The organism is Pseudomonas sp. CFSAN084952, assembly GCF_009648855.1.
Taxonomy (GTDB): Bacteria; Pseudomonadota; Gammaproteobacteria; order Pseudomonadales; family Pseudomonadaceae; genus Aquipseudomonas; species Aquipseudomonas paracarnis.
The window spans coordinates 2985441-3098809 of the sequence record NZ_CP045767.1 but is presented as its reverse complement, the minus strand read 5'-3'; the positions used below and the strand labels follow the sequence as shown (position 1 = coordinate 3098809).

Below are 113369 nucleotides of genomic sequence, written 5' to 3'. Positions count from 1 at the left end.
CTATCGCAGGCAAGCCAGCTCCCACAGGTTGATCGGTGTTGTGGCAGAGATTCAGGCGCCAGGCAGCGCGAGCTGCGGGTTGACGAAATCAAACGCCGCCAGCTGAAAGCCTTGCTCATCCACCTGCAACGCCCAGCCTTGCTTGTCCCAGTCCCCCAGCACAATGCGCTTGGCCGCCTGGTCGCCGATCTGCAACTTATGGATGGCGGGGCGGTGGGTATGGCCGTGGACCAGGGTGCGCACGCCAAACTGCTGCATCACCCGTGGCACTTCTTCAGGGGTGACATCGACGATGTCATTGGCCTTCATGCGCACCTGGGCGCTGCTCTCACTGCGCAGCTTGCGCGCCAGTTTATGGCGGGTGCCCAAGGGCAGGTGGCGCAGGATAAACAGCACAATCGGGTTACGCAGGATGCGCCGCAGCTTCATATAGCCGAGGTCGCGGGTGCAGAGGCTGTCGCCGTGCATCAACAGCACAGGCTCGCCATACAACTGCACGACCGTCGGGTCTTTGAGCAAGGTAGCGCCTGCCGCTTTGCAGAACGCCTTGCCGATCAGGAAATCGCGGTTGCCGTGCATGATGAAAATCGGGGTGCCGCTGTCGCTCAGCTCACGCAAAGCCTCGCAGATGGAGCGCTGGAAGGGGGTCATGCCATCGTCGCCAATCCAGGCTTCGAAGAAGTCCCCCAGAATGTACAACGCCTGGGCACCACGGGCGCGGCCGTGGAGCAGATCCAGAAACGCCCGGGTAATGTCCGGGCGTTCCTCTTCCAGATGCAAGTCTGAAATCAGCAATATCACGCTTCGATGATCTCGGCTTTCTCGACGATCACGTCTTCGGCTGGAACGTCCTGGTGACCGGCCTTGGAGGTGGTGGATACGCCTTTGATCTTGTCGACAACGTCAGTGCCTTGGGTGACTTTACCGAACACCGCGTAGCCCCAACCCTGCACGTTCTTGCCGCTGTGGTTCAGGAAGGCATTGTCGGCGACGTTGATGAAGAACTGCGCGGAGGCCGAATGCGGCTCCATGGTACGGGCCATGGCGACGGTGTACTTGTCGTTGGAAAGGCCGTTGTCCGCTTCGTTCTGGATGCTTGGACGCTTGTCTTTCTTCTCTTTCATGCCAGGCTCGAAACCGCCGCCCTGGATCATGAAGTTGCCGATGACACGGTGGAAAACGGTGTTTTCGTAGTGGCCGGCTTTCACGTATTCAATGAAGTTGGCGACGGTGATCGGCGCTTTCTCGGCGTTCAGCTCGATGACGATGTCACCGTGGTTGGTGGTCAGTTTGACTTGAGTCATGTTCACTACTCTTTTCAGGGAATTCGTGGGTGTGGGCGCCTGGGCACCTTACCTGTCTGGCTAAACGACGGCCAAGGCGCGCAGTTTAGCGTGCCCTGCGGGAATTTCGAGGTGGTTTTTTACCGCCCGGGCAATTAATTGGCCGCGCTCTGTATGTGTCTTGACTGCTTCGGCTATTATGAGCCCTTTGTTTTATCTGGCCCCACCTGGCCATGCACCTGTCTGTTCAAGGATCCTATGAGCAAGCCCACTGTCGACCCTACCTCGAATACCAAGGCCGGACCTGCCGTCCCGGTTAATTTCCTGCGCCCGATCATCCAGGCGGACCTGGATTCGGGCAAGCACACGCAGATCGTCACCCGTTTCCCGCCAGAGCCCAACGGCTACCTGCACATCGGCCACGCCAAGTCGATCTGTGTGAACTTCGGCCTGGCCCAGGAGTTCGGTGGCGTCACGCACCTGCGTTTCGACGACACCAACCCGGCCAAGGAAGACCAGGAATACATCGACGCCATCGAAAGCGACATCAAGTGGCTGGGCTTCGAATGGTCCGGTGAAGTGCGCTATGCCTCCAAGTATTTCGACCAGTTGTTCGACTGGGCCGTCGAGCTGATCAAGGCCGGCAAGGCTTATGTGGACGACCTGACCCCGGAGCAGGCCAAGGAATACCGTGGCACGCTGACCGAGCCGGGCAAGAACAGCCCGTTCCGCGACCGTTCGGTAGAAGAGAACCTGGACTGGTTCAACCGTATGCGCGCCGGCGAATTCCCGGACGGCGCCCGCGTGCTGCGCGCCAAGATCGACATGGCCTCGCCGAACATGAACCTGCGTGACCCGATCATGTACCGCATCCGCCATGCCCATCACCACCAGACCGGTGACAAGTGGTGCATCTACCCGAACTACGACTTCACCCACGGTCAGTCGGACGCCATCGAAGGCATCACCCACTCCATCTGCACCCTGGAGTTCGAAAGCCATCGCCCGCTGTACGAATGGTTCCTGGACAGTCTGCCGGTTCCGGCGCACCCGCGTCAGTACGAGTTCAGCCGCCTGAACCTGAACTACACCATCACCAGCAAGCGCAAGCTCAAGCAACTGGTCGATGAAAAACACGTGCATGGCTGGGACGACCCGCGCATGTCCACCCTGTCGGGCTTCCGTCGCCGTGGCTACACCCCGGCGTCGATCCGCAACTTCTGCGACATGGTCGGCACCAACCGCTCCGACGGCGTGGTCGATTTCGGCATGCTCGAATTCAGCATCCGTCAGGACCTGGATGCCAATGCACCGCGCGCCATGTGCGTGCTGCGTCCGTTGAAAGTCGTGATCACCAACTACCCGGAAGGCCAGGTCGAGAACCTCGAACTGCCGCGCCACCCGCAGAAAGAAGAGCTGGGCGTGCGCAAATTGCCATTCGCCCGCGAAATCTACATCGACCGTGACGACTTCATGGAAGAGCCGCCCAAGGGCTACAAGCGCCTGGAGCCGAATGGCGAAGTGCGCCTGCGCGGCAGCTACGTGATCCGTGCGGACGAAGCGATCAAGGACGCCGATGGCAACATCGTTGAACTGCGTTGCTCGTACGATCCGGACACCCTGGGCAAGAACCCTGAAGGCCGCAAGGTCAAGGGTGTGGTCCACTGGGTACCGGCCGCTGCCAGCATCGAGTGCGAAGTGCGCCTGTACGATCGTCTGTTCCGCTCGCCGAACCCTGAGAAGGCGGAAGACAGCGCGAGTTTCCTCGACAACATCAACCCTGACTCCCTGCAAGTACTCACTGGTTGTCGTGCCGAGCCATCGCTTGGCGACGCACAGCCGGAAGACCGTTTCCAGTTCGAGCGCGAAGGCTACTTCTGCGCGGATATCAAGGACTCGAAACCTGGTGCTCCGGTATTCAACCGTACCGTGACCTTGCGAGATTCGTGGGGCCAGTGATTTAAGGGAAACATCGTGCTAACGATCTACAACACGCTCAGCAAGACCAAAGAAGTCTTCAAGCCGCTGGACGGCAACAAGGTGCGCATGTACGTGTGCGGCATGACCGTGTACGACTACTGCCACATCGGCCACGGCCGCAGCATGGTTGCCTTCGACCTGGTGACCCGCTGGTTGCGTTTCAGTGGCTATGACTTGACGTACGTGCGCAACATCACCGACATCGACGACAAGATCATCAACCGTGCCAACGAAAACGGCGAGTCGTTCGATGCGCTGACCGAGCGCATGATCGCCGCCATGCACGAGGACGAGGCGCGCCTCAACATCCTCAAGCCGGACATGGAACCGCGTGCCACGGACCACATCCCTGGCATGCACGCGATGATCCAGACCTTGATCGACAAGGGCTACGCCTACGCCCCAGGCAACGGCGACGTGTACTACCGCGTCGCCAAGTTCATGGGCTACGGCAAGCTGTCGCGCAAGAAGATCGAAGACCTGCGCATCGGCGCGCGGATCGAAGTCGACGAAGCCAAGCAGGACCCGCTCGACTTCGTACTGTGGAAAGGTACCAAGCCGGGCGAGCCGAGCTGGGAGTCGCCGTGGGGCGCCGGGCGTCCGGGCTGGCACATCGAATGCTCGGTGATGTCCACCTGCTGCCTGGGCGAGACCTTCGACATTCATGGCGGCGGCAGCGACCTTGAGTTCCCGCACCACGAAAACGAAATCGCCCAGAGCGAAGCCGCCACCGGCAAGACCTACGCCAATGCCTGGATGCACTGCGGCATGATCCGCATCAATGGCGAGAAGATGTCCAAGTCCTTGAACAACTTCTTCACCATCCGCGACGTGCTGGAAAAGTACCACCCGGAAGTGGTGCGTTACCTGCTGGTGTCGAGCCACTACCGCAGCGCCATCAACTACTCCGAAGACAACCTCAAGGACGCCAAGGGCGCTTTGGAGCGTTTCTATCACGCGTTGAAAGGCCTGCCCGCGGTGGCACCTGCAGGCGGCGAAGCCTTCGTGGCACGTTTCACCGAAGTGATGAACGACGACTTCGGCACCCCGGAAGCCTGCGCCGTGCTGTTCGAGATGGTGCGCGAGATCAACCGCTTGCGCGAGACCGATATCGACGCAGCGGCGGGCCTGGCGGCGCGCCTGAAAGAACTGGCCAGCGTGCTGGGCGTGTTGCAGATGGAAGCCGATGACTTCCTGCAAGCGGGTGCCGAAGGGCGTGTGGATGCCGCTGAGGTAGATGCACTGATCCAGGCGCGTCTGGCGGCTCGCACCAATAAAGACTGGGCGGAATCCGACCGTATCCGCGACCAACTGACCGCGATGGGTGTGGTGTTGGAAGACGGCAAGGGTGGGACGACGTGGCGGTTGGCTGACTGACCGTTGAAAGCTGCACGCTGAATAAAAAAAACGCCCCGACTGGTTCGGGGCTTTTTTTTGCACTCTCGTTCCCACGCTCTGCGTGGGAATGCATACCGAGACGCTCCGCGTCGCCCGCTCGCCCGAGTGGGGCGGACGCGGAGCGTCCTGGGCGGCGTTACCACGCAGAGCGTGGGAACGATCTGCGCTCCTACAAAAACATCAGCGGCGGCTGCTGACTTCGGCGGGGACGTCATCACCGGCCATGCGTTTGCGGAACAGCGCCGTTCGCGCCAGCAGCAGTGTGGTGACCGGCACGGTGATCGCGAGCAAAATCGGAATCAACCAGCCGTGCAACACCGGCCCGGATTTGAGCGTTGAAAAATAAATGATCGACGCCAACGCCACGCTCCACGCCCCCAGCGTCGAGGCCAGTGCCGGCGGGTGCATGCGTTGGAAAAATTCTTTCATCCGCAGCAAGCCAATCGCGCCAATCAAGGCAAACAGGCTGCTGAGCAACAGCAACGCCGCCACGATAATCTCAACCCATAACGGCATCATTCAATCACCTCCCCACGCAGCAGGAATTTGGCCAGGGCGAACGAGCCGACGAAGCCGAACAGCGCGATCAATAGCGCTGCTTCAAAGTAAGTGTCGCTGGCATAGCGAATACCCAGGGTCAGCATCATCAGCATCGCCAGGATGTACAGGTAGTCCAGCGCCAGTACCCGGTCCTGGGCCGAGGGGCCTTTGAACAGGCGCACCAGGGTCAGCACCATGGCCAGGGAGAACAGGAACAGGCTGAACAGGATCGCATTGGCGAGCAGGGCGCTCATTCGAAGATCTCCATCAGGGGCCGTTCGTAGGCGTGCTTGAATTGCTGGATAAACGAGGCTTCGTCATCCAGGTCGAAAACGTGCAGCAGCAGGATGCTGCGGTCCAGGGCCAGTTCCGACCAGACGGTGCCGGGGGTCACGCTGGTGATCATCGCCAGCACCGCCAGGCCGTTGGCGTCGCGCAGGTCTAGGGGGATCTTGATAAAGCGCGAGCGCGGTGGGCGTGAGCCGCAAGTGAGTACGCCCCAGGCGACGTGCAGGTTGGAGATGATTACGTCAAGGCCGACCCGGAAAAACAGGCGGATGATCACCCCAGGGCGACGGATGCGGATCGGCAGCGGGCGCAGCGGCGCCATCATCAGCGGCGCAAGAAAGCCCAACAGTGCGCCCAGCAGCAGGTTGCCGGGGCTGATCGACAAGTTCAGCACCAGCCACAATACCCACAACGCCAACGACAGCCAGGGGGCCGGGAACAGACGTTTCATGGCTGCACCTCCAGGGCGGCGGCCTTGGCTTCAGGGCTGGGCACTGGGCGGGTCGCGAGCACTGCCATCACGTAGTGTTCCGGGTTGTTCAGGCTTTGGGCGGTGGCCTGGGTGTAGCGCATCAGCGCCTCGGCCTTGAAGGTCAGCGCGATGCTCAACCCCAGCAGCAGGAAGATCGGCACACACTCGTAGCGGCGCAGCAGCGGTGATGGGCGTTCTTCCGGGGTCCAGAAGCGCTGGATGCCGAGGCGGGCGAAAGCGATGAGCGAGGCCAGGCCAGAGAGAATCAGCAGCGCGACCAGGCCCCAGGCCGCCGGGCGGATGGACTCGTCCACGGCGTTGCCCAGGCCCAGTGGATTGATCAGCGCACTCAACAGGCTGAGCTTGCCGATAAACCCGGACAGCGGCGGCATGCCGATAATCAACAGCGCGCAGGCGATAAAGCTCAGGCCCAGGAAGGCCATGGTCCAAGGGATGACCTGGCCGATCACCGCTTTTTGCTCATCGTCCAGGTTCACACCCGGGCGCGGATGCAGCGATTCCATGGCTTTGGGCAGCGCATCAATCTCCTCATCCAGCGGCAGGTCGTTGGCCGAACGCGAACGCTCGATCAACTCCGCCAGCAAAAACAATGCACTCAGTGCCAGGGTTGAGCTGACCAGATAGAACAGCGCCCCCGCGGTCAGGCTCGGCTGGGCAAACCCTACCGCTGACAGCAGGATCCCGGCCGACACCAGGATACTCAGGCTGGCCATGCGCTCCAGGCGCTGCGCCGCCACCATCGCCAGTGCCGCGCAAATGATGGTCGCCATGCCGCCATACACCAGCCAATCCCCGCCAAACAGCGCCGAGGCGCCGGCCTGGCCGGAGAACAGCAGGGTCCACAGGCGCAGCACGGTGTACACGCCGACCTTGGTCATGATCGCGAACATTGCCGCCACCGGCGCGCTGGCCGAGGAATAGGCGGGCGCCAGCCAGAAGTTCAGCGGCCACATGCCGGCCTTGGCCAGGAACGCCGTAGCCAGGATCGCCGCACCGGCATGCAACAGGCCGCGATCCGCCTCCGGCACCAGCGGGATCTTCAACGCCAGGTCGGCAAAGTTCAGCGTGCCGGTGACGCCGTAGATCATCGCCGCGCCAATCAGGAACAGCGACGACGCCAGCAGGTTGATCGCAATGTAATGCAGCCCCGACGATACCCGCGCGCGGCCGGAACCGTGCAGCATCAGGCCGTAGGAGGCGGCCAGCAGCACTTCGAAGAACACGAACAGGTTGAACAGGTCGGCGGTGAGGAAGGCGCCATACAGCCCCATCAGTTGGATCTGGAACAGGGCATGGAAGCTGGTGCCCGCACGGTCCCAGCGGGCCATGGCGAACAGCAGCGCGCTGACGCCGATAACTCCGGTCAGCACCAGCATCATCGCCGACAGTTGGTCCACCACCAACACGATGCCGAACGGCACCTGCCAGTTGCCCGGCAGGTACACGCCAATGGAGCCGGGGCCGCTTTGTTGCGTCCAGTACAACAACAGGATGGCAACGCCCAGGCCGACGATGCTGGAGCACAGATTGATCTGGGCTTTGAGCGGGCGACGTTTCTCGCCCAGCATCAGCATCAGCCCGGCGGTGAGCAGCGGCAGCAGGATCGGCGCGACGATCAGTTGATTCATCCACGTCATTCCTTGGGCTCCCGGCCGTCTACATGGTCAGTGCCGGTGAGGCCCCGGGAGGCCAGCAGCACCACCAGGAACAACGCGGTCATGGCGAAGCTGATCACAATGGCCGTGAGCACCAGGGCCTGGGGCAGTGGGTCGGTGTAGTTGAGCAGGTCTTGGGGCACGCCGTCCTTGATGATCGGCTCCTTGCCGATAAACAGGCTGCCCATGCTGAAGATGAACAGGTTGACGCCGTAGGACAGCAGGCACAAACCCATGACCACCTGGAACGTCCGTGGCCGCAGGATCAACCAGACGCCGGAGGCCGCCAGGACCCCAATGGCTATTGCGATGACTTCTTCCATCAGGCGGCTCCTTCGGTTGCAGCAACCACTTTGGGCTGGTTGCTCGGTTTATGCGCGCGCACCGACTGGTGGCCGAGGGCGGTGAGCATCAACAGGGTCGAGCCCACGACCATGGCGTACACGCCGACGTCAAAGAACAGCGCACTGGCGATATGAATATCGCCCAGTAACGGCAGGCTGAAATGCCAGGTATGCGTAGTGAGGAACGGGTACCCGGCGAACAGCGCACCCAGCCCGGTCAAGGTGGCCGACAGCAGGCCGAAGCCCATCCAACGCATCGGCCGCAGGCTCATTTGCGCCTCGACCCACTGGGTGCCGGCAACCATGTATTGCAGGATAAACGCCACCGACATCACCAGCCCGGCGACGAAACCACCACCCGGTTGGTTGTGGCCACGCATGAACAGGTAGAACGACACCACCAGCGCAATCGGCAGCAGCAGGCGCACCAGCACCGCCGGCACCATCATAAAGCCCAGGGCGGTGTCGCTGGCCTGGCGCGAGTTGACCAGGTCGGTCGCCACGTCCGGCGCCAGTTGCCGCTGTTGGGGCGGCAACTCCATGCTTTCCTTGGATGGGCGGAAGCGGCGCAGCAAGGCGTACACGGTCAAGGCCACGGCGCCCAGTACGGTGATTTCGCCCAGGGTGTCGAAGCCACGGAAGTCCACCAGCATCACGTTCACCACATTGCTGCCGCCGCCTTCGGGCAGGGCACGGCTTAAGTAGAACGAGGAAATATCGTTGGGCGTCTGGCGGGTCAGCATCGCGTAGGACAACAGCGCCATGCCGCCGCCGACTACGGTGGACAGCAGCAAGTCACGCAGGCGGCGGATACGCGCCTTGCGCAGCGAGCTGGGCAGGGGTGAGACCTCTTCGATCCGCCGTGGCAGCCAACGCAGGCCAAGCAGGATCAACACGGTAGTGACTACTTCCACCACCAATTGGGTGAGGGCCAGGTCCGGCGCTGAGAACCACACGAAGGTGACGCAGGTCATCAGGCCGCACACGCTGACCATGGTCAGGGCCGCCAGCCGGTGGTACTTGGCTTGCCAGGCGGCGCCGAGGGCGCAGGCAATCGCCAGCAACCACAGGGTGACGAAGACGATGGACCCCGGGATTTTCGGGCGGTCGCCCCAACTGAGGCCACTGTTGATCATCGGGATCATCGCGCCGATCACTGCCAGCAGCACCAACAGGAACAACTGGGTTTGCAGGCGCTTGGTGCTGATGCGTTTCTCGATCCGGCGCACACCGCGCATCATCACCACCAGGCAGCGTTCGAAACCGCGCTTGCCGTTGAAGTAGCCGATCAGCGGCGGGTATTCGAAGCGGCCGCGCTTGAGTTGTTTGCGCAGCATCAGGTACAGCACCACGCCGCCGGTCATCGCCACCAGGCTCATGATCATCGGCGCGTTCCAGCCGTGCCAGATCGCCAGGCTATATTCCGGCAACGTACCGCCCACCACCGGCAGGGCGGCAGCGGCGAGGATCGAGCCGACCATCTGGGCCGGGAAAATCCCCACCAGCAGGCAGGTGAACACCAACAACTCGACCGGTGCACGCATCCAGCGCGGCGGCTCGTGGGGCGTGTGTGGCAAGTCGGTGGCGGGCGGGCCGAAGAACACATCCACGGTAAAACGCAGGGCATAGGCCACGCTGAATGTACCGGCAATGGTCGCGATCAGCGGCAGGGCGATTTCCACCCACTGAGTCGACGAGATAAACACGGTTTCGGCAAAGAACATCTCTTTGGACAGGAAGCCATTGAGCAACGGCACCCCGGCCATGGACGCGCTGGCGACCATCGCCAGGGTCGCGGTAAACGGGATCAGGCGCACCAGCCCGCTGAGCTTGCGGATATCCCGCGTGCCGCTTTCGTGGTCGATGATGCCCGCGGCCATGAACAGCGAAGCCTTGAAGGTGGCGTGGTTGAGAATATGGAATACCGCGGCAACAGCGGCCAGCGGGCTGTTAAGGCCCAGCAGCAGGGTGATCAGCCCGAGATGGCTGATGGTGGAATAGGCCAGCAGGCCCTTGAGATCGTTTTGAAACATGGCGCAGTAAGCGCCGAGGAGGAGCGTGAGGGCGCCGGCACCGCCGACGATCCAGAACCATTCTTCGCTGCCGGACAGCGATGGCCACAGGCGGGCCAGCAGGAACACGCCGGCCTTCACCATCGTCGCCGAGTGCAGGTAGGCCGAAACCGGCGTTGGCGCCGCCATGGCGTGGGGCAGCCAGAAATGGAAGGGGAACTGCGCGCTTTTGCTCAAGGCGCCGATCAGCACCAGGGCGAGCATGACCGGGTACAGCGAATGCGCGCGAATCTGATCGCCCGCCGCCAGCACCTGGTCCAGATCATAGCTGCCGACGATATGCCCCAGCAGCATCACCCCCGCCAACAGGCACAGCCCGCCGGCGCCGGTGACCATCAGCGCCATATACGCCCCGCGTCGCGCATCGGCACGGTGGTGCCAATAGCCGATCAGCAGGAACGAGAACAGGCTGGTCAGTTCCCAGAAGAATACGATCTGGATCAGGTTGCCGGAGATCACCAAACCCAGCATGGCGCCCATGAACGCCAGGAAAAACGCAAAGAAACGCGGCACCGGGTCGTCCGGCGACATGTAGTAGCGCGCATACAGCGACACCAGCGTGCCGATGCCCAGCACCAGCATCGAGAACAGCCAGGCAAACCCATCCATGCGCAACACGAAGTTCAGCCCCAGGCTGGGCAACCACATGAATTCTTCGCGGATCACGCCACCGTGGGCGATCTGGGGGTAGAGCAGGGCGACTTGAATAGTACCGACCAGCGCCACAAGGCCGGCCAACAGGGATTCGGTGTTACGTGCGTTATGCGGCAGCAAGGCCGCCAGACAGCTGCCGATAAAAGGCAGAAGCAGTAGAACTATCAGGGACATAGGCTTCTAATCTGCGGGAGTTTGGGATGCATCATACGTGCCGCTTTCATGATCACCAAACGGCAAGATGTGGCAGGATCCTACAAAGTAGGCTGAAACCTCCCATTTGGCACTGTTTCAACCTCCCTCTGAACTGAAATGCCGACCCTCTGGGAGCCGGGCTTGCCCGCGATGACCATAGACCTGGCACCCCAGCGTTCCCAGGTTAGCCCTGACGCTCCTGTTCCAAGGCATCTGCCAGCTCAACAGCCTTTTGCCCCTTGGTCTTCAACTCACTCACAATCACCGCCAGCACAATCAACACCGCACCCAGCATCGCGATTGGCGGGAACCGTTCCCCGGCGATCCGCCCCACAACGCCTGCCCACACCGGCTCACCGGCATAAATCAACGTCGCCCGCGTTGGCGAAACACTTTGCTGGGCCCAGTTCATTGCCACCTGGATCACCGCACTGGTCAAACCCAGGCCTACGGCGCTGAACAGCAGCAACCACGAAAAGCCGGGTAACGCCTCGCCCATCGGCACCACCATCATGAACGACAGCACTGAAGCCGTGGCCAATTGCACAACGGTCACCCGACGAATATCCACTTGGCCGGCAAATGCGCTGATCAAAATGATCTCGGCCGCTATGGCCACTGCACCGATCAGGGTGGCGATTTCACCCGCGCTGAAATTCAGCGAGGCCCCCGCCGGGCCGGTCAACAGCATCAACCCGGCAAACGCCAACATGATGCCGATGCTGGGCATCAAGCCGGGGCGACGGCCCAGCACCAGCCACTGCAACAGCGGTACGAACGGCACATACAAGGCGGTGATAAACGCCGATTGGCTGCTCAAGATGGTTTGCAGGCCAATGGTCTGCAAACCGTAGCCGAACATGATCGCCACCCCGATAAACACTCCGGCCTTCAATTCGAACAGGGTCAGGTCGCGCAGGGTGCGCAAGGAAAAGAACCCCACCACAATCGTCGCGGCTGCGAAGCGCAGGCCGACAAAGAACATCGGCCCGCTGACGGTCATGGCGTGCTGCACCAGTAAAAAGGTGCCGCCCCAGATCATGGTGATCACCACCAGGATGCATTCGGCTTTACTGAAACGGTTGAAACGCGAAGGGGAGTTCGGGGCGGTCATGGCGGCTCGGTCTTGCAAGGGGAAAGCACGGACCGCACAATGCGCCGCACGCTGGGCAGTATACTGCGCACACCCACCTATTGAGCAATATAGTGCACAAAGAAAATCCGCAACGGGCTTCGGTCCTGCAGCACGTCAGCCAGAACGTTCGTCGCCTGCGCCATGCCGCCGACTTGAGCCAGACCGCGCTCTCGGAAAAGTCCGGAGTCAGCCGGCGTATGCTGGTGGCGATTGAGGCGGGGGAGAAGAACGTCAGCCTGTCGACCCTGGACCGTGTCGCCGAAGCGTTGGGCGTGGCGTTCAGTGACCTGATCCAGGCGCCGGATGTGCGGGACCACAGCCGTATCAACGAGCTGGCCTGGGCGGGCGAGATTGTCGGCAGTAAGGCAGTGTTGCTGGCCAAGGCCACGGCACGGCGTGAAGTCGAATTGTGGGAGTGGCGGCTTGAGCCTGGTGATCGTTATTGCCCGGACCCTGATTTGGAAGGGTGGAGCGAGCAACTGTTTGTGTTCGAGGGCAGCCTGACGCTGGTGATAGGTGATCAGGAAACTGTCATCGAGGCTGGAGAGTTCTTTATGTTCGCCAGCCACCAGCCCCATGCTTATCGCAATGATGGGAGCGCGGCGGTACGGTTTGTTCGAAATGTGGTGATTTGAGCAACAATAAGGGCGAACTGGCATGAGTGAATCCACCCGCGTTGCAGACGTACTGATCATCGGTGGTGGCCTGAGCGGCACGATGCTGGCCGTGCAACTGCTGCGCCTGCCGGGCACGCGGCGCATCCTGATAGTCGAACCCCGTGCGGAACTGGGGCGCGGCGAAGCCTACAGCGCGGTCGAATTGGGCCATACGCTAAACGGCAATGCGGCGCGCATGAGCGTTGACCCGGACAACGCCGACGACCTGACCCAATGGCTCACCGACTACATCAGCGCCGGCGGATGGCCCGAGTCGTACCAACAGCATGTGCCCATCAGCGAACTGTTCCCGCCGCGGGGGCTTTTCGGCCTGTACGCCCAGCAGCGTCTGGCGCAAGCCAAGGCAGTGTCCACCTCGATCGTCGAGCACATCCGCGCCGAAGGGGTAGACCTGCAAGTCGACCCCACCTCGGCGTTGTTGACCCTCGATACTGGCGAGCAACTGCGCGGCGCCTGTGCGGTATTGGCCACCGGCATGTTTGCGGCGGCGCGCACTCCGCAGACCGAGTCCACAGGATTGAATGCCGCCGCGTTGGACCCTTGGGATGTCCCCGCGATGACTCGTCTCGACCCACAATCGACCGTACTGATCATCGGCTCCGGCCTGACCATGGTCGATGCAGTAGTCTCCCTGGAACAAGCCGGGCATCGCGGACCTATCGAGGTTTTTTCGCGCCACGGCTTGTTGCCCCATGTACGCCGGCAACCGCCGAGCTGGGACGACTTCCTCGCCGCTGACCACAGCCTGAGCAGCCCCCGACAATTGCTGCGTGAGGTGCGACGCCAATGCCAGCTCGCGCTGAGGCAAGGTATTGACTGGCAGGCACCGCTGGACACGGTGCGCGTGCACATAGCACGCCTGTGGAGCCAGGCCAGTGAGGCTCACAAGCGCCAGTTCGTGCGGCATGTACGGCCTTGGTGGGAAAGCCATCACCACCGTTCGCCGCCCTTGAGCGCGCAGTTGGTGGCGCGGTTGCAGGAGCAAGGGCGATTGCGGATTCAGGCGGCGTCGTTCAAGGGCTTGGTGCCGTCGCAAGAGGGAGTTGCCATTGCGGTGCGCTACCGTGGCGAGGATGTGATCACCCAGGTGTTGGGCGCTGCGCTGATCAATTCCAGCGGCATCGAATACGACTGGCGCCGAGTGGCCCGGCCTTTACCGCAGCAACTGCTCAAGCGTGGGTTGGTCCAGCCTGGGCCGCTGGCGCTGGGGATTGCGGCGGATGCAACGGGGGCGGTGCTGGATGCTCGCGGCCAGGTCAGCCAGCGACTGTTCGCCATGGGGCCGCCGTTGCGGGGCATGTGGTGGGAGAGCACGGCGGTGACCGATGTGGCCCTGCAGGCCAAGACGCTGGCCGCCAGGCTGGTACAGCGCTGAATGTGGGAGCTGGCTTGCCTGCAAAAGCGCTAGTGCAGAGATGCAGTGACTGACACACCGCTTTCGCGGGCAAGCCCGCTCCCACATTGTGTTCTCCTTTTATCTTGAGATTTTCACAAACCCGGATGTCAGCCCAAACACCTCAACCCCCTGCGGCGTCGATTGCCCAGGGGTCACTTTCACCCGCTGCACCGGTTTATCCATCGCCGCCCGATACTCCACCGTCATGTCCGCCTGGATCGCCTGGCTGGGAATCACGATCGCCTGGTCATTGTTATAAGTGACAATCGTCAACCGCGCACTCATGCCCAGACGCACCCGCTGCAACTGCTGGGGCGTCAGGGTGGGGATCGACAAGGTCACCGGAAACTGCGCGCTGCCCTGGCTGTCGCTGGCGATGGCCAGGCCGCTGACCACACTGACTGAACCCAACAGCCGCTCGCCATCAAAGCCATCGCCCATGACTTCAACGGCCTGACCCTGACGCAACTGGTTGATATCCAGCTCTGAGACTTTGGCGACGATTTTCAAGCGTTCGATATTGGCCAGGCCGAACAGCACCTGGCCCTGGCTGACCTTGCTGCCGGCCTGCACCGGCGCGTTGTTATTGCCGCCACCTTGAGCGGTATTGGTGTTGCCGGGCGCCGGTACTACGATGCCGGAGAAGGGCGCCTTGACCTCCTTGCCTTCGAGCAGTGTTTGCAAGGCTTGGTACTTCACCGTGGCATTGGTCAGCTCCATCTCGGCGATCTGCCGGTATTCGCCCTGGCCTTGGTCCAGGGCTTGTTGCAGCTCACTGCGCGCCGCCACCAAGTCCAATTGCTGTTGCTGGGTTTGCTGTTTGAGGTCATCCAGTTCGTTGCGCGGGATGATGCCGCGCTTGAACAGGTTTTCGCTCTCGGTGAGTTTGCGTTGGGTGTTGCCTGCGGTCATTTCAGCGGTGCGTAAACTGCGACGGGCGCGGCTGACGGTGGGGCTGCTGCCCCAGTCCTGCATTTCCTGCACGGTACGCCGGGCCTTGAGTTGCGCGGAGAGGGCGTCGCGCAGCTGTATTTCAAGCGTCGCCGGGTCCATGCGCAACAGGACCTGGCCGGCCTCGACGCGCTGGCCTTGTTCGACCAGGTTGGCCAGCACATTGCCGTCGAACGGTGCTGTCAGGACGACGGTGGTGTCAGGCTCGATCTTGCCCACCAGGCCGATCTGGTGCACCAATGGGTCGGGCTTTACGGCCAGCCATTGTTCGCCTGTAGCCGCTTGCTCAGCCCCGCTGCGTTGACTGAGCAGGCCGGCGGCCGCGCCGGCCAACAGCAGGATCAAGGCAACGGCCAGCAGGGATTTTCTATTAGTAGTCATTGAGGGCAATTTCCCAACTTTCCAGCGTCATGCCCAGGGTCAGATCGAGCTGGGTCTGGGCGTTCAAATAAGCGATCAGCGCATTGAGCTGGGCATTTTCGGCGTTGCGCAGGTCGGTCTCGAAGCTCAGCACCTGAAAGTTGGTGGAGCGCCCGGCGCTGAGCTTTTCCCGCTCGATCTCGATCTTGCGTCTGGACAACTCCACGGCGCGCTTGGAGATTTCATATTGGCGCCAGCGGGTGCCGAGGTCACGCACCACATTGTTGACGTTGCGCTCCAGTTCCTGACGAGCGTCGGTAATGCGGATTTCCTGATCCTCCACATTCACCCGCGCACGCACTTCGGCCTGGCGCGTGCTGATATCGCCGATGGGGATCTGCACCTGCACCCCGGCGTAACTGTCCCAGGTGCGGTTATTGTCATGGCCGTTGTCGTTGTCGGTGGCGGCGCGCACCTGGTTGGCGCCGGCGACCAGGTCCACTTGCCAGCGCCCGGAATCCTTGGCGATCACCAGGTTGAGGTCGGCCTGCTGGCTGCCGAGCAGGGCGGCGAGGTATTCCGGTTGCTGGTTTTGCGCGAGGTTGAAGGCCTGGCGTTTGTCGATCTCCAGGGGGGTGGCTTCCAGGGCCTCGGTGGCACGCACCGGTGTCGACAGGTCCAGGGCCAGCAGGCGCAGCAACGCCAGGCGGCTGGTGTCGAGTTGGTTGCGCGCTTCTTCCACGCCTAATTGCTGGGTGGCGATATCGGCTTCGGTCTGGACGATCTCGAACTCGGCCATGCGCCCGGCGCTGATCAGCGCTTTGTTCACCTCCAGTAAAGTAGTGGAGCGTTTGAGCGCTTCCTGGACGATCACCAACTGTTCCTGAGCGCGCAACAATTCGCGGTAGGTGGCGATGATCTGGCTGATGGTCTGCGCCACGGTGGCTTTGAGGTTCAGGCGGTTGGCCTGCTCGGCCAGGCGCGACAGGCGCAGCGGTGCGGTGGTGGCATCCCAACCGGCCCCGCGCATCAGCGGTTGGATGATCGCCAGGTCCAGGCCGTCGCTGCGGTAGCGGCCGGCGCGGTTGGCGTTGTTCAACTGCTGGGTCCAGGCCATGCTCAAGCGCGTGCCGTATTCGCCGAGCAGGCTGCTGGTGGGCGCGACGTTGGCGTTGCGCGCATTGTCTTGGGAGCCGCGGGTGCTGCGGTAGTAGCTGTTGAGGGTGAGTTTGGGGTTGAACACGTCTTCGGCCACGCGCAGGTCGAACTTCTGCGCCACCCGTTGCAAGTAGGCGCTGCGGATCGCCGGGTTATTACGCAGGCCCAGGTACACCGCGTCCCCCAGGGTCATGGTGGTGGCCTGGGCATTCAGCGAGACGCTACGCTCGTAGCCGCTGCGGGTAGTGCTGGGGGCCTGAGGGGTGATCACCACATCGGCGGCCATGCCCGGCAGGCTGATCAGCATGAGCAGTGCCAGGTACTTATTCATCGCGCAGGGCCTCAACCGGCTGCAAGCGTGAGGCCGACACCGCCGGATAAATGCCAAAGAACAACCCCACCAGCAACGTGCTGCCCACGCCCAGGGGCAGCGCGGCCACCGCCAGGGAAAACGCCCAGCCCGACAGCCACGCATACACCCAGGCGGCAGACATGCCCAGGACTGCGCCGCACAGGGCCCCCACGGCGGTGAGGGTGACCGCTTCGAGCAAAAACAGATTACGGATGTCCCGCTGGCGTGCGCCCAAGGCCATGCGGATGCCGATCTCACGGCGGCGTTCCGAGACGTTCATCAGCATCACGTTCATCACCCCGACACCGCCGCCCACCAGTGAGATTGCGCCGAGGGCCAGCAGCAGATAGGCGAAGGTGCGGCTTTGGCGGGTCATGCCATCGATCATTTGCTGGGGCACTGTGATGTCGACGCTATGGTCGGTGAGCTGGGGTTGCAGCGCGGCGGCGGCATCCCTGGCGATACGTTCCATGTCTTGTCCCGGCGCTGCGCGAATGATCAGGTTGTTGATCTGCGGGTTGGCGTAGACGCGGCGCATGCCCTCGGCGGGAATAAACAACGATTCGTTGGCTTGCACCGGCATCAGCATGGCCCTGGGCTGGTTGCGCAGGATGCCCACCACCAGAAACAGGTAATCGTTGATACGCACACGGTCGCCCAGTTGCAGCGGGTCACCTGGCGCGCCAAGGGCCTGGGCGAGTTGGTCGCCGATCACTCCGTAGGTTTCGTTGGCATCGAAGGGTGACAGGAAGCGCCCCTCACGCAGCGCCAGGCGCATGGCGTCCTGGATGCCCGCAGTACTGCCGACAAAGTTGGCATTGGCGGTCCGCCCATGAAACACAATGGGCCCGCTGAACAGGCTGAGCGCGCCGATATGGGCAATGCCCGGCACTGCCTGGCGCACCGCGTCGAGGTCGAGCTGGGTGCGCATCGGCACGTTGCTGCTGCCCTTGGGTGGGAACTGGGCGATGAGGGTGTCGGTACCCATGTCCTTGAAAATCATCGCCGCATCCACCGCCGCGTTGTGGCCGATATTGATCAGCGCCACCACCGAGGAACTGCCGATGATGATCCCCAGGAGCGCCAGGATCGAGCGCTTGCCCAAGGTACGCAGGCTGATAAACGCTTCATGCAGCAGGTGGCTGAGGCTCTGCTCGACCCGCAGGCTCATGGGCGCCCGGCCTCACGCACCACGCCATTGCGCACCAGGATCTTGCGCTCCAGGCGGTCGGCAATGTGGGGGTCGTGGGTGACGATGATCAGCGTCACCTGTTGTTCACGATTGAGGTTCAACAGCAGGTCCATGATCTCTTGGGCGGTGGTGCTGTCGAGGTTGCCGGTGGGTTCGTCGGCCAAAATCACCGAGGGGTTGCCTACCAGGGCGCGAGCAATGGCCACGCGCTGGCGCTGGCCGCCGGAGAGGTCGGCGGGGCGGTGGTGGGCGCGTTCGGCGAGGCCGACTTGTGCGAGCATGCGCTGGGCGTGTTCCACCGATTCATGCCGCGACACGCCGCGATAACTCAAGGGCAGTGCGACGTTGTCCAGGGCACTTAGGCGTGGCAGCAGGTTGAAGCTCTGGAACACGAAGCCGATCTGCTGGTTGCGAATCGCCGCCAGCTCATCGGGGGTGGCGTTGAAAATATCGTGGCCGGCAAAGTGGTATTGGCCGCAGTTGGGCAGGTCCAGCAGGCCGAGGATGTTGAGCAGGGTGCTTTTGCCGGAGCCGGAGGCACCGAGGATACCGCAGCTGTCACCGCTGGCGATGGACAGGCACACGTCATTGAGAATGTTCAACTCTTGCCCGGCGAGCTGATAGCGCTTGCCGATGCCTTGCAGGGAAATCAAGCCGGGTTGCGCGGGGGTCTGTGTCATCATGACTACGCCTGCAGTCTCGACGGTGCCGACTTGCTCCCCGAAAACCCTTGTAACAAGTTCGGAAGCTGCCTGTACGCGTCACGGACTGGTTTTATTTCTTGTTTTTAAAATATTGTTTGAATAGTAACTGCCTTCCTGACGCTTCGCCAGCCACGGAGGTAGAGCGGTTTTACCTCTCGAAGCGATTTCGCCGTCACCTGTGTGTGGCTCACAAAAATCCCATGCCTGGTCTCAAAAGCCCGGTTATACAGGCTTTGCAAGATATGGCGGAGTGTCACTACTTGCTTTCGACGGGCCGCCCCGGTATAAAAAATCAAATTATTTTTTAAAACAATATTTCCGCCGTGGAACCCATATGGTCGCGAAGAAACTCAGCGCTCCAAACGTTACCAAGACTCGATTGCTGGATGCGACAGAGGCTCTTTTCATCAAGTACGGCTATGACGCCGTGTTGCTACGGCAGATAACCGAGCGTGCCCAGGTCAACCTGGCGGCGGTGAACTACCACTTCGGGGACAAGGACTCCCTGATGAAAACCCTGCTGATGCAGCGCCTGGAGCCGCTCAACGAGCAGCGCCTGGAACTGCTGGCGCGCTGTGAAGCCGAATCCGATGGCCCACTGGACTGCGACACGCTACTGGGCGTGCTGTTTGCCCCGGCCATGGGCCTGGAGCGCAGCGACCCAGCCAGCGGGGAAGGGCGTTCGTTCATCCGCTTCCTGGGCCGGGTCTACAGCGACACGTCGCCGTTCATTCAGGAATACCTCAAGGTCCATTACCAGCCGGTGTTTCAGCGGTTCTTCGAAGCCTTCGCCCTGGCCTTGCCGGATTTGCCACGTAATGAACTGGGGGTGCGCCTGCAATTTGCACTCAAGGCCATCTCCGGGGTCATGGCCGGCACCGAACTGCGCCTGCTAATGAACTCCATGAGCCTGGGCCGCCCGGCCACGGATGCCGAGGTGATGGCCAAGCTGATTACCTTGGTGTCGGCAGCGATCCGAGTGCCGCAGCAGAGTGCAGAGGCTGAAACGGCGTTGGCGAAGGTGCTGGATACCCAGCGCGCCATTCGCGAACAAGCCACACGCTGAAGCCAATCCCCAAACCCCTGTAGGAACGAGCTTGCTCGCGAATAACGTCAACGATAACGCGGGCATTCTGGTTAACCGCGCCGTCATTACGTTCTTCGCGAGCAAGCTCGCTCCTACAAAAGCGGGGCGTTTTCCAGCACCAAAAGGCAGGCAAAAAAAAGCCCGCTGGGGCGGCGGGCTTGATATGCAACGTTTGTAACGGATGAGGCTTCACACTACGTCTCGGCTTGTGAATAAAACGTGAAAAATATGTAAGAAGAAATGTGAATGTGCGGACATTGTATTAACGGCGCTTTTGCTCGCTGTATTACCTCTCGTCGCCACTGTCATCTTTGACAGCTAGACGCCTATCCCTTTCAAGCGTCTGATTTCCTTGTCCCATAGCCGTCAAGGCCCCAGCCAAGGAGTTCATCCATGTCCAAATTACATGCCCCCGAAGAGCGCTTTCCGGTAGCGCGAAGCTCATCCACTCCCCGCAATGATCTCGACCCGCCGGCCTACTCGAACCCGGTGCTCAACGTGGTTGGGGCTGACAGGGGCCTAGGCGCGCGGCATCTCGATACTTACCTATATGTAACCATTTTGCGCTGGATTAATTTGCAAGCGGGTGATACCTGCGAGTACTTCCACGGCAGCCGTACGTTGCGCCTGGGCTTTCACACCGTCAAACCAGAGGAAACAGGCAAAAACTTTTTTCAACTGGCCATCAACGAGGAAAGTATACCGCGGGGGCTATCCTTTCCTGTGTTTGTACGCGTTGTCCGTAATGGCTCTGGCACGCCAAGTACCTCAGATGAGCTGACTGTCTTCGTCAAGGACACGCGACCTGGCCTGGATGAACAGCCCGGGCTGGGGTACCACGACAAATTGCTGCTCAGCTTGCCGGACGACCTCGCAGCGCCCGGCGCAGTCTTGACTCCGGAGCGCGCCGCCCAAGGCGTAGTGTTCACGCTCGATTACCCCGGTAAACGTGTGCGAGACAAGATTCTTTTGTATTGGGACACGATCGCGCAGGTGGTGTTTTTCCAACTCGATGACGACCACGCCAGCGGGGCAAAGCCGATTGAAGTGGAAGTTCCGGCAAGCGTCATCGGCACCGGCAGCGGCCTCCTACCGATACGTTATCAGGTGCTCGATGAAGTGGAAAACCGCTCCGGGCATGTCGAGCACTTTTCTCAGGCCGTGCATGTACAGGCCGAGCTTGACCCCAGCCTGCTCAGGCGGGCGCGCTTCCTCGTCGGCTCCACCTCGGTCACCTCGGTCAATTATGATCAGGATGCAGGGAAATTCTTTGCTGTTCAGGTAGTCACGCCTTTTCAGCTTCCGGATGGCCATTTTGTCCCGGCGAATACTCGCGTCATTGCAACCTTGAGTGGTACTCACGCCGATGAGTCAACGTTTGAACTCGATCTGCCCGATCAGGGCGCGGACCCGGGTTGGCCGACTTCGTTTCCTGTCGATGACGACACCATCAAACAATTGATCCAAGGCTCGATGAAGATCACCTGGCGGCTTGAGTTCCCGCTGGGCACCTTACTGGCCACGTCCCAATCCCTGACGATCCTGATCTCTGGCACGATTGCGGACATGCCGGCAGTCACGGTGGTGCAGGCCGATGCCGGCTTGATTGACCCCGAAGAGCCTTACATCACCATTAATTATCCGAACCCGGCCTATACGCCCTACGATCCGGATAATCTGGTCAGGCTGCGGATGGAGGCTGTTCTACCGGGTGGCGGGCTCGTTGAATACGAACAACGCCATAACGCAGGTGCTCCACCACCGCCCACCCGTTTTCGTACCGTAACCCAAGCCAACTTCGCTCGATTTATCGGGCTGGGCGATGTGCGGGTTTTCTACACGGTAGACGACGGCCTCATGCGGGCATTGGGTACAGGGACGCAGGCCATCCGCGAGTCGGAGTCGACGTATGTGCGGTTCGGCGAGCGTATTGCCGAAATGCCAAGGCCGGAAATCGACCGGGTCGATGAGGACGACAACCTAGACCCAGATGACTTGTTTGGCCAGCTCGACATCACGCTGCCCTACGCTGAAACTTACGATGGCGATGTCTTTACATGGCGCCTGACAGGGACGGCTGTGGACGGCAGCACCCAGGGTGACATCCGCCTGAATCGCGCCACCGCGGGAGCCCCCGTCTCCTTTTCGCTGGACCGGCACTACGCCGACACCAACCTGGGCGGCGTGATTCGCTTGAGCTATTCAATGATCCCCGCGAATGGTGGGCGCACCCTGCGCTCTGAAATACTCGAAGTGACTGTCGGTAAGGCGCTGGGTGACCTGCCTTGCCCGGAAGTCCTCGAAGCATCCAAAGCCCCCGACCAATTGGCACCGGAAGCGGTTACCGCCGGTGCGACCATTCGGGTCACCTTCGCGCAGATGCTACCGACCGACCCTATCCGAGCGTGCTGGACCGGCATTCCCGACATCGGCAGCCACTGTGAAACCCAAGACGGCAACACCCGTAAAACCGTGGACTTCACCGTCCCGCCTGAAGCCGTGGGCGCCAATATTGCGCCATTTGGCCAACGGATCAACGTGCAGTACTTCCTCATACGTAACGGACGAGAAACACCTTCTCCAATCCTCGACCTGCTGCTGCTCAACCTGACCACCTTGCCGATCCCGACCATCGAAGGGATTGGGGACGCCCCGGTGCTCGAGACCTCCAAGTTGAATGGAACCGAGCGCACGATGATCAATATCTGGCACTTCATTCATCGGGCTCAGCGCATCTGGATGGAGTACAGCGGCACCTATGATACCGTTCCAGAGACGCCATACTTCGAGGCCACCTACACCAACAACCTCGTGACCGAAGAAGGCGAACGCACTGGGATCCTGCCACCGACCCCCGTGGACGAACTGCGCAAGCTCAAGGATGGAACGCTATTAACCATCCGTTTCTGGGTCTGCTTTGACCGCAGTTTCAACAAGGCCAATGCGGTGTTGTTCCGCGAGCGCCACTACAGCATCCAGTCCCTGCCGGGCGTATTGCCCCACCCGTTTATCAATGGCACCACCGACACCGGGCCGAACGTGACGGTGGACCCGCTGCCGATTGAGCACAATACGACGGTCACTGTTCGCTACACCGGTATGAGCAATCGGGATCGCATAACGTTTGAATGGATTTTTGCCGATGGTACCCACCATACGGCGGTCGAGAATGGGTTGGATGGGGGCACGGTGGTGTTCAACCTGACCTCGGTCAAGGTCTTGCACCGCAGTGTGAACAGTACCGTGTGCTTGAAGTATTCGGTAGAACGCACGGGCGTAGCCGACCCAATCCCGTCGCAGGTGCAGACGGTGAAAGTCGATACGATTGCGGCCACGGACTTACCGCAGCCACTCATCAACGGTGTTATTAATAGGGGCACGCTGGACCTGACTACCTTTACCGGCGATGGGTTGCTGTCAGTCATTAAGTGGGCCCTGAGTGCGGGCCTGCAACGTGCATGGATCACCTGCAGCAGTTCGGGTGTGGAACCTCTGCATGTACTCACCGTCGATGGAGCTTTGATTACCCAAACAGAAGCCGCCAATGGGCTCGTGGACAAAGCTGTGCTGCGTAGCTGGCTGACAAGGCTGGCTCATAACTCGGAATTAACGTCAATTATCGAGGTGGAGTTTAACGGGAAAGAGAGCAAGGCAAATGCCGTCCAGTTCCTTCCAACGATTTACACCGTCAAGACCCTGCGTGGGATAACCATGAATGAAAGTACTCTGTACGTTAATTTGCGTGGATGGGTGTTACAGAACTTCGGGTTCACTGATGTGGCATATACAGGCGCAGTTGGCCGTACCGCCACTGGCGGGTCGGGAACCCTGACATACCGTTCAAGTAATGCATCGGTAGTTACCGTCGACTTGTACAGCGGACGACTTACATTCACAGGGGTAGGTAGTGCAACAATTACCGTCTCAGACACCGCGAGCCAGACGAAAAGCTACATCGTCCAGACGTCAGGAGGCGGTAGGATATGTCGCTACTACGGCGGGTTAGCGCCGTGGCAAACGGTCTACAACCAAATCAGAAGCTCGGGTGCAATCATGCTTAAATATGATACTGCTCGAAGTCTCTACAGCGCATTTGGACGCGCGTTCCCTAACCATGATGTTGCTTGGGTTGATGAAGGTATTCCACCTGAGTCCCCCAACGCTCATTACAGTGTCCAGGTATCGAATGGTCTCGGATTCAACCGTGATCAGTGGTCTGGAAACGCCTATGGGTATGGTATTTTTTAGTTGAAACGGAGTTTATTGAAAAGGTGAATAAAAAGGGACGGATCGATGTCATCTATTGATCCGTCCCAATTGCTCATGAATTCAAATCTTCCAGTGCGACGAATGCTTGGACAGCCGCCCGCGCATCGCATCCACATTCGCCGCCAACTGCAACGTCAACAACCGATACCCATCCAGCGCACTGTAAACCGGCGCATCCAGCGCAGACTCACTGCCGGTTGCGTAGCCGCTGCGCTCCAACCGCTCCGTCACCCCCGACTTCAATGCCCGCGCCATCCCCACCAACTGCACCCGAATCTGCCGATGCTCGGCCTTCAGCATCACCCGCATCCGCGCCGTGGCCTGCTCATCACGCGGGTCCGGCCGGGTATTGCCCAGAATCTCCAGGGTGCTGATGCACAGGCGCAGGTGCCGCTGGATCGCATCCAGTTCAGTCATGGAAATCCGCACTTCCTTGGACACCGACGGCATCAACGAGCGCAGTTGCACCATCGCCCCGTTCAAGCGGTTGAGCAGCTTGAGGTGTTCATCGTCAGTTACCGATTGGCCATTGATGATCCGGCTATAAATCTGCGCGCAGTCACGCAGGGCGCTGGCCAGGTTGTAGCGCCACGAATACACGGCGTACAACGGCAAGGCAAAGGAAAACGCCAGGGCCAGCACAATGCCGATCAGGATATCGACGGTGCGCCACAATCCATCGGAGATAGGGTTATCGCCGTGGCCGGCGACGATAAACACCGTGATCGCCGACAGCAGTGCGATATAGCCGCCTTTGCCGATGGCGTGATAGGAAAAGAACCCGCACACCACCGACATCAACAGGTAGGTGAGCAACGGCAGGCCGAAGTAAGCCTGCTGCACCACCAGCAGCAAGCCGACGCTGGCGCCGATCAAGGTGCCGTAGGCGCGCTCGACGGCTTTCTTGCCGATATTGCCGTGGTGCTGCAACCCGCCGATCACGATCAGCATGGTCACCGACGCCCATTCACCGTGGGGCAGGTTGAGGCCGGTGGTCAGCAGGATGGTTGCCAGCAACCCCACCGACACGCGCGCGGCGTGGATCAGCTTGGCATGGCGAAAGCGGCGGTAGGGGTCGAGCAAGGGGCGCAGCAGGCGCCGGGCAAAGAAGGGCAGGTTCATCAGTCTTAAAATGGCCTCAAATGTATGAATGTGCTTGATCAAATGTGGGAGCTGGCTTGCCTGCGATAGCATCACCGCGACCTGACTGAAAGACCGAGGAGCTGGCATCGCAGGCAAGCCAGCTCCCACACTGACCTGTCTGCACATTGGAACGGGGTTGGCTTCAGAAGATGTAGTCGGTGGTCAGGAAGCTCGAATCGCGGTTGCGCAAAATATCGCTGACCAACGCCTTGTTACTCTCCTGGAACTTGGTCGCCACCAAAGTTCGGATCGAGAACACGCGCAAGGCATCATGCACCGACAACGTGCCCTCGGCCGAGTTCTTGCGCCCGTTGAAGGGGAAGGTGTCCGGCCCGCGCTGGCATTGGGCATTGATATTGATACGGCCCACCTGGTTGGCGAAGGTGTCCACCAGGCGTCCGACTGCCACGGGGTCGGTGCCGAAGAGGCTCAACTGCTGGCCGAAATCCGAGTCCAGCACGTAGTCGATCACGGTCTCCAGGTCACGATAGGGCACGATCGGCACCACCGGGCCAAATTGCTCTTCGTGGTAGACGCGCATCTGCGGGTTTACCGGGTACAGCACCGCCGGGTAGAAGAACGAACCACGGCTGCTGCCGCCCTCGGGGTTCATGACCTTGGCGCCATGGCGCGCCGCATCGGCCACCAGTTCGCTGAGGTAATCGACCTTGCCCACTTCCGGCAGTGGCGTCAGCGCCACGCCATCCTCCCACGGCATGCCGGGCTTGAGCGTCGCCAGCTTGGCGTTGAATTTCTCGATAAAGCGCTCGACCACGTCTTCATGCACGAACAGGATCTTCAACGCGGTGCAACGCTGGCCGTTGAACGACAGCGAGCCGGTGACGGCTTCGTTCACCGCGTTGTCCAAGTCCACTTCGGGCAGCACGATCCCCGGGTTTTTGGCATCCAGGCCCAGCGCAGCACGCAAACGGTGTGGCTTGGGGTGCAGTTTTTTCAAATCACTGGCGGCCTTGTTGGTGCCGATAAATGCAAAGATATCGATCTTGCCGCTGGCCATCAGCGCGCTCACGGTCTCGCGGCCGCTGCCGTAGATCACGTTGATCACCCCGGCCGGGAAGCTGTCGCGGAACGCCTCCAGCAACGGGCGGATCAACAGCACACCGAGCTTGGCCGGCTTGAACACCACGGTATTGCCCATGATCAAGGCTGGGATCAGCGTGGTGAAGGTCTCGTTCAAGGGGTAGTTGTAAGGCCCCATGCACAGCGCCACGCCCAGGGGCACGCGACGGATTTGCCCGAGGGTGTCCTGCTCCAGTTCGAAGCGGCTACTGCGGCGGTCAAGCTCCTTGAGGGCATTGATGGTGTCGGTGATGTAGTCGCAGGTGCGGTCGAATTCTTTCTGCGAGTCTTTGAGGTTCTTGCCGATCTCCCACATCAGCAGTTTGACCACCGCATCGCGCTGTTCGCGCATGCGCCGCAAAAACGCTTCGACGTGCTGGATGCGCTCAACAACGCGCATCGTCGGCCACTCACCCTGGCCACGGTCATAAGCACGCACCGCCGCATCCAGCGCGGTTAGGGCGGTCTCCGCGTCCAGCAGCGGCGTGCTGCCGATATGCACGCGTTCATCGCCCAACTGCACCGGGCTTTGCACGCGCGCAAGCGGGCCGTTCCACACCCGCAGCTGGCCATCGACCAGGTAGTCGCGCTGTTCAATGGGCGCCGCCAGGCGAAATTGCTCGGGAATCTGGGAGCCGGAAGTGGGAAACAGCTGGGCGAGCAGGTTGCTGGTGGTCATGTCGCTACCCCTGGAATAGTTGCAAAACATGACTAGAGAGTCACCCAACTGACGGCTCTAAGGCAAGGCTTACGCGCATTGTTGTTCGCAGCGCGGTGCGCGCCGGGTAAACTGCGCGGCTTTTCAGAAGGAGTTCACATGAGTCAGTACCAGCCGGGCATTCTTGCCGCACCGGTGCCTTTGCAGGCCCGCCATCTGTTTTTCGCCCTCGATTCCCTGCAAGCCGTGCCCGCAGCATTGGACGCGCTGGTGCAACTGACGGATGCGCAGGCGGTGGTCGGTTTCGGTGAGCCGCTGGTAAAGGCACTGGGCGCCGAGATTGAAGGGCTGCGCGCATTTCCCTCAGTAAGCGCCCCTGGCGCGCACAACCCGTCCACCCAGCAGGCGTTGTGGGTATGGCTGCATGGGGTGGATCGCGGTGAGTTGCTGCTGCGCAGCCGGGCCGTCGAAAAAGCCCTGGCCCCGGCGTTTGCCCTGGTGCAATCGATTGAAGGCTTCCGCTACAAGACCGGTTTTGACCTGACCGACTACGAAGACGGCACAGAGAACCCTCACGACGATGCCGCCGTGGAAGCGGCGTTGACCGACAGCGGCGCCAGCTTTGCCGCGATCCAGCAATGGCAGCACGATCTCGACGGTTTCGCCGCATTGCCTGCCCAGGAGCGTGATCACATTATCGGCCGTCGCCATGGCGACAACGAAGAACTCGACGACGCCCCGGAATCGGCCCATACCAAACGCACGGCCCAGGAGAGCTTTACCCCGGAAGCCTTCGTGGTACGTCGTTCGATGCCCTGGGCCGAGAATGGCCAAGCGGGGTTGATGTTTCTCGCCTTCGGGCATTCCTTCGATGCGTTTGAGGCCCAGCTTCGGCGTATGAGCGGGTTGGAGGACGGGATCGTCGATGGCCTGTATCGCATCAGCAAGCCGCTGACCGGTGGCTATTACTGGTGCCCGCCGGTGAGGGAAGGGCGCCTGGACCTGAGTCTGGTTTTTTAACTGCTTTTTGCCTGCGTCCTGAGGTACGCCTCAAGCGCTTTTGAGCGTTTCCAGCCACGCGGGATCGAGCCGGGTTTGTTCGGTATCGATCCCCATCGCGTGCATCTTCGCCTTGTGTGCGTCAATCTCGCCGACCAGTTGCGCCTGGGCGCTGGAGTTGGCGTCCAGCTCATGCATCTGCGTCAGCCCCAAGTGATAGAAACGCAACAGCTTGATGGCGGTGGGGTCGTTAGCTTGTACCCGCTCGGTGACCTTGTGCATCACGTTGGTCACGCTCATCAGGCTGCGCTTGAGCTGCCAGCCATACACCGCTGGCGCCAACCAGGCCTGGCTCCAGAACGGACCACGCACCAGCGCCAAGACGATCAACACAGCGGCAAATACACCGCCGACATTGAAGCGAAAGTTGTCACCGCCAGGTTCGCCGAACAGCATCACCGCCAGGCTCGACAGCAGCATGGCCAGGGCCAGGAATAGCACGGCCACGATCAGCGTGCTGCGGCGGGTTTGTTGGCGATAGGCAGTGGGGTCGCAGGGTTTGAGTTCGAACATCCGGGGCAGTTCTCCAAAAAGGGCGGTCATCTTCTCACGCCTGGCGCAATGAAGTTGAACGATGGCGCGGGGCGGTTTCTCTAAAATGATGAACCCCTCATGAGGTCAGTCATCATGTCTGAACACAAGCAGCCACCGCCAGGTACACCGGATCCGAACCGTACGCCGGGCGAGGAGGAGCGTGATAACGATGCGTTGCGCCCCAACGATCCCAAAGAGCGCGGTCCGGACAACGATGTCGAGCGCGTAGAAGAAGACCTGGAAAACCTCCACGACAGAGCCCGCCCGCTTTAGCAGGAGAATATGATGAACAAACCTACCGATGGTCCCTCTTCCAACGAACACGCCAGTGGCAAGGATGAACTGGGCTTCGACCCGGACTCGCCGGATGTAGCCGACCCACAGGTCGATCCCATCGGCCCGGCTATTGCGCCGTTGGACAAAAAGGACGACGAGACAGCGAAAAAAAAGCCGCCCTACGATCCGTTGGGCGACTTGAAGCAATGAACCGAGCCCCGCCGTTGTGCGGGGCTTTGTTTACCTGGGCGGCGACCAGCTGACGTCGCTGATACCGTATTTTTCCGCCCAGGGCCGGGTGGTCTTTTTCACCTGTTCGTGACCTACGCGGCCGATGCGGCTGACATGGGCAATGTCGGCATCGACGGCCGCCCAATGCCAGGCCTCGGCGTTGTTCATCACTTCGGCGCGCACCACGAAAGACTTGGGTTTACCGTGTAGCTGATAGTGGACGGTGTAGATTTTTGCGGTACTCATGCTGCCTCCCAATCTTGTTATAGATGGATAGGCCGGCGCTCCAAAAGGTTCATTCAAAATGACAACGTACGCAGAGGCGCGGCATAGTGACGCTCTTGCCCTGCGCCCGAGGATCGCGCCATGCTCACACCCACGGATAGCCGCCTGTACCTGCAACGCCTGGGCTATGCCTCGCCACCGGCGCCGACCTTGCAGACCCTGCGGGACTTGCAACTGCGCCATGTGTGCACCTTCGCCTTTGAAAGCCTGTCGACCCTGATGCAGGTGCCGGTGCCGATTGACCTGCCAAGCGTCGCGCAGAAGGTGTTGCACCAGGGACGCGGCGGCTATTGCTATGAGTTGAACCAGCTGTTCCTGGCGCTGTTGCAGGCGCTCGGTTTTGACGCCCGTGGCATCACCGGTCGTGTGGTGATTGGCGGGCCACCGGACGCCCACACCGGGCGTACTCACCGTCTGAGCCTGGTGACCGTTGATGGCGTGCGCTATATCACCGATGTGGGCTTCGGTGGCATGATCCCCAGCAGCCCGTTGCAACTGGACAACGAAGCGCCCCAGACCACGGCCCATGAGCATTTTCGCCTGACACACCATCAGGGCAGCTACACGTTGTGGGCCCAGGTCGGTGAGGAGTGGCGTGGCTTGTATGTGTTCGACCTGCAAGTGCAGGCCGATATCGACTACGAAATCGGCAACTGGTATGTCTCAACGCACCCGGGGTCACCGTTCGTGGGGCAGTTGAAAGCGGCGCTACTGGCTCCCGGCCAACGTCATACTTTGGCCAACGCCCGCTATGCGCTTCATTACCTGGATCGACCCAGTGAAAAGCGCACGCTTGAGAGTGCCGATGAACTGCTGGGGCTCTTGCGCGACACCTTCGGCATTCGGCTGCCGGATCAGCCTCAACTGCGCGAAGCCGTCGAACGCCTTATTCGCATGAATCCTGAAGAATATTGAGATAGAGCCTTCGCTGAACCGTTTTTTCTCCATTTTGGTGCAAATCAGTTCGAACTTTTTGCAAACGCCAAGGTTCGAACCGATTCCTGAATACTTTGCCCACCTTAAAATGGAGATGTAAAACGATGTCCAAACTATTCGGAAAATTCCTCAAGAACACCTCGTTGCTGGCCCTGGTGGCTGCGCCTGGCGTGGTGTTCGCAGCACCTTCCACCGACCCGATTTCCACGTTCGGGATCATGGGCAGCTACAACGACTTCAAACTTGAAGGCGGTAGCGAAAGCGACAAGGACCACATGCCCGAAGCCGGCCTGTTCTACAACTTCGGCAACAAGCTCACCGCCGAGTCGGGCTTTATCTACCAGGCCGGTATCGAAGCCAAGTACGGCGAGAAGAGCGATAACAAGCTCAAGGAAGGCCAGGCTGACCTCGACCTCGGCTGGCGTGCCGCGCTGGATGCGCGCAACTTCGTCGACGTGATCGTGGGTGGTGGTTACACCTGGACCCGCTACGAGCCGGACACCAATGGCTACGACATGAAGCTCACCAACAAGTCGCCGTTTGCCAAGGCCGCTCTGGGCTACAACCACCAGTTCGATGACATGACCCTGCGCGTTGAAGCCGGCGCCCGCCGCACCATCGACGGTCGCGCCAAGCTCAAGGTGGACGGCGTTGGCAGCGACAGCGTGGACCTCAAGGACCGCACCAACCCTTATGCCGAAGTCAGCCTGCTGATGAACCAGAAGGGCGACCTGCCGGTGATGGCGGGCTTGTACTACACGCGTACCGAGTACAAGCTCGACGACGACTCCTATGTGGCCGATAACACCAAGCTCAAGCGTGATGAGTATGGTTTCAAGGTGGGTATTGCGTTCTAAGGTTGCGGCCTTGACCAATCCCAGGTTTGAATAAAAAACGCCCCGCTATAAGTCGGGGCGTTTTTTTGTCTACCCTGTATTGGGCCAGACAGTTCTGGGGTGTTTGGTCTGGCGCCTTCGCGGGCAAGCCCGCTCCCACAATGGGAACGTGTTCCCCTGTGGGAGCGGGCTTGCCCGCGAAGGCGACGGTGAATGCACCGCCTCTCTAATACCTCGCCCCTGAAACGCAAAACGGCGCCCAAAGGCGCCGTTCTGTTTACTGCATCAATCTAAGCGATCAAACGCCCAGCACCGCGTGCTGCACCAGGGTGAGCAACGGTTGTGGGTACACGCCCAGGAAGAACGCGAGCAGGGCGATGGCCAGCAGCATGACGCCGCCTGCCTTCTGTTCCCAATGCAGCTCGGCATCCACACGGCGCAGGTTTGGCTCGATCAGGTACAGGGTGACCATCACGCGCAGGTAGTAGAACACGCCGATGGCGCTGCCCAATACCAACGAGGCAACCAGCCACCATTCGTGGGCTTCAACACCGGTCGCGACAATGTAGAACTTGCCGATAAAGCCCGCCGTCAGCGGAATACCGGCCAACGACAGCATCATCACGGTGAGCACGGCGGTCAGGTACGGACGGCGCCAGAACAGGCCGCGGTATTCGTACAGGGCGTCGGCGTCACGGCCTTTGTACGGCGACGACATCAAGGTGATGACGCCGAACGCACCCAGGCTGGTGATCACGTAGGTGACCAGGTACACGCCAATGGCTTCCACGGCCAGGCCTTTGCTCGCCACCAAGGCGATCAGCAGGTAGCCGAAGTGGGCGATGGACGAATAACCCAGCAGACGCTTGAGGTTGTTCTGGGTCAGCGCCAGCAGGTTACCGAACAGGATCGACGCAATGGCGATCACCGTCAGCACGTTGCTCAGCACGCCGGTGTTGGCGGCAGGGGAGATCTGGAACAGACGCACCATCACTGCAAACACGGCCACTTTCGACGCGGTCGCCAGGAACGCGGCCACCGGCGCCGGGGCGCCTTCGTACACGTCCGGGGTCCACAGGTGGAACGGCACCAGCGACAGCTTGAACGCCAGGCCGATCAGCATCATCGCCAGGCCCAACTGGGCAATCGGCGCCGGGCTGTTGGTGGCGGCCAGCGCGTGGCCGATACCGGTGAAGCTCAGGCTGCCGGCTTCGGCGTAGAGCAGGGCCATACCGAACAACAGGAACGCGGAACCGGCGGCCGACAGCACCATGTACTTGATGCCGGCTTCCAGGGAGCGTTTATTGAAGAAGGCATAGGCCACCAGGCCGTAGGTCGGGATCGACAGCAGTTCCAGGCCGATGAACAAGCCAGCCAGGTGCTGCGCGCTGACCAGCACGATACCGCCGGCCGCAGCCAGCAGGATCAGCAGGTACAGCTCTTCGCGGTTGCCAGGGTAGCCGGTGCCGCCTTCGCCGAGGTAGGCGTGGGCGAGGGTGACGCAGGCCAGGGTCGCCACCAGGATCAGGGCGATGTACAGCAGCGCGAAGTCATCGACCATCATCAATGGCGTGACTGCCAGTGGCGCGACCTTGAGGGCCGGGATGATCGACAGCAGGGCCAGGTTCAACCCGGCGCAGGACAGCAGGAACGTTTGCGAGTGATTGCGGCGCCAGGCGATTGCCAGCATCACCACCACGATGGTGAGGCTGGTAATCAGCAGCGGCGCAAGCGCGATAAAGTGTTGGATCGTGAATTCCATAGCGCTCTTACCGGGCCGAAGCGAGTTGGGAGAAGGCGGTGCCGAACCACTGCTGCACGCCATGCATCGTTGCGGCAGAAGTGTCCAGGAACGGTTGCGGGTACACGCCGATGAAGATCAGCAGTACCGCAAGGCCGAGCACCATGATCAGTTCGCGCGCGTCCATGCCTTGCAGGACGGTGTCGGACTTGGCTGGGCCGAAGTAGGCGCGGTGGATCATGATCAGCGAGTAGACCGAACCGAACACCAGGCCGGAGGTAGCAATGGCACTGATCCACGGCGTCTGCACAAAGGCACCCATCAGGATCAGGAACTCGCCGATGAAGTTACCGGTACCCGGCAAGCCCAGGGATGCGGCGGCGAAGAACAGGCTGATCGCCGGCAGGTATGCGATGCGCGACCACACGCCACCCATCTCACGCATGTCACGGGTGTGCAGGCGTTCGTACAGCTGGCCACTGAGGATAAAGAGGGCAGCGGCCGAAACACCGTGGGCCAACATCTGGATCACTGCGCCTTGCAACGCCAGCTGGCTGCCGGAGTAGATGCCGATCAGTACGAAACCCATGTGGGAAACGGATGAGAAGGCAATCAGGCGCTTGATGTCGGTTTGGGCGAAGGCCAGGAACGCACCGTAGAAGATCCCGATCAGACCCAGGGTCATGGCAATCGGCGCGAACTCGGCCGAGGCATTCGGGAACAGCGGCAGGGCGAAACGCAGCAGGCCGTAGGCAGCGGTCTTCAACAGGATACCGGCGAGGTCCACAGAGCCGGCAGTCGGCGCCTGGGCGTGGGCGTCAGGCAACCAGGAGTGGAACGGCACCACCGGCAGCTTCACCGCGAAGGCGATGAAGAAGCCCAGCATCAGCACGTACTCGGTGGTCAGCGACATCTTGGTTTTCAACAGGTCGGCGTAGTTGAAGGTAATCACGCCGGTGTTGTTGAAGTTGACCAGGACCAGACCCAGGATCGCCACCAACATGATCAGGCCGGAAGCCTGGGTAAAGATGAAGAACTTGGTCGCTGCGTAGATCCGGGTTTTCTTGCCGTCCGAAGAACTGTGACCCCAGAGCGCGATGAGGAAGTACATCGGCACCAGCATCATTTCCCAGAAGAAGAAGAACATGAACAGGTCCAGCGCCAGGAACACGCCGACAACGCCGCCCAGGATCCACATCAGGTTCAGGTGGAAGAAGCCCACGTGACGCTGGATCTCTTTCCAGGAGCAGAGTACCGAGAGGATACCCAGCAGGCCGGTCAGCAGGATCATCAACAGCGACAGGCCGTCAAGGGCCAGGTGCACGTTGATGCCGAAGCGCTGGATCCACACGTGCTTGAATTCAAGCGCGAAGGTGGGATCGACACCCGGTGCCGGAGCGAATGAATAGTCACCGTGGGCCCACAGCCAGAGGCCGAGCGCGAGTTCCAGGGACATGGTCAGCAACGCAATCCAGCGGGGGAGGGTGGCGCCGAAGCGTTCACCCATCCAGCAGAGCAGGCCGCCGATAAAGGGGATCAGGATTAGCCAGGGCAGAATCATGACGGGCTCGTTTCCTTTCGCAAGTTCGCAAAGTACGCAGTGCACTTAAACATAGTCAGACCGCTACCACGACGATGGCGCCGATCACCAGAACGGCACCCGCCGCCATGGACGCTGCATACCAACGCAATTGGCCGGTCTCGCTGCGGCTCAGGGCGGTGTGACCGGCCTTGGCGGCACGCGGGATCAAACCGATGGTCTGGTCGAGCGGGTCTTTGCGCAGCACGTGGCTGATCGCAAGGTAAGGTTTGACGAACAGTTTGTCGTAGATCCAGTCGAAGCCCCAGGCGGCGAACCACCAGGCCGACAGGAAGCGACCAATGCCACTGTTGGCCACGGCAGTCACGAAGCGACGCTTGCCGAGGAACAGCAGGGCCGCCAGCAGGATACCGGCGATGGCGATGGCGCCCGAGGCGATTTCCAGGCTGTGCTGGGCTTCGCCGCCGGCATGGCCCACGCTTTGTGGCAATACACCGTGCAGTGGCGGGGTGATCATCGCACCGACGAAGGTCGACAGGATGATCAGCACCGACAGTGGCAACCAATGGGAGATGCCGTGGCCTGCGTGCGCTTCGGTCTTGGCTTCACCGTGGAAGGTGATGAAGATCAGGCGGAAGGTGTACAGCGAGGTCATGAACGCACCCACCAGGCCTGCGTACAGCAGGTTCTGGTTACCGCTGGCAAAGGCTTCCCAGAGGATCTCGTCCTTGGAGTAGAAACCGGCGGTCACCAACGGCAGGGCTGCCAGGGCGGCACCACCGACGATGAAGCTGGCGTACGCCAGTGGCAGTTTCTTCCACAGGCCGCCCATCTTGAAGATGTTCTGCTCGTGGTGGCAGGCCACGATCACGGCACCGGAGGCGAGGAACAGCAACGCCTTGAAGAACGCGTGGGTCATCAGGTGGAAGATCGCCGCGTCCCAGGCGCCAACGCCCAGCGCCAGGAACATGTAGCCGATCTGGCTCATGGTCGAGTAGGCGAGGATACGTTTGATGTCGGTCTGCACCAGCGCGGCGAAGCCGGCCAGTACCAGGGTCACGCCGCCCACGATGCCCACCAGATGCAGGATGTCCGGCGCCAGGGTGAACAGGCCGTGGGTACGGGCGATCAGGTAGACACCGGCGGTCACCATGGTGGCGGCGTGGATCAGTGCCGACACCGGGGTAGGGCCGGCCATCGCATCCGCCAGCCAGGTTTGCAGTGGCAGTTGCGCAGATTTACCCACGGCGCCGCCCAGCAGCATCAGGGTGGCCAGGGTGATCCAGAAGTCGCCGACCTGGAATTTCTGCGGTGCCAGCACCAGCAGTTCCTGGATGTTCAGCGTGCCCACCTGTTGGAACAGGATGAACAGGCCGATGGCCATGAACACGTCGCCGATGCGGGTGACGATAAACGCCTTGAGTGCTGCGTTACCGTTGTTGCGGTTGCTGTAGTAGAAACCGATCAACAGGTACGAGCACAGGCCCACGCCTTCCCAGCCGAAGTACAGGAACAACAGGTTATCGCCCAGCACCAGGAACAGCATGCTGGCGATAAACAGGTTGGTGTACGAGAAGAAGCGCGAGTAGCCCGCTTCACCGCGCATGTACCAGGACGCGAACAGGTGAATCAGGAAACCCACACCCACCACCACGCCGAGCATGGTGATCGACAGGCCGTCGATGTAGAGGGCGAAGTTGGGCTTGAAGCCCTCGACCGCCATCCACTGCCACAGCACCAGGGTGTAGTGACCGCCTTCAGGCGGTGCCACGTTGAATTGCCAGATGACGTAGGCGGCCACGATGGCCGACAGGCCGATGGAGCCCACGCCGATCAGGGCCGAGAGGTTTTCCGACCAGCGCCCGCGAGAGAACGACAGCAGCAGGAAACCGATCAGGGGGAATACGAAAGTCAGAAAGATCATGTTCATCCGCGCATCTCACTGGCAGCGTCGATATCAAGCGTGTGGAAGCGACGATACAGCTGCAGCAGGATCGCCAGGCCAATACTGGCTTCGGCGGCTGCCAGACTGATCACCAGGATGAACATCACTTGCCCATCCGGCTGGCCCCAACGTGCGCCTGCCACAATGAACGCCAGTGCCGCGGCGTTCATCATGATTTCCAGGCTCATCAACACGAACAGAATGTTACGGCGAACCATCAGGCCGACCAGGCCAAGGCAGAACAGGATGCCGGCGACCGCCAGACCATGCTCCAAAGGGATAGCAGGCATCGTCATTGCTCCTTGGCTTCGTTGCGGCCCAAGTGGAAGGCAGTGATGGCTGCGGCGAGCAGCAGCATCGAAGCCAATTCGACCACCAGCAGGTACGGGCCGAACAGGCTGATGCCCACGGCTTTCGCGTCTACGGTGGTGTGGCCGATGGCCTGGCCGCTCTGGTGAGCGAACAGCACATACAGCAGTTCACCCAGCAGCAGCGCTGCGAGGACAACCGGGCCGAGCCAGATGCCGGGCTTGAGCCAGACGCGCTCCTGGGCGACCGAAGCCGGCCCCAGGTTGAGCATCATCACCACAAACACGAACAGCACCATGATGGCGCCGGCGTAGGCGATCACTTCCAGCACACCGGCGAACGGTGCGCCGAGGCTGAAAAAGGTCATGGCCACGGCGATCAGTGAAATGATCAGGTAGAGCAGGGCGTGCACGGGGTTAGTGTTGGTGATCACGCGAAGCGTGGACACCACTGCAATACCCGATGCGAAATAGAAAGCGAATTCCATCTTTCTTCCTTAAGGCAGCAAGCTCTTCACGTTGATCGGCTCGGCTTCGTTTTGTGCGGCGCCTTTTGGCTTACCGGCAACGGCCATACCTGCAACACGATAGAAGTTGTAATCAGGGTTTTTACCGGTACCTGCGATCAAAAGATCTTCTTTCTCGTACACCAGGTCCTGACGTTTGAACTCGGCCATCTCGAAATCCGGTGTGAGCTGGATCGCGGTGGTCGGGCAAGCTTCCTCGCAGAGGCCGCAGAAAATGCAGCGCGAGAAGTTGATGCGGAAGAAGTCCGGGTACCAGCGACCGTCTTCGGTTTCAGCTTTCTGCAGGGAGATGCAACCCACCGGGCACGCCACGGCGCACAGGTTGCAGGCTACGCAACGCTCTTCGCCGTCGGGGTCGCGGGTCAGTACGATGCGGCCGCGATAGCGCGGCGGCAGGTACACCGCTTCTTCGGGGTATTGCAGGGTGTCGCGTTTGCGAAAGCCGTGACCGAACACCATCACCAGGCTTCGCAACTGGGTACCGGTACCCTTAACGATGTCGCCAATATATTTGAACATGGGTCAAATCCTCACTGAACCGCGGCAGCTGGCGTGTTCAACAACACGACGGCAGCCGTCACCAGCAAATTGATCAGGGTCAGCGGCAGGCAGAATCTCCAGCTGAAATCCATCACCTGGTCATAACGCGGGCGCGGAATCGAGGCGCGCAGCAGGATGAACAGCATGATGAAGAACGCGGTCTTCAGGAAGAACCAGAAGAAGGCCAACTGCGGCAGGATGCCAAACGGACCGTGCCAGCCGCCGAAGAACAGCGTGACCAGCAGGGCCGAGATCAAGATGATGCCGATGTACTCACCGACGAAGAACATGCCCCACTTCATGCCGGCATATTCAATGTGGTAACCGTCGGCCAGTTCCTGTTCCGCTTCCGGCTGGTCGAACGGGTGACGGTGAGTCACGGCCACGCCAGCGATGAAGAAGGTGCAGAAGCCGAAGAACTGCGGAATGATGAACCACAGGTTCTGTGCCTGGTACTCGACGATGTCGCGCATGTTGAACGAGCCAACCTGCACTACGATGCCCATCAGTGCCAACCCCATGAACACTTCATAGGATACGGTTTGCGCCGAGGCACGCAAGCTGCCCAGCAGGGCGAACTTGTTGTTGCTCGACCAACCGGCGAACAGCACCGCGTATACCGACAAACCGGCCATGGCGAAGAAGAACAGCAAGCCGATGTTCAGGTCCGCCACGCCCCAGGTCGGGGTGATCGGGATGATCGCAAACGCAATCAGCAAGGCGCTCATGGCGACCACCGGTGCCAGGGTGAAGATCACCTTGTCGGCAAACGGCGGGGTCCAGTCTTCCTTGAAGAACATTTTCAGCATGTCGGCAGCGATCTGGAACATGCCGAACGGGCCAACGCGGTTCGGACCGTAACGGTCCTGCCACCAGCCCAGCAGGCGACGTTCGACGAAGCTGAGCAGGGCGCCAGCGACGACCACGGCCAACAGGATCACGATGGCCTTGACCACCGAGATGATCACGTCAATTACTTCCGGCGTGAACCAAGTCATTGCGCTGCCTCCTGCAGACCGTCAACGGTTTTGCCGAAAATGGCAGGCGGAATACCGGCGATGCCTTTAGGCAGTGCAACCAGGCCGGCACCCAGCTCGTCATTGATACGCAGCGGCAGACGCAAGGTCTGGCCGGCGACGTTGAGGCTGAGTAGCGCGCCGTCGTTGACACCCAGGCGGTCGGCTTCGGACTTGGCCACGGACACATAGGCGGCAGGAATGCGCTCTTGAACCGGCGCGGCCTTGGAAGAGGTCTCTTCGCTGCCGAACAGGTGGAAGAACGGCACGACCTGCCAGGTGCCCGGCGCCGGGTTGAACGGACGCGGTACCGCAGCGAACCAGTTCAGCGAGTCACCGCTGCTTTCGATCAGGCGAGTGCCTGGGTCGCCAGCGCGGATATGACCACCGACTTCGTCCTGGAACTTGTTCCAGGCCTGCGGCGAGTTCCAGCCCGGCGACCAGGCAAATGGCACCTGCTGACGCGGTTCGGCCGAACCCGAGTAACCTTCCATGGAGAAGGCAAACGCGGTGTCGTTGTCTTGCGGGGTACGCGGCTCGTGCACGCTGATGTCAGCACGCATGGCGGTGCGGCCGGAGTAGCGCAGCGGCTCACGTGCCAGTTTCAGGCCCTTGATGCGGAACGCGGCGGACGGCGCGGCATCGACGATACGAGCAAGCTGCGGCGCGCTGGCGGCGGTGGCAGCGGTCACGTGGTCGAGCTGAGTCCAGTCGATCGGCTGGTTCAGCAGGGTGGCGCGCAGGGCATGCAGCCAGCGCCAGCCTTCGTGCACCAGGATGCTGGCGTCCATGTACTTCGGATCGAACACCTGGAAGAAGCGCTGGGCGCGGCCTTCCTGGCTGACCAGGGTACCGTCGCCTTCGGCGAAGGTGGCGGCTGGCAGCACCAGATCGGCGCGGTCGCTGGTGGCGGTCTTCTGGTGGTCGGCGACGATCAGCACCTTGGCCGCATCCAGTGCCGCGTCAACCTTGGCCGCAGCGGTGCGGGTGTACAGGTCGTTTTCCAGCACCACGATGGCGTCGGCACGGCCGTCGGTCACGGCTTGCAGCGCTGCGTCCACGGACTCGCCACCGAGCATGGCCAGGCCCAGGCTGTTGGCTTCCGGCACCACCAGGCTGATGGAGCCATTTTTGTCGCGCAGCTTCAGGGCCTTGGCGATGTTGGCGGCGGCTTCGATCAGCGCTTTGGAACCCAACGAGGTACCGGCAATGATCAGCGGACGCTTGGCCGCCAGCAGGGCGTCGGCAATGCGCTGGGCCAACTCGGCAGCTTCAGCGTCCAGGCCTTCAACGGCGGGTGCGCTGGCGTCGAGGGCGTGGGCCACGGCGAAACCGAGGCGGGCCAGGTCGTCCGGCGCGGCGTGCACGCACTCTTCGGCGATGTCGTCGAGCTTGGTTTCAGCCAGGGAGGCGATAAACAGCGGGTTCAGCGCGTGCTGGCCGATGTTCTTCACGGCGGCGTCGAGCCAAGGCTGTACGCGCATGGCGTCGGCCATTTCTTCGGCCTTGCCTTTGACCGACTGACGCAGCGACAGCGCGATGCGTGCAGCGGTCTGGGTCAGGTCTTCACCGAGTACGAAGATCGCATCGTGGTCTTCGATGTCGCGCATGTTCGGTACCGGCAGCGGGCTGTCGTTCAGCACTTGCAGGACCAGGCGGATGCGCTCCAGCTCGTCGGCTTCGATACCGCAGTAGAAGTGTTCGGCACCTACCAGCTCGCGCAACGCGAAGTTGCTTTCGAGGCTGGCGCGTGGCGAACCGATACCCACGATATTGCGCCCGCGCAACAGGTCGGCAGCCTTATCCAGCGCTGCGTCCAGGCTCAGCTTGGCGCCATCGGCCAGCTGGGGCTGGCGTGGGCGGTCTTCGCGGTTGACGTAGCCATAGCCGAAACGGCCACGGTCGCACAGGAAGTACTGGTTGACCGAACCGTTGAAGCGGTTTTCGATACGACGCAGCTCACCGTAGCGCTCGCCCGGGGAGATGTTGCAACCGCTGGAGCAGCCATGGCAGATGCTCGGCGCAAATTGCATGTCCCACTTACGGTTGTAGCGCTCGGAGTGGGTCTTGTCGGTGAACACACCGGTCGGGCAGACCTCGGTGAGGTTGCCGGAGAACTCGCTCTCCAGCACGCCGTCTTCAACGCGACCGAAGTACACGTTGTCGTGGGCGCCGAACACGCCGAGGTCGGTGCCGCCGGCGTAGTCTTTATAGAAGCGCACGCAGCGGTAGCAGGCGATGCAGCGGTTCATTTCGTGGGAAATGAACGGGCCGAGGTCCTGGTTCTGGTGGGTACGCTTGGTGAAGCGATAACGGCGCTCGTTGTGGCCGGTCATCACCGTCATGTCTTGCAGGTGGCAGTGACCGCCTTCCTCACAGACCGGGCAGTCGTGGGGGTGGTTGGTCATCAGCCATTCGACAACGCTGGCGCGGAACGCCTTGGATTCTTCATCGTCGATGGAGATCCAGGTGTTGTCGGTGGCTGGGGTCATGCAGGACATGACGATACGACCACGGGTGTCGTTCTCGTCGGTGTATTGCTTGACCGCACACTGGCGACAGGCACCGACGCTACCAAGCGCGGGGTGCCAGCAGAAATACGGGATGTCGAGGCCGAGTGACAGACACGCCTGTAACAGGTTGTCCGCCCCATCGACTTCGAGCGCTTTGCCGTCTACGTGGATAGTGGCCATGGTTCAAAGTTCTTCGTTGGCCCGTTGTCAGCGGGCGTGGCTAATGGAATCTTGTTATTCATGTGCATCTACACAGCCTTTACGGCGTCAGCACATGAGCAGGCGAAGGGCACGGACCCTTCGCCTGTTTAAGCGTTACGCGCCGACTACGATCGGCTTCGCCAGAGGCGGGACGGCGGCGCTGGTGGGCGCGATGCCGGCTTCGAACTCCGAGCGGAAGTATTTGATTGCGCTGCCCAATGGCTCCACGGCGCCTGGTGCGTGAGCACAGAAAGTCTTGCCTGGGCCGAGGAAACCGACCAGACCCAGCAGGGTTTCGATGTCGCCCTCGCGGCCTTCGCCATTTTCCAGGGCCATCAGCAGCTTGACGCTCCAAGGCAGGCCGTCGCGGCATGGGGTGCAGAAGCCGCAGGATTCGCGGGCAAAAAACTGCTCCATGTTGCGCAGCAACGAGACCATGTTCACGGTGTTGTCGACCGCCATCGCCAGGCCGGTACCCATCCGGGTGCCCACCTTGCCGATACCGCCGGCATACATTTGTGCATCGAGGTGCTCGGGCAGCAGGAAACCGGTGCCGGCGCCGCCTGGCTGCCAGGCTTTCAAGGTGTAGCCGTCGCGCATACCGCCGGCGTAGTCCTCGAACAGCTCGCGTGCGGTCACGCCGAATGGCAGTTCCCACAGGCCAGGGTTCTTGACCTTGCCGGAGAAGCCCATGAGCTTGGTGCCCATGTCTTCGCTGCCTTCGCGGGCCAGGGATTTGTACCAGTCCACGCCGTCGGCGATGATCGCCGGCACGTTGCACAGGGTCTCGACGTTGTTCACGCACGTCGGCTTGCCCCACACGCCCACGGCGGCGGGGAAGGGCGGCTTGGAACGCGGGTTGGCGCGGCGGCCTTCGAGGGAGTTGATCAGTGCGGTTTCTTCACCGCAGATATAACGCCCGGCGCCGGTGTGCACGAACAGTTCGAAGTCGAAACCGGAACCGAGGATGTTCTTGCCCAGCAGGCCGGCGGCCTTGGCTTCTTCCACGGCACGGTTCAGATGCTTGGCGGCGGTGGTGTACTCGCCACGCAGGAAGATATAGCCACGGTAGGTCTTGAGCGCACGGGCACTGATCAACATGCCTTCGATCAGCAGATGGGGCAGTTGCTCCATCAGCATGCGGTCTTTCCAGGTGTTGGGCTCCATTTCATCCGCGTTGCACAGCAGGTAGCGGATGTTGATGGATTCGTCCTTGGGCATCAGGCCCCACTTCACGCCAGTGGGGAAGCCTGCGCCGCCGCGGCCCTTGAGACCGGCGTCTTTCACGGTCTGGACGATATCGTCCTGGGCCATGTCGGCGAAAGCTTTGCGCGCAGCGGCGTAGCCGTTCTTGGCCTGGTATTCGTCGAGCCATACCGGCTCGCCGTCGTCACGCAAGCGCCAGGTCAGCGGGTGGGTCTCGGCCGAACGCTTGATCAGGTTGGCCGGGCCGAAAGAGGTCAGGGTCATGGGTAGCCCTCGAGCAATTGGGTCACGCCAGCAGGCTGTACGTCACCGAATGTGTCGTCGTCGATCATCAACGCCGGCGCCTTGTCGCAGTTGCCCAGGCAGCACACCGGCAGCAGCGTGAAGCGGCCGTCGGCGGTGGTCTGGCCGAGGCCGATGCCCAGCTTGGCCTGGATTTCGCTGACCACGGACTCATGGCCACCGATGTAGCAGACCATGCTGTCGCACACGCGAATGATGTGGCGGCCCACCGGTTGGCGGAAGATCTGGCTGTAGAACGTCGCCACGCCTTCAACGTCGCTGGCGGGGATGCCGAGGATCTCGCCGATGGCGTAGAGGGCGCCGTCGGGCACCCAGCCACGTTCCTTCTGGACGATCTTCAGGGCTTCGATCGACGCCGCGCGCGGGTCTTCGTAGTGATGCAGCTCGTGCTCGATGGCCGAGCGCTCGGTTTCACTCAAGGTGAAACGGTCTGTCTGGATAAGCGTGCTGTTCATGCTTAGCGGTCCACGTCGGCCATAACGAAATCGATACTACCCAGGTACGCAATCAAGTCCGCGACCATCTCGCCTTTGATCACCGAAGGGATCTGCTGCAAGTGGGCAAAACTTGGGGTACGAATCCGGGTGCGGTAGCTCATGGTGCCGCCATCGCTCGTCAGGTAATAACTGTTGATACCCTTGGTCGCTTCGATCATCTGGAAGGATTCGTTGGCCGGCATCACCGGGCCCCACGAAACCTGCAGGAAGTGCGTGATCAGGGTTTCGATGTGCTGCAGCGTGCGCTCTTTGGGCGGCGGCGTGGTCAGCGGGTGATCCGCCTTGTACGGGCCGGCCGGCATGTTGCGCATGCACTGCTCGATGATCTTCAGGCTCTGGCGCATTTCTTCGACGCGCACGATGCAACGGTCGTAGGCATCGCCATTGGCCGCCAGCGGTACTTCGAACTCGAAGTTCTCGTAGCCGGAGTACGGGCGTGCTTTACGCAGGTCGAAGTCGCAACCGGTGGAACGCAGGCCGGCACCGGTGACGCCCCATTCCAGGGCCTCTTTGGTGTTGTACTGCGCGACGCCGATGGTGCGGCCCTTGAGGATGCTGTTGTCCAGCGCGGCTTTCTGGTACTCGTCCAGGCGCTTGGGCATCCAGTCGATGAATTCCTTGACCAGGCGTTCCCAGCCGTTCGGCAGGTCGTGGGCCACTCCGCCGATGCGGTACCAGGCCGGGTGCAGACGGAAACCGGTGATGGCTTCGATGACCTTGTAGGCACGCTGACGGTCGGTGAAGGTGAAGAACACCGGCGTCATGGCGCCGACGTCCTGGATATAGGTACCCAGGAACAGCAGGTGGCTGGTGATGCGGAAGAACTCGGCCATCATGATGCGGATGGTGTCGACGCGGTCCGGTACCTTGATACCGGCCAGCTTCTCGACCGAGAGCACGTACGGCAGGTTGTTCATCACGCCGCCGAGGTAGTCGATACGGTCGGTGTACGGGATGAAGCTGTGCCAGGACTGACGCTCGGCCATCTTCTCGGCGCCACGGTGGTGGTAGCCGATGTCCGGGACGCAGTCGACGATTTCTTCGCCGTCCAGTTGCAGGATGATACGGAAGGCACCGTGGGCCGAAGGGTGGTTCGGGCCCAGGTTGAGGAACATGTAGTCCTCGTTGGTGCCGGCGCGCTTCATGCCCCAGTCTTCGGGGCGGAAGCGCGCCGCCTCTTCTTCAAGCTGTTGCTTGGCGAGGTTGAGGCTGTACGGGTCGAATTCGGTGGCGCGGGCAGGGAAGTCCTTGCGCAGCGGGTGACCTTCCCAGGTCGGCGGCATCATGATGCGCGTCAGGTGCGGGTGGCCAGGGAAGTCGATGCCGAACATGTCCCAGACTTCACGCTCGTACCAGCTGGCGTTCGGCCAGATACCGGTCACGGTCGGGATGCTCAGGTCGCTCTCGCTCAGGGCGACCTTGATCATCACGTCGCTGTTACGTTCCAGCGACATCAGGTGGTAGAACACGGTGAAATCGGCACCGCTCGGCAGGCCCTGGCGCTTGGTGCGCAGACGCTCGTCCACGCCATGCAGGTCATAGAGCATGACGTACGGCTTGGGCAGGTTGCGCAGGAAGGTCAGGACTTCGACGAGCCTGGCACGCGCCACCCACAGCACCGGCATACCGGTGCGTGTGGCCTGGGCGGTGAAGGCGTCAGGGCCGAAACGGTTATTGAGTTCGACAACCACATCCTGGTCGTCTGCCTTATAAGGCGGGATGTACAGAGCACTGCCTGTAGTCATGGTTTTTTATCGCTTTCGGTCAACGTAAAGAATGAAGCCAGGTTTTCGTTCTATAAAAGAAGCGGGCTGGATCAGACTTCGTCGGGGCTGCGCAGGTTGGTGACTGCGATTCGCTGTTCGCGGCGCTGTTCCTTTTGAGACGGCATCTCGGCGCGATAAACGCCTTGATCACCGACCACCCAGGACAGTGGGCGACGCTCCTTGCCAATCGATTCCTGCAACAGCATCAAGCCTTGCAGGAACGCTTCGGGACGGGGCGGGCAGCCAGGCACGTAGACGTCCACGGGCAGGAACTTGTCCACCCCTTGAACGACCGAGTAGATGTCGTACATGCCACCGGAGTTGGCGCACGAACCCATGGAGATAACCCACTTTGGTTCGAGCATTTGCTCATAGAGGCGCTGGATGATCGGCGCCATCTTGATGAAGCAGGTACCGGCGATAACCATGAAATCCGCCTGGCGCGGCGAGGCCCGGATCACTTCGGCGCCAAAGCGCGCGATGTCGTGGGGCGCCGTGAAGGCGGTGGTCATTTCCACGTAGCAGCACGAAAGACCGAAGTTGTACGGCCACAGGGAGTTTTTACGCCCCCAGTTGACCGCGCCACTCAGCACGTCTTCCAGCTTGCCCATGTAGATGTTTTTGTGGACTTGGTCTTCTAACGGGTCGGAGACGGTTTCCCGTTCGCCGATGGGGTACTGCTCGTTAGGAGCATCCGGGTCGATCCTGGTGAGATTGTATTGCATTGCCAAAGCCTCATTGTTTCAGCTTCGCTTGCCGCTTGCGACGAGCTTCCGGAGCCCAGTCAAGGGCGCCCACTCGGAACAGGTAGACAAGACCTGCCAACAGAATTGCTATGAAAACGAGAGCTTCGACGAATCCGGTCCAGCCGCTTTCGCGGACGGACACAGACCATGCAAAGAGAAAGAGGGCTTCGATATCGAAGATCACGAAGAGCATCGCGACCAGATAGAATTTGGCTGAGAGCCGCAAGCGGGCGCCACCTGTAGGTAGCATGCCGGATTCGAACGGTTCGTTTTTGCTGCGGCCCCAGGCTTTTGACCCGAGGAGGCTGGAGACGCCAAGCATGAAGGCGCAGAGGCCTACAACACCGAGAAGGAAAATGGCAAAGCCCCAGTTGTGGGCCATGAGTCCTGTCGCGTCGGTCATGCTGGAAATCCTTAACAGAGAGCAAAGGTCTCTGAGCTCGAAAAAGTAACGATGCAGTGACGATATGTCGCACTGCAATCAATCGCGGTGATTTTATGGCTAAACACCGGGCAAGTAAAATTCCCAGGGCGAAATTATTCGGTGGAATAAGCACATAGTGCACCTTCTTGGGGCTGTAGCCCTTGTGGCGTGGGCATTAGCGGGCTTTTCATCAATTATGTTTTGTTTAAGCGGTAACGAAGTTTTCAGGCGCTAAATGATAATGAATATTGTTTGCGTGGGGTGTAAGCGAGTGTTTCTCATGTGGCGCGGGAAGTTACCGTTACTTGCTTGAGTGTCGCTTAGTTGTCGCAACGGTTCTTTTAACCGATCGGATGTGCGCGGATACCGCTCTGGATCAATGTTTTTAGCAAAAAACTATGGATAGGGGGCGGTCAATGTAGGAGCTGGCTTGCCTGCGATGGCGGCGGATCAGCTGAAACACCTGCCTCTGACCCACCGCCATCGCAGGCAAGCCAGCTCCCACCCTTGATTTTCGGTGATTCCTAGGCAAAAAAAACGCCCCGAACCAGTCGGGGCGTGATTGTTGCGCGGCACTGCGGTTAGGTCTTCCGTGGGGCCGCAGTGGCCGTGTACGCGGTACTTAGTGGAACTGCTCTTCTTCGGTCGAACCGGTCAGCGCGGTCACGGACGAGGTGCCGCCCTGGATCACGGTGGTCATGTCGTCGAAGTAGCCGGTGCCCACTTCCTGCTGGTGCGCCACGAAGGTGTAGCCTTTGGCGGCGTCTGCGAATTCCTGCTCCTGCAGCTTCACGTAGGCGGTCATGTCGTTGCGGGCGTAGTCGTGCGCCAGGTTGAACATGCTGTGCCACATGTTGTGGATACCGGCCAGGGTGATGAACTGGTGCTTGTAGCCCATGGCCGACAGCTCACGCTGGAACTTGGCGATGGTCGCGTCGTCCAGGTTCTTCTTCCAGTTGAAGGAAGGCGAGCAGTTGTAGGACAGCAGTTGGTCCGGGTACTCCTTCTTGATCGCTTCGGCAAAGCGGCGTGCTTCGTCCAGGTCTGGCTTGGCGGTTTCGCACCAGATCAGATCGGCGTACGGCGCGTAGGCCAGGCCACGGGCGATTGCCTGGTCGAGGCCGGCGCGCACTTTATAGAAGCCTTCCTGGGTGCGCTCGCCGGTAACGAATGGTTGGTCGTACGGGTCGCAGTCCGAGGTCAGCAAGTCTGCCGCGTTGGCGTCGGTACGGGCCAGGATGATGGTCGGTGTACCGGCAACGTCAGCGGCCAGGCGAGCGGCGGTCAGCTTCTGTACAGCTTCCTGGGTCGGTACCAGTACCTTGCCACCCATGTGGCCGCATTTTTTCACCGAAGCCAGCTGGTCTTCGAAGTGCACACCGGCAGCGCCTGCCTCGATCATGCTCTTCATCAGCTCGTAGGCGTTGAGCACGCCACCGAAACCGGCTTCGGCGTCTGCCACGATTGGCGCGAAGTAGTCGATGTAGCCTTCATCGCCTGGGTTCTTGCCGGCTTTCCACTGGATCTGGTCGGCACGACGGAACGAGTTGTTGATGCGCTTGACCACGGTTGGTACCGAGTCCACCGGGTACAGCGATTGGTCGGGGTACATGGATTCAGCGGAGTTGTTGTCCGCTGCCACTTGCCAACCGGACAGGTAGATCGCCTGGATACCGGCTTTTACCTGCTGGACTGCCTGGCCGCCAGTGAGGGCGCCCATGCAGTTGACGAAATCTTTGTCGGGACGGAAAGAAGGCTTGGCACCCTGAGTGGCCAGGTTCCACAGCTTCTCGGCGCCGAGTTTTGCAAAGGTGTGCTCAGGTTGGACCGAGCCACGCAGGCGGACGACGTCAGCAGCGGAATAAGCGCGGGTTACGCCTTTCCAGCGTGGGTTTTCAGCCCAGTCTTTTTCAAGGGCTGCAATTTGCTGTTCGCGTGTCAGTGCCATGGGGAAAAACCTCGTCGCGTCTTGTTTGAAGTATCCGTTTGCCAGCCCGGCATTCGTTGCCTGGGTAGGATTGCTCGCTGACCAGAAGCTTTGGGGTTCAAGTCAAATCTGACGGAGGTAGGCGACGGGATGAACGATGGGGCTCAAGGGGGAGTTGAGCAGGTAAGGGCAAACTGCGAACGGTCTTCGGGCGTCGTGGGCCTTTGTACGATCCATCAGTGTGTAGCCGGGTTACCTGGTTAGCTTCCGTCCCTCGGGACAACTTCGTTCCAGTCGCAACCAACGTCAAACACACCTTGTGGGCGGTACAGACACGAATCGGCTCAGGTGGGTAGCTTAGAGCGGCGATCCGAAGGCCCTTGCCAGGGCCCCTGATTAGCGGGAGCGAGGCCATCATGCCCATGCTTTTTTGGCTCGTCAAATGTTTTGTAGTGCTTTTTTTATGGCACTACATCTTTAGTCTAATGCGACTTGCCAGTCAGTTTTCGGTGCTTCAGTTCAGGGTGTCGACCTTGACCCGTAAAGTCAGGTCATCGCGGCCCTGAGTAGAGTAGCTGCGGGTTGTAGAGGATTTGTCCGCCTGGGTTTCACGATTGATGCCGGCCAGGGGAATCCATTCGCCCAGGCGGCCGCTGACAGTTGTGTCGGTGCTTTGCACGTTCACTACATCGGGACGTTCCTGGCTCATGCGGTCACGGTTGGTACTGATGGCCAGGTGTACGGTCTCGCCGGTGACGCTGGCGGTCACGTAAAAGCCCTGGGTGACGTTGCGATACTGGGTCTGGTTTTGCAGACGGCCGTAGCTGTCCTGTTGCGTGGTGGTCAGCGGTACGCTCTGGCCGACCTGGATCAGCGCAGGCACGCCTTCGCTGGCCTGGATCTGCTGCACGCCACCGTCGCGGCTGGCAGTGCCGTAGCTGATGATGCGGGTCTGGCTGTCACCGCTGTTCTGCTGGTTGTTCTCGTTGGTATCGACGGTGATCAGCAGGCGTTTGGCCGGTGTATCCAATTGGCCGAGCAGTGCGCGCAAGCCCTCGATCCTGGCGGGCTCAGCGTTAACGATAAGCTGGTTGCCGTAGGCGCTGACGGTGCCGTCCTTGCCAATGAAGTTCTGCGCCACGGGCAGCAGGTCGGCGCTGGTGCGGTTGTTCAGGTTGACGACTTCAGTGGCGGCCATGGCGCAAGCGCTGACGGTCATCACGAGGGCGGTGAGCAGGGTGCGTAGGGACATGTCCGTTATCTCTGCGAGTCATTTGCTTGATAGTGCCAGTTTGTCGGCCTGGCAGGGCGCAAGTTGAATCGTAGACGGCAAAATGCCCTGGCAGGCAGGGCATTCAGGATGTTGCTGAAATAGCTATCGCAGGCAAGCCAGCTCCCACACTTGGAATGCAGTCAAATGTGGGAGCTGGCTTGCCTGCGATAAAGGCGGCGCGGTCTCGAATTAGCCTCCGCGCACCATATCCACATGCGGAATCCCGACCTCAAGAAACTCATCGCTGACGATCTTGAAGCCCAGCCGCTCATAGAACGGCGCCGCATACACCTGCGCACTCAGGAATTGCCGGGTCTGGCCGCGTTTCACCGCCTCGCCGATCACCGCTTCCATCAGCTTGTCGCCGACTTTCAGCCCACGCCAGTCCTTGAGCACTGATACCCGACCGATCTCGCCGCTGGGCAGCAATCGAGCGGTGCCAATCGGGAAATCACCTTCGTATGCAAGAAAATGCATGGCGCCGGCATCGTCCGCGTCCCACTCCAATTCAGGCGGGACCGATTGTTCAGCGATGAATACCGCTTCACGAATGCGCCGAATCTCGTCGATATCCTTTCGCCAGTCCGCGACACTTACGTGAATTCTATTCATCCGCGAACCCCAGGCTGCCTTGCTTGACCAGTTCGCACAGCAGGTCGCGACCGTCTTCGTCGGCCAGCCACTCGCCCAGGTTTTCGCTGTGCAGTGCATCGGCCGAGCACACCAGCTTCAACAGTTCACGCAGTTTGCCCGGCAGGTAACGGCTCTGGCCACTGGCAAACAACAGTACATCGTCGTCGACTTCGGACCAGGCCAGGCGTGCGCTCGGGTTGCGTACCAGGATCGCGCCGTCTTGCAGGCTGTTGATGAAATCTTCTTCGCCCAACTCTTCGCCGGCCACCAGTTCCGGGTAGCGTGGCTCGGTCATGAACTGGCCGAACCAGGTCAGCAGCATGCGCTCATCGCTCATGTGCTCGGCGAGCAAGCCCTTGAGGCGGTCCAGTGCGTCGCCCTGGATCTGGTGCGGGTCGCTGACCGGCTGGGCGTCTGCGTCGGTGTAGCGCTCTTCGTCGGTCAGGTACTGGCTGAGGAAGTCGGTGAAGTGGGTCAGCACTTCAGCGGCGCTCGGTGCACGGAAACCCACGGAATAGGTCATGCAGTCGTCTTCAGCAATGCCGAAATGGGCCAGGCGCGGCGGCAGGTAGAGCATGTCGCCCGGTTCCAGCACCCATTCGGCGCTTTCTTCGAATTCGGCGAGGATGCGCAGGTCGGCGTGTTGCAGCAACGGGCTTTCGGAATTGCACATCTGGCCGATCTTCCAGTTGCGCTTGCCCTGGGCTTGCAGCAGGAACACATCGTAGTTATCGAAATGCGGACCGACGCTGCCACCCGGCGCGGCGAAGCTGATCATCACATCATCGATACGCCAGCTCGGCAGGAAGCGGAAGTGCTCCAGCAGCTCAGCCACCTCCGGCACGAACTGGTCGACTGCCTGCACCAGCAGGGTCCACTCGCGCTCGGGCAGGGTGCTGAAAGCGTCTTCGGCGAACGGGCCGCGACGCAGTTCCCACGGGCGCTCGCCGTGTTCGATCACCAGGCGCGACTCGACTTCTTCTTCCAGGGCCAGGCCTGCCAGTTCGTCGGCGTCGATCGGGCTTTCGAAGTCAGGGATGGCCTGGCGGATCAGCAGCGGTTTTTTCTGCCAGTAGTCGCGCAGGAATTCCCGTGCCGTGATGCCGCCCAGAAGTTGAAGAGGGATATCAGGATTCATGTGTAACCTATTGAAAAAAAGCACTTTTAAGACAGGAATAAAAACGCCCGGCGCGGCCGGGCGTCTCAAAGGAGCTTGCTTGGATCAGATGCGCTTGGCTTGCTCTACAGCGTTGCCGATGTAGTTGGCCGGGGTGAGCAGCTTCAGCTCGGCCTTGGCCGCGGCTGGCATGTCCAGGCCGTCGATGAAAGTTTGCAGTGCTTCGGGGCTGATGCCCTTGCCGCGCGTCAATTCTTTCAGCTTCTCGTAGGGGTTTTCGATGTTGTAGCGGCGCATCACGGTCTGGATCGGCTCGGCCAATACTTCCCAGCACGCGTCCAGGTCAGCGGCAATCTTCTGCTCGTTGAGCTCCAGCTTGCTGATGCCTTTGAGGCTGGCTTCGTACGCGATCACGCTGTGGGCAAAGCCCACGCCGAGGTTGCGCAGTACGGTGGAGTCGGTCAGGTCGCGCTGCCAGCGGGAGATCGGCAACTTGCTGGCCAGGTGCTGGAACAGGGCGTTGGCGATACCCAGGTTGCCTTCGGAGTTTTCGAAGTCGATCGGGTTGACCTTGTGCGGCATGGTCGAAGAACCGATTTCGCCGGCAATGGTGCGCTGCTTGAAGTAGCCCAGGGAGATGTAGCCCCAGATATCGCGATCAAAATCGATCAGGATGGTGTTGAAGCGTGCAATAGCGTCGAACAGTTCGGCGATGTAGTCGTGCGGTTCGATCTGCGTGGTGTAGGGGTTGAAGCCCAGGCCCAGCTCGTCTTCGATGAAGGCGCGGGCGTTGGCTTCCCAGTCGATCTCAGGGTAGGCCGACAGGTGGGCGTTGTAGTTGCCTACGGCGCCGTTGATCTTGCCCAGCAATGGCACGGCGGCGACTTGGGCGATCTGGCGCTCCAGGCGGTACACCACGTTGGCCAGTTCTTTGCCCAGGGTGGTTGGCGAGGCCGGCTGGCCGTGGGTGCGCGACAGCATCGGCACGGCAGCGAAACGGATCGCCAGCTCGCGGATGGCTTCGGCGGTCTGGCGCATCAGCGGCAGCATCACGTCATCACGGCCTTCGCGCAGCATCAGGGCGTGGGACAGGTTGTTGATGTCCTCGCTGGTGCAGGCAAAGTGGATGAACTCGCTGACCTGGGCCAGTTCCGGCAGTTGGGCCGCTTGCTCTTTGAGCAGGTATTCGATGGCTTTGACGTCGTGGTTGGTGGTGCGCTCGATCTCTTTGACACGCTCGGCGTGCTCCAGGGAGAAGTTTTCCGCCAGGGTGTTCAATACAGCGTTGGCTTCGGCGGAAAACGCCGGCACTTCGCTGATGGCGGGGTGAGCGGCCAGGCGCTGGAGCCAGCGCACTTCAACCAGGACACGGGCACGGATCAGGCCGTACTCGCTGAAAATAGGGCGCAGGGCCTGGGTTTTGCCGGCGTAGCGGCCGTCAACAGGGGAAACCGCAGTGAGCGAAGAGAGCTGCATGGGGTGTTCTCGGACAGTCGGGCAACGAAATGGGGCGCGTATCATACATGAAAAAATCCGCCGGTCCGTCGCCAACTGACCGGCGTATTACGCGTAATGGCTTGAAAACAGCCTGCTGGTGCGACTTATTCGTTGCGCATCAACGGGTAAAGCTCTTTGAGCAATTTGCGTCGGCTGATCACCAACTGCCAGCGATGACCGCCCAGTTGGCGCCACAAGCGTGCCGAACGAATACCGGCCAGGAGCAGGGCGCGGATTTTCGACGCGTTGTTGGGTTGCTGCAGGTTGCGCATGTCGCCGTGCACCTGGATGCGCTGGCGCAGGGTGCTCAAGGTGTCCTGGTACAGCGCACCACAGGCTGCGATCACGTTTTCGTGGGCCGGGCCGAAGTGTTCTACCTGGGACTGGATCTGCGGCAGGCGCTTGCCGATGGTGTCCAGCAGGTCGTCACGCTTGGCTAGTTGGCGCTCAAGGCCGAGCATCGACAGGGCATAGCGCAACGGTTCGCGCTGCAGAGTGCTGGGGTCGCGCTCCAGGGCGCCGATCAGGGCGCGATAGCCTTCACGCAGGGCCAGGTCGTCACCGCCATAAACCTCAAGGGTGTCCTTGGGATCGCGGATCAGCAGGCTGCCGAGCATGCAGGTCAGGCCGGCTTCAGTGATCTGGCCGGTCTTGGCGATCTTGTCCACCAGTACCGCAGCGAGAAAGACACCGCCAAGGGCCGTCAATTGCTCCTGGGTCGGGCTCATGCCGGGTTGCTCCAGGCTTGCGCGACTTCAATCACGCCGCCGCCCAGGCAGATTTCGCCGTCATAGAACACCACGGACTGGCCAGGGGTGACCGCGCGCTGCGGGTCATCGAAGGTGGCACGGTAGCCGGTGGCGGTCTTTTCCAGGGTGCAGGGCTGGTCGCTCTGGCGATAACGCACTTTGGCGGTCAGGCGGCGCGGGGTGCTCAAGTCGATAGGGTTGACCCAATAGATCTCGGAAGCGAGCAGGGCGCCGGAGAACAGCAGCGGGTGCTCGTTGCCTTGGCCGACCACCAGCACGTTGTTTTCCAGGTCTTTGACCAGCACGTACCACGGCTCTTCACCGGCGTCCTTCAAACCGCCAATACCCAGGCCCTGGCGCTGGCCGATGGTGTGGTACATCAGGCCGTGGTGGCGGCCGATCACTTCACCCTCGGTGGTCTTGATCTCGCCCGGTTGCGCCGGCAGGTATTGCTTGAGGAAATCACTGAAGCGCCGCTCGCCGATAAAGCAGATACCGGTGGAATCTTTCTTCTTGGCGGTGGCCAGGCCGTGTTTCTCGGCAATTTTGCGCACTTCGGGCTTTTCCAGCTCGCCGACCGGAAACAGGGTCTTGGCGATCTGCTCACCACCGACGGCGTGCAGGAAGTAGCTCTGGTCCTTGTTCGGGTCCAGGCCCTTGAGCAATTCGGTGCGGCCATCGATATCGCGACGGCGCACGTAGTGGCCGGTAGCTATCAGGTCGGCGCCGAGCATCATGGCGTAGTCGAGGAAGGCCTTGAACTTGATTTCGCGGTTACACAGGATGTCCGGGTTCGGCGTGCGGCCGGCCTTGTATTCGGCCAGGAAGTGCTCGAACACGTTGTCCCAGTACTCGGCGGCGAAGTTGGCGGTGTGCAGCTTGATGCCGATCTTGTCGCATACGGCCTGGGCGTCGGCGAGGTCGTCCATGGCGGTGCAGTATTCGGTTCCATCGTCTTCTTCCCAGTTCTTCATGAACAGGCCTTCCACCTCATAACCCTGCTCCATGAGCAGAACGGCGGAAACGGAAGAGTCCACGCCGCCGGACATGCCGACGATGACGCGCTTCTTTTGTGTGTCAGAAGGGGCTGAATCACGCATAGGGTTTCAACGGGTGTCTTGAAAAAGGACGCGATTCTAGCAGGCCTGGGCCCGCAAGGCTAAAGAGAAGGGCGGATCAATTCGAGACTGTGGCATTGGCCGGCCAGATAATCATCGATGCAGCGGATAATCAGCTCGCTGCGCCAGTCGTCGCGCACGGCCATCAGCTCGTCACGGGTCAGCCAGCGGGCGCGCAGGATGCCTTCGTCGAGTTGATGGTCCGGGTGGTGTCTCAGGGCCTTGGCGATAAAGCAGACCCGTTGATAGGTGACGCCATTGCTGGGTGCGGTGTACAGGTAGATGCCGACGATGCCGGTAGCTTCCACGTCCCAGCCGGTTTCTTCCAGCGTTTCGCGCACGGCAGCTTCGGTCAGGGTTTCGTTCGGGTCCAGATGGCCGGCGGGCTGGTTGAGCACGGCGCGGCCGCCCTTGAGTTCTTCGACCATCAGGAAGCGGCCGTTGTCTTCGACGATGGTGGCGACGGTGATGTGGGGGAGCCAGGTCATTGCGAACCTCGGTATCTGGAAGGTGGCATGCTCAATGTGGGAGCTGGCTTGCCTGCGATGGCGGTGGGTCAGCTACGCCTGTATGAACTGACAGACTGCAATCGCAGGCAAGCCAGCTCCCACATTGGATTGGGTTTCTTCAATGAAGTCCCTACAAGCAGAAACCCCGGCACTGGGCCGGGGCTTCTTTGCATCCTTACAACCTTACTTCAACTTGGCAATCGCCGCATTGAGGGTGTTGCTCGGGCGCATGGCCTTGCTGGTCAGCTCTGGGTTCGGCGCGTAGTAGCCGCCGATGTCCACTGGCTTGCCCTGTACGGCGTTGAGTTCGGCAACGATGGTTGCTTCGTTCTCGGCCAGGGTTTTGGCCAATTCGCCAAACTGCGCTTGCAGTGCAGTGTCTTCGGTCTGGGCCGCCAGGGCTTGTGCCCAGTACAGCGCCAGGTAGAAGTGGCTGCCGCGGTTGTCGATGTTGCCGACCTTGCGCGATGGCGACTTGTTGTTGTCCAGGAACTGGCCGGTGGCCTGGTCCAGGGTCTTGGACAGTACCAGGGCTTTGGGGTTGTTGTACGTCACACCCAAATGCTCGAGGGACGCGGCCAGGGCCAGGAACTCGCCCAGGGAATCCCAGCGCAGGAAGTTTTCTTCCAGCAGTTGCTGCACGTGCTTTGGAGCCGAACCGCCAGCACCGGTTTCGAACAGGCCACCGCCATTCATCAGCGGCACGATCGACAGCATCTTGGCGCTGGTGCCCAGTTCCATGATCGGGAATAGGTCGGTCAGGTAGTCGCGCAGTACGTTGCCGGTCACCGAGATGGTGTCCAGGCCCTTGCGGGTGCGCTCCAGGGTGAACTTCATCGCATCGACCGGGGCCATGATGCGGATGTCCAGGCCTTCGGTGTTGTGATCTTTCAGGTAGGTCTGAACTTTCTCGACCACCACGCCATCGTGCGCGCGCTTAGGGTCCAGCCAGAAAATGGCCGGGGTGTTGCTGGCGCGGGCACGGTTGACGGCGAGCTTGACCCAGTCCTGGATCGGCGCGTCTTTGGTCTGGCACATGCGGAAGATGTCGCCAGCTTCGACGTTCTGTTCCATCAGCAGGTTGCCCTGGCTGTCGGTGACGCGGACAACGCCGTCAGCCTTGATCTGGAAGGTCTTGTCGTGGGAGCCGTACTCTTCGGCTTTCTTCGCCATCAGGCCAACGTTTGGCACGCTGCCCATGGTGGTGGGGTCGAAGGCGCCATTGGCCTTGCAGTCTTCGATGACCGCCTGGTAGATGGTGGCGTAGCAGCGATCCGGGATCACAGCCTTGGTGTCGTGCAGTTGGCCGTCGGTGCCCCACATCTTGCCGGAGTCACGGATCATCGCTGGCATCGAGGCGTCGACGATGACGTCGCTCGGCACGTGCAGGTTGGTGATGCCTTTGTCGGAGTTGACCATCGCCAGGGCAGGGCGAACGGCGTAGACCGCCTGGATATCGGCTTCGATCTGCGCCTGCTGGTCGGCCGGCAGGGCTTTGATGCGGGCGTACAGGTCGCCGATGCCGTTGTTCAGGTTGAAGCCGATCTGTTCCAGCACGGTCGCGTGCTTGGCCAGGGCGTCTTTATAGAACTCGGCAACGATCTGGCCGAACATGATCGGGTCGGAGACCTTCATCATGGTGGCTTTCAAGTGAACCGACAGCAGCACGCCTTGCTTCTTGGCGTCTTCGATTTCAGCGGCGATGAAGCTGCGCAGGGCTTTCTTGCTCAGCACGGCGGTGTCGATGATTTCGCCGGCCTGAACGCTGGTCTTTTCCTTCAGGACGGTGGTGGTGCCGTCCTTCGCAACCAGCGCAATTTTGACCGCGTCAGCGGTTTCGATCTGCACGGCTTTTTCGCTGCCGTAGAAGTCGCCGTTGTTCATGTGGGCAATGTGCGACTTGGAGTCGGCAGCCCAGGCGCCCATCTTGTGCGGGTGCTTGCGTGCGTAGTTCTTGACCGACAGCGGTGCGCGACGGTCGGAGTTGCCTTCGCGCAGTACCGGGTTCACGGCGCTGCCCTTGACCTTGTCGTAACGTGCACGGGTTTCTTTTTCCGCGTCGGTGGTTACGGTTTCAGGGTAGTCCGGCAGGGCGTAGCCCTGGGCCTGCAGTTCCTTGATCGCGGCTTGCAGCTGCGGGGTCGAGGCGCTGATGTTGGGAAGCTTGATGATGTTGGCTTCAGGCGTAACGGCCAGGTCGCCCAGTTCGGCGAGGTGGTCCGGGATGGCCTTGGTGCCCAGTTGCTCGGGGAAGCTTGCGAGGATGCGCCCGGCGAGGGAAATGTCGCGGGTTTCCACGGCAATATCAGCGGAAGCGGTGAAGGCCTCTACGATAGGCAGCAGTGAATAGGTGGCGAGGGCTGGGGCTTCGTCGGTGAAGGTGTAGATGATCTTCGAGCGGGTGGGCATATTCGGATTAACTCTCTTCTTTGCTGAAAGCGTGCGCAGAAACTCGAGATGCGCCGGGTAGAGCGCGTTCGTTCAAAGTCATCCATGAGCGAAATGTCGAGGTTTCTTCGCGGTGATGTTGGTTTGCATCAGTCGAGCGTCAAGCGGGTGGGCTATGGTAATAGTCCGGCTTTCTGGCGAAAGGCTACGTTCTAGAGCGGTCCGCCGTCGTGACTCTTTGGTCAGCGGCGGCATTATACATAGGTCGCTATGCTTACGCTGAGCCTTCATACAAAAGGAGGCTCGTCCATTGGTCTAAAGGTCGCAGGTGCGTGAGGTGGTGAGATGTGCTCAAGATTGGCGCTTTTCCCTTTACTTTCAGGCTTGTAGGCCACCAAATATGCTGTTTTCGATGCAAATGAGCATGGCGTGAGGTTTCAGTCGCCATTTATCTGGAGTAGGCTCGAACGCAGCCAGATGTTCAATCCATAGATGGAGTTCAGCATGGGATACAAGAAGATTCAGGTTCCGGCAGTCGGCGACAAAATCACCGTCAATGCAGACCATTCTCTCAATGTTCCTGACCAACCGATCATCCCCTACATCGAAGGAGACGGTATTGGCGTCGACATCAGCCCGGTGATGATCAAGGTGGTCGATGCCGCTGTTGAAAAGGCTTACGGCGGCAAGCGCAAAATCTCCTGGATGGAGGTGTACGCTGGTGAAAAGGCCACTCAAGTCTACGACCAGGACACCTGGCTGCCCCAGGAAACCCTGGATGCGGTCAAGGATTACGTGGTGTCCATCAAGGGCCCGCTGACAACGCCAGTCGGTGGCGGTATCCGTTCGCTGAACGTGGCCCTGCGCCAGCAGCTCGACCTGTATGTGTGCCTGCGCCCGGTGCGCTGGTTCGAAGGCGTGCCCAGCCCGGTGAAAAAACCGGGCGACGTGGACATGACCATTTTCCGTGAGAACTCCGAGGATATTTACGCGGGCATCGAGTGGAAGGCCGGTTCGCCGGAAGCGATCAAGGTGATCAAGTTCCTCAAGGAAGAAATGGGCGTTACCAAGATCCGTTTCGACCAGGATTGCGGGATTGGCGTCAAGCCGGTCTCCAAAGAGGGTACCAAGCGCCTGGCGCGCAAGGCCCTGCAATATGTGGTGGATAACGATCGCGACTCGCTGACCATCGTGCACAAAGGCAACATCATGAAGTTCACCGAGGGTGCCTTCAAGGAGTGGGCCTATGAGGTGGCGGCTGAAGAGTTCGGTGCGACCTTGCTCGATGGCGGGCCGTGGATGCAGTTCAAGAACCCCAAGACCGGCAAAAATGTGGTGGTCAAAGATGCTATTGCCGACGCCATGCTCCAGCAGATCCTGCTGCGCCCGGCCGAATATGACGTGATCGCCACGCTCAACCTCAATGGTGATTACCTGTCCGACGCCCTGGCGGCGGAAGTGGGCGGTATTGGTATTGCGCCGGGGGCCAACTTGTCTGACACCGTGGCAATGTTTGAAGCCACCCACGGTACTGCGCCTAAATATGCGGGCAAGGATCAGGTCAACCCTGGTTCATTGATCCTGTCGGCGGAAATGATGCTGCGGCATATGGGCTGGGTCGAGGCGGCGGATCTGATCATCAAGGGCACCAACGGCGCGATTTCGGCCAAGACCGTGACTTATGACTTCGAGCGTCTGATGGATGGCGCTACGTTGGTGTCGTCGTCGGGGTTTGGTGATGCGTTGATCAAGCATATGTAAACAGGCAGAGAAAACCGGCCGCCCTGATGAGTCGGGGCGGCCGGTTTACTTTGAGTGCTTGATTTCAGTGGCTGGTCAGGCCCGTTGCTTCTCTGATTTTTCTACCTTTGTTTCTTTCACGCCTGCAGTGGCAGGCGCATCAACAATATTTACGGCATGCATGCCTTTTGGCCCTTGAATGATTTCAAAGTTGACACGCTGACCCGCTTTCAGCGTTTTGTAACCTTCCATCTGGATCGCTGAGAAATGCGCAAAAAGGTCCTCGGTCTTGCCGTCTTCAATGACGAAGCCGTAACCCTTGACATTGTTGAACCACTTGACCTCACCACTAGCCATTCCCTTATCCCTCTGCACCAGACTCCATCACTGGAGTATCATCCTGTCTATCCGTCCTAACCCGAATAAATAAGGTTGACTGCGCGGACCTTTTTTACCCACTGTGGGCTCTATTCGTTGTAACACCGTTTCGCCGATAGTCAAGGTGACCAAAGGGTCAGAGTTGAAATTCTGACAGGCCGCCCCCACCACTGTAATTGAACCACTGACGAACCTTTCTTTCCCATGCATGCAAACAGCCAGATTCGACTAACATTCAATCAGGATCGCCCGGATCAGGAACATGACGACGACGGTTCTGCAGGCATTGCTGTTCAGGAGGCCAAGCCTGCTTTACAGGCGCCGCCGATGTACAAGGTGGTTTTGTTTAATGATGACTACACACCGATGGATTTCGTCGTCGAAGTGCTCGAGGTGTTTTTCAACCTGAACCGCGAGTTGGCGACCAAGGTAATGCTGGCCGTTCACACAGAAGGACGGGCAGTATGTGGAGTGTTTACCCGCGACATCGCCGAGACAAAGGCCATGCAGGTCAACCAGTACGCCAGGGAAAGCCAGCATCCGCTACTCTGTGAAATCGAGAAGGACGGTTAACGCCGACCACTTGGGTATGAGGTGAAGCTATGTTAAACCGCGAGCTCGAAGTCACCCTCAATCTTGCCTTCAAAGAGGCTCGTTCGAAGCGTCATGAATTCATGACCGTCGAACACCTTTTGCTGGCACTTTTGGATAACGAAGCTGCCGCCACCGTTCTACGTGCGTGCGGCGCCAACCTCGACAAGCTCAAGCATGACCTGCAGGAGTTTATCGACTCCACCACGCCACTGATCCCCGTGCATGACGAGGACCGCGAAACCCAGCCAACCCTGGGGTTCCAGCGGGTATTGCAGCGTGCTGTGTTCCACGTACAGAGCTCCGGTAAGCGTGAAGTCACGGGCGCGAATGTGCTGGTGGCAATTTTCAGCGAACAGGAAAGCCAGGCCGTGTTCCTGCTCAAGCAGCAGAGCGTTGCCCGTATTGATGTAGTCAATTACATCGCCCACGGTATCTCCAAGGTGCCTGGGCACGGCGATCATTCCGAGGGCGAGCAGGATATGCAGGACGAGGAGGGCGGTGAGTCTTCTTCTTCCAGCAACCCGCTGGATGCCTATGCCAGCAACCTCAATGAAATGGCGCGCCAGGGGCGGATCGATCCGCTGGTGGGGCGTGAGCACGAGGTAGAGCGTGTAGCGCAGATACTTGCGCGTCGTCGCAAGAACAACCCGTTGCTGGTGGGCGAGGCGGGCGTGGGTAAAACCGCGATTGCCGAAGGCCTGGCCAAGCGCATTGTCGACAACCAGGTGCCAGACCTGCTGGCCAGCAGTGTCGTCTATTCCCTTGACCTGGGCGCGTTGCTCGCCGGGACCAAGTACCGTGGCGATTTCGAGAAACGCTTCAAGGCGTTGCTCGGCGAGCTGAAAAAACGCCCGCAGGCCATCCTGTTCATCGACGAGATCCATACCATCATTGGCGCCGGTGCGGCTTCCGGTGGGGTGATGGACGCTTCCAACCTGCTCAAGCCGCTGCTGTCCTCCGGTGATATCCGCTGCATTGGTTCGACCACGTTCCAGGAATTTCGCGGCATCTTCGAAAAAGACCGTGCCCTGGCGCGTCGCTTCCAGAAAGTCGACGTGTCCGAGCCGTCGGTTGAAGATACCATCGGCATCCTGCGTGGGCTCAAGGGGCGTTTTGAAGCGCACCATGGCATCGAGTACACCGATGAGGCCTTGCGTGCGGCGGCTGAGCTGGCGTCGCGCTACATCAATGACCGGCATATGCCTGACAAGGCCATCGATGTGATCGACGAAGCGGGTGCCTACCAGCGCCTGCAACCGGTCGAGAAGCGCGTGAAGCGCATCGACGTGCCTCAGGTCGAGGACATCGTGGCCAAGATCGCGCGGATTCCGCCAAAACACGTCACCAGTTCCGACAAGGAGCTGCTGCGTAACCTGGAGCGCGACCTCAAGCTCACTGTGTTTGGCCAGGATGCGGCCATCGACTCGCTGTCCACGGCGATCAAGTTGTCCCGTGCGGGCCTCAAGTCGCCGGACAAGCCAGTCGGTTCGTTCCTGTTCGCAGGCCCGACCGGTGTCGGCAAGACCGAGGCGGCTCGCCAGTTGGCCAAGGCCATGGGCATCGAGCTGGTCCGTTTCGACATGTCCGAGTACATGGAGCGCCACACTGTGTCGCGCTTGATCGGTGCGCCTCCGGGCTATGTCGGCTTCGACCAGGGCGGCCTGTTGACCGAGGCGATCACCAAGCAGCCACATTGCGTATTGCTGCTCGATGAAATCGAAAAGGCTCACCCGGAAGTCTTCAACCTGTTGTTGCAGGTCATGGACCACGGGACCCTGACCGATAACAACGGGCGCAAGGCGGACTTCCGCAATGTGATCGTGATCATGACCACCAACGCCGGTGCCGAAACCGCGGCGCGGGCTTCGATCGGCTTTACGCATCAGGATCACTCCTCCGATGCCATGGAAGTGATCAAGAAGAGCTTCACGCCGGAGTTCCGCAACCGCCTGGACACCATTATCCAGTTTGGTCGCCTCAGCCATGAGGTCATCAAAAGCGTGGTGGACAAGTTCCTCACCGAGCTTCAAGCGCAGTTGGAAGACAAGCGCGTGCAGCTGGATGTGACGGAAGCGGCCCGCAGTTGGATCGCAGAGGGCGGCTACGATGCGGCAATGGGCGCACGCCCGATGGCGCGTCTGATCCAGGACAAGATCAAGCGGCCACTGGCCGAAGAGATCCTGTTCGGCGAACTCTCCGACCATGGTGGCGTGGTGCACATCGACCTGAAGGACGGCGAGCTGACCTTCGAGTTCGAGACCACGGCGGAAATGGCCTGATCGTTAGCTGCAACATTGCAAAAGGCGCCGAAAGGCGCCTTTTTGCTGCCTGAAATACGATTTACGAGACTGTGACCATCAACTGTGGGAGCTGGGTTGCCTGCGATGGCGGTCCTTCAGTCGCACATCGTTAACTGGCCCACCGCTATCGCAGGCAAGCCAGCTCCCACAGGGTCGAGTGGCGACTGTTAAATCCTGCGCACACAAAAACGCCCGGCATAACCGGGCGTTTTGTATTGACTTGCTTAGCGAGCGCGGTAAGTGATGCGCCCTTTGCTCAAGTCATAGGGCGTCAGCTCGACGCGCACTTTGTCACCGGTAAGAATACGAATGTAGTTCTTGCGCATCTTGCCGGAGATATGCGCGGTTACGACGTGCCCATTTTCCAACTCCACACGAAACATGGTGTTGGGCAGGGTGTCGACGACAGTGCCTTCCATTTCGAAGCTGTCTTCTTTCGACATGCAGTAAAGCCCTCGGTATCCAGTGAATGGCCCGGTGCAACTGCGCCAGGCAAAAGCGGCGTGCATTGTGCCCGAAAAAGGGTGTTCAAGCCAAGGGGTTCTAGTTAAGCGTGACCCATCTTTGATTAATCAGCAGCTCAATGGGCCGATATTGGGTCTTGTAGTTCATCTTTTTGCAGTTCTTGATCCAGTATCCGAGGTACACCGCTTCCAGTTCCAGGCGCAGCGCTTCGCCTATCTGCCACAGGATGGCGAAGCGCCCGAGGCTGCGGCGTTCTTCGGTCGGTTCATAGAAGGTGTACACCGCCGAGAGGCCGTTGGGCAGTAGGTCGGTGACCGCCACGGCCAACAGGCGGCCGTCGAGGCGGAATTCGTAGAACCGCGAAAAGGGCAGGTCACGCACCAGGAATGTGGAAAACTGGTCGCGGCTGGGCGGATACATATCGCCGTCGGCATGACGCTGCTCGATATAGCGTTGGTAGAGATCGAAATATTCTTCGCTGTATTGGGGTTTGGTGGCGTGTACGGTCAGGTCGGCGTTGCGCTTGAGAATGCGTTTCTGGTTACGGTCGGGCGAAAACTGCGCAACCGGGATGCGTGCGGGCACGCAGGCATTACAGTTCTGGCAATGGGGGCGATACAGGTGATCGCCGCTGCGCCGGAAGCCCATCTCGGACAGGTCGGCATACACATGCACGTCCATGGGCTGGCTGGGATCGAGGAACAGCGTGGTGGCCTGCTCGTCGGGCAGATAGCTGCATGAGTGGGCTTGAGTGGCATAGAACTTCAAGCGCGCCAGCTCGGTCATGATCAACCCTCGGGATAAGCTTTGAAATAAGTGTAAGCCACGTGCGCGAAAGTCGCCTAGGAAACCCACGGCCCGGCGTTGGGTTGGTCCAGATGTTTATCCAGGAAGTCAGCGAAGACGCTGCGCGGTATGCCGCGGGCACCCAGGCTGTGCAGGTGATCATTGGGCATCTGGCAATCGATCAGCACAAATCCCCAGGCTTGCAGTTGCCGGGTCAATGTGGCGAAGCCGAATTTGGAGGCGTTGTCGGCGCGGCTGAACATGGACTCGCCAAAAAACAACTGGCCCATCGCCAGGCCATACAGGCCACCTACCAGTTCGCCCTGGTCCCAGACCTCGACGGAATGCGCGTAGCCACGCTGGTGCAGCTCCAGATAGGCCTGCTCGATGCTTTCGGTGATCCAGGTGCCATCGGCATAGGCACGGGGCGCGGCGCAGGCGTGTATGACGGCGGCGAAATCCTGGTCGAAGGTCACGGTATAGCGCTGCTGGCGCAATAATTTGCCCAGGCTGCGGGAAACATGCAGCTCGTCGGGGAATATCACTGTGCGAGGGTCGGGTGACCACCAGAGGATAGGCTGGCCTTCGGAGAACCAGGGAAAACAGCCATGACGGTAGGCCTGGATCAGTCGTTCGGCCGACAGGTCGCCACCGGCGGCGAGCAGGCCGTTGGGTTCGCGCATGGCCTTGGCCAAAGGTGGGAACGTCAGGGTGTCGCGTTGTAACCAGGTCAGCATGGCATCCAGGCTTACGGAAGGGGAGGGGAGTGGCAGGTCATGCACCTGCACCGCAAGTGTTGATTATTGACGACCCGGCGCCACGGGGCCAGCCCGAATAGGCTATTAACGAGGATTAGCATGAGCGGGTGTTTCTGCAACTCTGCACACAGGGTGTGGTCGTAATCGGGTCTGGCGCATGCCGGCCATTTGCCAAGCTTGCCTGGATTGCTAAATACAGCTCATAAGCCTTTGTCAGCAAAGGCAATGCATGCTCAAATTGTCCGTGCAGTCAGGTGAAGGGCAAGTGCGTGGCATCGCGCACGCAAACCCGTACAATGCGGCCATTGTGGCGTTATCGCCATTTCACCTATCCGTCACCGGATGTTAAAAGTAGATTCAGCAACATTCGTTCATTTTTCAGCTGCTCCGGATAGAGCAGTCGTGTAGTCATTTAACAGATGGACGCGCTAAAGGCGCAGGAATAGACCCGTTTTGAAGAAATCCGCCGCAGCACCTAAAGCAGCAGTCGTACCGGCCTGGCGCCAGCACCTGCATTACCGACTCAAGGAAGGCGCACTGATTGCCATCGGTGCGCTGTGTCTGTTCCTGATGATGGCCTTGCTCACCTATGGCAAGGACGATCCGGGCTGGAGTCATAACAGCAAGATCGATGACGTGCAGAATTTCGGCGGCCCTGTAGGTTCTTACAGCGCCGATATCCTCTTCATGATCCTGGGTTACTTCGCCTACATTTTCCCGCTGTTGCTGGCGATCAAGACCTGGCAGATCTTCCGCCAGCGTCACGAACCGTGGCAGTGGAGCGGCTGGCTGTTCTCCTGGCGCCTGATCGGCCTGGTGTTCCTGGTGCTGTCGGGCGCTGCGCTGGCGCATATCCACTTCCATGCACCGACCGGCTTGCCGGCGGGCGCGGGCGGGGCTCTGGGCGAAAGCCTCGGCGACCTGGCACGCCGTACCCTGAATATCCAGGGCAGCACCCTGATGTTCATCGCGCTGTTCCTGTTCGGCCTCACGGTATTCACCGACCTGTCATGGTTCAAGGTGATGGACGTGACCGGCAAAATTACCCTCGACCTGTTCGAATTGTTCCAGGGCGCCGCCAACCGCTGGTGGGCCGCCCGTGTCGAGCGCAAGCAAATGGTGGCGCAGCTGCGTGAGGTTGACACCCGTGTCAACGAGGTGGTGGCTCCAAGCACGCCGGATCGACGCGAGCAAGCCAAGGTCAAGGAGCGCTTGATCGAGCGCGAGCAGGCCCTGAGCAAGCACATGTCGGACCGTGAAAAGCAGGTGCCGCCCGTGATCGCCCCGGCACCGCCCAAGGCGCCGGAGCCCAGCCATCGCGTGCAAAAAGAGAAGCAGGCACCGTTGTTTATCGACAGCGCTGTCGAAGGCACCTTGCCGCCGATCTCGATTCTGGACCCGGCCGAAAAGAAACAACTCAACTATTCCCCCGAATCCCTGGCGGCCGTCGGCCACCTGCTGGAAATCAAGCTCAAGGAATTCGGCGTCGAAGTGTCGGTGGACTCGATCCATCCGGGCCCGGTGATCACCCGTTACGAAATCCAACCGGCCGCCGGGGTAAAAGTCAGCCGTATTTCCAACCTGGCCAAAGATTTGGCACGTTCCCTGGCCGTCACCAGCGTGCGCGTGGTGGAAGTGATCCCGGGCAAGACCACCGTGGGTATCGAGATCCCCAACGAAGACCGGCAGATCGTGCGCTTCTCCGAAGTGCTGTCGACCCCGGAATACGACAACTTCAAATCGCCGGTCACCCTGGCGCTCGGCCATGACATCGGCGGCAAGCCGGTGATTACCGACCTGGCGAAAATGCCGCACCTGCTGGTAGCCGGTACCACCGGTTCCGGTAAGTCGGTAGGTGTGAACGCCATGATCCTGTCGATCCTGTTCAAGTCCGGGCCGGATGACGCCAAGCTGATCATGATCGACCCGAAGATGCTGGAACTGTCGATCTACGAAGGCATCCCGCACCTGCTGTGCCCGGTGGTTACCGACATGAAGGACGCCGCCAACGCCCTGCGTTGGAGCGTTGCCGAGATGGAGCGCCGCTACAAGCTGATGGCGAAGATGGGCGTGCGTAACCTGTCGGGCTTCAATGCCAAGGTCAAGGAAGCCCAGGACGCCGGCACACCGCTGACCGACCCGCTGTACAAGCGCGAAAGCATTCACGATGAAGCACCGCTGCTGACCAAGCTGCCGACCATCGTGGTGGTGGTCGATGAATTTGCCGACATGATGATGATCGTCGGCAAGAAGGTTGAAGAGCTGATCGCCCGTATCGCCCAGAAGGCGCGGGCGGCGGGCATCCACTTGATTCTCGCGACCCAGCGGCCGTCGGTGGACGTGATCACCGGCCTGATCAAGGCCAACATTCCGACGCGCATGGCGTTCCAGGTCTCCAGCAAGATCGACTCGCGTACCATCATCGACCAGGGTGGCGCCGAGCAACTGCTGGGCCACGGTGACATGCTGTACATGCCGCCCGGGACCAGCCTGCCGATTCGCGTTCACGGCGCCTTTGTTTCCGATGACGAAGTCCACCGTGTGGTCGAAGCCTGGAAACTGCGCGGCGCGCCGGAATACAACGACGACATTCTCGCTGGCGTGGAAGAGGCCGGCAGCGGCTTCGACGGTGGCAGCAGCGGTGGCGACGATGATGCTGAAACCGACGCGCTCTACGACGAGGCCGTGGCCTTCGTACTGGAAAGCCGCCGTGCCTCGATTTCGGCGGTGCAGCGCAAGCTTAAAATCGGCTACAACCGCGCCGCCCGCATGATCGAAGCCATGGAAATGGCCGGCGTCGTGACCGCAATGAACACCAATGGCTCGCGTGAAGTCATCGCCCCTGGGCAGATGCGCGACTGATTCCGCGCCGCGTGGCAACACGCGGCGTGCCCTGACTACTCAATGAGGACTCCCATGCGCTTTATCCGCATGCTGTTGTTGCCGGCCCTGGCCTTGACCGCTGTTTCGGCTCACGCTGACCCGGCTTCCGTCGCCAGCCTGAAGAACCTGTTGGACAAATCCCAGACCCTCACCGCGCGCTTCTCCCAGCTCACCCTGGATGCCGGCGGCACCCAGTTGCAGGAAACAGCCGGTGAAATGGCCGTGCAGCGCCCAGGGCTGTTCTACTGGCATACCGAAGGCAAGGCGGAGCAGACCATCGTTTCCGACGGCCAGAAAGTCACGCTGTGGGACCCGGACCTGGAACAAGCCACCATCAAGAAGCTCGATCCACGCCTGAACCAGACCCCGGCACTGCTGCTGTCGGGTGATGTGTCGAAAATCAGCGACAGCTTCGACATCACCTCCAAGCAGACCAGCAACGTCATCGAATTCACCCTCAAGCCAAAATCCAAGGACACGCTGTTTGACACGCTGTCCTTGTCGTTCGGCAACGGCGTGATCAACAACATGCGCCTGGTCGACAGCGTCGGCCAGCGCACCGATATCCTGTTCTCCGGAGTCAAGGCCAACCAGCCGGTGCCCGCGTCCAAGTTCAAGTTCGACATCCCCAAGGGTGCCGACGTGATCCAGGAATAATCTAGAGGTTTCAAACGCTGCCCATGGATCTGTTTCGAAGTGACCCGATTGCCCAGCCACTGGCCGCGCGCTTGCGTTCGACCAACCTGGATGAGTACGTCGGTCAGGAACACCTGCTCGCTCGCGGCAAACCCTTGCGCGAAGCCTTGGAGCAGGGTGCGCTGCATTCGATGATTTTCTGGGGGCCGCCGGGCGTGGGCAAGACCACCCTGGCGCGGCTGCTGGCGAAAGTCTCGGACGCGCACTTTGAAACGGTCTCGGCGGTGCTCGCCGGGGTGAAGGAGATCCGCCAGGCGGTGGAAGTGGCCAAGCAGCAGGCCGGGCAATACGGCAAGCGCACTATCCTGTTCGTCGACGAAGTGCATCGCTTCAACAAGTCGCAGCAGGATGCGTTCCTGCCTTATGTCGAGGACGGTACGCTGATCTTTATCGGCGCCACCACCGAAAACCCTTCCTTTGAATTGAACAACGCCTTGTTGTCACGGGCGCGGGTCTATGTGCTCAAGAGCCTGGATGAAGCGGCGATGCAAAAGCTGCTGCACCGTGCCTTGAGCGAAGACAAGGGCCTGGGCAAGCGCCAGCTGAGCCTCAGCGATGAAGGCTTCAAGATTTTGCTGACCGCCGCCGATGGTGACGGGCGTCGCTTTCTCAACCTGCTGGAGAACGCTTCCGACCTGGCCGAAGACGGCGGCGAGATTGGCGTTGATCTGTTGCAAAGCCTGCTGGGTGACACGCGCCGACGTTTCGACAAGGGCGGCGAAGCCTTCTACGACCAGATTTCCGCGCTGCACAAATCCGTACGCGGTTCCAACCCTGACGGCGCGCTGTATTGGTTTGCGCGCATGATCGATGGCGGTTGCGACCCGCTGTACCTGGCGCGCCGCGTAGTGCGCATGGCCAGCGAAGACATCGGCAACGCCGACCCGCGGGCCCTGAGCCTGTGCCTGGCCGCCTGGGAGGTGCAGGAGCGCCTCGGCAGCCCGGAAGGCGAGCTGGCGGTGGCCCAGGCCATCACCTACCTGGCCTGCGCGCCGAAAAGCAACGCGGTGTATATGGGCTTCAAGTCGGCCCTGCGTGCGGCCGCCGAGCACGGCTCCCTCGAAGTGCCGCTGCACCTGCGCAACGCACCGACCAAGCTGATGAAGCAACTGGGGTATGGCGACGAATACCGTTATGCCCACGATGAGCCGGACGCCTATGCGGCCGGCGAAGACTACTTCCCCGATGAGCTGGAGCCGCAGCCGTTCTACCAGCCCGTGCCCCGTGGCCTGGAGCTGAAGATCGGTGAGAAGCTCAATCACCTGGCCACCCTCGACCGTCTGAGCCCCCGGCAGCGGAGAAAATCATGATTCCTTTGGTGGTCGCCGTCTCGGTGGGGGGGATTGCCGGGACGCTGTTGCGCTTCGCCACCGGCAATTGGATCAACGCCAATTGGCCGAAACACTTCTATACGGCGACGCTCGCCGTTAATATCGTGGGCTGCCTGTTGATCGGCGTGTTATACGGCCTGTTTTTGTTACGCCCGGAAGTGCCTGTCGAGGTACGTGCCGGCCTGATGGTTGGCTTTCTTGGCGGCCTGACGACTTTTTCATCCTTTTCACTGGATACCGTGCGCCTGCTGGAAAGCGGGCAAGTGCCGCTGGCGATTGGCTATGCGGCCATCAGCGTATTCGGCGGGCTGCTCGCCACCTGGGCTGGCCTGTCCTTGACCAAACTTTGATAACGAGAGACCGACATGCTCGATTCCAAACTGTTACGTAGCAACCTTCAGGACGTAGCGGACCGCCTGGCATCCCGTGGCTTTGCCTTGGATGTTGCGCGCATCGAAGCGCTGGAAGAACAGCGCAAGACCGTCCAGACCCGCACCGAAGCACTGCAGGCTGAACGTAATGCGCGCTCCAAGTCCATCGGCCAGGCCAAGCAGCGCGGCGAAGACATCGCGCCGTTGATGGCGGATGTCGAGCGCATGGGCACTGAGCTGTCCGACGGCAAAATCGAGCTGGAAGGCATTCAGACCCAGTTGGATTCGATCCTGCTGGGCATTCCGAACCTGCCCCACGAATCCGTACCGGTCGGCGAAGATGAAGACGGCAACGTCGAAGTGCGCCGCTGGGGCACGCCGAAAGCCTTCGATTTCGAGATCAAGGACCACGTCGCCCTGGGCGAATTGACCGGTGGCCTGGATTTTGAAACCGCGGCAAAAATGTCCGGCGCACGCTTTGCCTTGCTGCGCGGCCCGATTGCGCGCATGCACCGTGCACTGGCGCAGTTCATGATCAACCTGCACACCGGCGAACACGGTTACGAAGAGGCCTACACCCCGTACCTGGTTCAGGCGCCGGCGTTGATGGGCACCAGCCAACTGCCGAAATTCGAAGAAGACCTGTTCAAGATCAGCCGCGACGGCGAAGCCGACCTGTACCTGATCCCGACGGCCGAAGTGTCGCTGACCAATATCGTCGCCGGCGAAATCCTCGACGCCAAGCAACTGCCGTTGAAGCTGGTTGCCCACAGCCCGTGCTTCCGTAGCGAAGCCGGCGCATCGGGTCGCGATACCCGCGGCATGATCCGCCAGCATCAGTTCGACAAGGTTGAAATGGTCCAGGTAGTAGAACCGTCGACCTCCATGCAAGCCCTGGAAGGCCTGACTGCCAACGCCGAGCGCGTGTTGCAGCTGCTGGAGCTGCCGTACCGCGTACTGGCCCTGTGCACGGGCGACATGGGCTTCAGCGCCGTGAAAACCTACGACCTGGAAGTGTGGGTGCCGAGCCAGGACAAATACCGCGAGATTTCGTCGTGCTCCAACTGCGGTGACTTCCAGGCCCGTCGCATGCAGGCGCGTTTCCGTAACCCGGAAACCGGCAAGCCGGAGCTGGTGCACACCCTCAACGGTTCGGGCCTGGCCGTAGGCCGTACCCTGGTGGCCGTGCTCGAAAACTACCAGCAGGCCGACGGTTCGATCCGTGTGCCTGAGGTGCTCAAGCCGTACATGGCGGGCGTTGAGGTCATCCGCTAAATGGAATTTCTGCCGCTGTTTCATAACCTGCGCGGCAGTCGTGTGTTGGTCGTCGGTGGTGGGGAGATTGCCTTGCGCAAATCCCGGCTGCTGGCCGATGCCGGCGCGGTGTTGCGGGTGGTTGCTCCCCAGATCGAAAGCCAGCTGCGTGAGCTGGTGCTGGGCAGTGGCGGGGAACTGATGTTGCGCGGTTATCAGGAGGCCGACCTGGACGGTTGCACCCTGATTATCGCGGCTACCGACGATGAGCCACTGAATGCGCAAGTGTCCAGTGATGCCAAGCGTCGCTGCGTGCCGGTCAATGTGGTGGACGCGCCAGCGTTGTGCAGCGTGATCTTCCCGGCGATTGTCGACCGTTCACCCTTGGTGATTGCCGTCTCCAGCGGCGGTGACGCGCCGGTACTGGCACGGCTGATCCGCGCCAAGCTGGAAACCTGGATTCCCTCCACCTACGGGCAACTGGCTGGGCTGGCCGCGCGTTTTCGGGCTCAGGTCAAAGGTTTGTACCCGGATGTGCAGCAGCGCCGGGCGTTCTGGGAAGAAGTGTTCCAGGGCCCGATTGCCGACCGCCAGTTGGCCGGGCAGGGCGAGGAGGCCGAGCGCCTGTTGATCGAAAAGGTCAATGGCGCGCCGCCTTACGCGCCCGGTGAGGTGTACCTGGTGGGTGCAGGCCCAGGTGACCCGGATTTGCTGACCTTCCGCGCATTGCGCCTGATGCAGCAAGCCGACGTGGTGCTGTACGACCGTTTGGTTGCGCCGGCGATTTTGGAACTGTGCCGTCGTGATGCCGAGCGCGTGTACGTCGGCAAGCGTCGTGCCGATCACGCGGTGCCTCAGGACCAGATCAACCAGCAACTGGTCGACCTGGCCAAGCAAGGCAAGCGCGTGCTGCGCCTTAAAGGGGGTGACCCGTTCATCTTTGGTCGTGGTGGCGAAGAGATCGAGGAATTGGCGGCCCATGGCATCCCCTTCCAGGTGGTGCCGGGTATCACGGCAGCCAGTGGTTGTGCGGCTTATGCCGGGATTCCGCTGACTCACCGCGATTATGCCCAGTCGGTACGGTTTATTACCGGGCACTTGAAGAACGGTACCTCGGACTTGCCTTGGCAAGACCTGGTCGGCCCCTCACAGACCCTGGTGTTCTACATGGGCTTGATTGGCTTGCCGATCATTTGCGAGCAGTTGATCAAGCACGGGCGCTCCGCAGATACCCCAGCGGCGCTGATCCAGCAGGGCACCACGTCCAACCAGCGCGTGTTCACCGGCACCCTGGCCGACCTGCCGCGCATGGTGGCGGAGCATGAAGTGCATGCGCCGACACTGGTGATCGTGGGTGAGGTGGTGGTACTGCGTGAAAAGCTCAAGTGGTTCGAGGGCGCCCAGTCCCAAGTCTGACCTCAAAAGCATCGGGGGCAAGCCCCCTCCCACATTGGAATGCATTCCAAGTGTGGGAGGGGGCTTGCCCCCGATGAGGCCATCTCATTACAACCGATGATCCGGATCAGCCAAAGACACCTTTACCCGGCAGCCGCACCCGATCATGCTCCGTATCAAACCCCTGCAACGGCCCCTTCGGCACAATCCCCGTCGGGTTGATCGTGCGATGGCTGGCATAGTAATGCCCCTTGATATGCTCGAAATCCACCGTCTCGGCCACCCCCGGCCACTGATACATCTCCCGCAGCCAGTTCGACAAATTCCCATAGTCGGCAATTCGCCGCAGGTTGCATTTGAAGTGGCTGTAGTACACCGCATCAAAACGAATCAGCGTAGTGAACAGCCGTACATCGGCTTCGGTCAGGTACTCGCCGGCCAGATAACGATGGCTGCCCAGGTGCTGTTCCAAATGATCCAGCTCGGCAAACACATCATCAAACGCACTTTCATACGCCTGTTGTGAGGTGGCGAAACCTGCGCGGTACACGCCGTTGTTCACGGCGGGGTAGATGCGTTCGTTGAGGCTGTCGATGGTCGAATGCAGGGCTTGGGGGTAGAAATCCCGGGTATTGCCGGTCAGCGCATTGAACGCACTGTTGAACATGCGGATGATCTCCGCCGATTCATTGCTGACGATGCGCTTGAGCTTTTTGTCCCACAGCACCGGCACGGTCACGCGCCCGGTATAGTCGGCGGTATCGGCGGTGTAGCGTTGGTGCATGAAGTTGAAACCGTCGAGGTTGTCGCCGCTGGAGCCGTGGGCCTTGTCGAAGGTCCAGCCGTTTTCCAGCATCAGCCAACTGACCACCGAGACGTCGATCAGGCTTTCCAGGCCCTTGAGCTTGCGCAGAATCAAGGTGCGGTGCGCCCATGGGCAGGCGAGGGATACATAGAGGTGATAGCGACCGGCCTCGGCCTTGAAGTCGCCTTCACCACTCGGGCCTGGCGCGCCATCGGCGGTCACCCAGTTGCGGCGTTGTGCCTGCTCCCGTTGGAAAGCGCCATCGGCGCTACTTTCGTACCACTGGTCTTTCCACTGTCCGTCGATCAATAAACCCATGACTGGCTCCTTGGCTGATAAGCGTTGGAGCCCAGTCTAAAGGGATGAGTTCGAACTAAAAGCGCAAAGAACCGGCGTGAATGATCGATTAAATCGATTTATCCCGTGCGTCCCAGTACTGCTGGGCCAACTCGAACGCCTGTTGCCGTGGGTGGCCAAGGCCGCGCAGGGCCAACGCCATGGTGGCGATCAACGCCAGTTGCGGGTAGCTGTCTTCAACATCGCCGCGCCACAGCGCTTTGAGGTGCTCGGGCTCAAGCGTTGCTGGCTTGACGTGGCGCTGGTCTGAGAGGGCGGGCCACTCTTCGTCCCAGCTCTGGCCGCCGGTGGTGCCGTACAGGTGACTGAGGGTGTCGGGGTTGATCTCGATCTCGCCGCCGTCGCCCTTGACCACAATCACGTTGTCACCCAGCAAGCCACTGGCATCGCGATGCACGCCCTGGTAACCGGGGTGGAAAATGCTTTGCAGGCCACAACGCGCATTCAGCGGGTTGAGCAGGCGCGCCAGAGAGTGGATAGGCGAGCGCAGGCCCAGGGTGTTGCGCAGGTCGATCATGCGTTGCAGCTGTGGGGCCCAATCACCCAGCGGGATAAATGCCAGGTTGCCGTGGGCGAAGGTGCTCTGGACCTGTTGCCAGTCGCGGCACAGCGGGATCTGCAAGCCGTCCAGCAATTGCTCGGTGTACAAGCGCCCCGCAGTGTGGGCGCCGCCGCCGTGCATCAGGATGCGCACGCCGTTCTGCGCCAGGCATTTGGCTGCCAGCAGGAACCACGGCAGGTGGCGCTTTTTACCGGCGTAGGTCGGCCAGTCGATATCGACGTTCAGCGCTGGCGCGTGCAGGCGCTCACGTACGGCTTCGGTGAAACCGGCGAGTTCTTCCGGGCTTTCTTCCTTGTGGCGCAGCAGCATCAGGAAGGCGCCGAGCTGGGTGTCCTCGACCTTTTCGTCGAGCAGCATGCCCATGGCTTCCCGCGCTTCCTCGCGGGTGAGGTTGCGCGCGCCACGCTTGCCTTTGCCGAGGATGCGCACGAACTGCGCAAAGGGATGCTCTTGGGGCGTTACGAGAGTCAGGGGGGCAAAGTCGGTCATAAGCAATTCGTCGGCCTGGGCAGGCCCGCCAGCTTGGCGGCGAGTTTGGCGGGAGTGCCGTTGAACAGTTTGTTGAGGTGCAGGCTGTTGCCCTTTTCCGGGCCCAGCTTCAAGGCGGTGTACTTGATCAGCGGGCGCGTGGCGGGGGATAGCTGGAATTCGGTGTAGAACTGGCGCAGCAGGGTGAGGATTTCCCAGTGTGCCGGCGTCAGCTCCAAGGCTTCGGCAGCGGCCAGGGCATTCGCCACTTCATCGGACCAGTCGTTGAGGTCGACGAGGTAGCCGTCCTTATCCAGTTCCAGGGTGCGTGCGCCGACGGTCAGGGTGTTCATAGCCAGGTGTTGACCTTGTCGTAGTCGATCGACAGTTGCACGAAGCCTGGGTAATCGACGCTGTCAGCCCAGTCGGGCAGCGGCAGGTTGCGCGCCTGCATGTCTTCGGCCAGCACAAACACCTTTACGCCTTTAGTATGCAGGGCGGGCGTGTGCAGGCCGTAGGCTCCGTCACCACATAGGAGGATAGCGTCCTCGGTGCCACAGATGCGCAGGCAGCTGTCGAGGCGGCTGTCGGTAAACGGGGAATGAGACACCACATGTAGAGTCGACATCAGAGGGTAATCACCTGGTCGTAACGGTCAATCAGCTGGAAAATGGCTTGGCTGTCGAGCGCCTGCGCGTGGGCAGGCGGCGGCAACCCGCGTGCGGTCAGGCTATGGCTGCACGCGAACACGTCATCAATGCCGAACAGGCCCAGGGCCTGCAGGTTGGCACTCAGGTCTTTCTGTTGCACGGCCTTGGCCGCTTGGTTCGGCGCCAGTTGGAACACACCGTCATCCAGGAACAGCAGGCCAATGGGCAGATCGAACGCGCCGCCGGCCAGCACGATATCCAGTGCTTCCCGCGCACTCGGCCCGGACCATGGGGCCTGGCGGCTGATCACCAATAAGGATCTGGACATGTCACGGCCCTCCAAAACAGATCAGGCGGTCGGCGTCCTGGATCGCGTCATGCAATTGTCCCAGGCCCGACAACGCCCAGGGTGCTTCCAGGTTGACCGCGCTGCGTTGGTAACGCGCAGCTTCCTCGGCATTAAGCACACCCCGGCGCAGGGCTGCGGCGATGCACACCACGCCGTCGAGTTGGTGCTGGCTGACAAACTCGCGCCATTGGCGCGCAATGTCTTGCTCATCCTGGGGCGCGACGATGTTATTGGACGCGCTGTACACGCCGTCCTGGTAGAAAAACAGCCGCACGATCTCATGCCCGCCGGCCAGCGCCGCCTGGGCGAACAACAGGGCGCGGCGCGAGGAGGGCGCGTGGGCGGCGCTATACAGTGCAATCGCGAACTTCATGGAAGACTCTGCCAACAAACGTCGGCCAATGATAAAGCCGCCGCCGCGAAAAAGCCCGCCGTGATCAAAACGGTCACTGTGGTTGATCGTTCTGACGATTGCCGGCAGCTGCCCGGCTGCCTAGTCTGTGAGTATTCGCAACCCAACTGGAGTCCCCATGTCAGGTCCCTTGGCGTCCCTTAAAGTGTTGGATTTTTCCACCTTGCTGCCCGGCCCGTTTGCCTCCCTGATGCTGGCGGACATGGGCGCCGAGGTGCTGCGTATCGAATCGCCCACACGGATGGACCTGTTGCGGGTATTGCCGCCCCATGATCGTGGTACCTCGGCCAGCCACGCCTACCTCAATCGCAACAAGCGCAGCCTGGCCCTGGACCTCAAGCAGGCCGAGGCGCTGGAGATTGTGCGTGAGTTGGTCAAGGGCCATGACATCCTGCTCGAGCAGTTCCGCCCCGGTGTCATGGAGCGCCTGGGCCTGGGATATGAGGCGCTGAAGGCGATCAACCCGCGGCTGATCTATGTGTCGATCACCGGTTACGGCCAGACCGGCCCCTATAAGGACCGCGCCGGGCACGATATCAACTACCTGGCGTTGGCCGGCGTGGCCAGCCATACCGGGCGCCAGGACACCGGCCCGTTGCCCCTGGGCGTACAGCTGGCGGATGTGGCGGGCGGTTCACTGCATGCCGTGGTGGGCTTGCTGGCGGCGGTGATTGCCAGGCAGCAAAGCGGGGTGGGGCAATACCTGGATGTGAGCATGACCGACTGCTCGTTCAGCCTTAACGCCATGGCGGGGGCCGGTTACCTGGCTTGCGGGGTCGAGCCTGGGTGGGAGAACCATGTGCTCAATGGCGGGAGTTTCTATGACTACTACCGCACACGCGATGGGCGCTGGATGTCGGTGGGCAGTTTGGAACCGGGGTTTATGCAGCAGCTGTGCGCGGCCTTGGGGCGCCCGGAACTGGCGGCACACAGCGTGACGCCCGAACGCCAGGCCGTGCTCAAACAGGCGTTGCAGGTGGAGTTCGAGAAGCGCAGTTTTGACCAGTTGTGTGAGTTGTTTGCTGGGGTGGATGCCTGTGTTGAGCCAGTGTTGAGTTTGAGCGAAGCGGCGGAGCATCCCCAGTTGAAGGCGCGGGAGCTAGTCAGCCAGGTGCCCCGGGGTGACGGCTCGACACAAGCGCAATTGGCCTGCCCGCTGAAATTCTCCGAGGGGTTGCCGGCGCCTAGGCATATTGGGGTGGCGGTGGGGGCGCACAGTGATGAGGTGCTGGCGGAGTTGGGGTTCGGTATTGAGCGGATAGAGCAATTGCGGCAGGCCAAGGTTGTAGGTTGACTGAGCGGGCGCTTTCGCAGGCAAGCTGAACTGGTCAAGTAATCTTGGACACCGATTAAGGTTCACGCCACCAACCTTTCCTTCGCGACCGGCGACCGGTAGTCGTTGTAGCTGTGAGGCCTGCTGATGTTGTAGCGCGAGACATAGCGCTGCACGTCTGCCCGGGCCTCATGTTCCAGTTTGTAGCCCGTTTCAGGAACCCACTCTGATTTCAAACTACCAAAGAAACGCTCCATGGGGGCGTTGTCCCAGCACTCGCCTTTACGGCTCATACTTTGTCTAAATCCGTGTTTCACAAGCTCGTTTCGGAATTTATGACTGGTGTACTGACAACCTTGGTCTGAATGAAACAACACATCCTGGGGGCGGCCGCGTAGCTCAACCGCCATGCGTAGCGCTTCGCAGGTCAGATTGGCATCAGAAATCATCGAGAACGACCAACCCACGATCCTCCGAGCGTACAAATCCAGAACGGCGGCGAAGTACATCCATCGCTTGCCGACCTTGATGTAAGTTACGTCGCCACACCACACCTGGTTAACCGCCGTTACATCAAATTTTCGCTTGAGCACGTGCGGCGCAACCAATGCCTCAACGCCCGGCGACTTGTACTTATGGCGCCTGCGCTGACGGCTAGCGATGCCAGCTTCGCGCATCAAACTGCGAGCCATATAACGTCCGATACGATGCCCTTTGGCTTTTAGCTCCTTGGACAAAGTACGTGCGCCGGCCGACTCTCTGGACGCCCTGTGGTGCTTGACCAGCGCGGCTTTGAGCTTGTCCCGTTCAGGATTTGCTCTGCCCTGGCGCTGGCGCCAGGCGTAGAAACTACTACGGTTGATCCCAAACGCCCGGCAACACCTTTTAACGCCGTATTGCTCGTCCAGCTCATCGATCAGCGTGAATGATCTTTGGCGTCCAAAAGCAGGAGAGCACTGGCCCTTTTTAGGATTTCAATGTCCAGGTCTTTCTCCCTGAGTAGGGCTTTGAGCCTCTGGATTTCTCGCTGATCAGCGGTAATCGCCTTGGCCCCTACCGGGGTCGAACCCAGGCGTTCTTTCTGCACTTGATCGACCCAGCGGCGTAGAGCAGTGGGGCCGATATCTAGGCTGGCACAGACCTCAGTAACCGGCTGGCCTTCATCCAGCACCATGCTGGCAGCCTTGAGCTTGAACTCACTCGAATAAGATTTACGCATATCCAAACACCTCAGATTTGGGCGCTATCATAACGCCCGATTGAAGTGTCCAAAATCATTAGGCCAGTTCAAGCCAGCTCCCACATTTTGATTGTGTTCACAGATCCAGATGTGGGAGCTGGCTTGCCTGCGAAGAGGCCCTCATTCCACCCGAGTTTCTCCAGTGAACACCAGAGTCTGCCGACACCGCCGACACAAATACCGCCGCCCCTGGTTCACCAGCCCATGGCGCTGCGGTGAAAACGGAAAATCACTGTCCGCACACGGGCAGCGGTAAATATAGCGAGTCACCTGCCGACGCTTGACCTCGTAGGTGTGGCAACGGTCGGGCGGCAGCTCGTAAACCCCGCGCATGATCAACTGCCATTCCTCGCCATGGGGCTGGATACGCTCGCCAAACAATTGGTGGGCAATCAGGTGCGCCACTTCATGGGCCACGGTTTGCTTGAGAAAGTGTTGGCTGTTTTCACGGTACAACTGAGGGTTGAAGCGCAGCAGGTTCTCGTGCAAATGCGCGACACCGGCCTTCTGGCCCCGCAGCTTGAGGCTGACCTGGGGGCGTTTGAAGCTTCGTTTGAAAAAGGATTCGGCTTGCAGGAAACAATCTTCGACGCGGGTATTGAGTTGCTCGGGCATGCTGTACATATCTCCAGAGACGCCCAGTATGCCGCAAAGCTGGGTGTTTCCGAATCTGTCAGGCGCCGAATGGTCATGCATAACGCACAAAGCCACCTTGCGGTGGCCGTGCCTGCGGGGTTTTTCGTTCAACTGGTGTAGATCGGCCCGACGCCCAGGCCCCAGACGATCACGGTAAAGGCCATGATCGCCACCAGCACCACCAGGCCGACGGCCAATACCGAGCTGGAAAACAGGAAGCCTTCATCCGGGTCGATACTCATGAAGGTCGGCAGCCCCACATACAGCAGGTACACCGTGTAGCAGATCGCCGCAGTGCCCACGACCATGCCCAGCCACATATGCGGGTAGAGCGCCGCCAGCCCGCCGATAAACAAGGGTGTGGCGGTATAAGTGGCAAACGCCACGCAGCGGGCCATGCTTGGGCTGGCGTCGTAGGTGCGGGCCATCCAGTGAATGAATGCACCCATCACCGCCACGCCGCACAGCATGGCCGCGTAGGACATGAGGGTCATCCACAGCGCGCTTTCCTGGGTCAGCATCACCGGGGCGCGGTTGCCGATGACCCAGCCGACCTGAGTGGTGCCAATAAAGGCGGAAATGGCGGGGATCGCCGCGAGAATCAGGGTATGAGTGAGGTACATGTGGCTGATGCTTTCTTCTTTATCGCCACGGATTTCCCGCCATTCCTGGTCGGGATGGGTAAACAGCCCCACGACGTGATGGATCATGCCAGTCACTCCTGTCGTTATTACCATCGCCCCCCATCGGAGCGCCCACGGGCCAAATGGCCTGAAAGGTCTGGATAGATGTGCGACCTCAAGTCGCAGTATAGAAAGGGATGACCGGAATAACCGTAGGGCCTTTAGAGCAAATTGCGCTGTAAACACTCACGCTAATCGCGGTGCGGTCTGTCAGGATTCATGGGATCCAGTGTGGGAGCTGGCTTGCCTGCGATGGCGGCCTGTCCGGACCAGAGATGTTGACTGGCACACCGCTATCGCAGGCAAGCCAGCTCCCACATTGGAACTCGGCGAGTCTTACCGGTAAAATGCTGCGCTTTTCGTCACACACCTTTGCGGATCCAAGCGCCATGGGCACTCTTACAGTCAACCAGAACAAACTGCAAAAACGCCTGCGTCGCCTGGCCGGTGAAGCGGTCGCCGATTTCAATATGATCGAGGACGGCGACAAGGTCATGGTCTGCCTCTCCGGCGGCAAAGACAGCTACACCATGCTCGACGTGTTGCTGCACCTGCAAAAGGTCGCGCCGATCAAGTTCGAGATCGTGGCGGTCAACATGGACCAGAAACAACCCGGTTTCCCTGAGCATGTGCTGCCGGCCTATTTGAAAGAACTGGGCGTGGAGTACCACATTGTCGAGAAAGACACCTACTCGGTGGTCAAGGAATTGATCCCGGAAGGCAAGACCACCTGCTCGCTGTGCTCGCGCCTGCGCCGTGGCACGCTCTATACCTTTGCCGATGAGATCGGCGCGACCAAGATGGCCTTGGGTCATCACCGCGATGACATCGTCGAAACCTTCTTCCTCAATATGTTCTTCAACGGCTCGCTCAAGGCCATGCCGCCCAAGCTGCGTGCCGATGATGGGCGCAACGTGGTGATCCGCCCGCTGGCGTATTGCAACGAGAAGGACATCCAGGCTTATTCCGACTTCAAGCAGTTCCCGATCATCCCGTGCAACCTGTGCGGCTCCCAGGAAAACCTGCAGCGCCAGGTGGTCAAGGAGATGCTGGTGGACTGGGAGCGCAAGACCCCGGGGCGTACCGAAAGTATCTTCCGCAGCCTGCAAAACGTGATCCCGTCGCAATTGGCCGACCGCAACCTGTTTGACTTCACCAGCTTGAAAATCGATGAGACCGCCGCATCGCGTTTCGTCAATGTAGTGAACCTCTGAGTCTTCCCGAGGCTCTAGTACACGGCGCTTGCGGGCGCCGTTTTCAATTCGACTGACAGGAGAGGGCATGCGCGATTACAAGTGGCTGCACGAATATTGTCTGAACCGCTTCGGTTCGGCGGCCAAGTTGGAAGCCCATCTGCCGGTGCCCAAGACCCCGGCGCAATTGCGCAAGATCACCGATGACCGTTACCTGTCGACCTTGGCGCTGCGGGTGTTCCGCGCCGGTTTGAAGCACAGCGTGGTTGATGCCAAATGGCCGGCGTTCGAGCAGGTGTTCTTCGGTTTCGACCCGGAAAAAGTTGTGCTGATGGGCGCCGAGCACCTGGAACGGTTGATGCAGGACGCCCGCATCATCCGCCACCTGGGCAAGCTCAAGAGTGTGCCGCGCAATGCGCAGATGATCCTGGATATCGAGCAGGAAAAAGGCAGCTTCGGTGCGTTTATCGCCGATTGGCCGGTGACTGACATCGTTGGGCTCTGGAAGTACCTGAGCAAGCATGGCCATCAACTGGGCGGGCTGTCGGCGCCGCGCTTTTTGCGCATGGTCGGCAAGGACACCTTTGTGCCAAGCGATGACGTGGTGGCGGCGCTGAATGCGCAGAAGATTGTCGACAAGGCCCCGACCAGCCTGCGCGACCTGGCGACGGTGCAGGGCGCCTTCAACCAGTGGCACGCCGAGAGTGGGCGGCCGATGTGTCAGTTGTCGATGATGTTGGCTTACACGGTGAATCATTGATCACCTGATCGTTCCCACGCTCCGCGTGGGAATGCATCCTGTGACGCTCCGCGTCACCCTTGCACTAGGCCCGGGACGCAGAGCGTCCTGGGCAGCATTCCCACGCGGAGCGTGGGAATGATCAGTCAATCGGCCAGTCGCCGGTTCAGCTGATGCCGCCAACGCACATACAGCAACGCCGTGCAAAACACCGCCAGGCTCGCCAGCATTTCCAGCACACCGAACCACTGGCGGTTCGGGTCATACGCCGCCAGCGCGCCCTTGATGAAATACAGGTTCACCACAAAGCACATCCACGAATGCCCGCGTGCGCTGCCCATCAGCATGCCTGGCGCAAGTATCAGCAGCGGCACCAACTCGATCAGCAGGATGACCCACGGGCGCGCCCCATGCAGGTCGGCGACCAACAGGTAGTACGCGCACAACAAGCCCACCAGGCCTAAAAACGCCAGCAGGCTCAGCGCGCGTGCCACCTTGACCCGCGGCGCCAGCCATTCCCGTGTTGGCAGGACCTTAGGCTTCCTGGCCACGGCCGTTCTCCAACAGCGTGGCGGTCTTGGCCAGGCGCAGGCCCAAGGCCCGGCACAGGGTGATTTCATGTTGATCGAGCATGCGCTTACCGTCTGGCCCGGAATGGTGGCTGGCGCCATACGGCGTGCCGCCGCCCTGGGTGTCGAGCAGTGCCTGCTCGCTGTAGGGCAGGCCGGTGATCAACATGCCATGGTGCAGCAGCGGTAGCAGCATCGACATCAGCGTGGTCTCCTGGCCGCCATGCAGGCTGGCGGTGGAGGTGAACACGCCGGCCGGCTTGCCGACCAAAGCGCCGGTAAGCCACAGGTTGCTGGTGCCATCGAGGAAGTACTTGAGCGGCGCGGCCATGTTGCCGAACCGGGTCGGGCTGCCCAGGGCCAGGCCCGAGCAGTGCTTCAGGTCGTCCAGGCTGGCATACAGCGCGCCTTCGTCGGGAATGCTCGGCGCCACCGCTTCGCACTCGGTGGAGATCGCCGGCACGGTGCGCAACCGCGCTTCCATGCCGCCTTGCTCGATACCGCGGGCAATCTGCCGGGCCATCTCGCTCACCGAGCCGTTGCGGCTGTAATACAACACCAGCACATAGGGCGTAGTCACGGCAGGATCTCCAGCACGTTCTCGGGTGGGCGGCCAATGATGGCTTTGTCGGCGGTTGCCAGGATCGGGCGTTCCATCAGCTTGGGATGGGCTGCGATGGCGGCGATCAGTTGGGTGTCGCTGAGGCTGGCGTCTGCCAGGTTCAGGGTTTTGTATTCGTCTTCGCCGGTGCGCAGCAGTTGGCGTGCGCTGATCCCCAGTTTTTTCAGCAGGGCCTCGATTTGCGCGGCATCCAGCGGGGTGTCCAGGTAGCGCACGACGGTCGGGGTGAGGCCGCGGGCTTCCAGCAGTTCCAGCGCACCGCGGGATTTCGAGCAGCGCGGGTTGTGATAAAGCGTCAGATCGGTCATGTGCGGGTCGCATCTTGCGTAAGGTGGCGGGTATTCTACCTGCGCTGGCGCCTGTCCTTAAACCGTAAGAGGCGATAGGCCGCAGCCAACGTTCATTTTTGCGAAGGAATACCCCATGACAAGGCGACTGATCGGTGCATTGGCGATCATCACAACCCTGCTGCTCAGCGGCTGCGGTAACGATTACGGCGTTGACCAATATGGCCAGAAAGTGGCGGCCGAACGCCTGGACAAACAGTGGCTGGTGGTCAACTACTGGGCCGAATGGTGTGGGCCGTGCCGCACGGAAATCCCCGAGCTCAATGCCCTGGCAGAACAGTTGAAAGGCCAGAATGTCGGGGTGTTCGGCGTCAACTTCGACAATGTGCAGGGTGAAGAACTGAAGGCCGCCAGCGACAAGCTGGGGATCAAGTTCACGGTACTGGCCCAGAACCCGGACGGGATCTTCGAGATTCCGCGCAGCGAGGCATTGCCGGTGACCTACATCATCGACGACAAGGGCAAGGTGCGTGAGCAGTTGATGGGTGAGCAGACAGCGGAAGGGGTGTTGGCCAAGCTCAAGGCGCTGAAAGGATAAAACTGTGGGGGCTGGCTTGCCTGCGATGGCATCGCTGCGGTGTACCTGATACACCGCGTCGTCCGCATCGCAGGCAAGCCAGCTCCCACAGAACCAGAGGACACCGCGTTAATACAGGAGAGTGCGCCTAGATCAGCCTTCTTCGAGCCACAAGCGGATCGGCTTGCCTTCGGCCGGCCAGAACCGCGTCTGCTCGATCGGCGAGATGTCCCAGCGCTGCACGCCTTGCAGGGCCTGGAAGAAGCGATGCTCTTGCTCCATCAGGGCCTCGGCGCACATTTTCCGGGTGCTGCCGACTGGGCCGAAGCTGAGCTTGTCGCCTTCGACCGTGTACGGCGCAAACCAGTGGTTACAGCCGCCATTGCCATAGGCGCGGCCATCGGCGCCCAGGGTGACGGTGAGGTGCGCGTAGTCCATCAACGGCCGCTCACCGATCCATTCCACTACGTAGCTGTGGTCGCGCTCGAGCTTGGCGCCATCGGCAGCGCAGCCTGCCAGGCCCATGCCGATGGCGGCGAGCAGCAGCGGGCCTTTCATTGCGCGGCCTGCTGGCATTTCGGGCAGCGGTGCTTATCGCCTTCGCTGGCCCAGCCCAGTTCTTTGATACGCGCGTTGGCGGCCGGTTGCAGCGGTGCCTTGGTCAGCTTGGTTTCTACCGCGAATTCAAACTCCAGCACGGCGTCGCAGCTGTCGCAATTGACCTTCCAGGTGTGAATCTCCAGTTCGCCGAACTTCGGCCCTTGGGCCATGGCGACCCACTGGCCCGCTGGGCGGATGGAGTAGCGTGCGTCACCTTCGACGGTCAGTCGCATCGACAGGGTTTTACTGCCGCGCAGGCTGACGATCAGGACGTCGCCATGTTTGATCGAACCACCGTTGCCGGTGACTTGGTAACGGCCCGGCACCAGGGCACGGCATTCGATCAGGGTATGTTGCGGGCTCAGCAAGCTGAAGCGGAAATCGTGTTCGGCCATGGATCCTCCAAATAGGCGCGGCATCCTATCACGGGTGCCGGCCTATCATGAGCCTGGTATGTGACCGCTGATCATCCCTTGACCAGGTTCTGCGCCCGGCCATCGGCCCACGCGGCAATGTTGGCCAATGTGGTACCGGCAATCGCCGCCAGGGCCTCACGGGTGAGGAAGGCCTGGTGCGCGGTGATGATGACGTTGGGGAAGGTCAGCAGGCGGGCAAGCACGTCATCCTGCAGGGGCAGGTCCGAGCGGTCCTCGAAAAACAATTGGGCTTCTTCTTCGTAGACGTCCAGCCCCAGGTAGCCCAACCGGCCAAGCTTGAGCGCTTCGATCAGTGCTGGCGTGTCGACCAGGCCACCGCGCCCGGTGTTGATCAGCATCGCACCGGTTTGCATCTGCGCGAGTGAGCGGGCATTGATCAGGTGTTTGCTGTCGGCGGTCAGCGGGCAGTGCAGGCTGATGATTTGCGCCTTCGCCAACAGTTCAGGCAGGCTCACGTAGCGGGCCCCGAGGTCCTGCACCTGTGGGTTGGGGAAGGGATCGTAGGCCAGCAACTGGCAGCCGAAGCCGGCCATGATCTTGGCGAAGGTCGCGCCGATCTGACCGGTGCCGACCACGCCGACCGTTTTGCCGACCAGATCAAAACCGGTCAGCCCGTGCAGGCTGAAATCACCGTCGCGGGTACGGTTGTAGGCACGGTGCAGGCGACGGTTGAGGGCCAGGATCAGGGCGACGGCATGCTCGGCCACTGCGTGGGGCGAATAGGCGGGCACGCGCACGATGGTCAAGCCCAGGCGCTGGGCGGCGGGTAGGTCGACGTGGTTGTACCCCGCCGAGCGCAGGGCAATCAGGCGTGTGCCGCCCTTGGCCAAGTGCTCCAGCACCGGGGCGCTGAGGTCGTCGTTGATAAAGGCACAGACCACCTCGTGGTGTTCGGCCAGGGCCACGGTATCGAGGTTGAGCCGGGCGGGTTGGAATTGCAGTTCCAGGCCAGCCGGCAGCGGTTCGCCGAGGAAACTCTCGCGGTCGTAGGTTTGGCTGCTGAAGAGAATGACGCGCATTGAGAAGGCTCCCTGCAATTTACACATTGTTGATTCGTTGCCCATGAAAACAGGGTCAGGCGCTGACTCTGGCTTCACTGGCCAGCCGCGCAATCGCCATGTCCAGTTCGTCCAGCGCGGCCATGGCCTTGGCGTCATCCTGCTTGAGCAGGGTTTCGGCGCGTTGGCAGGCTGCTCGTAATTGCGGCACGCCACAGTAGCGCGTGGCGCCGTGCAAACGGTGCACGCGCTCGATCAAGGCATGGTTGTCATTGGCTTCGCGGGCGTGGGTAATTGCCAGGCGATCAGCCTCCAGGGAGGCCAGCAGCATGGCGAGCATATCGGCGGCCAGGTCGGCCTTGTTGGCGGCCAGGCGCAGGCCTTCTTCGTGGTCGAGTACCAAGAGCTGCACGCCCTGGGCCGCACCTTCATGGGTGCGCTCCGGGCCTTGGTTACGCAGCGCCAGGCCGGTCCATTTCAATACCACCTGGGCCAATTGCCGCTCGCTGATGGGTTTGGTCAGGTAGTCGTCCATACCGCTTTGCAGCAGGGCGCGTTTTTCGTTGGCCATGGCGTGGGCCGTGAGGGCCACCACCGGCAGCGGCGTGCCGTGGCGCTCGCTTTCCCACTGGCGGATCGCCTCGGTGCTCTGGCGGCCATCCATGCCGGGCATTTGCACGTCCATCAGCACCAAATCGAACGTTTCCTGCTTCACGGCGTCGACCGCCGCGTAACCGCTTTCCACCGCCTGCACCTTGGCGCCCATGTCTTCCAACAGGGTTTGCACCAGCAACAGGTTGGCCGGGTTGTCGTCCACGCACAGCACCCGTGGCGCACGGCTGGACAACGGCTCACCGGGTTCGCTGCGCGAAGGGCGCGGGCTGATCAGGTCGGCCAGGGAGCGGCGCAACTTGCGCGTACAGGCGGGCTTGGCCTGCAATTGGCTGTTAGGGTTGGGCACCGATTGGTTGAACAGCATCTGCTCGGTGGTCGGGCACAGCACCAGCACCTTGCAGCCCAGGTGTTCAAGGTCCCACAGGTGTTGGTTGAGGCGCTCGGGCGGAATGTCGTTGGCCGTGACGCCGAGCACCGCCAGGCTGATGGCCTGTTCGGTCTGGTGCGCACTGGTGATGCCGTTGGTCAGGCTTTCCAGGGTATTGAACGGCGTGACTTCCAGGCCGCAGTCTTCCAACTGATGTTGCAGGGCCTGGCGCGCCAGTTCGTGGTTTTCCAGCACGGCCACACGACGCCCCAATAGCGGCGCGGCGGGCAGGTCTTCGACGTCGTCACGGGTCTTGGGCAGGTTCAGGCTGATCCAGAATTCCGAACCTTCACCCGGCGTGCTGTCGACGCCGATTTCGCCGCCCATCTGCTCGATCAACCGCTTGGAAATCACCAGGCCCAAACCGGTGCCGCCGGGCTGGCGCGACAGCGAGTTGTCGGCCTGGCTGAATGCCTGGAACAGGGCGCGCACATCCTGGTTCGACAGGCCAATGCCGGTGTCTTGCACACTGATGCGCAATTGCACGCTGTCTTCCTGCTCGTCCTCGATCATGGCCCGGGCCACAATGGTGCCTTCGCGGGTGAACTTGATCGCATTACTGATCAGGTTGGTCAGGATCTGCTTGAGCCGCAGCGGGTCGCCCACCAACGCCAGGGGCGTGTCGCGGTACACCAGGCTCACCAGTTCTAGCTGCTTGGCATGGGCGGCGGGAGCGAGGATGGTCAAGGTGTCTTGCAGCAAGTCGCGCAGGTTGAAAGGCACGCTGTCGAGCACCAGCTTACCGGCTTCAATCTTCGAGAAATCGAGGATCTCGTTAATGATGCCCAGCAAGTTATCCGCCGACTTTTCGATAGTGCCCAGGTAGTCCAACTGGCGCGGCGACAGCTCGCTCTTTTGCAACAGGTGAGTAAAGCCGAGGATGCCGTTGAGCGGCGTGCGGATTTCATGGCTCATGTTGGCCAGGAACTCCGACTTGATACGGCTGGCCTCCAGGGCTTCCTTGCGCGCCAGGTCCAGCTCGATGTTCTGGATCTCGATGGTTTCCAGGTTCTGGCGCACGTCTTCGGTGGCCTGGTCGATGCTGTGTTGCAGCTCTTCCTGGGCATTTTGCAGGGTTTCGGCCATGCGGTTGATGCCCGACGCGAGTTGGTCCAGTTCCTGGCTGCCCAAGGGTGGCAGGCGTGTCTCCAGGTTGCCGTCCTTGAGCTGGGTCACGGCTTGCTTGATCTGGCCAATCGGCGAATTGATGGTGCGGCTGATACGCAGGGCGAGGGCGGCGGTGCACATCAGGCCGATGGCGATCAGCAGCAGGCTGGCGAACAGGCTGCGATAGCCGCGCAGCAACATGCCATTGTGGGACAGCTCCACTTCGACCCAACCCAGTAGACGGTCGGCCTCATCGGGAATCAACTCGCCCGCCAGGTTGCGATGGCGGCCAAACACCGGCAGTAGATAGCGAGTGGCGTCATTGCCGGTGCGCTGCAACAGGTGCGAACTGTTGCCGGTGGGCGGCTGGTTGAGCATGGTCGGACCGGCATGGGCCAGGGACGAACGGTCGGGCGCCAGGAACGACACGGCGCGCACATCCGGCTGCTCCAGGGACTGGGTCGCGATGCGCTCCAGCAGGTCGGTGTTCTTATGGCCCAGCGCGGGTGCCACCAAGGGTGCCAATTGCTCGGCGATCATTTCGCCGCGTTGCAGCAGTTGGGTCTGCAACTCCGAGAGTTGCATCCAGGTGAAATAGCCGCCCAACAACAGCGCCATCAGGCTGGTCGGTAATAAGGTCAGCAACAGTACGCGGCCTTTTATCCCCATTCTTCTAAGCACGCCACTCTCCTGCTACCACGTTGTTATCAATCATCCACGCCGGCATCCGGCCCGCGCCACCTGCGCAGTGTAGCCATTTGCGCGGCCCGGAATCTTGCAAATTAACGACATGCGGCAATCTTCGGGCCATTCGGCGCCGGGTGGCGATTGCCTGTGAACGTTTAATCTTGAATAATCAGTGATTGAGAATGACTTGCAGACGCTAATGACTCCCGCAGCAGTTGGCCTACCCAGTATCCTGACCATCGAAGACGACCCGGTGTTGGGCGCCTATGTGCACGAGCAGCTTGGCCGCAGTGGCTTCCAGGTGACCTGGTGCCGGAACGGTCAGCAGGGCCTGCAACTGGCCCGCGCCCAGGCCTTCGACCTGGTGCTGATGGACATTCTACTGCCGGGGCTGGACGGTTTGTCGATCCTCACCCATTTGCGCCAGAGCCACGCCATGCCCGTGATCCTGATGTCGGCCCTGGGCGCTGAAGCCGACCGTATCAGCGGTTTTCGCCTGGGCGCGGACGACTATTTGCCCAAGCCGTTCAGCATGGTTGAACTGTGCGTGCGAATTGAAGCGATCCTGCGCCGCGTTGCCCTGGATCGCCGGCCCGAGCCGCCGCGCGCCTCGGTCCCTGAACATGCCCGGGTGCTGCACTTTGATGATGAACGCTGCGATGTGTCCTGCCAGGACCAGTGGGCCGGGCTCACGCGCAGCGAATACCGCCTTCTGGAAACCCTGCACCGCAATGCCGAAGAAGTCCTCAGCAAAGCCTTCCTGTATCAGCAGGTGTTGCAGCGCGGGTATGCGCCCCATGACCGCAGCCTCGACATGCATGTCAGCCAGATCCGCCGCAAGCTCAAGGCCATCGGTTACATCGAGCGTGAAGTACGCACCGTATGGGGCAAGGGCTACGTGCTGAGCGGTCACGATGAAGGGCTTTGAGCGATTGCCCGGCAGGCACTCGTTGTTCTGGAAGCTGGCCTGTCTGTTGATCGCCTTCTGTTTGCTGATGATCTGGCTCAGTTGGTCCTGGGGCCGCTACATGGAGCAGCAGAGCGCTTACCTGTCGGACAAGTCGCGGGAGATTCTCACTGGCTATGCCGCGGGTGCCGAGCTGGCGTGGAGCACTCAAGGCAGCGCCGGCGTGGACGCCTGGCTGCGGCGGATGGCCGAGCGCGAAAGCACTTGGGTGGGGGTGATCGGTAACGACCTACAGTCCCTGGGCAGCACGCCCTTGAGTGACAAGGAAAGCCAGCGCCTGACGTTTTTGCGCGGATTGGATTGGCCGGTCAGCCGGCATGTCATTGGCCTGCCCTGGATGAAGGTGCCGTTTCCGGTCGACCCTGGCGCGGGGTCGCTGGTGATCGAGCTGCCGCAGCGTTTTATGCCAGGGCGCTATCAACTGTTCTGGCGGGTGGTCACCAATGGTGTGATTCCCGGCCTGTTTACCCTGTTGCTGTGCATCGGCCTCTACCGGCTGTTGATCATGCCCCTCAATCAATTGCGCGAGCAGGCCAATGCCTGGCGTGCGGACCAACTCAATACGCGGATGTCTCGCGATGCCACCAGCCGCCAGGATGAACTGGGCGAGTTGGGCCGCGCCTTTGACCATATGTCCGAACGCTTGCAGGGCACCGTGCGTTTGCAGCAGCAGTTGCTGCGCGATATGTCCCATGAACTGCGCACACCCTTGAGCCGCTTGCGGGTGGCCTGTGACAGTGAGCAAGACCTGGCCAAACTGCGCGAGCGCCTGGGCCGGGAAATCGACGCGATGCAGCGCCTGGTGGAAGACAGCCTGCAACTGGCGTGGCTCGACAGCGAAACAACGCCGCTGCCCCAGGAAGATATTCAGCTCCAGGCGTTATGGGACATATTGCGCGAGAACGCGTGTTTTGAAAGCGGTTGGCCCGCATCGCGCTTGCCGTGCCTGTTACCGGCGGACAGTTGGGTGCGCGGCAACCTGAATGCACTGGCCCAGGCCTTGGAAAATATCCTGCGCAACGCCGTACGCCACTCGCCCCAGGGCGGCTGGGTGCAACTCGACGGCTGTCGGGAGGGGGACTATTGGCATATCTGGCTGCAGGATCAGGGCGCTGGGATTGCTGAGGATGATCTGGAGCGCATCTTCGCGCCCTTTACCCGCCTGGACGGCTCGCGGCCCGGCGATGGCGGTTTCGGCCTGGGCCTGAGCATTGCCCGCAACGCAGTGCAGCGCCAGGGCGGTCGCTTATGGGCAGAAAACACCGGGCAGGGTCTGCGGGTGCATTTGCACTTGCTGGCCCGTTAGCGCTCAGCGCCGACGCAGTTTGCGTTTTTTCCACTGGTGCGCCACCCACCAGCGCCAGTACGCCATGGTCAGGCAATAGGCCAGGGCGCCCAATACCACCCCCAATACCACCGAACCCAGCAGGAACGGCTGCCAGAGGGTGCTCAACTGGCCGCTGATCCATTCCCACGTCAGGTTATCGGGCAAGCTGCGTGGCGGCACGTTCATCAGCCAGGCGCCGGTCATATAGGTGCAGATGAACACCACCGGCATGGTGATGGGGTTGGTCAACCACACCAGGCTGATGGCAATAGGCATATTGCCGCGCACCGAGATCGCGAGCACTGCGGCGAGCAACATCTGCAACGGAATCGGGATAAACGCCGCAAATAAACCCACCGCCATGGCGCGCGCCACGGAGTGCCGGTTCAGGTGCCAGAGGTTGGGGTCATGCAGCAGCGTGCCAAGAAACTGTAATGACTTGTGTTCCCTGATACTGCTGGGGTCTGGCATGTACCGTTTGAATAAGCGCCGGGGCATATGGGGTCCAGGTCAATTCGAGGGGCAAGTATGCCCGGATTCTATAAACAGAAAATTCAGACTTTGTGACAAAACATCATAGGCGTTGTCGTTCAGCCGGCTAAGACTGAGTGGATCACGGGAAAAGGATGATCCATGAAGACAGGGATGTTGGCGTTGGCGCTGGGGTTGCTGACGTTGCGTTGGTTGCCGGCCCTGCCGCCCGGCACCGTGCTATTGGCCATGCTGGTGCTGGCCTTGATGCTGTTGCCTTTTCGGTCCTATCCCTTGGCCTTCTTCCTGGTGGGGTTGAGCTGGGCTTGCTTCAGCGCGCAGCGGGCGTTGGATGATCGACTGCAGCCGGCCCTGGACGGGCAGACTCGCTGGGTGGAGGGGCGTGTGGTCGGCTTGCCCCAGCAGATGGGTACGGGCGTGCGCTTTGAACTGGCCGACGGCCGGTTGCGCAAGGGGCGGCTGCCCAAGCGTATCCGCGTGTCCTGGCACGGCGGGCCAGTGGTGAACAGCGGCGAGCGCTGGCGCCTGGCGCTGACACTCAAGCGGCCTGCGGGCCTGCTCAATTTTCATGGAGTTGACCACGAAGCCTGGCTGCTGGCCCAGCGTATCGGTGCCACTGCAACGGTGAAAGACGGTGAACGTCTCGCACCGGCCCGCAATGCCTGGCGCGATGCTGTTCGCCAGCGCGTGATGGCGGTGGATGCCCAAGGCCGCGAGGCGGGCTTGGCGGCGTTGGTATTGGGCGACGGTTCCGGCTTGGCGCCTGAGGATTGGCAGGTGTTGCAGGACACGGGCACGGTGCATCTGCTGGTGATTTCCGGGCAGCATATCGGCTTGTTGGCGGGCTTGATCTACGGCTTTGTCGCGGTATTGGCGCGCTATGGTTGCTGGCCACGAACCTGGCCGTGGCTGCCGTGGGCGTGCGGCCTGGCTTTTGGCGCAGCGTTGGGTTATGGCCTGCTGGCGGGGTTTGGTGTGCCGGTGCAGCGGGCCTGTGTGATGGTCGGCCTGGTGTTGCTGTGGCGTCTGCGTTTCCGCCATTTGGGGCTGTGGTGGCCATTGCTGCTGGCGCTGAACGGCGTGCTGGTACTGGAGCCTTTGGCCAGCCTGCAGGTAGGGTTCTGGTTGTCGTTTGCGGCGGTCGCGGTGTTGTTGCTGGCGTTCGGCGGGCGCCTGGGGCCATGGAGCGTCTGGCAGGCGTGGACCCGGCCTCAGTGGTTGATTGCCATTGGCTTGTTTCCGGTGTTGCTGGTGCTGGGTCTGCCCATCAGCCTCAGCGCACCGGTGGCCAATCTGTTTGCCGTGCCGTGGATCAGCCTGGTGGTGTTGCCCTTGGCGCTGCTGGGCACGGCGTTGTTGTGGGTACCGCTGGCGGGAGAAGGTGTGCTGTGGCTGGCCGGCGGCGCGCTGGACGGATTGTTCAAGGGCCTGGCGCTGCTGGCCGGGCAATTGCCGGCCTGGGTGCCGCCCGAGGTGCCGCTGGGGTATTGGCTGGTCAGCCTGATGGGCGCGGTGGTGTTACTGCTGCCCAAAGGGGTGCCGTTCCGGGTGTTGGGCTGGCCCATGCTGTTGATGGCCGTTTTTCCGCCCCGGGAGTGGGTGCCCCACGGACAGGTAGAGGTGCTGCAACTGGATGTCGGCCAGGGGCAGGCACTGATCCTGCGCACCCGTCATCACACCTTGCTCTACGATGCCGGGCCGCGCTCGGGGCCTGTCGACCTCGGCGCGCGCGTCGTGTTGCCGTCGTTGAAAAAACGCGGGGTAGGGCAGTTGGACATGATGCTGCTCAGCCATGCCGACGCCGATCACGCCGGTGGTGCGGCAGCAGTGGCTCGGGGGCTGCCCGTCAAACGCGTGGTGGGCGGCGAAACCGAGGGCTTGCCAGCCTTTCTCGCCACCCAGCCCTGTACCAGCGGCGAGCGATGGGAATGGGACGGGGTGTGGTTTGAACTGTGGCAGTGGGCGGGTGGGCTTGAGGGCAATCCGAGGTCGTGCGTGCTGCACGTCCAGGCCAATGGCGAACGCCTGCTGCTCACCGGCGACATTGACCGCGCTGCAGAACAGGCGTTTCTAGCTTCCCCGCTGGCGGTTCCGACCGACTGGCTGCAGGCCCCGCACCATGGCAGCCGAAGTTCTTCGTCCTGGCCTTTCGTACAACGGTTGGCGCCCACCTCTGTGCTGATTTCCCGCGGTCGCAGCAATACGTTTGGCCATCCTCATCCGCAGGTCCTCGAACGCTACCAAGCACTGGGCAGCCGGGTGTATGACAGCGCCGAACAGGGCGCTGTGCGCCTGCGCCTGGGGGCGTTTGTGCCTGCGACGGTTGCGCGCAGCGAACGTCGTTTCTGGCGCGAACCGTTACCGTAATCAGGCGTTGCCAAGGTCTCGAACCGCGACAGACGGACCTGTAGCCGGTGAACCCTTCTGTTGACCCTATATGGTAAAGTGGCGCACTTTTTCGAGGGGACATTCACTGTGTGGGAATTGGTCAAATCCGGCGGCTGGATGATGTTGCCGATCATTCTGAGCTCCATCGTCGCACTCGGCATCGTCGCCGAACGCCTGTGGACCCTGCGCGCCAGTCGCGTCACCCCCGAGCACTTGCTGGGGCAGGTCTGGGGCTGGATCAAGAACAAGCAGCTCGACAAGCAAAAGCTCAAAGAGCTGCGTGCCAATTCGCCACTGGGTGAAATCCTCGCCGCCGGCCTGGCCAATTCCAAGCATGGTCGCGAGATCATGAAGGAGTGCATCGAAGAGGCGGCCGCCCGGGTTATTCATGAACTGGAGCGCTACATCAACGCCCTCGGCACTATCGCCGCCATGGCGCCGTTGCTCGGTTTGCTCGGCACGGTCCTGGGCATGATCGATATCTTCAGCGCGTTCACGGGCTCGGGCATGACCACCAACGCGTCGGTATTGGCCGGGGGCATTTCCAAGGCCCTGATCACTACTGCTGCGGGCTTGATGGTGGGTATCCCTTCGGTGTTTTTCCACCGTTTCCTGCAGCGGCGCATTGATGAGCTGGTGGTCGGTATGGAACAGGAAGCCATCAAGCTGGTAGAAGTGGTGCAGGGCGACCGTGATGTAGACCTGGTCGAGGGCAAAGCGTGAAATTTCGCCGTAAGCAACGGGAAAATGTTGATATCAATCTCGCGTCGTTGATCGACGTGGTGTTTATCCTGCTGCTGTTCTTTGTCGTGACCACCACCTTCACCCGGGAAACCCAGTTGCGTGTCGACCTGCCTGAAGCGGTGAGTGGCTCGCCTGCCGAAGACCAGCAAGTCAAGCAGCTGGACATCGCTATCAGCGCCGAAGGGGTGTTTTCGGTAAATAACCAGTTGCTGGAGAAAAATGACCTTGCCAGCCTGATGGAGGCGTTGCAGAAGGAGTCTGGTGGCGACACCCAGTTGCCGCTGTCCATCAGCGCCGATGGCAAAACCCCACACCAGGCCGTGATCACCGCCATGGACGCTGCCGGCAAGCTCGGTTTCAGCCATTTGCGCATGACCACTGTCGAGGCGGCGAGCCTGCCCTGATGGCCATCTCCGACCGTTTACTCAAGGCATGGTACGAAGGTCATCCAGCACTAATGTTGCTGCGACCGCTGGAATCGTTGTATCGCCGTGTGGTTCAACGTAAGCGTGCGCGCTTCGTGGCGGGCGAGGGCGAGATTTATCAGTCGTCTGTGCCAGTGATCGTGGTGGGCAATATTACGGTGGGGGGCACCGGCAAGACGCCGTTGATCTTGTGGTTGATCGAGCACTGCCGCCGCAGCGGTTTGCGCGTAGGAGTGGTCAGTCGAGGCTACGGTGCCAAGCCGCCGCAGCTGCCGTGGCGTGTGGAGGCCGGCCACAGTGCCGAGGTGGCCGGTGATGAACCCTTGCTGATCGTGCAGCGCAGCGGTGTACCGCTGATGATCGATCCTGATCGCAGTCGTGCGGTAAAGGCACTGCTGGCCAGTGAACCCCTGGACCTGATCCTCTCCGATGACGGCCTGCAGCATTACCGCCTGGCTCGCGATCTTGAACTGGTGCTGATCGATGCCGCCCGCGGCCTCGGCAACCGCCGGTGCCTACCAGCCGGGCCGTTGCGTGAACCGGTGGATCGTCTGAAGAGTGTGGACGGGGTACTTTATAACGGTGCCGTTTCGGACCGTGAAGATGGCTTTGCCTTTCGCCTGCTGCCCACAGCGCTGGTCAACCTGCACAGCGGCGAGCGCCAGCCGGTCACCTACTTTGCGCAGGGCCAGCAGGTGCATGCGGTGGCCGGCATAGGTAACCCGCAACGTTTCTTCAATACCCTTGAAACGCTACACTGGCAGCCGCTACCCCATGCTTTTGCCGACCACGCGCCCTACAGCGCCGAGGTCTTGAATTTTACCCCGTCATTGCCGCTGGTCATGACCGAAAAGGACGCGGTGAAGTGCCGCGCCTTTGCCCAGCCCGACTGGTGGTACCTTGCGGTGGATGCGGTACCGTCGCCGGCGTTCGTCGCCTGGTTCGACATGCAGCTGATGCGTCTGCTGCCCAACCGTCTCTTGCCTTAAAACGCTTCTTTCCAGGAAACACTCATGGACACCAAACTGCTCGATATCCTCGCTTGCCCGATCTGCAAAGGCCCGCTCAAGCTCAGCGCCGACAAAACCGAGCTGATCAGCAAAGGTGCCGGCCTGGCTTACCCTATCCGTGACGGCATCCCGGTCATGCTCGAAAGCGAAGCCCGTACTCTGACTACCGATGAGCGCCTGGATAAATGACCACCGCCTTTACCGTTGTCATTCCCTCGCGCTATGCCTCGACGCGCCTGCCGGGCAAGCCGCTGCAAATGATCGGCACCAAGCCGATGATCCAGCTGGTGTGGGAACAAGCGTGCAAGAGCAGCGCCGAACGGGTGGTGGTGGCCACCGACGACCCGCGCATCATCGAGGCGTGCAAAGGTTTTGGTGCCGAAGCGGTCCTGACCCGCGAAGACCATAACTCCGGTACTGATCGCCTGGCCGAAGTCGCCACTCAGCTGGGTCTGGCACCCGACGCGATCGTAGTGAATGTGCAGGGTGACGAGCCATTGATACCGCCGAGTGTCATCGATCAGGTCGCTGCCAACCTCGCGGCCCATGGCGAGGCGCGTATGGCGACCCTGGCCGAACCGATCGAAGACATCGAGACGCTGTTCAACCCGAATGTGGTGAAAGTGGTCAGCGACATCAACGGCCTGGCACTGACGTTCAGTCGCTCCACCTTGCCGTGGGCGCGGGATGCCTTTGCCAAGAATCGCGACGTGTTGCCGGAGGGCGTGCCATATCGCCGCCATATCGGCATCTATGCCTACCGCGCCGGTTTCCTGCACGACTTCGTCAGCTGGGGCCCGTGCTGGCTGGAAAACACCGAGTCCCTGGAGCAACTGCGTGCCCTCTGGCACGGCGTGCGTATCCACGTGGGCGATGCGTTGGAAGCACCGCCAGCCGGTGTCGACACCCAGGAAGACCTCGAACGCGTCCGTCGCCTGCTGGGCGCCTGATGGAAGTTCTGTTTGTATGCCTGGGCAATATCTGCCGCTCGCCAACCGCTGAGGGCATCTTGCGCCATAAGTTGCGTGAAGCAGGCTTGGCTGGCCAGATTGAGGTGGCGTCTGCTGGCACCGGGGAATGGCATGTCGGCAACCCGCCGGACCAGCGCAGCCAACGGGCGGCGCTGGCGCGCGGCTATGACCTGTCGAGCCAGCGTGCCCAGCAGGTTTCCCGCGCTGACTTTGCCCGCTATGACCTGATCCTGGCCATGGACAGCAGCAACCTGCGCAACCTCAAGGCCATGCAGCCGGGGCAGGGCAAGGCGGAGCTGGATTTGTTCCTGCGTCGCTTTGATGGCGAAGTGGACGAGGTGCCAGACCCTTACTATGAAGGTGAGCAAGGTTTCGAACGGGTCCTGGACCTGATCGAACGCGCCTGTGACTTATTGGTGATCGAATTGAAGGGGCGGTTATGACCTTGCAAGTGCGTGCGCAGGTATCGCTCAAGCCATTCAACAGCTTTGGCATCGATGTGAGCGCGCAATTATTTGCCGAGGCCCACAGTGATGCTGACGTGCGCGCGGCCATCGCCTATGCCGCCGCACAGGCGGTGCCGTTGCTGGTGATTGGAGGCGGCAGCAATTTGCTGTTGACCCAGGATGTTCCGGCGCTGGTGTTGCGTATGGCGACACAAGGCATTCGCGTGCTGAGCGACGATGGCACGCACGTGGTGGTCGAAGCCGAAGCGGGCGAAGCCTGGCATCCGTTTGTGCTGTGGACGCTTGAGCACGGCTTCTGCGGCCTGGAAAACCTCAGCCTGATCCCGGGCACTGTCGGCGCCGCGCCGATGCAGAACATCGGTGCCTATGGCGTAGAGATCAAGGATGTGTTTGCCGGCCTCACCGCCCTGGATCGCCAGACGGGCGAACTGCGGGACTTCAGCCTGGACGAATGCAACTTTGCCTACCGTGACAGCCTGTTCAAGCACGAAGTCGGGCGCTGGCTGATCCTGCGGGTACGCTTTGCCCTTAGCCGCGCCACCCACCTGAAACTCGACTACGGCCCGGTGCAACAGCGCCTGATCGCGCAGGGCATCACCCACGCCACGCCAAGCGATGTGAGCCGCGCGATCTGCAGCATTCGCCGCGAGAAACTGCCAGACCCGGCAGAGCTGGGCAATGCGGGCAGCTTCTTCAAGAATCCGCTGGTACCCCAAGCCTTGGCTGTTGAGCTGCAACGCCAGTATCCGGACCTGGTGGCCTACCCTCAGGCCGACGGCCAAATGAAACTCGCCGCCGGCTGGCTGATCGACAAAGCCGGTTGGAAGGGGTTCCGGGAGGGCGATGCGGGCGTGCACAAGCTGCAAGCGTTGGTACTGGTCAACTACGGCACCGCCACCGGGCAGGAGATTGCCCAGCTGGCGCTACGCATCCAGCAAGATATCTTCAAGCGCTTCAAGGTCGAGCTGGAAATGGAACCCAATCAGTACTGAGCTATCGGGCCTGAAAATGAAAATGCCCCGTATCTCGCGATACGGGGCATTTTTTATTGCGTTGGCTGATCAGTCGTCGCGGCTCATGATGCCGAAGATCTGCAACAGGCTGATGAACAGGTTGTAGATCGACACATACAGGCTGATGGTCGCCATGATGTAGTTACGCTCACCGCCGTGGATGATGGCGCTGGTCTGGAACAGGATGCACACCGAGGAAAACAGCACAAAACCCGCGCTGATCGCCAATTGCAGGCCGCTGATCTGGAAGAACATGCTGGCCACCACCGCCGCCAGCAGCACGAAGAAGCCTGCGGTGATGAAACCACCCAGGAAGCTCATGTCCTTACGGCTGATCAGCACGTAGGCCGACAGACCACCAAACACCAGGGCGGTCATGGCAAACGCCGAACTGACCACTTCAGCACCGCCGGCCATGCCCAGGTAACGGTTGAGGATCGGGCCTAGGATGAAACCCATGAAACCGGTCAAGGCAAACGCCGACACCAGGCCCCAGGCCGAGTCACGCAGCTTGTTGGTCAGGAAGAACAGACCGTAGAAGCCGATCAACACGACAAAGATATTCGGGTAGCCGACGCGCATCTGCTGGGCCACGTAAGCCATCACGCCGCTGAATGCGAGGGTAAGGGCGAGCAAGCCGTAGGTGTTGCGCAACACGCGGCTGACTTCAAGCTGCTCAGCCTGCGCGTTGCCATTCACTGCGTAATTCTGTTCGCGCATGGCGACACTCCTTCAGTTTTGAAACGTTCAGTCGCAAAGATCATAACAGACGCCTTGTAACAAGCGATGCAGAGAGTTTGACAGTGTGTTTCATTCGGGTATTATGGCGCCCGCTGACACGGGATGGGCTACTATAATCCTGTGATGCATAAGGGAAATTGGCAGAGTGGTTGAATGCACCGGTCTTGAAAACCGGCGGACGTTAATAGCGTCTCCAGGGTTCGAATCCCTGGTTTCCCGCCAAGATTTACACGAAAGCCTCGCGAAAGCGGGGCTTTTGCGTTTCTGGGGTTTTGGTTATACCGGGCTATTTAGGCAGTTGGTCTAACTCGAAAGGCCAGGAACACCGGCCCGAATGGGAAGGTACTGACTTCCAGCTCATCCAGTGGATTGAGCGTGTGCGTGCGGCTTCCAGCGTTGCTGTAGATCACGTGGCTGCTGGATACGGCAATGTTGATCTTGCCGGCGGCTGCCTGGATTAGATTCACCTTGAACCCTTCAATCACATCATCACCGATTGTCAGCGTGACATCTGTATCGCTGATGACCAGCATCGACTTGCCTGAATCCGACATGGTCAAGGGCCTGCTGCCGGTGATAGAAACATTGGTGTGCACATGTCCGCCAGCGTGGTAACTGACCATTCTCGGATCAGCGAAGACCCGGGCGAAGGAGCCGACATAATTCACACTGGCGCGCATGTCGTCGAATTGCTCAACCACGTATGTACCAATGCTGCCGGAAACTTCCCCATTGGGGTCCAGAACCCATTTGCGTCCTACCATCAACCCGATCTGGGTATTGGCACGTACACCGGCACGCATTTCTTCCAGAAAGAGCTGGCTGATCTGGCCACCGCCTTTGCCCCGGACATAGGTAAATCGTGCAATGGAATGGCTGTCGCCAGTGGGGCTGCCCTGGGCAGTATCGACCTTGTAGTCGACAAAGTCCGCCGAGACGATGGTGGTCGTGGTGTTGGCGTTTGGCGCCCAGGTAAAATCCAGGACCCTGCCGGTTTTGACCTGCTCTAGAGAGATGGTGGCTTGTGATGTAGTCGTAGAGCCTGACTGCTTCAAATCGTCATTCATGATACTCATCCGTAAGTGAAGTCGAGGGTCGAAAGTACACGAAGCAAATGACCGCCGTCATCACAGCACGTTTTCTACAAGACTATGCTGTCTTACTGGATCCGTATGGAGCTGTCATCGTGCACGTGCCCTCGCACTGCGTATTCATTACTAAGCACAGTACGGAGCTTTTAGCTTGACTGATTTACTTCTCTCCACGGCAGCCATGGCCTGCCTCATGATTTCAAGCTTGTTTGTTAGGTGAACGTCGAAACTTCTAAAACAGTGCCCTGTCCCAGCTTTCATACCGATGTTTAAGTGCAACCTGCGAAAGCGGCTGAAAAGTCAGCGAGATGGAGTCATTCGAATGAAAATACTGAGCCTTTCGATGCTGGCGGGTGCCTCCATGATGCTAGTCTCTGAAGGCGTTTGGGCTGAGCAATATCTGCCCGAGATTGCCAGCAAAGCGCCTTACAAAAAAGCCTACGCAGAGATGCTCAGTTATCCGGACTGGGTCAGTAAAGCTCAGGGCACAGCGTCGCCAGTCGAGACGGTTTCGGCGGATGGTAAGCGCTTTACGGTAGGCCACATGTGCAAGCCACATGATTGTGCAGACAATCAGCTAATCGTGGTCTTTAACGCAGATGGAACAAAGTCCTGGGGGCTACTCGCGACGCGTCCAGCCGAGGGAGAGGCATTCAGTAAGCAATTGCTGGGTGATCCCGACAGTGTCGTTCAGGGCCTACTGAATAAGTCGTTTGCTGACAACAATCCCGAAGATTGATGACCGGTGTCGCTCTGCTGCGGCAAACGGTGGGTGGGGAGAACGACCATCAGATAAGACATAGCGAACAGACCGCTTGTTATGGTTATCGTGGATGTTAAAGTCGCACAAATTTTTTGAGGGAACGATATGCGAGGCTTAATCGGAGCATTACTGCTTGCTGCTCTTGGTGGGTGCTCCACTTCGCCTATATCTGCCGACATCGCAGACCCTGTGCCATCCACAAGAATGTATGCCTTCACGGAAAAGAACGCGGCTCAGTTGGTGGTGACTAGAGACTCGGGCATCTACGGAGCTGAAGTCCGTTTTATTTTGCATATTGATGGGAAACCGGCTGCCGAGTTTCACCCTGGGGAGGTTGCCAGGTTTGGGCTGGCCCCTGGCAAGCATATTCTTGGTGTCTCGAAATACATGCTTTTCGGCACCTCAAGAATCATCGAATCAGAAATTGATATGAAGCCGGGAGACCTTGTTCGCCGCAGAATTTCTCAGCACGGCAGCAGTTTTTCTTTCACCCCGACTGCCTACTAAACGCCATTCGTCTAACGCCCGGCACTCTCAATCCCGATGCAGCCTCTCATTCCTAAGCGCGGATATCCCGAGCCTATAAACGGAGTGCCAGCATGGAAATCAACGAGAAAGCCCCAGGCAACATTTCCCAGCAAGCGGTTACCCGGGGCACCGATAACGAGACCGGCCATGACCCGCGGCGTGACGAGGACAATATCCCGCTGCCGCCGGATGACGAGGCGCCTCTTGAAGAAGATATGTCGGATGTAGATGCGGCCGATTCAGTAGCTACTGAGCATCCCAAGACCTGAAGGCGTTCAGGCCAAAGAGCCCGGCCCTGTGCCGGGCTTTGTCTGCTGGCCCCCTTGGTCTCGTTCACCTCCTTGTGGCTGTAAGCCGATGCTGATCCGACCCGCACCGCTGCACTTTTTTCCATTTTGCTGATCTACCTCTGTCCCGGCCACCCGACTCCCGCGTGCGGCCCACAGAATCAGACCCGGTGCCGATGGATCGAACGTTTACGATTTTTACCACCCGATGGCCGCTGTTGCTGGCTGCGATGTTCGCGCTGTGTGCAGTGGGTTGCAGCCAACAACAGGGCCGCGATATCGCCAGGCAGTTCAGCGACGGCAAGCCCGATGAGTTCTTCCAGACCAGCGTCGACCGCATGGCCACCCTGGGGATGCGTGACAACCTGCAAAGCCTCTACCTGCTGATGAGCAAGCTCTACCTGCGCAACCCCAACCAGTGGCGTCAATCGGGGTATCCGGATGCGGTGACCGCCGCCCGGAAAATCCGCCAGGCCATCGAAAATCGCCAACCCTTGCCCGCACTGGGTGACCGGCGTGACCTGGCTGCCCTGAGCTATTCCTTGAGCCCCGACTTTCGCGGCGACCGCGTCGGCGCGTTCATCTATGCGATTGGCAGCATGCTCGTGACCGCTCACGGCGGGCGCACGCAGTTCTATGTGACCGACTCGATCAACCCGCAGTTTGTCAGCAATGCCGCGCGCAATATCGAAAAGGCCACCTGGCTGCTCAGCCAGCGTCAGGATGCCAACGGCGTGTTGCTGTTATTTTCCAACGAAATCTCGGAGGAGGGCAGTAACCTCAGTTTTGCCGTTGAGTTCGGCAAGATCGTCGCGCGGTTGGACCTGCTGACCCAAATCCTCGATGAGCGCTACCGGCGCATTGGCCTCAATTACGCACAAAGCCTGTTGCTGATGAATTTCCTGCCGGTGCAGTAAGGCCCATCGCATCGACCAATCGGTGCGGTGTTTCCCTTTCCGCTGTAGGAAGCGGCCTATCTTGTCTCCGGCGGCTTGAAAGGCTGGCCTGCGGGCAATAGCCTCGGATTTTTCTTAAACACGAGGCCCTCCCTTGGGTAAACGAAAAACGGTTTGGCCCACGGATCGCGAAATACGCTTGCGGTTTATCCTCTATGCGGTAATTGACGCCGCGACCGCCCAGGGCGTGTCTGCCGAGTTATTGCTGCCGGCGCATAAGTTATTGCGTGACTCGCCCACGGAAGACCAGTTGCGCGACACCTTGGGGGCGATTCTCGCCACTGACGAAATGTATGGCTTTCGCTTTCCGCCGGGGTCGGATGCAGATGATCTGATGCGGACATTGGCAACTGCCGATGGTTAAACTGATTCACCCCTGTTTTTGATACGCCCCTGTCCGTCATTAAGGAGTGACTCGAGGGGCATACCTGCCTTCCCATCACTGTTCGCGTGGTGGGCTCGGCCCGGCACGTTCCCGGATTCCAAGGACCTGCTCCCAATGCTGCTGCGCCACCCCCCGTTTATTTTTGCCGCCTTGACCCTCAGTTCGCTGGTACAGGCCGAAGGCCTGCAATTGGCGCCGGTTGAAGTCACTACGGCTGAGGCCAGTGCCGCAGAAATCGCCCAGGCGCAGCTCAAAAGCGTGCCCGGCGGCACCAATTACATCGATATGGACAGCGTGCAACAGGGACGGGTCAGCACCAACGAGGATGTCTTCAAGTACCAGGCTGGTGTTTACGCCAAGGCGGCCAATAACGAAGGGGTGAAGGTGTCCATTCGTGGCTCGGGCCTGAACCGCGCCCCCGGTGCCCATGCCTCCGGCCTGTATGAAATGTTCGACGGCCTGCCGCTTACCGGCCCAGGCGGCACGCCCTATGAGCTCAAGGACCCGCTGTGGCAAAGCCGGGTAGAGGTGCTGCGTGGCGCCAACGGGTTCGATCAGGGTGCATTGGCCTTGGGCGGTGCGGTCAACTACGTTACCCGCACCGGCTTGGACGCGCCCAAGCTGCAAGTGCGCTATGAGGTCGGCAGTCGCGGCTATGCCCAACGCGAAGTCAGTTCCGGGCAGGTGCTGGGGGACGCCGACTATTACATCAGCCTCACCGATTCGGAGTCCGACGGTTATCAGCACCAAAGCTTTGGTACCGGTAAGGGCATCGCTGCCAATTTCGGCTATCGCTTTAACCCGGACCTGGAAACGCGCTTCTACTTGCGTTATCGCGAAACCACCAACGATTCTCCCGGCAGGCTCACGCGCGACCAGGTCAGCCATGATCCGCGTGCCGCCAACAGCGTCAATGCCGCCCGCGATTCAAAGCGCCTGCAACCGGGCTCTACCTGGGTTGCCAACAAGACCACTTTGCGGTTGGACGATAACGCGCGGGTCGAGGTCGGGCTGGCCTATCACGACTACCCCATGGACCTGCGCGAAGGCACCAACCGCCTCAAAGTTGCCTACACCGATATCAGCGGCACCCTGAATTACATCCGCCAGGACAGCCTGTTCGGCCACGCCAGCACTACCACTCTCGGCCTGCGTACCACCCAGGCGATGCCGAACAATGGCGCGTCGGAATACGTCCGCATCCCTACGGGCAATACCGCCATTTATGCCCCCGGCACCAAGACCCGCGACTACAGCTACCTGGGCTCCGACACCGTGCTGCATGTCGGCAACGAGCTGGAACTGGTGGAGGATCTGTGGCTGACCACTGGCCTTGCCGCGATCTACACGCGCCGTGAAACCCAGGTGACTTACCCCGACGGCCAGGCGCCGATCAGTCAGCATGATTGGGATTATGCGCCGCGCATTGGCCTGCGTTACGACTTCACCCCGCAGTTGCAGGTCTACGGCAACCTGAGCCGCTCGGTAGAGCCCCCGCATGCGTGGTCGATGATCTGGGGCTCGAACAAATACTTTGGCCCGGGCAGTGGGGCGGCCACGGGGTTGCAGCGCGAAGGCGTGAAGCTGCGTAATCAGACCGCCACCACCCTGGAAATCGGCGGGCGCGGTGAAGCCTGGCTCGGCCAATGGGACCTGGCGCTCTATCGCTCGGAAGTTCGCCACGAGCTGCTTTCTGTAGAGACCCAGGCCCAGACTGCCACCAGCAACGCGATCATCGCCGAATCCAACGCCAGCCCCACCGTGCACCAGGGCGTGGAGCTGAGCCTGCTCAGCCCGCTGTGGGACGGCGGTGGCAGCGGTAAGCTCGACCTACGCCAGGCCTACACCTTCAGCGACTTCCACTACCGCGACGACGAGCGTTTCGGCGACAACACCTTGCCCGGCATTCCCAAGCACTATTACCAGGCGCAACTGCGCTACAGCCACCCGACGGGTTTCTACACCAGCCTCAACACCGAGCATGCATCACGGGTAGCGGTGGACTACGCCAATTCCTACTATGCGGCGGCCTACACCACCCTCGGCGCCACGTTCGGCTATGACGCGCCCAAACACGACTGGCAAGCCTGGGTCGACCTGCGCAACCTGACCAACCGCCGTTATGCCAACACCGTCACGCCGGGTTATGACGACAAAGGGATGGACGCGGCGCGCTCCACCCCGGCGGATGGGCGGGGTATTTACACCGGCGTTTCCTGGAGTTGGCGTTAAATCAGCCTTCGTGCTGGCGCAGTCGCTTGTACAGGGTGTTGCGACTCACCCCCAGCTCTCGCGCCAGGTGGGAGATATTCCCGCCCACGGCTTCCAGGCGTTGGCTCAGGTCGAGGCGTTCATCCAGGTGCTCAGGTTTGGACTGCGGCACCGTCGCCTGCAAATCCACAAAAAAATCATCGGGCAGGTGTTCCGCGCGAATCGGCTGCTCCTCGGCCATCGCCAGCGCCACCTGCAACACGCTGCTCACCTGACGCAAATTGCCCGGCCACGGATGCTGCTCAAATAACCTCAGCACCTCGGCACTCAGCCCGGCCCACTGGTTCGGCTCGCGGTGTTGCTGCCACAGTTGCTGGAACAGCGCCTGCTTGTCGGTACGCTCGCGCAACGGCGGCAATTCCAGGGTCAGGCCGCCGATGCGGTAGTACAAGTCCTCGCGAAAGCGCCCGGCCTGCACCAGCTCGCGCAATGCACGGTTGGTCGCCGAGATGATGCGCAAATCCACCGGGAACACCTCGCTGCTGCCCACCGGTTGCACACAGCGCTCCTGCAACACCCGCAACAGGCGGGCCTGGGTCGGCAACGGCATATCGCCGATCTCGTCGAGAAACAGCGTGCCCTTGTCCGCCTTGCGAATCAGGCCAATGCTGCCTTTCTGGTTGGCGCCGGTGAAGGCGCCTTTTTCGTAGCCGAACAGTTCCGATTCCACCAGCTCTGCGGGAATCGCCGCACAGTTCACTGCGATCAACGCCTGTCGGCTGCGGGAACTGGCCTGGTGCAGGGCTTTGACGAATACTTCTTTGCCCACGCCGGTCTCACCGTGAATCAACAATGGAATGTCCTTTTCCAGCAGGCGCTCGGCCTGGCGCACGGCTTTCTCCACGCGCACATCGCCAAAATGCAGGGTCTGGAGGTTGATCGCGGTCGGCGCTGGCGGCGGCGGTTGGTTGAACACCCGCGCCTGCACCGGCATCTGCTTGGGCCGCTTCAACAGGCACTGGAACCGATTGCGTCCCGCCGCCTGCAACGCAAACGGCAACCCTTCGGGCTGGTTGAGCAACTCCAGCAGCGACACCTTGAACAGGCTGTCGATCATCACCCGCGAGAGGCTGATGCCCAGCAAGTTATCCGCACGCCGATTGGCCGACAGGACCTGGCCGCTTTCATCAAAGATCAGCAGGCCGGCCCATTGACTGTCGAGGTTGCTCAAGCCGGTGTTGAAGGTCAGTTGGAAATGTTCGCCGCGAAACAGGTTGAGGATCAGCCGATTCTCCACGGTCTGGCTCATCATCTTGACCATGCCCAGGGTGTGGGAGGGCGGCAGGTAACTGTCGCTGGACACATCCAGCACGGCGATGATTTCGCGCTGGGCATCGAAAATGGGCGCCGCGGAGCCGGTCATGAAGCGGTTGGCCTTGAGGAAGTGTTCATCGTGTTCAATATGCACGGCCTGGGCGCAGGCCAGTGCGGTGCCGATGGCATTGGTGCCACTGGCGCGTTCTATCCAGCTGGCGCCGGGGCTGAAGCCACGGGCCAGCGTGGGTTCGATAAACCGCTGGGTGCCCCACGAGGTCAGCACCTGGCCCTGGTTGTCGGCCAGCATGATCAGGCAATTGGAATTGCTGAGGATGTTCTCGTAGTAGGGCAACACTTCCTGGTGGGTGGTCTGCACCAGGGAATGCTGGCTTTCCAGGAGTTGGCGTATGCCTTCGGCGGGCAGTTGGTCAAAGCTGGGGGCGCTCTGGTGGTCCAGGCCATAGGCGCGGCAACGGCGCCAGGATTCCTGGATAAGGGTGTCGTGGGTCAAGGGTTCGGCCATCGTGCGACCTTCTTTATTATTGTTGTCGGGTCTTACGCCATCTAACGTCAGACATCGAACAATGTGGGAGCGGGCTTGCCCGCGATGGCAATGGGTCAGGCACAGCCTCTACAAACTGATGCACCGCCATCGCGGGCAAGCCCGCTCCCACATTTGATCTTCGTCGCGCATAAAGTGTTGTTCACAACTGTTCATTGTCAACCCCGGCAGTGTTCAATTGTTCAGCCGGATTGTTCACTCCCGAACATCACCATTCGACCATCTCCTTACACATCAAGCGCTTGCGGTATTGGCACGAAACTCGCTCTGACAACGGACCAGATTCATTCCAATAATAAAAAGGTCGTGTCATGTCATTGACCCTGGAACATGTCTCCCGCGTTGTCGACGGCCAAACCTGGATCGACGACGCCAACCTGCGGTTCGAAGCCGGTTCTTTCAACGTCCTGCTCGGTCGCACCCTATCCGGCAAGACCAGCCTGATGCGCCTGATGGCCGGCCTGGACAAGCCCGACAGCGGCCGCATCCTGATGAACGGCGTGGATGTCACGCAAAAGCCGGTGCGCCTGCGCAATGTGTCGATGGTCTACCAGCAGTTCATCAACTACCCGACCATGACCGTGTTCGAGAACATCGCCTCGCCGTTGCGCCAGGCCGGTGTGTCCCAGGAGGTGATCCAGAGCAAGGTGCTGGAAACCGCCAAGATGCTACGCATCGAGAAATTCCTGCAGCGCCACCCCCTGGAATTGTCCGGTGGCCAGCAGCAACGCACCGCCATGGCCCGCGCCCTGGTGAAAGACGCTGAACTGATTCTGTTCGATGAGCCGCTGGTCAACCTGGACTACAAACTGCGCGAAGAGCTGCGTCAGGAAATGCGTGAACTGTTCAAGGCGCGCCACACCATCGCGATATATGCCACCACCGAGCCCAACGAGGCCCTGGCCTTGGGTGGCACCACCACCATTCTTCATGAGGGGCGGGTAATCCAAAGCGGCAAGGCCGCCGAGGTCTACCACCAGCCGCAAACTGTCCTCGCCGCTGAGCTGTTCTCCGAGCCGCCGATCAACCTGATGCCAGGGCGCATCAGCGGCAACGAAGTGAGTTTCGCCAACTTCGTGCATTTCCCACTCAATGTTGACCTGCGTCCTATCGGCGAAGGCGAATTCCGCTTTGGCGTGCGCCCCAGCCATATCAGCCTGGTACCCAGTAATGATGATGACCTGGAGCTGGCGGTGACCGTGGAAGTCGCCGAGATCAGCGGCTCGGAAACCTTTCTGCATGTGCGCAGTGAGCACTTCCTGCTGGTGCTGCACCTGCCGGGGGTGCATGAATACGATGTCGACGCGCCGATCCGTGTGTATATCCCCACCCATAAACTGTTTGTGTTCGATGGTCAGGGCCGCTTGGTCCAGGCCCCCGGACGCCGTGTCGCGAGGGTTGCCTGATGGCCGAGATCCATTTGCGTAACCTGGCCCATAGCTATAGTCCTACACCCACAGGGCCAGAAGACTACGCCATTCGGGAAATGAATCATGTGTGGGAGCAGGGCGGTGCCTACGCCTTGCTCGGGCCGTCGGGCTGCGGCAAGTCCACGCTGCTCAATATCATTTCCGGCCTGCTCAGCCCGTCCGAAGGCCAGGTGCTGTTCGATACCCAAGTGGTCAACGATCTCACCCCAGAGAAACGCAATATCGCCCAGGTGTTCCAGTTCCCGGTGGTGTACGACACCATGACGGTGTTCGACAACCTGGCGTTCCCGCTGCGCAACCAGGGCATGGCCGAAGCGAAAATTCACAGCAAGGTGCAGGAAATCGCCGAAGTCCTCGACCTGCAAAACCTGCTGAGCAAAAAAGCCCGCAACCTCACCGCCGACGAAAAACAGAAAGTCTCCATGGGCCGTGGCCTGGTGCGCGATGACGTGTCGGCGATCCTGTTCGACGAGCCGCTGACGGTGATCGACCCGCACCTGAAGTGGAAACTGCGGCGCAAGCTCAAGCAGATTCACGAGCAGTTCAATATCACCATGGTCTACGTTACCCACGATCAACTGGAAGCCTCCACGTTCGCCGACAAGATCGCGGTGATGTACGGCGGGCAAATCGTGCAGTTCGGTACGCCGCGTGAATTGTTCGAGCGGCCCAGCCACACCTTCGTCGGTTATTTCATCGGTAGCCCTGGGATGAATCTGATCGAGGTGCAGGCCAAGGCTGGCGGTGTAGGGTTCGCCAATACCCTGTTGCCGCTGTCCGAAGCGATGCAGCAACGTCTCAACACCACCGACTACAAAAAGCTCCAGGTCGGCATTCGTCCGGAATTTATCCACGTATGGGACGAGTACAACCCTGACGCCCTGCAAGCCGACGTCGTACATGTGGAAGACCTGGGCACCTACAAGATCATGACCCTCAACCTCGACGGCGCCACCCTCAAGGTGCGCCTGGCCGAGGACAAGCCGGTGCCGGAAGGCAAGGCTTCCATCAGCTTCCCGACGCAATGGCTGATGCTCTACGCCGACGATTACCTGCTGGAGGTGGCGCCATGAACAAAGTGCAGAACAACAAGGCCTGGTGGCTGGTGTTGCCGGTGTTCCTGCTGGTGGCGTTCAGTGCGGTGATCCCGATGATGACCGTGGTCAACTATTCGGTGCAGGACATTTTCGACCAATCCAGCCGCTATTTCGTCGGAGCCGACTGGTACAAGCAGGTGCTACTCGACCCGCGCCTGCACGACTCGCTGCTGCGCCAGTTCATCTACTCGGCCTGCGTGCTGTTGATCGAGATCCCACTGGGCATCGCCATCGCCCTGACCATGCCCACCAAGGGCCGCTGGTCCTCGCTGGTGCTGATCATCCTCGCCATTCCCTTGCTGATTCCGTGGAACGTGGTCGGCACTATCTGGCAGATTTTTGGCCGTGCCGACATCGGCCTGCTGGGCTCGACCCTCAACGCCCTGGGCATCAGCTACAACTACGCTGCCAACACCATGGACGCCTGGGTCACCGTACTGGTGATGGATGTGTGGCATTGGACCTCGCTGGTAGCGCTGCTGTGCTACTCAGGTTTAAGGGCCATTCCGGACGTGTACTACCAGGCTGCGCGGATTGATCGTGCATCGGCCTGGGCGGTGTTCCGACATATCCAGTTGCCGAAGATGAAAAGCGTGCTGCTGATCGCGGTGATGCTGCGCTTCATGGACAGCTTCATGATCTACACCGAACCCTTCGTGCTCACCGGCGGCGGGCCGGGTAATGCCACCACTTTCCTGAGCCAGACGCTTACCCAGATGGCCGTCGGCCAATTCGACCTGGGCCCGGCGGCGGCGTTTTCCCTGGTGTACTTCCTGATCATCCTGTTGGTGTCCTGGCTGTTCTACACCGCCATGACCCATTCCGACGCCAACCGCTGAGGCCGCCAACATGAGCAAGCGCAAGCTGATTCCACTACTCGTTTACATCCTGTTCCTGCTGGTGCCGATCTACTGGCTGCTGAACATGTCCTTCAAGAGCAACACCGAAATCCTCGGCGGCCTGACCCTGTTTCCGCAGGATTTCACCCTGGCCAACTACAAGGTGATCTTCACCGACCCGAGCTGGTACACCGGCTACCTCAACTCGCTGTACTACGTGAGCCTGAACACCGTGATCTCCCTGAGCGTGGCGTTACCAGCGGCGTATGCGTTCTCGCGCTATCGCTTCCTGGGTGACAAGCACCTGTTCTTCTGGCTGCTGACCAACCGCATGGCGCCGCCGGCAGTGTTCCTGCTGCCGTTCTTCCAGCTGTATTCATCCATTGGCCTGTTCGACACGCACATCGCCGTGGCCCTGGCCCATTGCCTGTTCAACGTGCCGTTGGCGGTATGGATCCTGGAAGGCTTCATGTCCGGCGTACCCAAGGAAATCGACGAAACCGCCTACATCGATGGCTATAGTTTTCCCAAGTTCTTCGTGAAGATTTTTATCCCGCTGATTGGCTCCGGTATCGGCGTCACGGCGTTTTTCTGTTTCATGTTTTCCTGGGTCGAACTGCTGCTGGCGCGCACGCTCACCTCGGTCAACGCCAAGCCCATCGCAGCGGTGATGACCCGCACGGTGTCGGCGTCCGGCATTGATTGGGGCGTGCTGGCAGCGGCGGGGGTGTTGACCATCCTGCCGGGCATGCTGGTGATCTGGTTTGTACGCAACCACGTGGCCAAGGGCTTTGCCCTGGGCCGGGTCTAGAGGAGTCGATGATGGAATGGATGGCCTGGACCACCCCCACTGCGCTGTTCTTTGGCGGCATTGCCCTGATTCTGGCGGGCATGACCACTTGGGAATTACGTTCGCCGAGTATCCCGCGGCGCGGTTTGCTGCCGATCAGCACCACCCGTGGGGATCGCTTGTTTATCGGTCTTCTCGGTAGCGCCTACCTGCATTTGCTGGTCATTGGCGTTACCGACTGGAGTATCTGGGTGGCGTCCGCGCTCTCCCTTGTTTGGCTGTTGAGTGTGATGCGTTGGGGCTAGCAAGCTCGCTCCTGCAAGCCCCGTTTGAAACTAACCTGGAGGTCTCTATGTTGAATAAAAACAATAAGCTGCGACATAGCATTTCATTGGCCGCCGTACTGGCCCTCAGTGGTTTGAGCGCTTCGGCCTGGGCTGATGCGTATGAAGATGCCGCGAAAAAATGGATCGGCAGCGAGTTCAAACCCTCGACCCTTACCGAAGCCCAGCAGTTGGAGGAGTTGAAGTGGTTTATCAAGGCGTCGGAGCCGTTCCGTGGGATGAAGATCAACGTGGTGTCGGAAACCCTCACCACCCACGAGTACGAATCCAAGGTGCTGGCCAAGGCCTTCAGTGAAATCACCGGCATCAAGCTGACCCACGACCTGCTGCAGGAAGGCGACGTGGTGGAGAAGCTGCAAACCCAGATGCAATCCGACAAGAATATCTATGACGGCTGGGTCAACGATTCCGACTTGATCGGTACGCACTTTCGCTACGGCAAGACCGAGTCCATCACCGACCTGATGGCCAACGAAGGTAAGGATTTCACCTCGCCCACCCTGGACCTCAAGGACTTTATCGGCCTGTCTTTCACCACCGCGCCGGACGGCAAGATCTATCAGTTGCCCGACCAGCAGTTCGCCAACCTCTACTGGTTCCGCGCCGACTGGTTCGAGCGGCCGGAGCTGAAGGCCAAGTTCAAGGAGAAATACGGCTACGACCTGGGCGTGCCGGTGAACTGGTCGGCTTATGAAGACATCGCCAAGTTCTTCAGCGAAGACGTCAAGGAAATCGACGGCAAGCGCATTTATGGGCACATGGACTACGGCAAGAAAGACCCGTCCCTGGGATGGCGTTTCACCGATGCCTGGTTCTCCATGGCCGGCGGCGGCGACAAAGGCTTGCCCAACGGCTTGCCGGTGGACGAGTGGGGCATCCGTGTAGAGGATTGCCACCCGGTGGGCTCCAGCGTCACCCGCGGCGGCGACACCAACGGCCCGGCGGCGGTATTCGCCACGCAGAAATACGTGGACTGGATGAAAGCCTACGCGCCACCGGAAGCGGCGGGCATGACCTTCTCCGAATCCGGCCCGGTGCCGTCCCAGGGCAACATCGCCCAGCAGATCTTCTGGTACACCGCGTTTACCGCCGACATGGTCAAGCCGGGCCTGCCGGTGGTGAATGCCGATGGTACGCCGAAATGGCGCATGGCACCGTCCCCAGTCGGGCCGTATTGGGAAAAGGGCATGAAGAAGGGCTATCAGGACGTAGGTTCCTGGACCTTCCTCAAGTCCACGCCCGAAAAGCAGAAACTCGCGGCCTGGCTCTACGCGC

The 113369-nt window shown here is 60.6% G+C and carries 111 protein-coding genes and 1 tRNA gene (1 of these 112 only partly in view); 48 read left to right on the top strand and 64 right to left on the bottom strand.

Going from position 1 to position 113369, the window contains the following annotated elements:
• Positions 1-51: 51 nt before the first annotated feature.
• Both lpxH and GH769_RS13725 read right to left on the bottom strand, forming a co-directional pair.
• A complete protein-coding gene (gene lpxH / locus GH769_RS13730) occupies positions 52-801 on the bottom strand; it encodes a UDP-2,3-diacylglucosamine diphosphatase (protein ID WP_003192177.1) in 750 nt (249 codons plus the stop codon).
• The gene (locus tag GH769_RS13725) at positions 798-1304 is read right to left on the bottom strand and encodes a peptidylprolyl isomerase (protein ID WP_014718940.1); all 507 of its coding nucleotides are present in this window, start codon (positions 1302-1304) and stop codon (positions 798-800) included. Before GH769_RS13725 ends, lpxH begins: the two co-directional genes overlap by 4 nt.
• A gap of 237 nt (positions 1305-1541) precedes the next feature.
• On the opposite strand from GH769_RS13725, the gene GH769_RS13720 reads away from it, so the two are divergent.
• Both GH769_RS13720 and cysS read left to right on the top strand, forming a co-directional pair.
• Positions 1542-3242 (top strand): glutamine--tRNA ligase/YqeY domain fusion protein, encoded by a 1701-nt coding sequence (locus GH769_RS13720; RefSeq protein ID WP_003192174.1) that lies wholly within the window; start codon positions 1542-1544, stop codon positions 3240-3242.
• A gap of 15 nt (positions 3243-3257) precedes the next feature.
• Complete coding sequence (gene cysS, locus GH769_RS13715) at positions 3258-4640, top strand: cysteine--tRNA ligase (RefSeq protein ID WP_032902823.1); 1383 nt, start codon at positions 3258-3260, stop codon at positions 4638-4640.
• A 201-nt stretch (positions 4641-4841) separates the two neighbouring features.
• Here cysS and GH769_RS13710 read toward each other — a convergent pair whose 3' ends face one another.
• The 7 genes from GH769_RS13710 to GH769_RS13680 form a co-directional block, all read right to left on the bottom strand.
• The gene (locus GH769_RS13710) at positions 4842-5180 is read right to left on the bottom strand and encodes a Na+/H+ antiporter subunit G (RefSeq protein WP_014718935.1); all 339 of its coding nucleotides are present in this window, start codon (positions 5178-5180) and stop codon (positions 4842-4844) included.
• Positions 5177-5455: a K+/H+ antiporter subunit F gene (locus tag GH769_RS13705; protein ID WP_003192168.1), complete on the bottom strand. Its 279-nt coding sequence runs from the start codon at positions 5453-5455 to the stop codon at positions 5177-5179. Before GH769_RS13705 ends, GH769_RS13710 begins: the two co-directional genes overlap by 4 nt.
• On the bottom strand, positions 5452-5940 hold the full coding sequence (locus tag GH769_RS13700; protein ID WP_014718934.1) for a Na+/H+ antiporter subunit E: 489 nt from the start codon (positions 5938-5940) through the stop codon (positions 5452-5454). The genes GH769_RS13705 and GH769_RS13700 overlap by 4 nt, the downstream gene beginning before the upstream one ends.
• Positions 5937-7619, bottom strand: a complete 1683-nt coding sequence (locus GH769_RS13695; RefSeq protein WP_032902824.1) for a monovalent cation/H+ antiporter subunit D — start codon at positions 7617-7619, stop codon at positions 5937-5939. Before GH769_RS13695 ends, GH769_RS13700 begins: the two co-directional genes overlap by 4 nt.
• Positions 7616-7960, bottom strand: a complete 345-nt coding sequence (locus GH769_RS13690) for a Na+/H+ antiporter subunit C (RefSeq protein WP_003192163.1) — start codon at positions 7958-7960, stop codon at positions 7616-7618. Before GH769_RS13690 ends, GH769_RS13695 begins: the two co-directional genes overlap by 4 nt.
• Complete coding sequence (locus tag GH769_RS13685) at positions 7960-10881, bottom strand: monovalent cation/H+ antiporter subunit A (RefSeq protein ID WP_032902825.1); 2922 nt, start codon at positions 10879-10881, stop codon at positions 7960-7962. The genes GH769_RS13690 and GH769_RS13685 overlap by 1 nt, the downstream gene beginning before the upstream one ends.
• A gap of 205 nt (positions 10882-11086) precedes the next feature.
• A complete protein-coding gene (locus GH769_RS13680; RefSeq protein WP_019819413.1) occupies positions 11087-12016 on the bottom strand; it encodes a DMT family transporter in 930 nt (309 codons plus the stop codon).
• Between the two features lie 92 nt (positions 12017-12108).
• On the opposite strand from GH769_RS13680, the gene GH769_RS13675 reads away from it, so the two are divergent.
• Together GH769_RS13675 and GH769_RS13670 are read left to right on the top strand one after the other, a co-directional pair.
• Positions 12109-12672 carry a helix-turn-helix domain-containing protein gene (locus GH769_RS13675; RefSeq protein ID WP_014718931.1) on the top strand — a complete coding sequence of 188 codons (564 nt, stop codon included), beginning with the start codon at positions 12109-12111 and terminating at the stop codon, positions 12670-12672.
• Between the two features lie 22 nt (positions 12673-12694).
• Positions 12695-14089, top strand: a complete 1395-nt coding sequence (locus GH769_RS13670; protein ID WP_032902826.1) for an FAD/NAD(P)-binding protein — start codon at positions 12695-12697, stop codon at positions 14087-14089.
• A gap of 99 nt (positions 14090-14188) precedes the next feature.
• Here GH769_RS13670 and GH769_RS13665 read toward each other — a convergent pair whose 3' ends face one another.
• From GH769_RS13665 to GH769_RS13650, 4 genes are read right to left on the bottom strand one after another with little or no spacing between them, the layout of a single operon-like run.
• Positions 14189-15442, bottom strand: a complete 1254-nt coding sequence (locus GH769_RS13665) for an efflux RND transporter periplasmic adaptor subunit (protein ID WP_032902828.1) — start codon at positions 15440-15442, stop codon at positions 14189-14191.
• Positions 15432-16910, bottom strand: a complete 1479-nt coding sequence (locus GH769_RS13660; RefSeq protein ID WP_032902830.1) for a TolC family protein — start codon at positions 16908-16910, stop codon at positions 15432-15434. Before GH769_RS13660 ends, GH769_RS13665 begins: the two co-directional genes overlap by 11 nt.
• Positions 16903-18102, bottom strand: a complete 1200-nt coding sequence (locus GH769_RS13655) for an ABC transporter permease (protein ID WP_108538465.1) — start codon at positions 18100-18102, stop codon at positions 16903-16905. Before GH769_RS13655 ends, GH769_RS13660 begins: the two co-directional genes overlap by 8 nt.
• Positions 18099-18806 carry an ABC transporter ATP-binding protein gene (locus GH769_RS13650; protein WP_019819404.1) on the bottom strand — a complete coding sequence of 236 codons (708 nt, stop codon included), beginning with the start codon at positions 18804-18806 and terminating at the stop codon, positions 18099-18101. Before GH769_RS13650 ends, GH769_RS13655 begins: the two co-directional genes overlap by 4 nt.
• A 355-nt stretch (positions 18807-19161) precedes the next feature.
• Between GH769_RS13650 and GH769_RS13645 the strand changes: the two genes are divergently transcribed.
• The 3 genes from GH769_RS13645 (at position 19162) to GH769_RS13635 (ending at position 24162) form a co-directional block, all read left to right on the top strand.
• Complete coding sequence (locus GH769_RS13645) at positions 19162-19893, top strand: TetR/AcrR family transcriptional regulator (RefSeq protein WP_014718925.1); 732 nt, start codon at positions 19162-19164, stop codon at positions 19891-19893.
• Positions 19894-19924: 31 nt separating this feature from the next.
• Positions 19925-20092, top strand: a complete 168-nt coding sequence (locus tag GH769_RS28845; protein ID WP_155717093.1) for a hypothetical protein — start codon at positions 19925-19927, stop codon at positions 20090-20092.
• Positions 20093-20307: 215 nt separating this feature from the next.
• Positions 20308-24162, top strand: a complete 3855-nt coding sequence (locus GH769_RS13635) for an Ig-like domain-containing protein (RefSeq protein ID WP_256670322.1) — start codon at positions 20308-20310, stop codon at positions 24160-24162.
• 81 nt (positions 24163-24243) lie between these two features.
• Here the strand turns inward: GH769_RS13635 and GH769_RS13630 are convergent, their stop codons facing one another.
• Complete coding sequence (locus tag GH769_RS13630) at positions 24244-25305, bottom strand: FUSC family protein (RefSeq protein WP_032902832.1); 1062 nt, start codon at positions 25303-25305, stop codon at positions 24244-24246.
• Between the two features lie 163 nt (positions 25306-25468).
• Positions 25469-27085, bottom strand: coding sequence for an NADP-dependent glyceraldehyde-3-phosphate dehydrogenase (locus GH769_RS13625; protein ID WP_032902833.1), 1617 nt, complete (start codon positions 27083-27085; stop codon positions 25469-25471).
• Positions 27086-27223: 138 nt separating this feature from the next.
• Here GH769_RS13625 and GH769_RS13620 point away from each other — a divergent pair, with 138 nt between their 5' ends.
• The gene (locus GH769_RS13620; protein WP_020302316.1) at positions 27224-28084 is read left to right on the top strand and encodes a Dyp-type peroxidase; all 861 of its coding nucleotides are present in this window, start codon (positions 27224-27226) and stop codon (positions 28082-28084) included.
• Between the two features lie 30 nt (positions 28085-28114).
• Here GH769_RS13620 and GH769_RS13615 read toward each other — a convergent pair whose 3' ends face one another.
• Positions 28115-28636: a DUF3087 family protein gene (locus GH769_RS13615; RefSeq protein WP_032902834.1), complete on the bottom strand. Its 522-nt coding sequence runs from the start codon at positions 28634-28636 to the stop codon at positions 28115-28117.
• Positions 28637-28750: 114 nt separating this feature from the next.
• Here GH769_RS13615 and GH769_RS13610 point away from each other — a divergent pair, with 114 nt between their 5' ends.
• Both GH769_RS13610 and GH769_RS13605 read left to right on the top strand, forming a co-directional pair.
• Complete coding sequence (locus GH769_RS13610) at positions 28751-28930, top strand: hypothetical protein (RefSeq protein ID WP_032902836.1); 180 nt, start codon at positions 28751-28753, stop codon at positions 28928-28930.
• Positions 28931-28942: 12 nt separating this feature from the next.
• The gene (locus GH769_RS13605) at positions 28943-29143 is read left to right on the top strand and encodes a DUF6021 family protein (protein ID WP_032902837.1); all 201 of its coding nucleotides are present in this window, start codon (positions 28943-28945) and stop codon (positions 29141-29143) included.
• A gap of 30 nt (positions 29144-29173) precedes the next feature.
• On the opposite strand, the gene GH769_RS13600 is transcribed toward GH769_RS13605, so the two are convergent.
• Positions 29174-29410, bottom strand: a complete 237-nt coding sequence (locus GH769_RS13600; RefSeq protein WP_003192128.1) for a DUF6555 family protein — start codon at positions 29408-29410, stop codon at positions 29174-29176.
• Positions 29411-29530: 120 nt separating this feature from the next.
• Here GH769_RS13600 and GH769_RS13595 point away from each other — a divergent pair, with 120 nt between their 5' ends.
• Positions 29531-30364, top strand: a complete 834-nt coding sequence (locus GH769_RS13595) for an arylamine N-acetyltransferase (RefSeq protein WP_153649783.1) — start codon at positions 29531-29533, stop codon at positions 30362-30364.
• 125 nt (positions 30365-30489) lie between these two features.
• Positions 30490-31242 (top strand): outer membrane beta-barrel protein, encoded by a 753-nt coding sequence (locus GH769_RS13590; protein ID WP_032902839.1) that lies wholly within the window; start codon positions 30490-30492, stop codon positions 31240-31242.
• 277 nt (positions 31243-31519) lie between these two features.
• Here the strand turns inward: GH769_RS13590 and nuoN are convergent, their stop codons facing one another.
• From nuoN to GH769_RS13480, 22 genes are all read right to left on the bottom strand, one after another.
• Positions 31520-32983: an NADH-quinone oxidoreductase subunit NuoN gene (nuoN, locus tag GH769_RS13585; protein WP_003174731.1), complete on the bottom strand. Its 1464-nt coding sequence runs from the start codon at positions 32981-32983 to the stop codon at positions 31520-31522.
• Positions 32984-32990: 7 nt separating this feature from the next.
• On the bottom strand, positions 32991-34523 hold the full coding sequence (gene nuoM / locus GH769_RS13580) for an NADH-quinone oxidoreductase subunit M (protein WP_014718913.1): 1533 nt from the start codon (positions 34521-34523) through the stop codon (positions 32991-32993).
• A gap of 55 nt (positions 34524-34578) precedes the next feature.
• Complete coding sequence (gene nuoL, locus GH769_RS13575) at positions 34579-36432, bottom strand: NADH-quinone oxidoreductase subunit L (RefSeq protein WP_014718912.1); 1854 nt, start codon at positions 36430-36432, stop codon at positions 34579-34581.
• Positions 36429-36737: an NADH-quinone oxidoreductase subunit NuoK gene (nuoK, locus tag GH769_RS13570; protein ID WP_003174727.1), complete on the bottom strand. Its 309-nt coding sequence runs from the start codon at positions 36735-36737 to the stop codon at positions 36429-36431. The genes nuoL and nuoK overlap by 4 nt, the downstream gene beginning before the upstream one ends.
• A 2-nt stretch (positions 36738-36739) precedes the next feature.
• Entirely contained in the window at positions 36740-37243 is a 504-nt protein-coding gene (nuoJ, locus tag GH769_RS13565; RefSeq protein ID WP_003174726.1) for an NADH-quinone oxidoreductase subunit J, read from the bottom strand.
• A 9-nt stretch (positions 37244-37252) separates the two neighbouring features.
• Positions 37253-37801 carry an NADH-quinone oxidoreductase subunit NuoI gene (gene nuoI / locus GH769_RS13560; RefSeq protein ID WP_014718911.1) on the bottom strand — a complete coding sequence of 183 codons (549 nt, stop codon included), beginning with the start codon at positions 37799-37801 and terminating at the stop codon, positions 37253-37255.
• Between the two features lie 11 nt (positions 37802-37812).
• Positions 37813-38820 carry an NADH-quinone oxidoreductase subunit NuoH gene (nuoH, locus tag GH769_RS13555; protein ID WP_003174724.1) on the bottom strand — a complete coding sequence of 336 codons (1008 nt, stop codon included), beginning with the start codon at positions 38818-38820 and terminating at the stop codon, positions 37813-37815.
• Positions 38817-41531 (bottom strand): NADH-quinone oxidoreductase subunit NuoG, encoded by a 2715-nt coding sequence (gene nuoG / locus GH769_RS13550; RefSeq protein WP_014718910.1) that lies wholly within the window; start codon positions 41529-41531, stop codon positions 38817-38819. Before nuoG ends, nuoH begins: the two co-directional genes overlap by 4 nt.
• Positions 41532-41666: 135 nt before the next feature.
• Positions 41667-43022, bottom strand: a complete 1356-nt coding sequence (nuoF, locus tag GH769_RS13545; protein WP_032896666.1) for an NADH-quinone oxidoreductase subunit NuoF — start codon at positions 43020-43022, stop codon at positions 41667-41669.
• Positions 43019-43516 (bottom strand): NADH-quinone oxidoreductase subunit NuoE, encoded by a 498-nt coding sequence (nuoE, locus tag GH769_RS13540; RefSeq protein ID WP_003232080.1) that lies wholly within the window; start codon positions 43514-43516, stop codon positions 43019-43021. Before nuoE ends, nuoF begins: the two co-directional genes overlap by 4 nt.
• Positions 43517-43518: 2 nt before the next feature.
• The gene (nuoC, locus tag GH769_RS13535; protein WP_032902840.1) at positions 43519-45303 is read right to left on the bottom strand and encodes an NADH-quinone oxidoreductase subunit C/D; all 1785 of its coding nucleotides are present in this window, start codon (positions 45301-45303) and stop codon (positions 43519-43521) included.
• Positions 45304-45374: 71 nt separating this feature from the next.
• A complete protein-coding gene (locus GH769_RS13530; RefSeq protein ID WP_003174719.1) occupies positions 45375-46049 on the bottom strand; it encodes an NADH-quinone oxidoreductase subunit B family protein in 675 nt (224 codons plus the stop codon).
• 10 nt (positions 46050-46059) lie between these two features.
• Positions 46060-46473 carry an NADH-quinone oxidoreductase subunit A gene (locus GH769_RS13525; protein ID WP_003192109.1) on the bottom strand — a complete coding sequence of 138 codons (414 nt, stop codon included), beginning with the start codon at positions 46471-46473 and terminating at the stop codon, positions 46060-46062.
• A 643-nt stretch (positions 46474-47116) separates the two neighbouring features.
• Positions 47117-48442, bottom strand: coding sequence for an isocitrate lyase (gene aceA / locus GH769_RS13520; RefSeq protein WP_153649782.1), 1326 nt, complete (start codon positions 48440-48442; stop codon positions 47117-47119).
• A 493-nt stretch (positions 48443-48935) separates the two neighbouring features.
• Positions 48936-49673, bottom strand: a complete 738-nt coding sequence (locus GH769_RS13515; protein ID WP_014718909.1) for a secretin N-terminal domain-containing protein — start codon at positions 49671-49673, stop codon at positions 48936-48938.
• Between the two features lie 210 nt (positions 49674-49883).
• Positions 49884-50306, bottom strand: coding sequence for a GNAT family N-acetyltransferase (locus GH769_RS13510; RefSeq protein ID WP_032902842.1), 423 nt, complete (start codon positions 50304-50306; stop codon positions 49884-49886).
• The gene (locus GH769_RS13505; protein WP_014718907.1) at positions 50299-51465 is read right to left on the bottom strand and encodes a cupin domain-containing protein; all 1167 of its coding nucleotides are present in this window, start codon (positions 51463-51465) and stop codon (positions 50299-50301) included. Before GH769_RS13505 ends, GH769_RS13510 begins: the two co-directional genes overlap by 8 nt.
• Positions 51466-51549: 84 nt before the next feature.
• Positions 51550-52920: an adenylosuccinate lyase gene (gene purB / locus GH769_RS13500; RefSeq protein WP_014718906.1), complete on the bottom strand. Its 1371-nt coding sequence runs from the start codon at positions 52918-52920 to the stop codon at positions 51550-51552.
• A 125-nt stretch (positions 52921-53045) separates the two neighbouring features.
• Positions 53046-53669, bottom strand: coding sequence for a high frequency lysogenization protein HflD (gene hflD / locus GH769_RS13495; protein WP_032902844.1), 624 nt, complete (start codon positions 53667-53669; stop codon positions 53046-53048).
• Positions 53666-54790 (bottom strand): tRNA 2-thiouridine(34) synthase MnmA, encoded by a 1125-nt coding sequence (gene mnmA / locus GH769_RS13490; protein ID WP_014718905.1) that lies wholly within the window; start codon positions 54788-54790, stop codon positions 53666-53668. The genes hflD and mnmA overlap by 4 nt, the downstream gene beginning before the upstream one ends.
• 59 nt (positions 54791-54849) lie before the next feature.
• A complete protein-coding gene (locus GH769_RS13485) occupies positions 54850-55296 on the bottom strand; it encodes an NUDIX hydrolase (RefSeq protein WP_032902845.1) in 447 nt (148 codons plus the stop codon).
• A 204-nt stretch (positions 55297-55500) separates the two neighbouring features.
• Positions 55501-57726, bottom strand: a complete 2226-nt coding sequence (locus GH769_RS13480; RefSeq protein ID WP_014718903.1) for an NADP-dependent isocitrate dehydrogenase — start codon at positions 57724-57726, stop codon at positions 55501-55503.
• Between the two features lie 483 nt (positions 57727-58209).
• Here GH769_RS13480 and icd point away from each other — a divergent pair, with 483 nt between their 5' ends.
• Positions 58210-59466, top strand: coding sequence for an NADP-dependent isocitrate dehydrogenase (gene icd / locus GH769_RS13475; RefSeq protein WP_005789095.1), 1257 nt, complete (start codon positions 58210-58212; stop codon positions 59464-59466).
• 75 nt (positions 59467-59541) lie between these two features.
• Here icd and cspD read toward each other — a convergent pair whose 3' ends face one another.
• Positions 59542-59802, bottom strand: a complete 261-nt coding sequence (cspD, locus tag GH769_RS13470; protein ID WP_032902846.1) for a cold shock domain-containing protein CspD — start codon at positions 59800-59802, stop codon at positions 59542-59544.
• A 225-nt stretch (positions 59803-60027) separates the two neighbouring features.
• Here cspD and clpS point away from each other — a divergent pair, with 225 nt between their 5' ends.
• Positions 60028-60396: an ATP-dependent Clp protease adapter ClpS gene (gene clpS / locus GH769_RS13465; RefSeq protein ID WP_005789091.1), complete on the top strand. Its 369-nt coding sequence runs from the start codon at positions 60028-60030 to the stop codon at positions 60394-60396.
• Positions 60397-60425: 29 nt separating this feature from the next.
• Positions 60426-62696 carry an ATP-dependent Clp protease ATP-binding subunit ClpA gene (gene clpA / locus GH769_RS13460; RefSeq protein WP_003192090.1) on the top strand — a complete coding sequence of 757 codons (2271 nt, stop codon included), beginning with the start codon at positions 60426-60428 and terminating at the stop codon, positions 62694-62696.
• A gap of 245 nt (positions 62697-62941) precedes the next feature.
• On the opposite strand, the gene infA is transcribed toward clpA, so the two are convergent.
• From infA to aat, 3 genes are all read right to left on the bottom strand, one after another.
• Positions 62942-63160: a translation initiation factor IF-1 gene (gene infA, locus GH769_RS13455; RefSeq protein ID WP_002553999.1), complete on the bottom strand. Its 219-nt coding sequence runs from the start codon at positions 63158-63160 to the stop codon at positions 62942-62944.
• Positions 63161-63260: 100 nt separating this feature from the next.
• The gene (locus GH769_RS13450) at positions 63261-63968 is read right to left on the bottom strand and encodes an arginyltransferase (RefSeq protein ID WP_003192088.1); all 708 of its coding nucleotides are present in this window, start codon (positions 63966-63968) and stop codon (positions 63261-63263) included.
• A 56-nt stretch (positions 63969-64024) separates the two neighbouring features.
• Positions 64025-64705: a leucyl/phenylalanyl-tRNA--protein transferase gene (gene aat, locus GH769_RS13445; protein WP_153649781.1), complete on the bottom strand. Its 681-nt coding sequence runs from the start codon at positions 64703-64705 to the stop codon at positions 64025-64027.
• Between the two features lie 474 nt (positions 64706-65179).
• On the opposite strand from aat, the gene ftsK reads away from it, so the two are divergent.
• Genes ftsK through cysG form a run of 6 tightly spaced genes read left to right on the top strand, consistent with a single transcriptional unit; the run spans position 65180 to position 72677 of the window.
• Entirely contained in the window at positions 65180-67588 is a 2409-nt protein-coding gene (gene ftsK, locus GH769_RS13440; protein ID WP_003192084.1) for a DNA translocase FtsK, read from the top strand.
• Between the two features lie 54 nt (positions 67589-67642).
• Positions 67643-68266 (top strand): outer membrane lipoprotein chaperone LolA, encoded by a 624-nt coding sequence (gene lolA, locus GH769_RS13435; RefSeq protein ID WP_032902848.1) that lies wholly within the window; start codon positions 67643-67645, stop codon positions 68264-68266.
• A gap of 23 nt (positions 68267-68289) precedes the next feature.
• A complete protein-coding gene (locus GH769_RS13430) occupies positions 68290-69615 on the top strand; it encodes a replication-associated recombination protein A (RefSeq protein WP_014718899.1) in 1326 nt (441 codons plus the stop codon).
• Entirely contained in the window at positions 69612-69986 is a 375-nt protein-coding gene (gene crcB, locus GH769_RS13425) for a fluoride efflux transporter CrcB (RefSeq protein ID WP_014718898.1), read from the top strand. Before GH769_RS13430 ends, crcB begins: the two co-directional genes overlap by 4 nt.
• Positions 69987-70001: 15 nt before the next feature.
• Complete coding sequence (gene serS / locus GH769_RS13420) at positions 70002-71282, top strand: serine--tRNA ligase (RefSeq protein WP_019816715.1); 1281 nt, start codon at positions 70002-70004, stop codon at positions 71280-71282.
• Positions 71283-72677, top strand: coding sequence for a siroheme synthase CysG (gene cysG, locus GH769_RS13415; protein ID WP_014718896.1), 1395 nt, complete (start codon positions 71283-71285; stop codon positions 72675-72677). It abuts the gene before it with no gap.
• Between the two features lie 106 nt (positions 72678-72783).
• Here cysG and GH769_RS13410 read toward each other — a convergent pair whose 3' ends face one another.
• From GH769_RS13410 to tusD, 6 genes are all read right to left on the bottom strand, one after another.
• A complete protein-coding gene (locus tag GH769_RS13410) occupies positions 72784-73779 on the bottom strand; it encodes a glutathione S-transferase family protein (RefSeq protein WP_032902849.1) in 996 nt (331 codons plus the stop codon).
• A gap of 88 nt (positions 73780-73867) precedes the next feature.
• Positions 73868-74869, bottom strand: coding sequence for a glycosyl transferase family protein (locus tag GH769_RS13405; protein ID WP_014718894.1), 1002 nt, complete (start codon positions 74867-74869; stop codon positions 73868-73870).
• Positions 74866-75201: a TusE/DsrC/DsvC family sulfur relay protein gene (locus GH769_RS13400; RefSeq protein WP_014718893.1), complete on the bottom strand. Its 336-nt coding sequence runs from the start codon at positions 75199-75201 to the stop codon at positions 74866-74868. Before GH769_RS13400 ends, GH769_RS13405 begins: the two co-directional genes overlap by 4 nt.
• Positions 75198-75476, bottom strand: a complete 279-nt coding sequence (gene tusB, locus GH769_RS13395) for a sulfurtransferase complex subunit TusB (RefSeq protein WP_020302956.1) — start codon at positions 75474-75476, stop codon at positions 75198-75200. The genes GH769_RS13400 and tusB overlap by 4 nt, the downstream gene beginning before the upstream one ends.
• Positions 75476-75826: a sulfurtransferase complex subunit TusC gene (gene tusC / locus GH769_RS13390; protein ID WP_032902851.1), complete on the bottom strand. Its 351-nt coding sequence runs from the start codon at positions 75824-75826 to the stop codon at positions 75476-75478. Before tusC ends, tusB begins: the two co-directional genes overlap by 1 nt.
• 1 nt (position 75827) lies before the next feature.
• Positions 75828-76220 carry a sulfurtransferase complex subunit TusD gene (gene tusD, locus GH769_RS13385; protein WP_003192069.1) on the bottom strand — a complete coding sequence of 131 codons (393 nt, stop codon included), beginning with the start codon at positions 76218-76220 and terminating at the stop codon, positions 75828-75830.
• 157 nt (positions 76221-76377) lie between these two features.
• On the opposite strand from tusD, the gene GH769_RS13380 reads away from it, so the two are divergent.
• Positions 76378-77553, top strand: a complete 1176-nt coding sequence (locus GH769_RS13380) for a CaiB/BaiF CoA-transferase family protein (protein WP_032902852.1) — start codon at positions 76378-76380, stop codon at positions 77551-77553.
• Between the two features lie 62 nt (positions 77554-77615).
• On the opposite strand, the gene GH769_RS13375 is transcribed toward GH769_RS13380, so the two are convergent.
• From GH769_RS13375 to GH769_RS13365, 4 genes are all read right to left on the bottom strand, one after another.
• Complete coding sequence (locus tag GH769_RS13375; protein ID WP_032901718.1) at positions 77616-78440, bottom strand: IS3 family transposase; 825 nt, start codon at positions 78438-78440, stop codon at positions 77616-77618.
• A gap of 8 nt (positions 78441-78448) precedes the next feature.
• Positions 78449-78751, bottom strand: coding sequence for a transposase (locus GH769_RS29450; RefSeq protein ID WP_372242393.1), 303 nt, complete (start codon positions 78749-78751; stop codon positions 78449-78451).
• 141 nt (positions 78752-78892) lie between these two features.
• Entirely contained in the window at positions 78893-79387 is a 495-nt protein-coding gene (locus GH769_RS13370) for a SprT family zinc-dependent metalloprotease (protein WP_003192067.1), read from the bottom strand.
• A gap of 128 nt (positions 79388-79515) precedes the next feature.
• Positions 79516-80118 (bottom strand): Yip1 family protein, encoded by a 603-nt coding sequence (locus GH769_RS13365; protein ID WP_014718889.1) that lies wholly within the window; start codon positions 80116-80118, stop codon positions 79516-79518.
• A 362-nt stretch (positions 80119-80480) separates the two neighbouring features.
• Between GH769_RS13365 and ttcA the strand changes: the two genes are divergently transcribed.
• Together ttcA and GH769_RS13355 are read left to right on the top strand one after the other, a co-directional pair.
• Positions 80481-81305: a tRNA 2-thiocytidine(32) synthetase TtcA gene (ttcA, locus tag GH769_RS13360; RefSeq protein WP_014718888.1), complete on the top strand. Its 825-nt coding sequence runs from the start codon at positions 80481-80483 to the stop codon at positions 81303-81305.
• Between the two features lie 67 nt (positions 81306-81372).
• A complete protein-coding gene (locus tag GH769_RS13355; RefSeq protein WP_014718887.1) occupies positions 81373-82044 on the top strand; it encodes a DNA-3-methyladenine glycosylase I in 672 nt (223 codons plus the stop codon).
• Positions 82045-82169: 125 nt separating this feature from the next.
• Here GH769_RS13355 and GH769_RS13350 read toward each other — a convergent pair whose 3' ends face one another.
• The 3 genes from GH769_RS13350 to arsC are packed head-to-tail and all read right to left on the bottom strand — an operon-like array spanning position 82170 to position 83522.
• Positions 82170-82574 carry a DUF2069 domain-containing protein gene (locus GH769_RS13350; protein ID WP_032902853.1) on the bottom strand — a complete coding sequence of 135 codons (405 nt, stop codon included), beginning with the start codon at positions 82572-82574 and terminating at the stop codon, positions 82170-82172.
• Positions 82558-83172: an NAD(P)H:quinone oxidoreductase gene (wrbA, locus tag GH769_RS13345; RefSeq protein ID WP_014718885.1), complete on the bottom strand. Its 615-nt coding sequence runs from the start codon at positions 83170-83172 to the stop codon at positions 82558-82560. The genes GH769_RS13350 and wrbA overlap by 17 nt, the downstream gene beginning before the upstream one ends.
• Positions 83169-83522: an arsenate reductase (glutaredoxin) gene (gene arsC, locus GH769_RS13340; protein ID WP_014718884.1), complete on the bottom strand. Its 354-nt coding sequence runs from the start codon at positions 83520-83522 to the stop codon at positions 83169-83171. Before arsC ends, wrbA begins: the two co-directional genes overlap by 4 nt.
• Positions 83523-83637: 115 nt before the next feature.
• Between arsC and GH769_RS13335 the strand changes: the two genes are divergently transcribed.
• Positions 83638-84099: a TlpA disulfide reductase family protein gene (locus GH769_RS13335; protein WP_003192057.1), complete on the top strand. Its 462-nt coding sequence runs from the start codon at positions 83638-83640 to the stop codon at positions 84097-84099.
• A gap of 132 nt (positions 84100-84231) precedes the next feature.
• Here the strand turns inward: GH769_RS13335 and GH769_RS13330 are convergent, their stop codons facing one another.
• From GH769_RS13330 to GH769_RS13315, 4 genes are all read right to left on the bottom strand, one after another.
• On the bottom strand, positions 84232-84636 hold the full coding sequence (locus GH769_RS13330; RefSeq protein ID WP_014718883.1) for an META domain-containing protein: 405 nt from the start codon (positions 84634-84636) through the stop codon (positions 84232-84234).
• Complete coding sequence (locus tag GH769_RS13325; RefSeq protein WP_003192054.1) at positions 84633-85073, bottom strand: hypothetical protein; 441 nt, start codon at positions 85071-85073, stop codon at positions 84633-84635. Before GH769_RS13325 ends, GH769_RS13330 begins: the two co-directional genes overlap by 4 nt.
• Before the next feature lie 71 nt (positions 85074-85144).
• On the bottom strand, positions 85145-86134 hold the full coding sequence (locus GH769_RS13320; RefSeq protein ID WP_020302959.1) for a 2-hydroxyacid dehydrogenase: 990 nt from the start codon (positions 86132-86134) through the stop codon (positions 85145-85147).
• Between the two features lie 55 nt (positions 86135-86189).
• On the bottom strand, positions 86190-88943 hold the full coding sequence (locus tag GH769_RS13315; RefSeq protein ID WP_019816717.1) for a response regulator: 2754 nt from the start codon (positions 88941-88943) through the stop codon (positions 86190-86192).
• A gap of 205 nt (positions 88944-89148) precedes the next feature.
• Between GH769_RS13315 and GH769_RS13310 the strand changes: the two genes are divergently transcribed.
• The gene (locus tag GH769_RS13310; protein ID WP_032902855.1) at positions 89149-89877 is read left to right on the top strand and encodes a response regulator transcription factor; all 729 of its coding nucleotides are present in this window, start codon (positions 89149-89151) and stop codon (positions 89875-89877) included.
• Complete coding sequence (locus GH769_RS13305; protein WP_032902857.1) at positions 89864-91222, top strand: sensor histidine kinase; 1359 nt, start codon at positions 89864-89866, stop codon at positions 91220-91222. Before GH769_RS13310 ends, GH769_RS13305 begins: the two co-directional genes overlap by 14 nt.
• A gap of 3 nt (positions 91223-91225) precedes the next feature.
• Here the strand turns inward: GH769_RS13305 and GH769_RS13300 are convergent, their stop codons facing one another.
• The gene (locus GH769_RS13300) at positions 91226-91741 is read right to left on the bottom strand and encodes a DUF2062 domain-containing protein (protein ID WP_003192045.1); all 516 of its coding nucleotides are present in this window, start codon (positions 91739-91741) and stop codon (positions 91226-91228) included.
• A 135-nt stretch (positions 91742-91876) separates the two neighbouring features.
• Between GH769_RS13300 and GH769_RS13295 the strand changes: the two genes are divergently transcribed.
• From GH769_RS13295 to murB, 8 genes are all read left to right on the top strand, one after another.
• Complete coding sequence (locus tag GH769_RS13295; protein WP_256670321.1) at positions 91877-94102, top strand: ComEC/Rec2 family competence protein; 2226 nt, start codon at positions 91877-91879, stop codon at positions 94100-94102.
• Between the two features lie 108 nt (positions 94103-94210).
• Positions 94211-94846: a MotA/TolQ/ExbB proton channel family protein gene (locus tag GH769_RS13290; protein WP_003192043.1), complete on the top strand. Its 636-nt coding sequence runs from the start codon at positions 94211-94213 to the stop codon at positions 94844-94846.
• Positions 94843-95271, top strand: coding sequence for a biopolymer transporter ExbD (locus GH769_RS13285; protein WP_153649780.1), 429 nt, complete (start codon positions 94843-94845; stop codon positions 95269-95271). The genes GH769_RS13290 and GH769_RS13285 overlap by 4 nt, the downstream gene beginning before the upstream one ends.
• Positions 95271-96281 carry a tetraacyldisaccharide 4'-kinase gene (gene lpxK / locus GH769_RS13280; RefSeq protein ID WP_032902859.1) on the top strand — a complete coding sequence of 337 codons (1011 nt, stop codon included), beginning with the start codon at positions 95271-95273 and terminating at the stop codon, positions 96279-96281. The genes GH769_RS13285 and lpxK overlap by 1 nt, the downstream gene beginning before the upstream one ends.
• Positions 96282-96305: 24 nt before the next feature.
• Entirely contained in the window at positions 96306-96491 is a 186-nt protein-coding gene (locus GH769_RS13275; RefSeq protein ID WP_003174668.1) for a Trm112 family protein, read from the top strand.
• Positions 96488-97252, top strand: coding sequence for a 3-deoxy-manno-octulosonate cytidylyltransferase (gene kdsB, locus GH769_RS13270; protein WP_032902860.1), 765 nt, complete (start codon positions 96488-96490; stop codon positions 97250-97252). The genes GH769_RS13275 and kdsB overlap by 4 nt, the downstream gene beginning before the upstream one ends.
• On the top strand, positions 97252-97716 hold the full coding sequence (locus tag GH769_RS13265; RefSeq protein WP_014718874.1) for a low molecular weight protein-tyrosine-phosphatase: 465 nt from the start codon (positions 97252-97254) through the stop codon (positions 97714-97716). Before kdsB ends, GH769_RS13265 begins: the two co-directional genes overlap by 1 nt.
• Entirely contained in the window at positions 97713-98732 is a 1020-nt protein-coding gene (gene murB / locus GH769_RS13260; RefSeq protein ID WP_032902861.1) for a UDP-N-acetylmuramate dehydrogenase, read from the top strand. The genes GH769_RS13265 and murB overlap by 4 nt, the downstream gene beginning before the upstream one ends.
• Before the next feature lie 69 nt (positions 98733-98801).
• Here murB and GH769_RS13255 read toward each other — a convergent pair whose 3' ends face one another.
• The gene (locus GH769_RS13255; RefSeq protein WP_003192030.1) at positions 98802-99473 is read right to left on the bottom strand and encodes a Bax inhibitor-1/YccA family protein; all 672 of its coding nucleotides are present in this window, start codon (positions 99471-99473) and stop codon (positions 98802-98804) included.
• Positions 99474-99625: 152 nt separating this feature from the next.
• On the opposite strand from GH769_RS13255, the gene GH769_RS13250 reads away from it, so the two are divergent.
• A tRNA-Ser gene (locus tag GH769_RS13250) sits at positions 99626-99716 on the top strand.
• Between the two features lie 68 nt (positions 99717-99784).
• On the opposite strand, the gene GH769_RS13245 is transcribed toward GH769_RS13250, so the two are convergent.
• Complete coding sequence (locus tag GH769_RS13245) at positions 99785-100561, bottom strand: hypothetical protein (protein WP_032902863.1); 777 nt, start codon at positions 100559-100561, stop codon at positions 99785-99787.
• 346 nt (positions 100562-100907) lie between these two features.
• Between GH769_RS13245 and GH769_RS13240 the strand changes: the two genes are divergently transcribed.
• The 6 genes from GH769_RS13240 (at position 100908) to GH769_RS13215 (ending at position 105736) form a co-directional block, all read left to right on the top strand.
• Positions 100908-101324, top strand: coding sequence for an Ivy family c-type lysozyme inhibitor (locus GH769_RS13240; protein ID WP_032902864.1), 417 nt, complete (start codon positions 100908-100910; stop codon positions 101322-101324).
• A 129-nt stretch (positions 101325-101453) separates the two neighbouring features.
• Positions 101454-101855 carry a hypothetical protein gene (locus tag GH769_RS13235; protein WP_014718871.1) on the top strand — a complete coding sequence of 134 codons (402 nt, stop codon included), beginning with the start codon at positions 101454-101456 and terminating at the stop codon, positions 101853-101855.
• Between the two features lie 92 nt (positions 101856-101947).
• On the top strand, positions 101948-102145 hold the full coding sequence (locus GH769_RS13230; RefSeq protein WP_014718870.1) for a hypothetical protein: 198 nt from the start codon (positions 101948-101950) through the stop codon (positions 102143-102145).
• 194 nt (positions 102146-102339) lie between these two features.
• Positions 102340-103080 (top strand): hypothetical protein, encoded by a 741-nt coding sequence (locus tag GH769_RS13225; protein WP_032902865.1) that lies wholly within the window; start codon positions 102340-102342, stop codon positions 103078-103080.
• 133 nt (positions 103081-103213) lie between these two features.
• Positions 103214-103483, top strand: coding sequence for a hypothetical protein (locus tag GH769_RS13220; RefSeq protein ID WP_019816804.1), 270 nt, complete (start codon positions 103214-103216; stop codon positions 103481-103483).
• A 135-nt stretch (positions 103484-103618) separates the two neighbouring features.
• On the top strand, positions 103619-105736 hold the full coding sequence (locus tag GH769_RS13215) for a TonB-dependent receptor domain-containing protein (protein WP_032902866.1): 2118 nt from the start codon (positions 103619-103621) through the stop codon (positions 105734-105736).
• A gap of 1 nt (position 105737) precedes the next feature.
• On the opposite strand, the gene GH769_RS13210 is transcribed toward GH769_RS13215, so the two are convergent.
• Positions 105738-107555, bottom strand: a complete 1818-nt coding sequence (locus GH769_RS13210; protein WP_032902867.1) for a sigma-54-dependent Fis family transcriptional regulator — start codon at positions 107553-107555, stop codon at positions 105738-105740.
• 350 nt (positions 107556-107905) lie between these two features.
• Here GH769_RS13210 and GH769_RS13205 point away from each other — a divergent pair, with 350 nt between their 5' ends.
• The 6 genes in view from GH769_RS13205 to GH769_RS13180 are tightly spaced (at most 47 nt apart) and all read left to right on the top strand, a layout consistent with a single transcriptional unit that may run on beyond the window.
• On the top strand, positions 107906-109000 hold the full coding sequence (locus GH769_RS13205; RefSeq protein ID WP_014718865.1) for an ABC transporter ATP-binding protein: 1095 nt from the start codon (positions 107906-107908) through the stop codon (positions 108998-109000).
• On the top strand, positions 109000-110097 hold the full coding sequence (locus GH769_RS13200) for an ABC transporter ATP-binding protein (RefSeq protein WP_032902868.1): 1098 nt from the start codon (positions 109000-109002) through the stop codon (positions 110095-110097). The genes GH769_RS13205 and GH769_RS13200 overlap by 1 nt, the downstream gene beginning before the upstream one ends.
• The gene (locus GH769_RS13195; protein WP_003192014.1) at positions 110094-110960 is read left to right on the top strand and encodes a carbohydrate ABC transporter permease; all 867 of its coding nucleotides are present in this window, start codon (positions 110094-110096) and stop codon (positions 110958-110960) included. Before GH769_RS13200 ends, GH769_RS13195 begins: the two co-directional genes overlap by 4 nt.
• A 10-nt stretch (positions 110961-110970) precedes the next feature.
• Positions 110971-111771, top strand: a complete 801-nt coding sequence (locus tag GH769_RS13190) for a carbohydrate ABC transporter permease (RefSeq protein ID WP_003192012.1) — start codon at positions 110971-110973, stop codon at positions 111769-111771.
• An 11-nt stretch (positions 111772-111782) separates the two neighbouring features.
• Entirely contained in the window at positions 111783-112055 is a 273-nt protein-coding gene (locus tag GH769_RS13185; RefSeq protein ID WP_014718862.1) for a DUF2160 domain-containing protein, read from the top strand.
• Positions 112056-112102: 47 nt separating this feature from the next.
• A protein-coding gene (locus GH769_RS13180) for an ABC transporter substrate-binding protein (protein WP_032902870.1) crosses the window boundary here: on the top strand, positions 112103-113369 show its 5' portion. 476 nt of this gene lie beyond the right edge of the window; the window shows 1267 of its 1743 coding nt (coding positions 1-1267); the start codon lies at positions 112103-112105; the stop codon falls past the right edge of the window.

Excerpts from the sequence above, each read along its gene's own strand:
- GH769_RS13725 (WP_014718940.1), bottom strand. The coding sequence starts at position 1,304 with ATGACTCAAGTCAAACTGACCACCAACCACGGTGACATCGTCATCGAG.
- GH769_RS13720 (WP_003192174.1), top strand. The coding sequence starts at position 1,542 with ATGAGCAAGCCCACTGTCGACCCTACCTCGAATACCAAGGCCGGACCT.
- GH769_RS13710 (WP_014718935.1), bottom strand. The coding sequence starts at position 5,180 with ATGATGCCGTTATGGGTTGAGATTATCGTGGCGGCGTTGCTGTTGCTC.
- GH769_RS13705 (WP_003192168.1), bottom strand. The coding sequence starts at position 5,455 with ATGAGCGCCCTGCTCGCCAATGCGATCCTGTTCAGCCTGTTCCTGTTC.
- GH769_RS13700 (WP_014718934.1), bottom strand. The coding sequence starts at position 5,940 with ATGAAACGTCTGTTCCCGGCCCCCTGGCTGTCGTTGGCGTTGTGGGTA.
- GH769_RS13695 (WP_032902824.1), bottom strand. The coding sequence starts at position 7,619 with ATGACGTGGATGAATCAACTGATCGTCGCGCCGATCCTGCTGCCGCTG.
- GH769_RS13690 (WP_003192163.1), bottom strand. The coding sequence starts at position 7,960 with ATGGAAGAAGTCATCGCAATAGCCATTGGGGTCCTGGCGGCCTCCGGC.
- GH769_RS13685 (WP_032902825.1), bottom strand. The coding sequence starts at position 10,881 with ATGTCCCTGATAGTTCTACTGCTTCTGCCTTTTATCGGCAGCTGTCTG.
- GH769_RS13680 (WP_019819413.1), bottom strand. The coding sequence starts at position 12,016 with ATGACCGCCCCGAACTCCCCTTCGCGTTTCAACCGTTTCAGTAAAGCC.
- GH769_RS13670 (WP_032902826.1), top strand. The coding sequence starts at position 12,695 with ATGAGTGAATCCACCCGCGTTGCAGACGTACTGATCATCGGTGGTGGC.
- GH769_RS13665 (WP_032902828.1), bottom strand. The coding sequence starts at position 15,442 with ATGACTACTAATAGAAAATCCCTGCTGGCCGTTGCCTTGATCCTGCTG.
- GH769_RS13660 (WP_032902830.1), bottom strand. The coding sequence starts at position 16,910 with ATGAATAAGTACCTGGCACTGCTCATGCTGATCAGCCTGCCGGGCATG.
- GH769_RS13655 (WP_108538465.1), bottom strand. The coding sequence starts at position 18,102 with ATGAGCCTGCGGGTCGAGCAGAGCCTCAGCCACCTGCTGCATGAAGCG.
- GH769_RS13650 (WP_019819404.1), bottom strand. The coding sequence starts at position 18,806 with ATGATGACACAGACCCCCGCGCAACCCGGCTTGATTTCCCTGCAAGGC.
- GH769_RS13645 (WP_014718925.1), top strand. The coding sequence starts at position 19,162 with ATGGTCGCGAAGAAACTCAGCGCTCCAAACGTTACCAAGACTCGATTG.
- GH769_RS13635 (WP_256670322.1), top strand. The coding sequence starts at position 20,308 with ATGTCCAAATTACATGCCCCCGAAGAGCGCTTTCCGGTAGCGCGAAGC.
- GH769_RS13630 (WP_032902832.1), bottom strand. The coding sequence starts at position 25,305 with ATGAACCTGCCCTTCTTTGCCCGGCGCCTGCTGCGCCCCTTGCTCGAC.
- GH769_RS13625 (WP_032902833.1), bottom strand. The coding sequence starts at position 27,085 with ATGACCACCAGCAACCTGCTCGCCCAGCTGTTTCCCACTTCCGGCTCC.
- GH769_RS13620 (WP_020302316.1), top strand. The coding sequence starts at position 27,224 with ATGAGTCAGTACCAGCCGGGCATTCTTGCCGCACCGGTGCCTTTGCAG.
- GH769_RS13615 (WP_032902834.1), bottom strand. The coding sequence starts at position 28,636 with ATGTTCGAACTCAAACCCTGCGACCCCACTGCCTATCGCCAACAAACC.
- GH769_RS13610 (WP_032902836.1), top strand. The coding sequence starts at position 28,751 with ATGTCTGAACACAAGCAGCCACCGCCAGGTACACCGGATCCGAACCGT.
- GH769_RS13605 (WP_032902837.1), top strand. The coding sequence starts at position 28,943 with ATGAACAAACCTACCGATGGTCCCTCTTCCAACGAACACGCCAGTGGC.
- GH769_RS13600 (WP_003192128.1), bottom strand. The coding sequence starts at position 29,410 with ATGAGTACCGCAAAAATCTACACCGTCCACTATCAGCTACACGGTAAA.
- GH769_RS13595 (WP_153649783.1), top strand. The coding sequence starts at position 29,531 with ATGCTCACACCCACGGATAGCCGCCTGTACCTGCAACGCCTGGGCTAT.
- GH769_RS13590 (WP_032902839.1), top strand. The coding sequence starts at position 30,490 with ATGTCCAAACTATTCGGAAAATTCCTCAAGAACACCTCGTTGCTGGCC.
- nuoN (WP_003174731.1), bottom strand. The coding sequence starts at position 32,983 with ATGGAATTCACGATCCAACACTTTATCGCGCTTGCGCCGCTGCTGATT.
- nuoM (WP_014718913.1), bottom strand. The coding sequence starts at position 34,523 with ATGATTCTGCCCTGGCTAATCCTGATCCCCTTTATCGGCGGCCTGCTC.
- nuoL (WP_014718912.1), bottom strand. The coding sequence starts at position 36,432 with ATGAACATGATCTTTCTGACTTTCGTATTCCCCCTGATCGGTTTCCTG.
- nuoK (WP_003174727.1), bottom strand. The coding sequence starts at position 36,737 with ATGCCTGCTATCCCTTTGGAGCATGGTCTGGCGGTCGCCGGCATCCTG.
- nuoJ (WP_003174726.1), bottom strand. The coding sequence starts at position 37,243 with ATGGAATTCGCTTTCTATTTCGCATCGGGTATTGCAGTGGTGTCCACG.
- nuoI (WP_014718911.1), bottom strand. The coding sequence starts at position 37,801 with ATGTTCAAATATATTGGCGACATCGTTAAGGGTACCGGTACCCAGTTG.
- nuoH (WP_003174724.1), bottom strand. The coding sequence starts at position 38,820 with ATGACTTGGTTCACGCCGGAAGTAATTGACGTGATCATCTCGGTGGTC.
- nuoG (WP_014718910.1), bottom strand. The coding sequence starts at position 41,531 with ATGGCCACTATCCACGTAGACGGCAAAGCGCTCGAAGTCGATGGGGCG.
- nuoF (WP_032896666.1), bottom strand. The coding sequence starts at position 43,022 with ATGACCCTGACCTCTTTCGGCCCGGCCAACCTGATCAAGCGTTCGGCC.
- nuoE (WP_003232080.1), bottom strand. The coding sequence starts at position 43,516 with ATGAACAGCACGCTTATCCAGACAGACCGTTTCACCTTGAGTGAAACC.
- nuoC (WP_032902840.1), bottom strand. The coding sequence starts at position 45,303 with ATGACTACAGGCAGTGCTCTGTACATCCCGCCTTATAAGGCAGACGAC.
- GH769_RS13530 (WP_003174719.1), bottom strand. The coding sequence starts at position 46,049 with ATGCAATACAATCTCACCAGGATCGACCCGGATGCTCCTAACGAGCAG.
- GH769_RS13525 (WP_003192109.1), bottom strand. The coding sequence starts at position 46,473 with ATGACCGACGCGACAGGACTCATGGCCCACAACTGGGGCTTTGCCATT.
- aceA (WP_153649782.1), bottom strand. The coding sequence starts at position 48,442 with ATGGCACTGACACGCGAACAGCAAATTGCAGCCCTTGAAAAAGACTGG.
- GH769_RS13515 (WP_014718909.1), bottom strand. The coding sequence starts at position 49,673 with ATGTCCCTACGCACCCTGCTCACCGCCCTCGTGATGACCGTCAGCGCT.
- GH769_RS13510 (WP_032902842.1), bottom strand. The coding sequence starts at position 50,306 with ATGAATAGAATTCACGTAAGTGTCGCGGACTGGCGAAAGGATATCGAC.
- GH769_RS13505 (WP_014718907.1), bottom strand. The coding sequence starts at position 51,465 with ATGAATCCTGATATCCCTCTTCAACTTCTGGGCGGCATCACGGCACGG.
- purB (WP_014718906.1), bottom strand. The coding sequence starts at position 52,920 with ATGCAGCTCTCTTCGCTCACTGCGGTTTCCCCTGTTGACGGCCGCTAC.
- hflD (WP_032902844.1), bottom strand. The coding sequence starts at position 53,669 with ATGAGCCCGACCCAGGAGCAATTGACGGCCCTTGGCGGTGTCTTTCTC.
- mnmA (WP_014718905.1), bottom strand. The coding sequence starts at position 54,790 with ATGCGTGATTCAGCCCCTTCTGACACACAAAAGAAGCGCGTCATCGTC.
- GH769_RS13485 (WP_032902845.1), bottom strand. The coding sequence starts at position 55,296 with ATGACCTGGCTCCCCCACATCACCGTCGCCACCATCGTCGAAGACAAC.
- GH769_RS13480 (WP_014718903.1), bottom strand. The coding sequence starts at position 57,726 with ATGCCCACCCGCTCGAAGATCATCTACACCTTCACCGACGAAGCCCCA.
- icd (WP_005789095.1), top strand. The coding sequence starts at position 58,210 with ATGGGATACAAGAAGATTCAGGTTCCGGCAGTCGGCGACAAAATCACC.
- cspD (WP_032902846.1), bottom strand. The coding sequence starts at position 59,802 with ATGGCTAGTGGTGAGGTCAAGTGGTTCAACAATGTCAAGGGTTACGGC.
- clpS (WP_005789091.1), top strand. The coding sequence starts at position 60,028 with ATGCATGCAAACAGCCAGATTCGACTAACATTCAATCAGGATCGCCCG.
- clpA (WP_003192090.1), top strand. The coding sequence starts at position 60,426 with ATGTTAAACCGCGAGCTCGAAGTCACCCTCAATCTTGCCTTCAAAGAG.
- infA (WP_002553999.1), bottom strand. The coding sequence starts at position 63,160 with ATGTCGAAAGAAGACAGCTTCGAAATGGAAGGCACTGTCGTCGACACC.
- GH769_RS13450 (WP_003192088.1), bottom strand. The coding sequence starts at position 63,968 with ATGACCGAGCTGGCGCGCTTGAAGTTCTATGCCACTCAAGCCCACTCA.
- aat (WP_153649781.1), bottom strand. The coding sequence starts at position 64,705 with ATGCTGACCTGGTTACAACGCGACACCCTGACGTTCCCACCTTTGGCC.
- lolA (WP_032902848.1), top strand. The coding sequence starts at position 67,643 with ATGCGCTTTATCCGCATGCTGTTGTTGCCGGCCCTGGCCTTGACCGCT.
- GH769_RS13430 (WP_014718899.1), top strand. The coding sequence starts at position 68,290 with ATGGATCTGTTTCGAAGTGACCCGATTGCCCAGCCACTGGCCGCGCGC.
- crcB (WP_014718898.1), top strand. The coding sequence starts at position 69,612 with ATGATTCCTTTGGTGGTCGCCGTCTCGGTGGGGGGGATTGCCGGGACG.
- serS (WP_019816715.1), top strand. The coding sequence starts at position 70,002 with ATGCTCGATTCCAAACTGTTACGTAGCAACCTTCAGGACGTAGCGGAC.
- cysG (WP_014718896.1), top strand. The coding sequence starts at position 71,283 with ATGGAATTTCTGCCGCTGTTTCATAACCTGCGCGGCAGTCGTGTGTTG.
- GH769_RS13410 (WP_032902849.1), bottom strand. The coding sequence starts at position 73,779 with ATGGGTTTATTGATCGACGGACAGTGGAAAGACCAGTGGTACGAAAGT.
- GH769_RS13405 (WP_014718894.1), bottom strand. The coding sequence starts at position 74,869 with ATGACCGACTTTGCCCCCCTGACTCTCGTAACGCCCCAAGAGCATCCC.
- GH769_RS13400 (WP_014718893.1), bottom strand. The coding sequence starts at position 75,201 with ATGAACACCCTGACCGTCGGCGCACGCACCCTGGAACTGGATAAGGAC.
- tusB (WP_020302956.1), bottom strand. The coding sequence starts at position 75,476 with ATGTCGACTCTACATGTGGTGTCTCATTCCCCGTTTACCGACAGCCGC.
- tusC (WP_032902851.1), bottom strand. The coding sequence starts at position 75,826 with ATGTCCAGATCCTTATTGGTGATCAGCCGCCAGGCCCCATGGTCCGGG.
- tusD (WP_003192069.1), bottom strand. The coding sequence starts at position 76,220 with ATGAAGTTCGCGATTGCACTGTATAGCGCCGCCCACGCGCCCTCCTCG.
- GH769_RS13380 (WP_032902852.1), top strand. The coding sequence starts at position 76,378 with ATGTCAGGTCCCTTGGCGTCCCTTAAAGTGTTGGATTTTTCCACCTTG.
- GH769_RS29450 (WP_372242393.1), bottom strand. The coding sequence starts at position 78,751 with ATGCGTAAATCTTATTCGAGTGAGTTCAAGCTCAAGGCTGCCAGCATG.
- GH769_RS13370 (WP_003192067.1), bottom strand. The coding sequence starts at position 79,387 with ATGCCCGAGCAACTCAATACCCGCGTCGAAGATTGTTTCCTGCAAGCC.
- GH769_RS13365 (WP_014718889.1), bottom strand. The coding sequence starts at position 80,118 with ATGATCCATCACGTCGTGGGGCTGTTTACCCATCCCGACCAGGAATGG.
- ttcA (WP_014718888.1), top strand. The coding sequence starts at position 80,481 with ATGGGCACTCTTACAGTCAACCAGAACAAACTGCAAAAACGCCTGCGT.
- GH769_RS13355 (WP_014718887.1), top strand. The coding sequence starts at position 81,373 with ATGCGCGATTACAAGTGGCTGCACGAATATTGTCTGAACCGCTTCGGT.
- arsC (WP_014718884.1), bottom strand. The coding sequence starts at position 83,522 with ATGACCGATCTGACGCTTTATCACAACCCGCGCTGCTCGAAATCCCGC.
- GH769_RS13335 (WP_003192057.1), top strand. The coding sequence starts at position 83,638 with ATGACAAGGCGACTGATCGGTGCATTGGCGATCATCACAACCCTGCTG.
- GH769_RS13330 (WP_014718883.1), bottom strand. The coding sequence starts at position 84,636 with ATGAAAGGCCCGCTGCTGCTCGCCGCCATCGGCATGGGCCTGGCAGGC.
- GH769_RS13325 (WP_003192054.1), bottom strand. The coding sequence starts at position 85,073 with ATGGCCGAACACGATTTCCGCTTCAGCTTGCTGAGCCCGCAACATACC.
- GH769_RS13320 (WP_020302959.1), bottom strand. The coding sequence starts at position 86,134 with ATGCGCGTCATTCTCTTCAGCAGCCAAACCTACGACCGCGAGAGTTTC.
- GH769_RS13310 (WP_032902855.1), top strand. The coding sequence starts at position 89,149 with ATGACTCCCGCAGCAGTTGGCCTACCCAGTATCCTGACCATCGAAGAC.
- GH769_RS13305 (WP_032902857.1), top strand. The coding sequence starts at position 89,864 with ATGAAGGGCTTTGAGCGATTGCCCGGCAGGCACTCGTTGTTCTGGAAG.
- GH769_RS13300 (WP_003192045.1), bottom strand. The coding sequence starts at position 91,741 with ATGCCCCGGCGCTTATTCAAACGGTACATGCCAGACCCCAGCAGTATC.
- GH769_RS13295 (WP_256670321.1), top strand. The coding sequence starts at position 91,877 with ATGAAGACAGGGATGTTGGCGTTGGCGCTGGGGTTGCTGACGTTGCGT.
- lpxK (WP_032902859.1), top strand. The coding sequence starts at position 95,271 with ATGGCCATCTCCGACCGTTTACTCAAGGCATGGTACGAAGGTCATCCA.
- GH769_RS13275 (WP_003174668.1), top strand. The coding sequence starts at position 96,306 with ATGGACACCAAACTGCTCGATATCCTCGCTTGCCCGATCTGCAAAGGC.
- kdsB (WP_032902860.1), top strand. The coding sequence starts at position 96,488 with ATGACCACCGCCTTTACCGTTGTCATTCCCTCGCGCTATGCCTCGACG.
- GH769_RS13265 (WP_014718874.1), top strand. The coding sequence starts at position 97,252 with ATGGAAGTTCTGTTTGTATGCCTGGGCAATATCTGCCGCTCGCCAACC.
- murB (WP_032902861.1), top strand. The coding sequence starts at position 97,713 with ATGACCTTGCAAGTGCGTGCGCAGGTATCGCTCAAGCCATTCAACAGC.
- GH769_RS13255 (WP_003192030.1), bottom strand. The coding sequence starts at position 99,473 with ATGCGCGAACAGAATTACGCAGTGAATGGCAACGCGCAGGCTGAGCAG.
- GH769_RS13245 (WP_032902863.1), bottom strand. The coding sequence starts at position 100,561 with ATGAATGACGATTTGAAGCAGTCAGGCTCTACGACTACATCACAAGCC.
- GH769_RS13240 (WP_032902864.1), top strand. The coding sequence starts at position 100,908 with ATGAAAATACTGAGCCTTTCGATGCTGGCGGGTGCCTCCATGATGCTA.
- GH769_RS13235 (WP_014718871.1), top strand. The coding sequence starts at position 101,454 with ATGCGAGGCTTAATCGGAGCATTACTGCTTGCTGCTCTTGGTGGGTGC.
- GH769_RS13230 (WP_014718870.1), top strand. The coding sequence starts at position 101,948 with ATGGAAATCAACGAGAAAGCCCCAGGCAACATTTCCCAGCAAGCGGTT.
- GH769_RS13225 (WP_032902865.1), top strand. The coding sequence starts at position 102,340 with ATGGATCGAACGTTTACGATTTTTACCACCCGATGGCCGCTGTTGCTG.
- GH769_RS13215 (WP_032902866.1), top strand. The coding sequence starts at position 103,619 with ATGCTGCTGCGCCACCCCCCGTTTATTTTTGCCGCCTTGACCCTCAGT.
- GH769_RS13210 (WP_032902867.1), bottom strand. The coding sequence starts at position 107,555 with ATGGCCGAACCCTTGACCCACGACACCCTTATCCAGGAATCCTGGCGC.
- GH769_RS13205 (WP_014718865.1), top strand. The coding sequence starts at position 107,906 with ATGTCATTGACCCTGGAACATGTCTCCCGCGTTGTCGACGGCCAAACC.
- GH769_RS13200 (WP_032902868.1), top strand. The coding sequence starts at position 109,000 with ATGGCCGAGATCCATTTGCGTAACCTGGCCCATAGCTATAGTCCTACA.
- GH769_RS13195 (WP_003192014.1), top strand. The coding sequence starts at position 110,094 with ATGAACAAAGTGCAGAACAACAAGGCCTGGTGGCTGGTGTTGCCGGTG.
- GH769_RS13190 (WP_003192012.1), top strand. The coding sequence starts at position 110,971 with ATGAGCAAGCGCAAGCTGATTCCACTACTCGTTTACATCCTGTTCCTG.
- GH769_RS13185 (WP_014718862.1), top strand. The coding sequence starts at position 111,783 with ATGGAATGGATGGCCTGGACCACCCCCACTGCGCTGTTCTTTGGCGGC.